99 protein-coding genes, 8 tRNA genes, 1 other RNA gene, 3 pseudogenes and 1 riboswitch (1 of these 112 cut by a window edge) are annotated in these 115,343 nt (G+C 42.2%); of the genes and pseudogenes, 59 read left to right on the forward strand and 52 right to left on the reverse strand.

Going from position 1 to position 115,343, the window contains the following annotated elements; all coding sequences use genetic code 11:
• Positions 1–980, reverse strand: partial view of a Na+/H+ antiporter NhaC family protein gene (locus tag OCU56_RS03845; RefSeq protein ID WP_261874233.1) — the 5' portion only. Its footprint begins 496 nt before the window's first position; the window shows 980 of its 1,476 coding nt (coding positions 1–980); it begins with the start codon at positions 978–980; the stop codon falls past the left edge of the window.
• A gap of 16 nt (positions 981–996) precedes the next feature.
• On the reverse strand, positions 997–2,340 hold the full coding sequence (locus OCU56_RS03850; protein WP_261874234.1) for a glutamine synthetase family protein: 1,344 nt from the start codon (positions 2,338–2,340) through the stop codon (positions 997–999).
• A 327-nt stretch (positions 2,341–2,667) separates the two neighbouring features.
• Here OCU56_RS03850 and OCU56_RS03855 point away from each other — a divergent pair, with 327 nt between their 5' ends.
• The 12 genes from OCU56_RS03855 (at position 2,668) to OCU56_RS03910 (ending at position 15,384) form a co-directional block, all read left to right on the forward strand.
• Positions 2,668–3,414 carry a gamma-glutamyl-gamma-aminobutyrate hydrolase family protein gene (locus OCU56_RS03855; RefSeq protein WP_261874235.1) on the forward strand — a complete coding sequence of 249 codons (747 nt, stop codon included), beginning with the start codon at positions 2,668–2,670 and terminating at the stop codon, positions 3,412–3,414.
• A 16-nt stretch (positions 3,415–3,430) separates the two neighbouring features.
• Positions 3,431–3,988: an HTH-type transcriptional regulator PuuR gene (gene puuR, locus OCU56_RS03860; protein ID WP_261874236.1), complete on the forward strand. Its 558-nt coding sequence runs from the start codon at positions 3,431–3,433 to the stop codon at positions 3,986–3,988.
• A gap of 35 nt (positions 3,989–4,023) precedes the next feature.
• A complete protein-coding gene (locus tag OCU56_RS03865; protein WP_261874237.1) occupies positions 4,024–5,508 on the forward strand; it encodes an aldehyde dehydrogenase in 1,485 nt (494 codons plus the stop codon).
• Positions 5,509–5,535: 27 nt separating this feature from the next.
• Positions 5,536–6,813, forward strand: coding sequence for an NAD(P)/FAD-dependent oxidoreductase (locus OCU56_RS03870; RefSeq protein WP_261874238.1), 1,278 nt, complete (start codon positions 5,536–5,538; stop codon positions 6,811–6,813).
• A 21-nt stretch (positions 6,814–6,834) separates the two neighbouring features.
• Positions 6,835–7,701 (forward strand): N-carbamoylputrescine amidase, encoded by an 867-nt coding sequence (aguB, locus tag OCU56_RS03875; RefSeq protein WP_261874239.1) that lies wholly within the window; start codon positions 6,835–6,837, stop codon positions 7,699–7,701.
• Positions 7,702–7,711: 10 nt separating this feature from the next.
• Positions 7,712–8,794 carry an agmatine deiminase gene (gene aguA / locus OCU56_RS03880; RefSeq protein ID WP_261874240.1) on the forward strand — a complete coding sequence of 361 codons (1,083 nt, stop codon included), beginning with the start codon at positions 7,712–7,714 and terminating at the stop codon, positions 8,792–8,794.
• Positions 8,795–8,901: 107 nt separating this feature from the next.
• Complete coding sequence (locus OCU56_RS03885) at positions 8,902–10,329, forward strand: NAD-dependent succinate-semialdehyde dehydrogenase (RefSeq protein ID WP_261874241.1); 1,428 nt, start codon at positions 8,902–8,904, stop codon at positions 10,327–10,329.
• Positions 10,330–10,344: 15 nt separating this feature from the next.
• Positions 10,345–11,616: a 4-aminobutyrate--2-oxoglutarate transaminase gene (gabT, locus tag OCU56_RS03890; RefSeq protein ID WP_261874242.1), complete on the forward strand. Its 1,272-nt coding sequence runs from the start codon at positions 10,345–10,347 to the stop codon at positions 11,614–11,616.
• Between the two features lie 442 nt (positions 11,617–12,058).
• The gene (locus tag OCU56_RS03895) at positions 12,059–13,195 is read left to right on the forward strand and encodes a hypothetical protein (RefSeq protein ID WP_261874243.1); all 1,137 of its coding nucleotides are present in this window, start codon (positions 12,059–12,061) and stop codon (positions 13,193–13,195) included.
• Complete coding sequence (locus OCU56_RS03900; protein ID WP_261874769.1) at positions 13,185–14,099, forward strand: metal ABC transporter solute-binding protein, Zn/Mn family; 915 nt, start codon at positions 13,185–13,187, stop codon at positions 14,097–14,099. The genes OCU56_RS03895 and OCU56_RS03900 overlap by 11 nt, the downstream gene beginning before the upstream one ends.
• Positions 14,100–14,102: 3 nt before the next feature.
• Positions 14,103–14,888 (forward strand): metal ABC transporter permease, encoded by a 786-nt coding sequence (locus OCU56_RS03905; RefSeq protein WP_261874244.1) that lies wholly within the window; start codon positions 14,103–14,105, stop codon positions 14,886–14,888.
• A gap of 217 nt (positions 14,889–15,105) precedes the next feature.
• A complete protein-coding gene (locus OCU56_RS03910; RefSeq protein WP_261874245.1) occupies positions 15,106–15,384 on the forward strand; it encodes a hypothetical protein in 279 nt (92 codons plus the stop codon).
• A gap of 219 nt (positions 15,385–15,603) precedes the next feature.
• Here OCU56_RS03910 and OCU56_RS03915 read toward each other — a convergent pair whose 3' ends face one another.
• Complete coding sequence (locus tag OCU56_RS03915) at positions 15,604–17,799, reverse strand: amidase family protein (protein ID WP_261874246.1); 2,196 nt, start codon at positions 17,797–17,799, stop codon at positions 15,604–15,606.
• 862 nt (positions 17,800–18,661) lie between these two features.
• Between OCU56_RS03915 and OCU56_RS03920 the strand changes: the two genes are divergently transcribed.
• The 4 genes from OCU56_RS03920 to OCU56_RS03935 all read left to right on the forward strand — a co-directional run bounded on the left by OCU56_RS03920 (position 18,662) and on the right by OCU56_RS03935 (position 25,294).
• The gene (locus OCU56_RS03920; protein WP_261874247.1) at positions 18,662–20,101 is read left to right on the forward strand and encodes a hypothetical protein; all 1,440 of its coding nucleotides are present in this window, start codon (positions 18,662–18,664) and stop codon (positions 20,099–20,101) included.
• A gap of 65 nt (positions 20,102–20,166) precedes the next feature.
• The gene (locus OCU56_RS03925; RefSeq protein ID WP_261874248.1) at positions 20,167–21,270 is read left to right on the forward strand and encodes a hypothetical protein; all 1,104 of its coding nucleotides are present in this window, start codon (positions 20,167–20,169) and stop codon (positions 21,268–21,270) included.
• A gap of 17 nt (positions 21,271–21,287) precedes the next feature.
• Positions 21,288–23,798 carry an Hsp70 family protein gene (locus OCU56_RS03930; protein ID WP_261874249.1) on the forward strand — a complete coding sequence of 837 codons (2,511 nt, stop codon included), beginning with the start codon at positions 21,288–21,290 and terminating at the stop codon, positions 23,796–23,798.
• Positions 23,798–25,294, forward strand: a complete 1,497-nt coding sequence (locus OCU56_RS03935) for an ATP-binding protein (RefSeq protein WP_261874250.1) — start codon at positions 23,798–23,800, stop codon at positions 25,292–25,294. Before OCU56_RS03930 ends, OCU56_RS03935 begins: the two co-directional genes overlap by 1 nt.
• Positions 25,295–25,487: 193 nt before the next feature.
• Here OCU56_RS03935 and OCU56_RS03940 read toward each other — a convergent pair whose 3' ends face one another.
• Positions 25,488–25,640 carry a hypothetical protein gene (locus OCU56_RS03940; protein ID WP_261874251.1) on the reverse strand — a complete coding sequence of 51 codons (153 nt, stop codon included), beginning with the start codon at positions 25,638–25,640 and terminating at the stop codon, positions 25,488–25,490.
• Between the two features lie 252 nt (positions 25,641–25,892).
• Positions 25,893–26,977 (reverse strand): IS3 family transposase gene (locus OCU56_RS03945; protein ID WP_261872484.1). Its coding sequence is split into 2 segments (ribosomal slippage): positions 25,893–26,725 and positions 26,725–26,977, totalling 1,086 coding nucleotides; the frame shifts between segments, so codons are not numbered across the junction.
• Positions 26,978–27,286: 309 nt separating this feature from the next.
• On the opposite strand from OCU56_RS03945, the gene istA reads away from it, so the two are divergent.
• A complete protein-coding gene (istA, locus tag OCU56_RS03950) occupies positions 27,287–28,819 on the forward strand; it encodes an IS21 family transposase (protein WP_261874252.1) in 1,533 nt (510 codons plus the stop codon).
• A 10-nt stretch (positions 28,820–28,829) separates the two neighbouring features.
• Positions 28,830–29,570 (forward strand): IS21-like element ISVch3 family helper ATPase IstB, encoded by a 741-nt coding sequence (gene istB / locus OCU56_RS03955; protein ID WP_068699098.1) that lies wholly within the window; start codon positions 28,830–28,832, stop codon positions 29,568–29,570.
• A gap of 271 nt (positions 29,571–29,841) precedes the next feature.
• Here the strand turns inward: istB and OCU56_RS03960 are convergent, their stop codons facing one another.
• Positions 29,842–31,749: a nuclease-related domain-containing DEAD/DEAH box helicase gene (locus tag OCU56_RS03960; RefSeq protein ID WP_261874253.1), complete on the reverse strand. Its 1,908-nt coding sequence runs from the start codon at positions 31,747–31,749 to the stop codon at positions 29,842–29,844.
• A gap of 551 nt (positions 31,750–32,300) precedes the next feature.
• On the opposite strand from OCU56_RS03960, the pseudogene OCU56_RS03965 reads away from it, so the two are divergent.
• Positions 32,301–32,696: pseudogene (locus OCU56_RS03965) on the forward strand (group II intron maturase-specific domain-containing protein); the annotation flags it as partial.
• Positions 32,697–34,402: 1,706 nt separating this feature from the next.
• Here OCU56_RS03965 and OCU56_RS03970 read toward each other — a convergent pair.
• Together OCU56_RS03970 and OCU56_RS03975 are read right to left on the reverse strand one after the other, a co-directional pair.
• The gene (locus OCU56_RS03970; RefSeq protein ID WP_261874254.1) at positions 34,403–35,644 is read right to left on the reverse strand and encodes a type II toxin-antitoxin system HipA family toxin; all 1,242 of its coding nucleotides are present in this window, start codon (positions 35,642–35,644) and stop codon (positions 34,403–34,405) included.
• A 13-nt stretch (positions 35,645–35,657) separates the two neighbouring features.
• Positions 35,658–35,975 carry a helix-turn-helix domain-containing protein gene (locus tag OCU56_RS03975; protein WP_261874255.1) on the reverse strand — a complete coding sequence of 106 codons (318 nt, stop codon included), beginning with the start codon at positions 35,973–35,975 and terminating at the stop codon, positions 35,658–35,660.
• A 310-nt stretch (positions 35,976–36,285) separates the two neighbouring features.
• Between OCU56_RS03975 and OCU56_RS03980 the strand changes: the two genes are divergently transcribed.
• A complete protein-coding gene (locus OCU56_RS03980; RefSeq protein WP_068696674.1) occupies positions 36,286–36,561 on the forward strand; it encodes a putative quinol monooxygenase in 276 nt (91 codons plus the stop codon).
• Positions 36,562–36,568: 7 nt separating this feature from the next.
• On the opposite strand, the gene OCU56_RS03985 is transcribed toward OCU56_RS03980, so the two are convergent.
• The 6 genes from OCU56_RS03985 to OCU56_RS04010 all read right to left on the reverse strand — a co-directional run bounded on the left by OCU56_RS03985 (position 36,569) and on the right by OCU56_RS04010 (position 40,263).
• Positions 36,569–37,249, reverse strand: a complete 681-nt coding sequence (locus OCU56_RS03985; protein ID WP_261874256.1) for an IS1/IS1595 family N-terminal zinc-binding domain-containing protein — start codon at positions 37,247–37,249, stop codon at positions 36,569–36,571.
• A 63-nt stretch (positions 37,250–37,312) separates the two neighbouring features.
• Positions 37,313–37,699 (reverse strand): hypothetical protein, encoded by a 387-nt coding sequence (locus OCU56_RS03990; RefSeq protein ID WP_261874257.1) that lies wholly within the window; start codon positions 37,697–37,699, stop codon positions 37,313–37,315.
• A 79-nt stretch (positions 37,700–37,778) separates the two neighbouring features.
• A tRNA-Ser gene (locus OCU56_RS03995) sits at positions 37,779–37,869 on the reverse strand.
• A gap of 276 nt (positions 37,870–38,145) precedes the next feature.
• Positions 38,146–38,222: transfer RNA gene (locus OCU56_RS04000), tRNA-Pro, on the reverse strand.
• Positions 38,223–40,022 (reverse strand): DUF3413 domain-containing protein, encoded by a 1,800-nt coding sequence (locus OCU56_RS04005; RefSeq protein ID WP_261874258.1) that lies wholly within the window; start codon positions 40,020–40,022, stop codon positions 38,223–38,225.
• A 25-nt stretch (positions 40,023–40,047) separates the two neighbouring features.
• A complete protein-coding gene (locus tag OCU56_RS04010; protein ID WP_261874259.1) occupies positions 40,048–40,263 on the reverse strand; it encodes a YejL family protein in 216 nt (71 codons plus the stop codon).
• Positions 40,264–40,347: 84 nt separating this feature from the next.
• Here OCU56_RS04010 and yejK point away from each other — a divergent pair, with 84 nt between their 5' ends.
• The gene (gene yejK / locus OCU56_RS04015; RefSeq protein WP_261874260.1) at positions 40,348–41,349 is read left to right on the forward strand and encodes a nucleoid-associated protein YejK; all 1,002 of its coding nucleotides are present in this window, start codon (positions 40,348–40,350) and stop codon (positions 41,347–41,349) included.
• Between the two features lie 184 nt (positions 41,350–41,533).
• Positions 41,534–42,652 carry an aspartate-semialdehyde dehydrogenase gene (gene asd / locus OCU56_RS04020; RefSeq protein WP_261874770.1) on the forward strand — a complete coding sequence of 373 codons (1,119 nt, stop codon included), beginning with the start codon at positions 41,534–41,536 and terminating at the stop codon, positions 42,650–42,652.
• A 206-nt stretch (positions 42,653–42,858) separates the two neighbouring features.
• Here the strand turns inward: asd and OCU56_RS04025 are convergent, their stop codons facing one another.
• Together OCU56_RS04025 and OCU56_RS04030 are read right to left on the reverse strand one after the other, a co-directional pair.
• The gene (locus OCU56_RS04025; protein ID WP_261874261.1) at positions 42,859–43,746 is read right to left on the reverse strand and encodes an ion transporter; all 888 of its coding nucleotides are present in this window, start codon (positions 43,744–43,746) and stop codon (positions 42,859–42,861) included.
• Positions 43,747–43,855: 109 nt separating this feature from the next.
• A complete protein-coding gene (locus tag OCU56_RS04030) occupies positions 43,856–44,497 on the reverse strand; it encodes a YchE family NAAT transporter (protein ID WP_261874262.1) in 642 nt (213 codons plus the stop codon).
• A 599-nt stretch (positions 44,498–45,096) separates the two neighbouring features.
• Here OCU56_RS04030 and adhE point away from each other — a divergent pair.
• Positions 45,097–47,769, forward strand: a complete 2,673-nt coding sequence (gene adhE / locus OCU56_RS04035) for a bifunctional acetaldehyde-CoA/alcohol dehydrogenase (protein WP_261874263.1) — start codon at positions 45,097–45,099, stop codon at positions 47,767–47,769.
• 135 nt (positions 47,770–47,904) lie between these two features.
• Here the strand turns inward: adhE and OCU56_RS04040 are convergent, their stop codons facing one another.
• Complete coding sequence (locus OCU56_RS04040; protein WP_261874264.1) at positions 47,905–48,582, reverse strand: SDR family oxidoreductase; 678 nt, start codon at positions 48,580–48,582, stop codon at positions 47,905–47,907.
• 308 nt (positions 48,583–48,890) lie between these two features.
• On the opposite strand from OCU56_RS04040, the gene OCU56_RS04045 reads away from it, so the two are divergent.
• On the forward strand, positions 48,891–49,910 hold the full coding sequence (locus OCU56_RS04045; RefSeq protein ID WP_261874265.1) for an IS110 family RNA-guided transposase: 1,020 nt from the start codon (positions 48,891–48,893) through the stop codon (positions 49,908–49,910).
• A gap of 580 nt (positions 49,911–50,490) precedes the next feature.
• Here the strand turns inward: OCU56_RS04045 and sodB are convergent.
• Positions 50,491–51,075 carry a superoxide dismutase [Fe] gene (gene sodB, locus OCU56_RS04050; RefSeq protein WP_261874266.1) on the reverse strand — a complete coding sequence of 195 codons (585 nt, stop codon included), beginning with the start codon at positions 51,073–51,075 and terminating at the stop codon, positions 50,491–50,493.
• A 343-nt stretch (positions 51,076–51,418) separates the two neighbouring features.
• Here sodB and OCU56_RS04055 point away from each other — a divergent pair, with 343 nt between their 5' ends.
• Positions 51,419–51,751 carry a Grx4 family monothiol glutaredoxin gene (locus OCU56_RS04055; protein ID WP_261874267.1) on the forward strand — a complete coding sequence of 111 codons (333 nt, stop codon included), beginning with the start codon at positions 51,419–51,421 and terminating at the stop codon, positions 51,749–51,751.
• A 78-nt stretch (positions 51,752–51,829) separates the two neighbouring features.
• On the opposite strand, the gene OCU56_RS04060 is transcribed toward OCU56_RS04055, so the two are convergent.
• The 11 genes from OCU56_RS04060 to OCU56_RS04110 form a co-directional block, all read right to left on the reverse strand.
• On the reverse strand, positions 51,830–53,155 hold the full coding sequence (locus OCU56_RS04060) for a Na+/H+ antiporter family protein (RefSeq protein WP_261874268.1): 1,326 nt from the start codon (positions 53,153–53,155) through the stop codon (positions 51,830–51,832).
• 27 nt (positions 53,156–53,182) lie between these two features.
• The gene (gene rnt / locus OCU56_RS04065; RefSeq protein WP_261874269.1) at positions 53,183–53,827 is read right to left on the reverse strand and encodes a ribonuclease T; all 645 of its coding nucleotides are present in this window, start codon (positions 53,825–53,827) and stop codon (positions 53,183–53,185) included.
• 201 nt (positions 53,828–54,028) lie between these two features.
• Positions 54,029–54,445: a lactoylglutathione lyase gene (gene gloA / locus OCU56_RS04070; protein ID WP_261874270.1), complete on the reverse strand. Its 417-nt coding sequence runs from the start codon at positions 54,443–54,445 to the stop codon at positions 54,029–54,031.
• Between the two features lie 38 nt (positions 54,446–54,483).
• The gene (nth, locus tag OCU56_RS04075; protein ID WP_261874271.1) at positions 54,484–55,119 is read right to left on the reverse strand and encodes an endonuclease III; all 636 of its coding nucleotides are present in this window, start codon (positions 55,117–55,119) and stop codon (positions 54,484–54,486) included.
• Between the two features lie 23 nt (positions 55,120–55,142).
• On the reverse strand, positions 55,143–55,835 hold the full coding sequence (locus OCU56_RS04080) for an electron transport complex subunit E (protein WP_261874272.1): 693 nt from the start codon (positions 55,833–55,835) through the stop codon (positions 55,143–55,145).
• On the reverse strand, positions 55,835–56,464 hold the full coding sequence (gene rsxG, locus OCU56_RS04085) for an electron transport complex subunit RsxG (protein WP_261874273.1): 630 nt from the start codon (positions 56,462–56,464) through the stop codon (positions 55,835–55,837). The genes OCU56_RS04080 and rsxG overlap by 1 nt, the downstream gene beginning before the upstream one ends.
• A gap of 4 nt (positions 56,465–56,468) precedes the next feature.
• The gene (rsxD, locus tag OCU56_RS04090) at positions 56,469–57,518 is read right to left on the reverse strand and encodes an electron transport complex subunit RsxD (protein ID WP_261874274.1); all 1,050 of its coding nucleotides are present in this window, start codon (positions 57,516–57,518) and stop codon (positions 56,469–56,471) included.
• Entirely contained in the window at positions 57,518–60,301 is a 2,784-nt protein-coding gene (gene rsxC / locus OCU56_RS04095; protein ID WP_261874275.1) for an electron transport complex subunit RsxC, read from the reverse strand. The genes rsxD and rsxC overlap by 1 nt, the downstream gene beginning before the upstream one ends.
• 5 nt (positions 60,302–60,306) lie before the next feature.
• Positions 60,307–60,888, reverse strand: coding sequence for an electron transport complex subunit RsxB (gene rsxB / locus OCU56_RS04100; RefSeq protein ID WP_261874276.1), 582 nt, complete (start codon positions 60,886–60,888; stop codon positions 60,307–60,309).
• Positions 60,888–61,469, reverse strand: a complete 582-nt coding sequence (gene rsxA, locus OCU56_RS04105; RefSeq protein ID WP_261874277.1) for an electron transport complex subunit RsxA — start codon at positions 61,467–61,469, stop codon at positions 60,888–60,890. Before rsxA ends, rsxB begins: the two co-directional genes overlap by 1 nt.
• Positions 61,470–61,805: 336 nt before the next feature.
• Positions 61,806–61,881: transfer RNA gene (locus OCU56_RS04110), tRNA-Asn, on the reverse strand.
• 500 nt (positions 61,882–62,381) lie between these two features.
• On the opposite strand from OCU56_RS04110, the gene uvrB reads away from it, so the two are divergent.
• From uvrB to OCU56_RS04125, 3 genes are read left to right on the forward strand one after another with little or no spacing between them, the layout of a single operon-like run.
• Complete coding sequence (uvrB, locus tag OCU56_RS04115) at positions 62,382–64,427, forward strand: excinuclease ABC subunit UvrB (RefSeq protein ID WP_261874278.1); 2,046 nt, start codon at positions 62,382–62,384, stop codon at positions 64,425–64,427.
• 40 nt (positions 64,428–64,467) lie between these two features.
• Positions 64,468–65,871, forward strand: coding sequence for a quorum-sensing sigma-54 dependent transcriptional regulator LuxO (gene luxO / locus OCU56_RS04120; RefSeq protein ID WP_261874279.1), 1,404 nt, complete (start codon positions 64,468–64,470; stop codon positions 65,869–65,871).
• Positions 65,864–66,214: an Hpt domain-containing protein gene (locus OCU56_RS04125; protein WP_261874280.1), complete on the forward strand. Its 351-nt coding sequence runs from the start codon at positions 65,864–65,866 to the stop codon at positions 66,212–66,214. Before luxO ends, OCU56_RS04125 begins: the two co-directional genes overlap by 8 nt.
• Here the strand turns inward: OCU56_RS04125 and yvcK are convergent.
• Positions 66,211–67,107, reverse strand: coding sequence for a uridine diphosphate-N-acetylglucosamine-binding protein YvcK (gene yvcK / locus OCU56_RS04130; protein ID WP_261874281.1), 897 nt, complete (start codon positions 67,105–67,107; stop codon positions 66,211–66,213). The genes OCU56_RS04125 and yvcK overlap by 4 nt on opposite strands.
• A 173-nt stretch (positions 67,108–67,280) precedes the next feature.
• A riboswitch (molybdenum cofactor riboswitch) is annotated at positions 67,281–67,450 on the forward strand.
• Here yvcK and moaA point away from each other — a divergent pair.
• From moaA to oppF, 10 genes are all read left to right on the forward strand, one after another.
• The gene (gene moaA / locus OCU56_RS04135; protein ID WP_261874282.1) at positions 67,439–68,428 is read left to right on the forward strand and encodes a GTP 3',8-cyclase MoaA; all 990 of its coding nucleotides are present in this window, start codon (positions 67,439–67,441) and stop codon (positions 68,426–68,428) included. Its footprint overlaps the riboswitch before it by 12 nt.
• A 54-nt stretch (positions 68,429–68,482) precedes the next feature.
• Positions 68,483–68,995, forward strand: a complete 513-nt coding sequence (gene moaB / locus OCU56_RS04140) for a molybdenum cofactor biosynthesis protein B (protein ID WP_261874283.1) — start codon at positions 68,483–68,485, stop codon at positions 68,993–68,995.
• A gap of 6 nt (positions 68,996–69,001) precedes the next feature.
• A complete protein-coding gene (gene moaC / locus OCU56_RS04145) occupies positions 69,002–69,481 on the forward strand; it encodes a cyclic pyranopterin monophosphate synthase MoaC (protein WP_261874284.1) in 480 nt (159 codons plus the stop codon).
• On the forward strand, positions 69,478–69,723 hold the full coding sequence (gene moaD, locus OCU56_RS04150; RefSeq protein ID WP_261874285.1) for a molybdopterin synthase sulfur carrier subunit: 246 nt from the start codon (positions 69,478–69,480) through the stop codon (positions 69,721–69,723). The genes moaC and moaD overlap by 4 nt, the downstream gene beginning before the upstream one ends.
• A gap of 1 nt (position 69,724) precedes the next feature.
• Positions 69,725–70,174 carry a molybdopterin synthase catalytic subunit MoaE gene (gene moaE / locus OCU56_RS04155; RefSeq protein WP_261874286.1) on the forward strand — a complete coding sequence of 150 codons (450 nt, stop codon included), beginning with the start codon at positions 69,725–69,727 and terminating at the stop codon, positions 70,172–70,174.
• Positions 70,175–70,705: 531 nt separating this feature from the next.
• The gene (locus OCU56_RS04160; protein WP_261874287.1) at positions 70,706–72,334 is read left to right on the forward strand and encodes an ABC transporter substrate-binding protein; all 1,629 of its coding nucleotides are present in this window, start codon (positions 70,706–70,708) and stop codon (positions 72,332–72,334) included.
• Positions 72,335–72,427: 93 nt separating this feature from the next.
• Positions 72,428–73,348 carry an oligopeptide ABC transporter permease OppB gene (gene oppB, locus OCU56_RS04165; protein WP_261874288.1) on the forward strand — a complete coding sequence of 307 codons (921 nt, stop codon included), beginning with the start codon at positions 72,428–72,430 and terminating at the stop codon, positions 73,346–73,348.
• Between the two features lie 14 nt (positions 73,349–73,362).
• Positions 73,363–74,265 (forward strand): oligopeptide ABC transporter permease OppC, encoded by a 903-nt coding sequence (gene oppC, locus OCU56_RS04170; RefSeq protein WP_261874289.1) that lies wholly within the window; start codon positions 73,363–73,365, stop codon positions 74,263–74,265.
• Positions 74,266–74,285: 20 nt separating this feature from the next.
• Positions 74,286–75,263 (forward strand): ABC transporter ATP-binding protein, encoded by a 978-nt coding sequence (oppD, locus tag OCU56_RS04175; RefSeq protein ID WP_261874290.1) that lies wholly within the window; start codon positions 74,286–74,288, stop codon positions 75,261–75,263.
• The gene (gene oppF, locus OCU56_RS04180; RefSeq protein ID WP_261874291.1) at positions 75,260–76,261 is read left to right on the forward strand and encodes a murein tripeptide/oligopeptide ABC transporter ATP binding protein OppF; all 1,002 of its coding nucleotides are present in this window, start codon (positions 75,260–75,262) and stop codon (positions 76,259–76,261) included. Before oppD ends, oppF begins: the two co-directional genes overlap by 4 nt.
• 65 nt (positions 76,262–76,326) lie before the next feature.
• Here the strand turns inward: oppF and OCU56_RS04185 are convergent, their stop codons facing one another.
• Both OCU56_RS04185 and OCU56_RS04190 read right to left on the reverse strand, forming a co-directional pair.
• Positions 76,327–77,004, reverse strand: coding sequence for a hypothetical protein (locus OCU56_RS04185; RefSeq protein WP_261874292.1), 678 nt, complete (start codon positions 77,002–77,004; stop codon positions 76,327–76,329).
• Positions 77,005–77,429: 425 nt separating this feature from the next.
• Positions 77,430–78,272 (reverse strand): hypothetical protein, encoded by an 843-nt coding sequence (locus OCU56_RS04190; RefSeq protein ID WP_261874293.1) that lies wholly within the window; start codon positions 78,270–78,272, stop codon positions 77,430–77,432.
• Between the two features lie 296 nt (positions 78,273–78,568).
• Between OCU56_RS04190 and OCU56_RS04195 the strand changes: the two are divergent.
• From OCU56_RS04195 to OCU56_RS04220, 6 genes and pseudogenes are all read left to right on the forward strand, one after another.
• Positions 78,569–79,009: pseudogene (locus tag OCU56_RS04195) on the forward strand (LysR family transcriptional regulator); the annotation flags it as partial.
• A gap of 307 nt (positions 79,010–79,316) precedes the next feature.
• Positions 79,317–79,589, forward strand: coding sequence for a hypothetical protein (locus OCU56_RS04200; RefSeq protein WP_261874294.1), 273 nt, complete (start codon positions 79,317–79,319; stop codon positions 79,587–79,589).
• A gap of 298 nt (positions 79,590–79,887) precedes the next feature.
• Complete coding sequence (locus OCU56_RS04205; protein WP_261874771.1) at positions 79,888–80,031, forward strand: helix-turn-helix domain-containing protein; 144 nt, start codon at positions 79,888–79,890, stop codon at positions 80,029–80,031.
• Positions 80,032–80,205: 174 nt separating this feature from the next.
• Positions 80,206–81,462: a carbohydrate porin gene (locus OCU56_RS04210; RefSeq protein ID WP_261874295.1), complete on the forward strand. Its 1,257-nt coding sequence runs from the start codon at positions 80,206–80,208 to the stop codon at positions 81,460–81,462.
• Between the two features lie 69 nt (positions 81,463–81,531).
• Positions 81,532–82,911, forward strand: a complete 1,380-nt coding sequence (locus OCU56_RS04215) for a metal-dependent hydrolase family protein (RefSeq protein WP_261874296.1) — start codon at positions 81,532–81,534, stop codon at positions 82,909–82,911.
• 77 nt (positions 82,912–82,988) lie between these two features.
• Positions 82,989–83,621 carry a DUF3299 domain-containing protein gene (locus tag OCU56_RS04220; RefSeq protein WP_261874297.1) on the forward strand — a complete coding sequence of 211 codons (633 nt, stop codon included), beginning with the start codon at positions 82,989–82,991 and terminating at the stop codon, positions 83,619–83,621.
• Positions 83,622–83,827: 206 nt separating this feature from the next.
• Here OCU56_RS04220 and OCU56_RS04225 read toward each other — a convergent pair whose 3' ends face one another.
• Positions 83,828–84,007 carry a hypothetical protein gene (locus tag OCU56_RS04225; protein WP_261874298.1) on the reverse strand — a complete coding sequence of 60 codons (180 nt, stop codon included), beginning with the start codon at positions 84,005–84,007 and terminating at the stop codon, positions 83,828–83,830.
• Positions 84,008–84,311: 304 nt separating this feature from the next.
• Between OCU56_RS04225 and OCU56_RS04230 the strand changes: the two genes are divergently transcribed.
• The 3 genes from OCU56_RS04230 (at position 84,312) to OCU56_RS04240 (ending at position 85,331) form a co-directional block, all read left to right on the forward strand.
• Complete coding sequence (locus OCU56_RS04230) at positions 84,312–84,566, forward strand: type II toxin-antitoxin system Phd/YefM family antitoxin (protein ID WP_005526636.1); 255 nt, start codon at positions 84,312–84,314, stop codon at positions 84,564–84,566.
• On the forward strand, positions 84,559–84,828 hold the full coding sequence (locus OCU56_RS04235; protein WP_261874299.1) for a Txe/YoeB family addiction module toxin: 270 nt from the start codon (positions 84,559–84,561) through the stop codon (positions 84,826–84,828). Before OCU56_RS04230 ends, OCU56_RS04235 begins: the two co-directional genes overlap by 8 nt.
• Positions 84,829–84,917: 89 nt before the next feature.
• On the forward strand, positions 84,918–85,331 hold the full coding sequence (locus OCU56_RS04240; protein WP_261874300.1) for a VOC family protein: 414 nt from the start codon (positions 84,918–84,920) through the stop codon (positions 85,329–85,331).
• Positions 85,332–85,702: 371 nt separating this feature from the next.
• Here OCU56_RS04240 and OCU56_RS04245 read toward each other — a convergent pair whose 3' ends face one another.
• Entirely contained in the window at positions 85,703–86,827 is a 1,125-nt protein-coding gene (locus tag OCU56_RS04245) for an acyl-CoA desaturase (protein ID WP_261874301.1), read from the reverse strand.
• 280 nt (positions 86,828–87,107) lie between these two features.
• Here OCU56_RS04245 and OCU56_RS04250 point away from each other — a divergent pair, with 280 nt between their 5' ends.
• Positions 87,108–87,482: an MmcQ/YjbR family DNA-binding protein gene (locus OCU56_RS04250; protein ID WP_261874302.1), complete on the forward strand. Its 375-nt coding sequence runs from the start codon at positions 87,108–87,110 to the stop codon at positions 87,480–87,482.
• A 56-nt stretch (positions 87,483–87,538) separates the two neighbouring features.
• Here the strand turns inward: OCU56_RS04250 and OCU56_RS04255 are convergent.
• The 5 genes from OCU56_RS04255 to OCU56_RS04275 all read right to left on the reverse strand — a co-directional run bounded on the left by OCU56_RS04255 (position 87,539) and on the right by OCU56_RS04275 (position 88,283).
• Positions 87,539–87,623: transfer RNA gene (locus tag OCU56_RS04255), tRNA-Tyr, on the reverse strand.
• 80 nt (positions 87,624–87,703) lie between these two features.
• A tRNA-Tyr gene (locus tag OCU56_RS04260) sits at positions 87,704–87,788 on the reverse strand.
• Positions 87,789–87,868: 80 nt separating this feature from the next.
• Positions 87,869–87,953 (reverse strand) — tRNA-Tyr (locus tag OCU56_RS04265).
• An 80-nt stretch (positions 87,954–88,033) separates the two neighbouring features.
• A tRNA-Tyr gene (locus tag OCU56_RS04270) sits at positions 88,034–88,118 on the reverse strand.
• 80 nt (positions 88,119–88,198) lie between these two features.
• Positions 88,199–88,283: transfer RNA gene (locus tag OCU56_RS04275), tRNA-Tyr, on the reverse strand.
• Positions 88,284–88,595: 312 nt separating this feature from the next.
• Between OCU56_RS04275 and OCU56_RS04280 the strand changes: the two genes are divergently transcribed.
• Both OCU56_RS04280 and OCU56_RS04285 read left to right on the forward strand, forming a co-directional pair.
• Positions 88,596–89,681, forward strand: a complete 1,086-nt coding sequence (locus OCU56_RS04280; protein ID WP_261874303.1) for an efflux RND transporter periplasmic adaptor subunit — start codon at positions 88,596–88,598, stop codon at positions 89,679–89,681.
• Positions 89,681–92,791: a multidrug efflux RND transporter permease subunit gene (locus OCU56_RS04285; RefSeq protein WP_261874304.1), complete on the forward strand. Its 3,111-nt coding sequence runs from the start codon at positions 89,681–89,683 to the stop codon at positions 92,789–92,791. The genes OCU56_RS04280 and OCU56_RS04285 overlap by 1 nt, the downstream gene beginning before the upstream one ends.
• 122 nt (positions 92,792–92,913) lie before the next feature.
• Here the strand turns inward: OCU56_RS04285 and OCU56_RS04290 are convergent, their stop codons facing one another.
• Complete coding sequence (locus OCU56_RS04290) at positions 92,914–93,393, reverse strand: outer membrane beta-barrel protein (protein ID WP_315973180.1); 480 nt, start codon at positions 93,391–93,393, stop codon at positions 92,914–92,916.
• Between the two features lie 240 nt (positions 93,394–93,633).
• On the opposite strand from OCU56_RS04290, the gene OCU56_RS04295 reads away from it, so the two are divergent.
• A complete protein-coding gene (locus OCU56_RS04295) occupies positions 93,634–93,951 on the forward strand; it encodes a DUF1244 domain-containing protein (protein ID WP_261874305.1) in 318 nt (105 codons plus the stop codon).
• A 248-nt stretch (positions 93,952–94,199) separates the two neighbouring features.
• Here the strand turns inward: OCU56_RS04295 and OCU56_RS04300 are convergent, their stop codons facing one another.
• Positions 94,200–95,264 carry a PLP-dependent cysteine synthase family protein gene (locus OCU56_RS04300; protein ID WP_261874306.1) on the reverse strand — a complete coding sequence of 355 codons (1,065 nt, stop codon included), beginning with the start codon at positions 95,262–95,264 and terminating at the stop codon, positions 94,200–94,202.
• Between the two features lie 129 nt (positions 95,265–95,393).
• Here OCU56_RS04300 and OCU56_RS04305 point away from each other — a divergent pair, with 129 nt between their 5' ends.
• Positions 95,394–95,861, forward strand: a complete 468-nt coding sequence (locus OCU56_RS04305; protein WP_261874307.1) for an Lrp/AsnC family transcriptional regulator — start codon at positions 95,394–95,396, stop codon at positions 95,859–95,861.
• A gap of 65 nt (positions 95,862–95,926) precedes the next feature.
• On the opposite strand, the gene putP is transcribed toward OCU56_RS04305, so the two are convergent.
• A complete protein-coding gene (putP, locus tag OCU56_RS04310) occupies positions 95,927–97,360 on the reverse strand; it encodes a sodium/proline symporter PutP (protein WP_261874308.1) in 1,434 nt (477 codons plus the stop codon).
• Between the two features lie 206 nt (positions 97,361–97,566).
• Complete coding sequence (gene tesB, locus OCU56_RS04315) at positions 97,567–98,424, reverse strand: acyl-CoA thioesterase II (protein WP_261874309.1); 858 nt, start codon at positions 98,422–98,424, stop codon at positions 97,567–97,569.
• 157 nt (positions 98,425–98,581) lie between these two features.
• Here tesB and OCU56_RS04320 point away from each other — a divergent pair, with 157 nt between their 5' ends.
• On the forward strand, positions 98,582–99,019 hold the full coding sequence (locus OCU56_RS04320; RefSeq protein ID WP_261874310.1) for a YbaY family lipoprotein: 438 nt from the start codon (positions 98,582–98,584) through the stop codon (positions 99,017–99,019).
• Between the two features lie 35 nt (positions 99,020–99,054).
• On the opposite strand, the gene OCU56_RS04325 is transcribed toward OCU56_RS04320, so the two are convergent.
• A complete protein-coding gene (locus OCU56_RS04325; protein WP_261874311.1) occupies positions 99,055–99,357 on the reverse strand; it encodes an MGMT family protein in 303 nt (100 codons plus the stop codon).
• Positions 99,358–99,416: 59 nt separating this feature from the next.
• Between OCU56_RS04325 and OCU56_RS04330 the strand changes: the two genes are divergently transcribed.
• The 5 genes from OCU56_RS04330 (at position 99,417) to gmtX (ending at position 105,219) form a co-directional block, all read left to right on the forward strand.
• Positions 99,417–100,151 carry a VP0952 family biofilm-associated protein gene (locus tag OCU56_RS04330; RefSeq protein ID WP_261874312.1) on the forward strand — a complete coding sequence of 245 codons (735 nt, stop codon included), beginning with the start codon at positions 99,417–99,419 and terminating at the stop codon, positions 100,149–100,151.
• Between the two features lie 110 nt (positions 100,152–100,261).
• Positions 100,262–100,358, forward strand: an RNA gene (ffs, locus tag OCU56_RS04335) — signal recognition particle sRNA small type.
• A 169-nt stretch (positions 100,359–100,527) separates the two neighbouring features.
• Entirely contained in the window at positions 100,528–102,003 is a 1,476-nt protein-coding gene (gmtY, locus tag OCU56_RS04340; protein ID WP_261874313.1) for a gamma-mobile-trio recombinase GmtY, read from the forward strand.
• Positions 102,000–104,588, forward strand: coding sequence for a gamma-mobile-trio integrase GmtZ (gene gmtZ / locus OCU56_RS04345; protein WP_261874314.1), 2,589 nt, complete (start codon positions 102,000–102,002; stop codon positions 104,586–104,588). Before gmtY ends, gmtZ begins: the two co-directional genes overlap by 4 nt.
• A complete protein-coding gene (gmtX, locus tag OCU56_RS04350; RefSeq protein ID WP_261874315.1) occupies positions 104,581–105,219 on the forward strand; it encodes a gamma-mobile-trio protein GmtX in 639 nt (212 codons plus the stop codon). The genes gmtZ and gmtX overlap by 8 nt, the downstream gene beginning before the upstream one ends.
• A 156-nt stretch (positions 105,220–105,375) precedes the next feature.
• Here gmtX and OCU56_RS04355 read toward each other — a convergent pair.
• The 7 genes and pseudogenes from OCU56_RS04355 to OCU56_RS04385 form a co-directional block, all read right to left on the reverse strand.
• A pseudogene (locus tag OCU56_RS04355) lies at positions 105,376–105,567 on the reverse strand (integrase); the annotation flags it as partial.
• A gap of 437 nt (positions 105,568–106,004) precedes the next feature.
• On the reverse strand, positions 106,005–109,151 hold the full coding sequence (locus tag OCU56_RS04360) for an AAA family ATPase (RefSeq protein WP_261874316.1): 3,147 nt from the start codon (positions 109,149–109,151) through the stop codon (positions 106,005–106,007).
• Complete coding sequence (locus OCU56_RS04365) at positions 109,141–109,683, reverse strand: ABC-three component system middle component 1 (protein ID WP_261874317.1); 543 nt, start codon at positions 109,681–109,683, stop codon at positions 109,141–109,143. Before OCU56_RS04365 ends, OCU56_RS04360 begins: the two co-directional genes overlap by 11 nt.
• Positions 109,670–110,905 carry an ABC-three component system protein gene (locus OCU56_RS04370; RefSeq protein WP_261874318.1) on the reverse strand — a complete coding sequence of 412 codons (1,236 nt, stop codon included), beginning with the start codon at positions 110,903–110,905 and terminating at the stop codon, positions 109,670–109,672. The genes OCU56_RS04365 and OCU56_RS04370 overlap by 14 nt, the downstream gene beginning before the upstream one ends.
• On the reverse strand, positions 110,902–111,960 hold the full coding sequence (locus OCU56_RS04375; RefSeq protein ID WP_261874319.1) for a ComEC/Rec2 family competence protein: 1,059 nt from the start codon (positions 111,958–111,960) through the stop codon (positions 110,902–110,904). Before OCU56_RS04375 ends, OCU56_RS04370 begins: the two co-directional genes overlap by 4 nt.
• A 374-nt stretch (positions 111,961–112,334) precedes the next feature.
• The gene (locus OCU56_RS04380; RefSeq protein ID WP_261874320.1) at positions 112,335–113,750 is read right to left on the reverse strand and encodes a DEAD/DEAH box helicase; all 1,416 of its coding nucleotides are present in this window, start codon (positions 113,748–113,750) and stop codon (positions 112,335–112,337) included.
• Positions 113,747–114,289 carry a hypothetical protein gene (locus OCU56_RS04385; RefSeq protein ID WP_261874321.1) on the reverse strand — a complete coding sequence of 181 codons (543 nt, stop codon included), beginning with the start codon at positions 114,287–114,289 and terminating at the stop codon, positions 113,747–113,749. Before OCU56_RS04385 ends, OCU56_RS04380 begins: the two co-directional genes overlap by 4 nt.
• 101 nt (positions 114,290–114,390) lie before the next feature.
• Here OCU56_RS04385 and OCU56_RS04390 point away from each other — a divergent pair, with 101 nt between their 5' ends.
• Entirely contained in the window at positions 114,391–114,603 is a 213-nt protein-coding gene (locus tag OCU56_RS04390) for a helix-turn-helix domain-containing protein (RefSeq protein ID WP_261874322.1), read from the forward strand.
• Positions 114,604–114,625: 22 nt separating this feature from the next.
• On the opposite strand, the gene OCU56_RS04395 is transcribed toward OCU56_RS04390, so the two are convergent.
• Positions 114,626–115,186, reverse strand: coding sequence for a recombinase family protein (locus OCU56_RS04395; RefSeq protein WP_261874323.1), 561 nt, complete (start codon positions 115,184–115,186; stop codon positions 114,626–114,628).
• Positions 115,187–115,343: the final 157 nt, after the last annotated feature.

Consider the following 115,343-nt stretch of genomic DNA (forward strand, 5'->3'; position numbering starts at 1 on the left):
CATATAGTAAACATGATCGCGACAAACACACCGGCTAATAGATCAATACCGAAATACCAACTCGCTGCAACTAACACAACCATAGGTAATAAGAAGTTGACTAATCCCATTGTTGGGCTGGTATGTGCGGTAATATTTTCACCGAAGTCAACGTCGGTTGCACCATCTGGGATCACTTGTCCTTGCTTGGCTCGCTCTTCGGCTTGCTTCATTTTACCTAAATCTGGTAATTTTTCTAAAGCGACGAGTAGAACGATGAGCAGAGTTACCCAGCCATAAGCCATGTATGGAATGGCCTCAATGTAGGCTTTGATACCTCCACCAGACTCGACGGCTCCATTCGCTTCAAGTAACGAACTAAAGAAAATAGCCCATGTTGAAATAGGGACCAAAATACATATTGGTGCGGCGGTGGAATCGACTAGGTAAGAGAGTTTTTCTCGGGAAACATTATATCCATCAGTGATCTTTTTCATGGATGAAGAAATCGCGATGGCATTAAGGTAGTCATCAATAAAAATCATGATCCCTAGTACAAAGGTCATCAACATAGATTGTTTTCGGCTTTTTACTTTAGAAACCAACATATTCGAAAAACTTAAGATACTACCGCCCTTTTCGAGAATCGCAATTAGCCCTCCCATTAGGCCGCAAACTAGAATGATCCATGCAATGGTTTCGTTCATCATTACATCCATAGATATCCCAACAATTTGCTCTACAGCTTGAGCAGGATTGAGTAATAACACCCCTGCAATGGTGCCACAAAATAGCGCTTCTACGGTGCGATGGGTGGTTAAAGCAAAAATGAGAACCAGTGCTGTAGGAAGAAGGCTCATCCATCCATAGGAATCACCTTCTGTATGGTTTAAGCCAATTGATGTAAAGAAAATGAAAATTGCGACCACCAATAACGATATTATGATGTGTTGCAGGTTGTTCTGTAGTGGCGCATCCAGCGCCTTAGTTTGCGTAGTCATATGCATAGATCCTTTTTTATGCTGAGTGCAACATCCAGTCAATTTCTAATGGGGTGATAGCGCGTTCAAATTCAGCCAGTTCACTTCGTTTGCAAGCTAAATAGAGATGAATAAACTCCTTGCTGATGTACGGGGTTAGCTCCGCTCGCTCTAGCTTATCAAGGGCTTCACACATTCGAAGTGGGAGGTCTACGGCATCTGTACTAATGGCCGTGGGGCATTGCGCTTTGCAATAGTTATCACTGTCTAATACGGCAGACAGTACTACAGCTGCAAGAATGTAGGGGTTAACGTCAGCCCCAGCAATACGATGTTCAATGCGGCGGTTATTACTGTCGCTGAGGGGAACGCGCAGTGCGACACCACGATGATTTTCGCCCCAGTTCGCCTTAGTGGGTGCATACGCACCAGCAACAAATCGGCGGTAAGAGTTTACATTAGGGCAAATCAAGGCCATGACATGGGGTGTTTGGGCGAGCATGGAGGCCATGGTTTGATAAAAAATATCGCTGGCTTGGCCATCGGCTTGACTAAAGTGATTATGATCGGCGTGGTCTAGCAAGCTCAAGTGAATGTGCATGCCGTTCCCCGCTTGTTCGGCAAATGGTTTCGCCATAAAAGTGGCATCAAAGCCATGCTGGTGGGCTACTTGGCGAATGAGGCGCTTGGCAATAATGATTTCATCGCATACACGCAGGACGTCTTTGCTGTGGTTGAAGTTAATTTCGAACTGACCCGGTGCTGATTCAGACAGTGCGCCAGCGGTGTTTAATCCCTGTTGCTGCGCCACTGTATTGAGATCGGCCAAGAAATCTGCGTAATCATCCAACCCATCTAAGTCGTACACTTGCGTATTTTTCTCACGGGATTTTTTTATTGGATTAAAAGCGGTTTGTAACTCCCCTAACTCCCCCCTGGTTTTGTCTATCAAATAAAACTCTAACTCTAAAGCAACGCACGGAAATTGGTCTTTAGCATGCAGTTGCTGTTGCAGATTGGCTAGCAAATTACGAATAAAGAGAGGGCTAGGTATTACGGCCGATTCATCCATCATATTTAATAATACTTGCCCTACAGATTCGTTAGCTGTGGGCATTAAGGTATTAGCTATTGGGAAGCACATGTTGTCTGGTTCCCCTAATTCCTCCCCCAGTCCCGCCGTTTCCACCACATTGCCTTTACTATCTAAGGTGATGGTAGACAGTGGCAGGGCAATGCCTTTATGCAGTTTTTCTAGGGCACTCACTGGAATACGTTTGCCTCTGGGAGTGGCATTAATGTCAGTGAAAATCAGGTCAACAAACTCTATGTTAGGCCACTTTTGTCGAAAATTTTTAACTTCCTGTAAATACGATTCCATGGTGTTCTCCAACAACCCGTTAAAGTGCAGTTCAAATCAGCAAAATAATCATAAAAATAGAGTGGAAATGAGTGATGAGATGCAATCTCTTATAATTCATATGCTTAGATATAAAATATCCATTTTTATTCATATGGTGATGATTTTCTGTTAACTATTTTGTAACAGTTGCGGGTATTTTGCTCAATATAATGACCATAATCAGCGGATTTTTTGTGCAGAAAGTGGATTTAGATCACGCTTTGGTCATAATATCGAGCGTGTTTGTTGATAATATTGCACATGATTTGTAATGTTATTGTTAAATAAATCGAACGCGAAAGTGATATGCCGAGAACAAGCAAACCTATTATTGGAATTGTTAGCTGTGCTAAAGAGTTGCGAGGCTATCAAATACAAGCTGTGAATAGCTTTTATCTAACGGCGGTAAAAGATTTTGGTGGTTTACCGATTATGTTAGCCCCAGATATGACCAAGGAAGACAGTGAGCATCTTGTAGGTCTGTGTGATGGCTTTTTATTTCCAGGCAGTCATTCAAATGTCGCGCCTCATCGTTATTTCGCGTCGCATGCAGAGCCACATAAAGATGAGGCGCGAGATGAGCTTGCATTTACCTTAATTCGTCAAGGGATAGATAAAGGCATTCCGTGTTTAGGTATTTGCCGTGGTTTTCAAGAAATGAATGTCGCGTTAGGGGGATCACTTAACCCTGCGGTTCATGATTCAGGCTTTAATGATCATCGAGAGAGCAAGGTGGAAGACTTTGCGCAAAAGTACGCACCATCACATGCGGTATTGGTTGAAAAACAGGGTTTGTTTGAGCGGTGGTTAGTTGAGAACCACTGGCAAACGACCACGGAATTTGTGGTGAATACTCTTCATAACCAAGGGGTTGAAAAACTTGCACCTCAGTTAAACGTCGAAGCTATCGCTGCTGATGGTTTAGTCGAAGCCTTTAGTCTGTCTGGGCATAAATTCTTTGTTGGCGTGCAGTGGCACCCAGAATGGGAAGCAAAAACCAATCCGTTCTCTCAAATTTTGTTTAAAGAATTTATCATGGCGGCCTCTGTATAAGTTAGGAGTCACCTACATGGACAACCAAGAGATTGGTAAAAATATAGTTCAATTAAGAAAAGAACATGGCTGGTCACAGCGAGAGTTAGCTGAAAGGGCGGGCATTACACATAGCGCTATCTCTTCAATTGAGAACGCAAAAGTAAGCCCTTCGGTGAGTTCGTTGCAAAAAATAGTAAATGTTTTTTCATTGTCACTTTCGGAATTCTTCACCCTTGAACAGCCAAAAACGGATGAAGTTAAGGTGGTTGTTTCCCCTAAAGATCTCGTGGAAATGGGCAATGAATCCGTTTCGATGAAATTGGTGACTAACGGCAGCAAAGAGCAAGTTATTGGATTTTTAATCGAAGAGTATGCCCCATATAGCACCACAGGTGTGGCAGAAATTAAACACGAAGGTGAAGAGATAGGCACGATTTTACAGGGCGAAATTACTCTGGAATATAAAGAGCAGTCTTTCACTCTTAAACAAGGTGAATCGTACATTATAGATACGACTCAACCGCATAAGTTTACCAATCACACAGACAAGGCTTGTCGAATGATAAGCGCGCATACGCCAACCACATTCTAGTGGGCCTTGCCTTGTTGTGATAACAAGGAGAGCGAATGAAAACCCAAGCACAATGGATTGAACTTAAAAACAGTCTAACTATCGAAAATCGTGCCTTTATTAATGGTGAATATACTGCCGCTATTAGTGGCAAAACATTAGAGGTTGTTAACCCTGCCACTGATGAAGTACTCACTCAAATAGCTCGTTGCCAAGAGGAAGACGTTGATTTGGCGGTAACATGTGCTCGTCACGCTTTTCAAAGGGGAGAGTGGAGTAACAGCGCTCCATCACATCGTAAAAAAGTGCTTAACCAATTTGCCGCACTGATCGACCAACATCGTGAACCATTGGCTTTGCTAGAAACACTGGATACAGGAAAGCCCATCACACATAGCGTCTCAACGGATATTCCAGGCGCGGCCAGTGCCTTGCGTTGGTATGCAGAAGCCATTGATAAGGTGTATGGCGAAGTGGCTCCAACAGAAAAAGAGGTGCACGCCTTTGTTTCTCATCAAGCTATTGGAGTGGTGGCTGCGGTTGTGCCATGGAACTTCCCGTTATGGCTAGCTTGCTGGAAGCTCGGCCCTGCGTTAGCTGCGGGTAACAGCGTTATTCTTAAACCTTCTGAAAAATCCTCGCTTACTGCTATTTATATTGGGCAACTGGCCCGTCAAGCAGGCTTACCTTGTGGTGTCTTACAGGTAGTTACCGGCTTTGGTCATGAAGCGGGTGATGCGTTGGCCAAACACCAAGATGTTGACTGTATCGCGTTTACTGGCTCGACGCGTATAGCAGGTCAACTGATGGTGCGTTCTGGTGAAAGTAACCTCAAGCGTGTGTTTGCTGAAGCCGGTGGCAAAAACGCCAACATTATTTTTGAAGATTGTGGCTATCTCGACCGTGCTGCAGCTGAAACCGCAGCGGGTTGCTTTTACAACCAAGGTGAAGTGTGTGTCGCCGCCACTCGTCTATTGGTTCACGAAAGCATTAAAGACCGTTTTGTGGATAAGGTGATTTCAGCGGCGCAATCTTTCATGCCTAAAGATCCCATGGACACGTCTTCTGCTATGGGGGCACTCATCGATCAACAGCACAAAGAAAAAGTACTGGAATACATAAAACTTGGCCAAGATGAAGGGGCTGTACTGCGTTGCGGTGGTGATGTTGAGGGGCGAGGAGCCTTTGTACTACCGACCATTCTTGACAACGTAAATAACAAAATGCGTATCGCTCAAGAAGAGATTTTTGGCCCCGTGTTATGTGTGATTGCATTTAAAGATGAAGCCGAAGCAGTGGCTATCGCCAATGACTCTAAATATGGGTTAGGTGCGGGGTTGTGGAGTGACAATATTCATCGAGTTCACCGCGTAGCTAAACAACTGCAAGCGGGATCGGTTTGGGTCAACAACTACAACGAGGGTGACATGACCGTACCATTTGGTGGATTTAAAATGAGTGGCAATGGTCGAGATAAATCATTGCATGCCATAGAAAAGTTCACGGAAACCAAGACAACATGGATTCGTTTACACCCATAAGTCTGCAGATCATAAAGGAATATATCGATGAATAAGCATACGGATTCGTTTTACGCACACTCCATTCCCGACATGCCAGAGTTTGCGCAATTGCAAGATAATATCGAGTGTGATGTGTGCGTTGTAGGGGCCGGGTTTTCCGGTTTATCTTCTGCTCTGCACCTTGCTGAAAAGGGTTTCAAAGTCGTGGTGCTGGAAAGTGCCAAGGTCGGTTTTGGAGCCACGGGTCGCAATGGTGGTCAAATAGTGAATAGCTACAGCCGAGATGTGGATGTCATCGAAAGTCGCTACGATAAATCCCAAGCGCAGGCCTTGTGCAATATGATTTTCGAAGGTGGTGATGTGATTCGTGGTCTTATTGATAAGTACGATATCCAGTGTGACCATAAAAAAGGGGGGTTATTTACCGCGCTTAATAAAAAGCAATTGCAGGGCCTAGAGGAACATAAGAAAAATTGGCAACGTTATGGTAACGATCAATTGACCATGCTAGATGCTGAGCAAGTGCAAGCGGCGGTAGGCACTCAAGTTTATAGCGGTGGTTTGCTGGACATGCGTGGCGGTCATATTCACCCATTGAAATTAGCTTTGGGGGAGGCGGCTGCATTGGTTTCTCTTGGCGGTCAAATCTTCGAGCAATCAGCGGTCACCGCTATTGAAAAGGGGACGAACCCGGTCGCAAGAACGGCCAGAGGTAGCGTAAAAAGCAAATATTTAGTGTTAGCAGGTAATGCTTATTTAGGGGGGCTTGCGCCTAATATCAGTAACAAAGCGATCCCGTGCGGCACGCAAGTGGTGGCAACTGCGCCATTGAGTGATGAGCAGCTACAGCAGGTACTCCCCAGCGACTACTGTGTTGAAGATTGTAATTATTTATTAGATTACTTCCGTTTAAGCGCAGATAAACGTTTGTTGTTCGGCGGTGGCGTTGTGTATGGGGGACGGGATCCAAAAGATGTACAAAACTTGATCAGACCGAAACTAGAAGGGGTATTCCCGCAGCTTAAAGGCATCAAAATCGATTATAGCTGGACAGGTAATTTCTTACTGACTTATTCACGTATGCCTCAGTTCGGCTCTTTTGACGACAATATTTATTATTTACAGGGCTACAGTGGTCATGGGGTTACCTGTACTCACTTAGCCGGCAAACTTTTGGCTGAAGCCTTAACCGGTCACGCCGAGCGTTTTGATGCGTTTGCTCAACTTAAGCATTACGCCTTTCCTGGTGGGCGCCACTTTCAAATCCCATTTACGGCAGTTGGCGCGGCTTATTATAACCTAAGAGACAAATTGGCTATCTAAGCAATAGATAAGGAGCGTCTAATGAGTAGAGTCGTAAAATTTGCAGCCTTACAGCTAACAAAAAGCTGGGATCTGCAAGATAACTTAAATAAAGCTAAGCAAGCCATTGGTGAGGCGGCTAGTAATGGAGCCAATGTGATTCTTCCACAAGAATTGTTTGCGGCCCCTTATTTTTGTAAGAAGCAGCAAGCTAAGTATTTTTCCTTGGCGCAGCAAACAGACCATTGCGTCTTGATCAAGGAAATGAGCGCCCTAGCAAAAGAGTTAGGTGTCGTTATTCCGGTCAGTTATTTTGAAAAAGCAGGCAACACTTTTTTTAACTCATTAGTGATGATCGATGCGGATGGCTCTGTGTTAGATAACTATCGAAAGTCACATATTCCAGATGGGCCTGGCTACAACGAGAAGTATTATTTCAGCCCAGGGGACACCGGTTTTAAAGTGTGGGACACCAAGTTTGGTAAGTTTGGTGCGGGCATCTGTTGGGATCAATGGTTTCCTGAGCTCGCTCGTAGCTTAGTGCTACAAGGAGCCGAAGCGATTTTCTATCCAACGGCCATTGGCAGCGAGCCACACGATCCGACGCTTGATTCTCGTGATCATTGGCAACGTACAATGCAAGGACACTCCGCAGCAAACTTGGTCCCTGTGATTGCCGCAAACCGTGTTGGCACTGAGTGCGATGATGGCATCGAAATGACCTTCTATGGTTCTTCGTTCATTACCGATCATACTGGAGGCAAGTTGGCAGAAGCGCCCCGCGAAGGGGAAGCCATTATCTATGCAGAAGTCGATCTAAGCAAAACCGCACAAGCGCGTCACGCATGGGGGCTATTTCGCGACCGTCGTCCCGAACTGTATAGCCATGTTGGCAAATTAGCCGTTTAAAGGAAAGACGATGCTGTTATCCACAACCCCCTTGCAAGATGGCTTCTATTTTCCAGCGGAGTTTCAGCCAGTGGCCGAAGTGTGGCTGGCTTGGCCAGAAAGACAAGATAATTGGCGTGACAATGCACTGCCAGCTCAGCAAACGTTCGCTCACGTTGCCAATGCAATTTGCAAAGTGACTAAGGTGTGTGTCGCGGTGAGTGCCAAGCAGCGCGATCATGCGCGGCGATTGCTTCAACCGCAAATACATTTAGTTGATATCCCATATAACGACGCGTGGATGCGAGATATTGGCCCTACCGTCTTAGTCAATGAAGCGGGTGAGCGTCGTGGTATCAATTGGCAGTTTAATGCGTGGGGCGGTGAATATAATGGCCTCTATGATAATTGGCAGCAGGATGATTTAGTTGCAAAGTCAGTGTGTGATGTTGTGGGTATTGATCACTATAACGCGCCGTTGGTTTTAGAAGGGGGATCGATTCATACCGATGGTGAAGGCACTCTCTATACAACAAAAGAGTGCTTGCTAAGTCCTGGACGAAACCCTCAGCTAAATCAACAGCAGATAGAAGCAACCCTTAAACACTATTTAAATATCGAAAAAATTATTTGGCTTCCTAAAGGCTTATTTGCTGATGAAACGGATGGGCACGTGGATAACTTAATGCATGTGATTGCGCCTGCAAAGGTGGTGTTGAGCTGGACTGATGATAGAGATGATCCTCAGTACGCGCTTTCTCGACAGGCGGAAAAGGTGCTCTCCACACAAGTGGATGCACAGGGGCGAGAGATTAAAGTTATCCGTCTGCCGTTGCCGGGCCCTTTATATTACAGCGAGTCCGAAGCAAACGGTATTGAACAAAGTGTGGCAATGACTCGTGAAGCGGGAGCAAGGCTGAGTGCTTCCTATGCCAATTTTCTTATGGTCAATAATCATCTATTTTTGCCATTGCTTGATGAGGCAACGGATGCTCAGGCAATAAAGGTATTGCAGCAAGCATTGCCAGATTATCAAGTGGTAGGAATAGCAACACGAGAGGTGTTACTCGGTGGGGGGAATATCCATTGTATTACTCAGCAAATCCCAGCGTAATTAACTCATTTCTATATTTAAGACAATGAGTTATTGGTTTTTAATTGCCTGTTAACTATGCCGTTAGAGAGCAAGGCAATATTATAAAGTGGCTAAAAGGAATCACCATGCAACATATTACAAATCAATCATTGCTGTCGTTTATGGTGCCAAATGAACAGCAAGGCATTGCGGTCAATAACCCCGCAACGGGTGACGTATTGGGTTTTGCACCCGTTTCGGTTGAGCAGGATATTCTAGGCAGTATTGAGCGTGCCAGCGTCGCACAAAAAGAGTGGGCGGCATTGCCGAGCAAAAGTCGCTCGGCAGTGCTTCTTAGCTGGTACCAATTGATATTGGATAATAAAGAAGATCTTGGGCGATTGATGACCTTAGAGCAAGGTAAGCCTTTGGCCGAAGCTCAAGGTGAAGTGCTTTATGGCGCAAGTTTTATCCAATGGTTTGCGGAGGAGGCGAAGCGCACTTATGGAGAAACGATTCCCACCCCCAGTGGTGATAAACGCCTGCTCACCATAAAACAACCTGTAGGCGTTGCCTGCGCTATCACCCCTTGGAACTTCCCGATAGCCATGATCACGCGTAAAGCGGGGCCAGCCTTAGCAGCAGGATGTAGCTTTATAGTGAAACCATCAGAATCAACCCCTTTATCGGCTTTTGCCGTCGCGGAGCTGGCTTATCAAGCGGGCATTCCACGGGATGTATTACAAGTGGTGTTAGGTAGTGATGCGCGGCAAGTTGGCCGTATCTTCACCTCTCACCCATTGATTCGAAAACTCTCTTTTACCGGCTCAACGCAAGTTGGACGAGTCCTCATGCAGCAAAGTGCCAACGACATTAAGCGCACTTCTATGGAGCTCGGCGGTAATGCTCCGTTTATCGTCTTTGATGATGCTGATATCGATGCTGCAGTCGTAGGGGCGATGGCTTCTAAATTCCGTAATGCGGGGCAAACTTGTGTGTGTGCAAATCGCTTTTATGTGCACAGCAAAGTATATGACGAATTTGTCAGCAAATTTTCCGCCGCCGTACAGCAACTAAAAGTGGGCAATGGTCTGGATGAAGGAGTCAGTATTGGCCCTGTTATTAGCGCAGCGGCAAAGCAGAACATTCAGTCACTCATTGATGGCGCGATTGCACAAGGGGCACAGCCTATGTCTGAGCTTCGTACTCTCGATGGCTTATTTATGCAGCCAGTGGTGCTGAAAAATGTTACGCACGATATGGATATTATTGCTAACGAGATATTTGGCCCAGTTGCCCCAGTCATCAAATTTTCTGATGACCAACAACTGATTGAAATGGCCAACGACACCATTTATGGCTTGGCGTCTTACTTCTACAGCCAGAATATTCACCGCGTGTGGAAGATTGCCGAAGCGCTTGAATATGGCATGGTCGGCATTAACGAAGGCATGATCTCCAATGAAGTGGCTCCGTTTGGGGGCGTTAAACAATCGGGCATCGGACGCGAAGGGGCAAAGCAGGGTATCGATGAATACATGAACATTAAATACCTCTGCTTTGGCGGCAATTAATCAAAGGACATGATAATGACAAACCAACAACTACACCAAAGACGAAGCCAAGTTATCGCACAAGGTATGGGCGCCTTGTATCCACTGTATGTAGAAAAAGCAGATAACGCCCATATATGGGATGTGGAAGGTAACCAATATATTGACTTTGCTGCGGGTATCGCGGTGACCAATACCGGGCACTCTAATAAACGCATCAGTGCCGCGGTAAAATCGCAGATTGATCATTTTTCCCATACCTGCGCCATGATCACCCCTTACGCCTCTTTTGTTGAGTTGGCCGAAAAGCTGACCGAGTTTGCTCCAGGTGACAGTGATAAAAAAGCCATATTTCTCACAACAGGTGCAGAGGCGGTAGAAAATGCAGTAAAAGTTGCCCGAGCTCATACTGGCCGTAGCGGTGTTATTGCCTTTAAAGGGGGCTTTCATGGGCGTACTAATATGACCATGGGGTTAACGGGTAAAATTGCGCCATATAAAGTAGGTTTTGGCCCATTTCCCAATGACATTTTTCACGCGCCTTACCCAAACCCTTTTCATGGGGTAAGCACAGCACAAAGCCTGCAAGCCCTAGAAGATTTGTTTATTTGTGATATTGAACCTTCACGAGTGGCGGCGATTATTTTTGAACCGGTGCAGGGGGAGGGCGGTTTTTACCAAGCTCCAGCCGATTTTGCACAAGGGCTACGAGATCTGTGCGACAAGCACGGTATTATGCTCATCGCCGATGAAATTCAAACAGGCTTTGCGCGTACCGGTAAAATGTTTGCAACGGAATATCTAGGTATAGAACCTGACATGATGACCATGGCAAAAGGGATTGCTGGTGGCTTCCCTATCTCTGCCGTGGTTGGGAAATCTGAGGTTATGGATTCGGCGTTACCCGGTGGTTTAGGGGGCACGTATGCCGGATCTCCCCTTGGTTGTGTCGCAGGACTTGAAGTGCTGAAAATCATCGAAGAAGAACAATTATGCGACAAAGCCATAGGGATTGGTGAGCTGGTTAATACTCGCCTAAGCAAGCTTCAAGCTCTGGTCCCTGCAATGGGTGAAGTACGCATTATTGGCGCAATGATGGCCATTGAGTTTACCGATCCAAACACGGGCGAACCGTTACAAGATCTCACCAAAGCCATCATATCAAAGGCGCAACACAATGGTTTGATTTTGCTTTCGTGTGGCGTAAAGGCCAATGTCATCCGCTTATTACCGCCATTAACCATAGAGTATGAAGTGCTAAACGAAGGTTTAGATAAGCTAGAGCAGATCATTCATGATCTTGTTTAGATGTCGTGCTTATATCACTCATTGATATCTAAACCTAGATAAGGGCATATTCCTATAGCAATGAGAAGACGGTTTTTCATTGCTACAAAAGGAAGCGCTATATAAGCAAGTGGCGTAAACGCCCACAAAGGCAGGCAGTACATGCCTGTTTTCGCCTCCTATCCCCGACCTTTTACCATTGTACTCGCTATGCCTGCCATGCAGCTTAATGCTTTAACTCATTTTGTAAAACACTTCTAAGCGCATCATAAACGACAGTTAAATGTATTCGTGATCCTCAATTGTAATCCTTGTTAAGGGGTTCAAGTATGAAGTTTTTATGATTAAATTTGACAAGAAAAATATAAAGCAAAATGCATATAAATTATCTTCCAATATGAAATGTTATGATATAACATCTCGCTCGTTTTGCAGTCACAACATAAATAATAAGGAAGAATTAGTGTTTTTAAATAAGAAGTTACTGTCATTAGCGGTAAGCAGCGCCTTTATTTTCCCAGTTTCTGCTGATGTACTTTCAAACCCTCAAATTGGGGTAGTACTAGACGGTTACTATCAAGATGGACAACGCCATAACTCAGAGCGTGAAGAGGGTTTTGGCCTTGGTCATACCGAGCTGAACATCTCTTCTAACATAGATGATAAGTTTCACGGCTCTTTGACCGCCGTCCTTGAAAGTCATGGTGAAGAAACTGAGCTAATGCTAGAGGAAGCGTTTGTAGAAACCTTAGCATTGCCTTACGGCTTGAACATACGTGCTGGTCGATTCTTGTCTGATTTTGGTTACCTAAACAACCAACATATGCACACCGATAGTTTTGTAGAAAGACCTATTGCGTATCGCACTTTCCTTGGCTCACATTATTACGATGATGGTGTGCGTGCCAATCTTGTTTTACCAACGGATCTTTACGTGAACCTAGGTGTTGAAGCTTTAAGTGGCAGCTCGATGTCAGCGGTGGATGATGGTACAGAAGTGGGTGTTTACACCGCCACCTTAAAAATGGGTCATGACTTTTCTGAATCTTCGAGCTGGCAGTTTGGTCTAAGTTACTTACGCAACGAAAATGGCAAAGTGAACGATTTTGGTGAGCACGACCATGATCACGACCATGAGCATAGCCATGCCGCTACGGTAACGGGTGCAAATTTATACGGTGCTGACTTTGTATGGAAGTGGGCTCCAAATGGCAATTACAAATACAGCAATTTAACGCTGTCGGCAGAGTACATGTTGTTAGATGGTGCTGTGGATAGCAAATACAAAGATGATGCAGAGTCTCCTGATACGTTAAGTGCTTATTATGTATCTGGTGTTTATCGTTGGACACCAAGTTGGTCTGCGGGTCTGCGTTACGGTGAAGCCGAAAGTTATGATGGTCATGCACACGGTGATCACATGCACTTTACTGCGTTAAATGATAAAGAACTCGATGCAATGATAGCGTGGGACTCTTCTCATTTTGGTACGGTTCGAGCTCAATACACTCGCATAGATAACCAAGATAGCGAAACAGACAATGTGTTCACTTTACAATATGTGATGACATTTGGAGCACACGGTGCTCATGCATTCTAAGGTGACTTTGACAAAGTGGATGGTAGCGGTGGGAGCCGTTGCCATCTCTCCTTCGGTTATGGCTTTAGATATTTTTGTTTGCGAGCCGGAGTGGAAGGCCTTTTTGAGTGCGCATGCGCCTGATGCCTCGATCTATTCCGCAACGACAGCCAAACAAGACCCACATTATGTGCAGGCTCGTCCTTCTTTGATTGCCAAGATGCGCCAGGCAGATATAGCAATGTGTTCAGGAGCCGATTTGGAGATAGGCTGGCTCCCTATGTTACAAGCTCGAAGCAGCAATGCCGCCATACAAAATGGTGCTCTGAGTATGATTTATGCCTCTGATTATGTGCGTATGTTAGACACCCATGATCATGTTGACCGTAGCCATGGTGATATCCACGAGCATGGCAACCCTCATGTTCAATTTGCCGCTAATGATATGATCCCCCTTTCGTTTGTGGTCAGTAAACGCTTACAAATGCTAGACCCAAGTAATGGGCAAACTTATCAATTGCACGGCATGAAGTTTCGAGCACATTGGCGTAATAAACTCAATGAATGGCAAGAAAAAGCAGCACCATTAAAAGGGACGCAAGTGGTGGGGTATCACGCAACATACCGCTACCTGTATGAGTGGTTAGGGATGGAGCAAGTTGCTGATTTAGAACCTAAACCGGGTATATCACCCACAACGTCACACCTGCAATCGTTGAGCAAACTGGATGAGGATGCATTTGATGTTATTGTCTATTCGTCTCACCAAGATCGACGTCCCGCAAACTGGTTACAGCAACGTACTGGCAAACATGTCGTTGAATTACCATTGACAGTGAGCGATGGTGAAGGGCTTGATCAATTGTACGATAAAGTGATTGATGACTTACTCAGCACGTTAATCTCGTCTGCGGAGAAAGACTAGCTTATGGCCGATTATGCGTGGTTATTACCGGCAATAGCGTGTGGTTTAATAGCGCTTGTTGGCAATATTGTACTAGGGCAACAAGTGCTAAAGCGTAACATAATTTTTATTGATTTAGCGGTGGCACAAGTTGCGGCATTGGGCGCGGTGTTAAGTCACTATTGGCTGAATCAATATCCATTATTTTCGGGTTCTTTTTGGGGAGAAATGTTGGGGCCATGGGCATTATCATTACTTCTATGCGCTTTGATTGCTTTGATGGAAAAGCGCTATCAGCAACACTTAGAACCCATGATCGGTAGTCTGTTTGTGGTTTCCGCTTCCCTCGCGATAATACTGGTGAGCAAAGACCCTCATGGTGCAGATTTTATTCAGGCGATTCTCAATGGCCAGTTGCTCTGGTCTACATGGAATGACGTATGGCCCTTAGCCTTTATTACGGCCGCCATGCTATTGCTGGTTTGGGCTCGACCGACATTTATGCAGGGGAGTGGCTTTTATCTTATTTTTGCGATTTTAATGCCAATAACGCTGAAGTTAACCGGGGTTTACCTAGAGTTTGCCTTGTTAGTTATCCCTGCGCTGTGTGCGGCAAAGTTGCAAGGATCTCGATTCTTCATCGCCAGTATTAGCATTGGCATTGTTGGTATATTATCAGGGCTTGTTGCATCGGCTCACTACGATTTACCCAGTGGTGCGAGTATTGTGATCGGACTATTTATCAATGGTGTCCTGTTTAGTGTGCTGTTTGTGCCTTTATTGAACAAGCTTTGGCCAACGTTAGATTAGCGAATGCAAGACCTCACATTCATCATTACTTCCCGTATTTATTTACTGTTAAAACACTGTTTAGCATTAGTAGAAGTGGTAACATTATCAATGCTTGTTGCTGAAAACGTATAACTTGAAATGGCAGATAGCCCGTACGGCTTCTGTGAGTTTTTATTATGCGCTTTAAGCGAAATAATTAAATGTGCAGTAATGGATAATAAAAATAGGTAGAAATATGAACGATAAAGTTTTTCAAGTTTGGCAAAAAAAACGCGAACAAGGTTTCTTTCCTTGGCTTTATAAGAGTACTTTAGCAGCGGTTATATTTTATGTAGTCTTTAACATTGCTTTCCAGTATTCCGCTTTTAGTCAGATGGGCGCGCTTCCATTTTTTAAGAGTCAACTTGAAAACTATGGATTATTTGCCGTTATGATGCTCATTGCCAATGGTGCGCTATGGCTTTATCGTGAATCTAGCTATAAGAAAGAAGTCAGTCGTAGAAATATCGGTTAATAAATATATATCTGGTTTTTTAGGTTTAATATGACCAGTTCAATCTCAGTCTTGTGACCTAGTCATTAATACATAAGTTTGACCAAGAGTGTATAAAAATAGCAGTAAGAGAGATCGTAACATAAGCAAGCAAATTTGCTTCAAACGCTTAATGGTACTCATCACTCTTAACTGCAATTGATGCCTATGACTTCAAATAGAAGTGCCACACCTCATTTATTAATTATTTGCGATATAGGTTGAAGATGCTGCGCGCTGTGATTTATGAACAGCAAATATCCCCGCATCTTGATTCATTTTTATGGTTGCTTCTAAGTCTGGTTTTTTATGCTGGCGCCTCGCAATAGACTCGCGGCCCGTTTCAATAGCCTGAGCGATGGCCAACACGTTACCGTCATCAAAACGACGTCCCATCACATGAGTGGATACAGGAGTACCTGGTACGCTCTGTTTATAAAAATGCCACATGCTCATGATTGAACCATCTTTAGTTTCATAACCAAAAGGAACTGAAGCGGAAGGCGCCCCCGCTAATGCATACACGTTTGCCAAACTCTGTTGAGAGACCAATACCTGAAAATCATGATGGCTAAAGTAACTATCTACCGTTTGTTCCCACCCTTTACGCTTAGATTCAGCATCGCCTAAACAATGAGTACGTGATTGGGTTGAATGAGCTGAATTAACAATATCCGTTTGACCCCATACCGCTCTTCTTTGTGGATACTTGTTATTAAACGCCATCAATTCCGCAACAGATTTGACGGGCATATTTTCTGCCTTCGCCATATCTGCAAACTCGAAATTAAACTCACATTCTAAATTAAGCTTTGGTGCATTTGTATTATTTGGGGCTGCATACACTACTTCATAGCTGACGCCTGCATTATCTAAGGTTGCTCTTATATCCGTAAGCCATGCTGCCGATGACTTCCCTTTAGCGAACAGACCTACTTTAATACCCTGATAAACAGATGGTTTTAAGTACTCTACATAATTTACAGGAGTCTTATCTTTCACCTCGGAATAGAGTGGATCGTCTGAATCGGGGTCGGCCAGTACATTAAGCTCTACAGCGGCATCTTCAACGGTTCTAGCCATTGGGCCAGCACTATCTTGCGAAGCGGCTAAAGGGATGATGTGCGAGCGTGATACAAGACCAATACTAGGTTTAAACCCAACAATTGAGCCCATTTCAGACGGTGCATTAATGGAGCCTTGAGTTTCAGTACCAACGGTCACTGTCGCAAACTCAGCCGCTGAGGCAGCACCAGAGCCAGAACTTGATCCCAGCACACTGTAAAATCCATAGGGGTTGCGTGTTTGGCCACCCACATTACTAAATCCGTTTGGATCTAGCTCAGTAAAGTAATTGGCATTTTCAGATAAGTTGGTTTTACCTAAAATGACGGCACCGGCATCCCGTAGGCGTTTAACGATATGCGCATCGTGGGCAGGGTTCCAATCCAGTAATGCGGACATTCCGCCAGTGGTATGCATTTTATCGTTTGTTTCGATATTATCTTTAATAAGAACAGGGATCCCCAACATATCCGAAGACGCCTTGCCATCTGCGCGAACTTGATCAGCGTAGCGAGCCAAAGTTAAGGCATCGGGGTTAAGCTCTAGCACAGAGTTCAATTTGTTGATGTCATACTTACCAATGCGTACCAAATAAAACTTGGTAAGATCAACGGAAGTAAGTTGACCCTCTTGCATCGCCTGTTGTAATTCTTTGATAGAGCGCCCTAAAATCAAAGGTGCAAAGGCATCATAATCAAATCCTGCTAACGCTTGATCAAATTGCTTAAAATTACGAAATACCTTCCCATAATAATCAGCAGGCTCTGAAGTCGCCTCAAACCCATCTTTTTTATGCTGATCTGGAGTGGCTTTATCGGCCTTGATACCAGTCCAACCTTCTACATCTGAAATAAATTGATATGGATTAGGCTGTTGAGAGGCTGGATAAGAAGGTTGATGCGGAATTGTTGCGGTAGATGAAGCAATCGCATCAGGCGCTTTTTTAGCGGGTATAGAATCCGTGGTGCTAGGCGTATTGTTTGCTGGATTAGCATCGGTTGTGCTAGGAGCATTGTTTGCTGAACTAGAATCGGTGGTGCTAGGGGTATTGTTTGCTGAACTAGAATCGGTGGTGCTAGGAGTATTTTTTGCTGGACCAGAATCGGTGGTGCTAGAGGTATTTTTTACTGGACCAGAATTCGTTGTATCAGGAGCATTTATTGCGGGCAAAGAGTCTGTTGTATTAGGAGCGGTTTTTGCTAGTCCTGAATCCGTTGCTACAGTAGAAGACTTATCGGGTAATGGAGTGGTTGAGGTATTATTATCACCACCACCACAACCAGGTAATACCACGCTAATAGCTATAGCGAGGAGAGACAGATTAAACTTCATGCAAATTCCTTGTGGATAAATTCAATAACATACTTGCAGGTAGCGTATCATGTATTGTTTTTTTAAAAACATGACAGCAACGCCATTTTAAATAGTAATTCAATTAAAAAAAATGCTTCAATATGATATGTATTGCATTGAATTACTGGTTTTAAAACTTATTTGTTAATATTTACCGTTTATTCTTAAATAACCTAGGAACTCAAGGTGAACTATTAACGTGGTTTTAATCGTTACGATAGTAAATTTAAATGACGACTATGGTGGATGCATAAAGGCATTCATTTTGTAGACTTGAGTTTAATAGTGTTGCGATATGTTTCATATTAATCCAAGCGTTATAGATCTGGTTTTGATAAGGGATTAGTTTCTTATTGTCCGATATATGTATGCATCATGCATAAATACAAGATTAACGAATGCTTTCTGTACCAGATAATTTCCCAACGATTAACACCTGATAGCTTCTAGGTACACTGTTGTATCCTGTTATTTATAATGGGCGGATATGCATTTCTGGTCATATTCATAAGAGACTAGTTGATTACCTTAACACAAATTCAAGTTTTTCTGCCATTAGTTGAATTGACGAAACAATGATCTTTGTTTATCTTGAAGTGAAACTGACCGACTCATTTACTATACGTGAACACTAGTATTAATAGTCAAGGTAGCCAAAAAGGTAGAATACTAGGGGTAGTTCCCATGCTAGTGATGTGAGGTCAAGAGATCCATTGTGTATCCTAAGTAATAATTGAACGACATGAGTCGTACTCATGTCATTTATAAAATAATTAACAATAGCTAGGTTTTAATTAAGAGATTTAATTAAAATCAGTTATGGATAAAAGTGTTTTAATAGATGAAAAGAATATTAAATAATCCATTTCGTATTTTAGGTGGGCTTGCAAACTATTCTGAAAGAGAATTAATTTCAAGTGCGCGTAAGGCATCAAGGTTTTTAAGTATAGGGAAAGAGTTTAACTTTGAGTATGATTTTTCTTTCTTACCAAAGTTAAATCGTCAAGCAAGTGATCTTGATGATGCACAAAGAGCGCTTGAAAGACGCGAAGACCGTTTTTTGTTCGGACTATTCTGGTTCGTAAACTCAAACAGTTTTGATGAAATGGCCCTTCAATCCATGAAAGAAGGCGATATAAATACAGCCCTTCAAGTTCTTAGCAAGGTAACAAAAGATCGTTCAATTAGTGCTAAGAATATATCATCCCTTAACAATGTCTCTACACTTCAATTGCTCTCCGATGATGTGAGAGAAGTAAAATTAGGTATCGCTAATAAATTTAAAGTTATCAGATCTGCCTATGTTAATGAATTTGTTAAGAGTATCGTTGATGACGAATTTGTTATTTCAATAGAAGCAGTGGAAGGAGCGTTTATCGATAGCTTTGCAGAGCGTGCAGATATCCATGACCTTTTTGAGTTAGCGCCCGAAGATATTAAAACACAATTAGCATCAGCTGCAACAGATACTGACTTTTTTAAAATTGAAAGAGAGTTAGAAGAGCTAAAAAATAATGAACTGGATTATTCTATTGATAGTGAAATTGATAGCTTTATTTCAAAAATTACGGGGCATTATGATAAAATAGTCACATTGCTTGGCTCTCAAGATATGAAAGTAAAAAGTATCTCAACCCAGATTGCAGAGGTAATCTTATCAAAACACATATCTTACTTTAACAGCCATTTAAATAGTTCAGGTATAAAAAAAGCTATTTTAGGGGCTAAGAGCATTTTGTTATCAGGCCAAGTTTACGCACTTTCAGATTCGATGCGTAAGAAATATATTGAAAATATAAAAGAACTTGATGAAATGTTAGAGGTGGAGAAATATGAGGCTCATATAAGACTTTTTAATAGTAAAATTGATGATGCTCTTAGAAATAATAGTCTTTCCCAAATGGTGGTTGAGGCTCGTAAGGCACTCGATACTCTAGAAGACAAAATATCTCAAAGTCATGACGCATTTCAAATTGCTTCAAATAACGCGGTTGTTGCTATAATGAATAAGTGTATTGATAAAGGTAACGCTGTCCAGAGGGGTTCATACTCAATTAATGATGTATCTAAAACAATGGGGCAGTGTATCTCTGCTATGAACGCCTTAACTCAAATAAGTATGACGGCAAGCAATCGTCGGCATTATAATAGTAACTTACAAGTAATGAAAGATGTGAAGTTTAGAGCGGATCAAGTAATTTCTAAACGTACGCAAGATAAATTCTGGCAGGTTGTTGTTTGGATAGCTTTTATTGCAATAATCATTATTTTTGCTAACTAAATTATCATTTTCAATTATGCTAACTAGGTTGGCGCATCATTTTTCTTTTAACTAATTAACTTACTATGAATAAAAAAATCATAAAATTATGCGTTGCTTCTGTACTTTCTGTTGTAACTTTTAGCGCACTTGCTACAGGCCCTACAATTGTTCCTGCCTCAAATACAGAGGTGTTATCTAAACAAAATACTAAAGCTATCACAGCTCTTCAACAATCAGATAAAAGTCATGTAACCAAAGTTAAGGCACTATCATCAGAGATTAGTCAGATACGAAGTGACCTCAATACAATGAAACCCCGAGTTAACGAAAACTATCGCTACGTGACAAATATCTGGCGAGCACTTGGCGGTGAATATAATAAATCTACAGTTGAGCAAGACATCAAAAGCGTTAATGAACTTGCTCAAAAACTAAGTATACAAGCCACTGAGTTAGATATAGCGTTAAAACGTATTGCTGATAAATCAGTTGAGCTTGATAAAAAGTCAAAACTGTTGGATGAATTAATCAAATCAGTAGATGCAAAATCTATGTCTGGCTTGAGTAATTTGCACAAGGTTACTGAGGTTCAAAGCACTCAAGCACAAAAAGATAAAAAGGTGTTTTATTATCTTTTGATTGCCTTATCTTTGTTTGTCACGTTGTTAATCGGTTTTGTTGCTGGTCGCACACGTAAGCGTTCAACCACTCTTGCAGAGCAGTTAAGCGAAACCAAAAATGCACAAATGAAACTTGAAGAGGCATCGGTTGAGTTAGATGTTAAGTTAGCGAATTACTTAAATAACCAAATGCATTTCGAGCAAGCAAAAGTTGTAAATACACAAGAGACGGAAGTTGATCATACCTTTATGCTAAACGTGGCTGATGAAGTGACGCGTATGCAAAAAAATATTCATCGCCTAACAGAAAAGAAAGTGAAGGGCACCAAACCGTTGCTTAAAGGTATTGAACGAATGAAGGCTTCACTAGAAGAGTCTGGTTATGAAATGGTGGAACTTCTTGGCCAGTCTTACGATGAACGTAAAAATATGGAAGTAGTTAATATACACGATGATGATAGCTTAGAAAATGGGCAGAAACTTATTACAAAAGTAATGAGACCACAAGTTAACTACAACGGTAAATTAATCCAGCGTGCTCAAGTAGATATTTCAGTAAATTTATAGTGAAAAGAATGAAAATAATGAAAAGAACAATGATAGATTACGGTATCGATTTAGGTACTACAAACTCAGCTATTAGCCGAGCTGAAAGCGGTGATTATAAAATCATTAAATCACTTGATAGTCAAAAAGATATCACGCCATCTAGTGTTGCTTTTAACCGTAAAGGTGCAATATTTATCGGTGAATCGGCTTACAACATATTCCGCCTAGAATCTATAAAAGCGATGAAAAAGCCCAATGCGAAATTTAACTCATTTATCGAGTACAAACGCACTATGGGAACAGATGCAACCTATACTTCCTCTTTTAAAGGACAAGACTTTCATTCTGAAGACTTATCTGCTGAAGTGCTCAAGCACTTAAAGGGCTATGTGCAAGATGAAATTGTAAACTCTGCTGTTATTACGATTCCTGCTGGTTATACAGCTAACCAAATTGACGCAGTAAAGCGTGCGGGTAAGCTTGCAGGTTTTTCATATGTAGAAACTCTTCAAGAACCAGTAGCAGCGGCGATGGCCTATGGCATAGATAATACTAAAGATGGTTATTGGTTAGTATTTGATTTTGGTGGAGGGACGTATGACTCAGCACTAATCAAGGTAGATGAAGGTATTGTAAAGGTAATCGATACTGAGGGTGACAATTATCTGGGAGGTAAAGACCTAGACTTTGCAATTGTTGATAAAGTCATTATTCCTCATATTCAAGACGAATTTGAACTCGATGACTTGCTTTCTGATTCAGAGCAAAGAGCCGCTTTTCGTAATGCGTTTAAATTTTATGCAGAAGATATAAAAAACAACTTATCCTTTAAAGACTCCTATCAATTGTATGTAGACCCTGGTGACTGTGGTGAGGATGATGATGGAGAAGAGATTGAAATAGATTTAGTTATCTCACAGTCTGACTTAGAAAATGTATTTGCACCGGTTTTACAGCGGGCTATTGATTTGTCGAACGACCTTCTTTCACGTAATAATCTTACAGGCGATTCACTTGACTCTTTAATATTAGTTGGTGGTCCAACACTATCTCCAATCTTACGTGAAATGGTTGCAGAGCAAATCTGTAAGCCAGATACCAGCGTTGACCCTATGACGGTTGTCTCTCGTGGGGCTGCGATATACGCTTCAACCCGCTCTTTACCAGAAAATGTGCTAAATGAATCTCGTGACTCTGAACTAGTACAACTATCTATAGATTTTGAATCATCAAGTGTTGAGTTAGAAGAGTTTGTTAGCATCAAGCTCGCGACCGATAAAATGAACTCAGATCCAGGTGTAATTACTGTTCAGTTAAGACGGAATGATGGCGCATGGATGAGTGAGAAAATTGAGATATCTGAGCGTGGTGAAATCTTTGATGTTGAACTGGTAAAGGGCAAGACAAACAGTTTTGATATAGTGGTTTTTGATAGTCGTGGTAGTACAGTTGAGGTGCAGCCTAGCTCATTTAATATCATCCAAGGCTCAGTGTTGGGCAGCATGACACTGCCACATAACTTTGGTATTGAAGTGTTTGATACTAAAACTGAAAAAGCCGTGTTTGCTCCAATTCAGGGGCTTGAGAAAAACAAGTCACTGCCTGCAACAGGTGTTTATACGAATTTGAAAACACAGCAAGATATTCGCCCAGGCAATGCTTCAGATAATATCAAAATTCCACTTTATCAAGGTGGAAGTGACGCAAAAGGTTCTCGAGCGATTTATAATGAGCATGTGTATAACGCTATTATTACGGGTGCAGATATTCCATCTATGCTACCAGCCGGCTCCATTATAAACCTACTCGTACGTGTAGATGAAAGCCAAACCGTTTCTTTTGAAGCTGAAATTCCAAGTCTTGATTTCACTTTTGAAGTGACGGTTCCGTCTGATAAGGTTCAATCAGTAGATACAAACTGGTTAAGTGAGCAGATAAACAAAGCACGTAATGATTTATACGAGCAAGATGATTATGACTCAGAGCTTCATGAAGAGCTTAATCGTGCAGAAGAAGCATTAGAGTCAAATGCTAATGATGTTGATACTCAAATGCAAACGCGTAATAAACTCCGTGAAGTGATGAAACAAGTTGATAAGAATCACTCTGACGGTGAATGGGGTTATGTTGATGGCAAGATCCGTTCAGCACTTGAGCGCTGTCACAAAGCAAACAATGACATTGGTACAGCACAAACAACCAGTGAACTGTCAGAGCTAGAGTCGGCTTACCGACAAATCAAAGCGTCAGAAGATGTGAAATCTGGTCGTCATTTGGTTAAGCAATTAAATGACCTGCACTTTACAATTACAAGGTTTTACCAGTTGATTGACTTTATTCAGGGGGTGAATCAAGAGTTTAACTCAATTAATTGGAAAGACAGATTTGCGGCACGAAACGCAATTGATGAGGGTTTAAATGCTATCAACACTGCCCGAACAGCGGATGATTTACAACATTATGTAGGTCAGATTTTTCAATACATGCCCGACCAGGTAAAAGGTGGTAGTGGCACGCAGTACGACAACAGCCTGCTTATCGGATAATGAAAGGCGTACGCTTTAGTAAAGGGCAACTGGTGGGTGAGTATACTATCCAGTTCCCATTAACCAAAGACACCTTTAGAGTGGTAAACTCTAAAGGTGCTTTGTTTTACTTAAAATCCCTATCTCACCCGATAAACGATTTCCCAAATGTTGCATCAAACTATCTGTCTAATTTTTCTATAGAGACGATTGATGGTTGCCCAATATTGATTGAAAATTACATTCAGGGCCTTAGCCTTGATAAATATTTAAATCATCACGGATCAACAGTACAACTAATAAAAACGTTATTAAAAGAGCTATTTTTACTACTAAAAGATATAGGTAGTGAAATGGATATTGGTTTTTTAACAGAAGTGACCCAAAAAGATATCATTGTTGATTTTTCAGATGATGCTAATACATCATTTAAAGTGATTAACCTTGATAGGTTGCTTGAGAATAATGCATCAATAAATGAGTCACAAGTGATTCATCACTTTGCGAAGTTGTCCTATGAAATCCTTTTTAATCGTTCATTTGACCTATCAACGGTGAATGATTTTTGGATTGATGACTCTGAACTTGGCTCTACTCTAAGTAAGCTTTTGAAGGTGTGTTTAGTTACGCCTTCGCATATAAGCACAGCAAAAACAGCACTTGAAACTTTAGCCGGCAAGATCGAACTACCAACGCAGACGCTTCCAAGTGGTACTAAGGTTCAATCTCAAGTGGAATCAGGTAAAGGATTTTCTGCAATTGCAGGTATGGAGGGGCTTAAAGAGACTCTACGTGTCGATGTTATAGAAGCACTCCAAAACAAAGAACTTTATAAAAGCTATGGATTGTCCATTCCAAATGGCATCTTGTTTTATGGGCCACCTGGTTGCGGTAAAACGTTTTTTGCTCAGAAGCTATCAGAGGAAATAGGCATTAGCTTTTATACTATTGCACCAAGTGATATTCATAGTAAGTGGGTAAATGAAAGCCAGGAAAAAGTAAAAGTTCTTTTTAACAAGGCAGAAGTCAACGCGCCAGCAATCATTTTTATTGATGAAATAGATGCTATAGCTCCTGCGCGTGGCGGTGGTGGAGTCAGTCATATGAACTTAGCTACAGTAAATGAGCTATTAACGCAGATAAATAACTGTGGAGACAGAGGTATTTTTGTTATTGGCGCTACCAACTTACCATCTTCGGTGGATAGTGCGTTATTACGTACTGGGCGATTTGATAAAAAAGTTCTGATTCCTGCCCCTGATAAACAGGCAAGAAAAAGTTTATTCAAAACGATTTTATCGGAAAGACCGCTTGAAGATAAAATTTCATACACTCGGTTATCACGTTTGACGGAAAACTATGTCGCTAGTGATATCTATTACATTTGCAATGAATCCTCTCGAAAGGCTCTTGTAGGAAGAGTTAAAATCACTCAAGAAATGATTGAGAGCGTCATTATGAAATCAAAACCTTCAATCACACTAGAACAAATAGAAGAATTTTCAAAAGAATTATAAGGATATAAAATCCCTCTGGCTGGAGTATTTAGTAAGTAGAGTTGTATTCATGATGGCCTTATTATTATTTTTATTGGGTCTCACTTTTTGATTACGGAGGATTTTTGAAAATCTTTCGCATTAATTTCCAACTCTGCATAGAAATGTTACTGGCTTCACAAAAATGAAAAGCCCCTTAAAGGGGCTTTGAGCATTAAAGAGGGAGGATGATAAGTCCTTTCATCTGCCGATCTTCAGCGTTTTGAATGGTAAGTTGATAGCTCACCCCACTTTTTCGTACGCTCAAACATGCCTGATGGCTATCGATACCTTCAATTATGTATCCATGCTCTGCTAAAGCTTTCATCGCGTACCCCATTGCTTTCTTTGAAAGCTTTTTCTCCGTTTTAGGCTCTGCAATTTCAAGTACATCTCTTGAATTGATGGCGTTAATCTTATCGATTTGTTACGGTAGGAATCTCAATTAAACACCTGATTAAAAGTATTTGTAAAGGCGTATCAACATGAAGAAATGGTTGTATGAGAAGTGTTCAGTGATTTTCGGGTTAACTTTTGTCACGGTAATCCTCCCATTAATAATTGCATTCAATCGTAGAATCTATGCTGCAACTTGTAGTGGTGGGTACCCTCCATTAGCTAAATGTGGACGCTGGTGATTGTAGAACCATAGCCACTGAGTTGCTTGATCTTGAACCTCTTCTAAGCTGTCGAACAGGTACTTACTCACCAAGCTGAACCTTACGGTTCGATTAAATCTTTCGATATACGCATTTTGTTGTGGGTTCCCTGGCTGAATATAGTCTATTCGGATGCCATGCTTGTCTGCCCACTTTGTAAATAAGTGGCTAATAAATTCGGGACCATTATCACAACGTATCGCTATCGGTTTCTGACGTTGTTCAATTAGGTTATCTAAGATCCTTGTGACGCGCTCTGCTGGCATCGAAAAATCAGGCTCTGCGGCTAAACCCTCACGTTTGTAGTCATCTATCACATTGAATAAGCGATATTTCCGCCCATCCGATAGTTGGTCATGCATAAAATCGACCGACCACACTTGGTTCGCTTTGATGGGTTCCTTGAGTGGCTCAGGTGCATGACGATTTAGGCGACGCTTAGGCTTGATACGTAAATTCAATGACAACTCACAGTAGATCCGATAAACCCGCTTGTGGTTCCATTTATACCCTTCCAAATGGCGAAGATGATGGAAGCACATGCCAAATCCCCAGTCGGATCTTTCCTCGCTGTTGCACAGCTCTAGGAGCAAGTTAGCAATGTGCTCATTCTCTGATTGCAACTTAGGCTCATAGCGATAGCACGTCTCACTAATTTTAAACCAGCGACAGGCATTTCTAATACTGACATGTTGATTCGCCACTGAATTCTGAGCCATCAAACGACGCTCACAGGGCTTCACCACTTTTTTGCCATAGCTTCTGAGATAACTTCAGCTTTGAGGCGTTCCTCTGCATACATTTTCTTGAGCCGTCGATTCTCTTCTTCAAGCTCTTTCATTCGAGTCATAAGAGATGCATCCATACCACCGTATTTAGATCGCCACTTGTAGAATGTGGCGGTGCTCATGCCATGTTCTCGACAAAGCTCTTGAATAGGGGCTCCAGCCTCTGCTTGCTTTAAGATCGCTAAGATCTGACTGTCCGTGTAACGTGATTTTTTCATAGTGAATCTCCTGTATAAATCATACGAGAAAATTCTACTTTTTCATGCTGTTATTTTTCGGGGGGATTACCTCACCTATTGCATATTTCGGAGCATTCCGATCAGTCATTTCGGGATTATCCGATCACCTATTTCGGTTTAAACCGATCGCTGATTCCGCGATTATCCGATCACTTTTAGCCTAACTCCGAAATCGATGATCGGAATAGCGAAAACTGCGATCGGAATGCCCGAAATCCTTACTTTTTCTCTTTTAAATCAATAGCTCGCTATTCTTTACTTCTTAAACAAGCAAGTAAGGAAGCGACAATGGCCAAAAAGAGAACTCCAATGAACAAAATTAAAGAGGTATTACGCCTTAAGTACGACTGCGGTCTCTCAAATCGTGGTATCGCTTCTTGCCTTAAACTCGGCCCGTCCACCATATCGGAACTCCTTACTCGCTTTAAACAAAGCCAACTTGGTTGGCCTTTACCCGACAGTTGTAGCGATGCAGATCTCACTCAGGTGCTGTATCACGGTAAGAAACCCTGTCGAGATAAAGTCATGCCAGACTTCACTCAGTACGCAGTCGAACTCAGACGTAAAGGCATGACAAAGATGCTGCTCTGGCAGGAGTATCATGAGCAACATCAAGAACAAGCTTACGCTTACACTCAGTTCTGCGAGCACTTCACTCGTTGGTTCAAAACCCAAAAACGCAGCATGCGCCAACTTCATGTTGCAGGTGATAAACTGTTTATCGATTACTGTGGACCTCGGCTTCAGGTGGTCAACCCTGACACTGGCGAAGTGCGCGAAGCGGAGGTGTTTGTCGCGACTTTAGGCGCGTCCAATTACACTTATGTTGAAGCCTTCCCTAGTCAAGGGAAGCCCTACTGGTTAGAAGCACACGCGAATGCGTTCGAACACTTCGATGGTGTACCACAACTCTTAGTTCCCGATAACCTACGCAGTGCGGTCACTAAAGCCAATCGTTATGAGCCGAGGCTGAACGACAGCTATCAAAAACTGGCGAATCACTATCAAACTGCTGTGATGCCAGCTCGCCCCTACAAACCGAAAGACAAAGCCAAAGCAGAGAATGCAGTGCTCCTAGTAGAGCGCTGGATCATGATGCGGCTACGACACCAAACCTTCCATACCTTCAAAGAGTTGAATCTCGCCATCCGTGAACTCATGAATGAGTTAAATCAGCGTCAGATGAAACAGTATGGCGCTAGCCGCCAAGCGTTGTTCGAAAGACTCGACAAACCTGCATTAAGACCACTGCCTAAACAGCGTTACCTGTACACCGAAACTAAGCGAGCCAAAGTTGGCCCTGACTATCACATCGAATATCGCCGTCATTACTACTCAGTTCCTCATCAACTTGTTGGTCACCACGTTGAGTTGGAAGCCTCTAATCGCTTGGTACAGATCTACCATCAAGGTAACTTGGTGGCCCAGCATCCACGTAGCCAAAGAGAGCGAGGAAACAGCACCCAACCAGAGCACATGCCAAGCAACCATCAACATCAAAAGTGGTCGCCAGGGCGCTTGCTTAGCTGGGGATCCACTATCGGCCCAGCCACACGAGAAATCGTCAATAAGATGCTGAACTCCAAGCCTCATCCAGAGCAGTCTTATCGTTCCTGTCTTGGCTTGCTCAGCCTCAGTAAAACCTATGGTGAGTCGCGCCTAGAGCAAGCCTGTAAAGATGCGCTAATGCTGACAAAATCCAATTACACCTTCATCAGCAATTTGCTGAAAAACAATCGTGAAGGACAGCTGAGCAAAGACAGCACAAACACGCCAAACCTTGTTCATAGCAATGTTCGTGGCCCGAACAGTTATCATTAGGAGAAAGGATATGAATGCACTGAACGACCAACTTAAAACCCTACGCTTGAGCCATGCAGCGAAAGCATTAGAGCAGCAGCAAGAGCAACTGACCACCTACGCAGAGCTGGACTTCGAGGAACGGCTAAGCCTGCTTCTGGACAGTGAAATCCTGAATCGTAACCAGACCAAAATCCAACGCTTAAAACGACAAGCCAAGCTGAGAGTGGATGCGCAGCCGAGCCAACTCATCTACAAGGAGGGACGAAACCTCAATCGTAAACAGATGAGCGAACTTCTGACGGGCAGTTATCTATACAAGCACCAGAACATATTGGTTACAGGCCCAACAGGCGCAGGAAAAACGTATCTTGCCTGCGCACTGGCAACCAGCGCCTGTGACCAACAACAAACGGTTAGGTACTACCGATTAACACGCTTGCTTGACGACCTGACCGCGGGTCGTATGGATGGTAGCTATCAAAAGCAACTGCAATCGCTAGCTAAGAAAGCGTTACTGATCCTCGACGACTGGGGAATGGAAAAGCTCACTCAAGAGCATGCGGGTCACTTACTAGAAGTGCTTGAAGATCGTTATCAAAACAGCAGCACAATCGTCATCAGCCAATTACCCGTAAAGGAGTGGTACAACATGATAGGTAACGCTACCGTTGCAGACGCGTTAATGGATCGGCTCGTACACAATAGTCATCGAATAGAACTGGGAGGTGAATCAATGAGAAAACTGGCGCAATCCGATCACTTAGAGTAAAAATAAGAAGAGAGAAAAACGGCAGGATCTGGTGATCGGAATAAACCGAAACAGCTGATCGCAATCACCGAAATACGCAACCTATGCTTTAACACTATATTTTGCAAGTTACGTTGGAGTTTACTTAACTTATGTTGCTGTTCCAACAATCGTTATTACTGGTTTCATAGCTTACTTAACAAGACCAAAGGAAGAGTAAAATAACAAGTGATCTAAAGTCGAAAAGTCAAGATCTTTAGATACAGCGCGCAGCGAACGTTAAGCTCTGAGATTATTTAATATTCTGACGAAAAAACGAATCATATTTACTATCGTTGCAATTAAATATGATTAAATTGGATTTTGCTCGAGTAATTCCAGTATAGATCATCTCTTCATGGTCATTTTTTAGTAAAATGCAAAAGACCGTATCAGATTCTAGACCTTTGTAGCTGTGTATTGTGGATAGTTTGATAACACCTGAGTTTTGCATAAAGAAGCATTTTTTACGGCGACGTATTTGTTCAATTTTCTTACGCCGTTCTGCACCAATTAAATTCTGTATTTGGTTTAAATCTTCTTGGTCTTCGAACATTATTTTGGTTTTTTCTTCTTTTCTGATTAATGCTTCAAGCTCGATAAGAGGCTCTACTTTTGAGCAGATGATAGTCAAATCATTGGGGTTGATTTGATTCTCTTTTATATGGGTTTTAATGTCACGCCATAGCGATGAGGCGTTAACTTCGGAACCATACTGGTTGTACTTAAGTAGGTCGAACTGTATACTTCCTTGAACATAAGTTGATTCAAACACCTCGCTGTCAGAATACTTATTGACTAAGAACGATTCTTGGAAATTTTTGAATAACTGTACTAACGGTGTATCTCGACTAGATCGATACGACTTTGTTAACTTATTCCATTTACCAAAACCTTGAACTATAGCCGACTCACGTTTTTTATCATCACGTTCATAAATATTTTGCGATTGATCGCCAAATAGAACCATTTCACCTTTTTCTACAAGGAAGTTATCTCGGATATTTTTTATCCAGTCAGGTTCATAATCCTGAATCTCATCTATAAAAATAGTGTGGTACTTTTCATCAATGGACACAGTTTCAAAGATCTCTCTATCACTGTAAAGTTTTTCTAACTTTTCATCTTCATTACCTCGATATTTTTTTAATAACTCTCCAATATCTAATCCATATTCGTTAAGCTTGTTGTTGATGAAACCATGGTAGTGCATAATTTCAAAGTGGCTTCCTGCCCCCTTATTTTGTATTTGAGATATTTTGTCTTTAATGTAATGACGCAGTGTAATATTAAACGTAAGTATTAACACTGGAGCATTATGGCGCTTATGGGCATTAATAGCTCGTTGGGCCATTATTGTAGTTTTACCACAACCAGCGACACCTTTTATTTTTTTCTTTTCTGGCTTACTTTCGGTTAGCTTCTTTTGTTTGGCATCAAATTTAATTGCTATGCCTTGCTCTAAAGTGTGAACAGGAGGAGAGAGCCTGCGGATAAAGTCTTGATATATGTCATCGGTAAATAAATTATGTTTTTTGATTTTTTCTACGTTTTTAATTAACTTATCTATAGAGTATTTAGTAAATGACATACGATAGTCACGACTTAGTTGCGCTTTTTTGTTTGAAAGATAGACTCTTTGCTTCTCATAACTCTCATGCTTAATTTGATTTTTTTTTCGTGACTCGTTGAGAGAAGTTATTGTAACTTGTAGATCTTCGGTTGGACTAGCATATAGTTTTTGGATCTCGGCATCAGTAGTACAATGAAAATAAACATAATTTTCAATAACGTTGAAGAAGTGTCTATTTTTCAGTTCTTTTAGTCCTAAAACCGGTAAGTGTAGATTAAACATATTCTGCTTGTAACGAAACACTTGTGCTTGAGGTGACCGTTTTGCAGCACCTTCAATAATCCATTTGTTTTCTTTTGTCACGCTGTAGTGCTTTAAGTTCCAATCTTTCACTTCAATTATGATGGAGCCGTAACCTCTCTTTAAGATCACAATGTCTGGGCGATCTCCATCAAGGTATGCGTTAAAGAATATTTCATATGAGTTATCAAGAGCATCATCGAGCTGCTTTAAAAGGAATAGTTCACCTTCTGTCGGTTCAACGGTAAATCTTGAGATGTTATTCCAGTCGGGTTTCATTTTTGCCATTATAACTTTTTACTCCATAACTATTTGCGTCTTATTATAAGGTTATACGTAGCTGAGATAAGTAGATTTAAATATTTTAGGCTTAGTTTAAAATACACTCGATATTACTAATGTGATCTGCATCGATAAGACCGGTGCTAGGTTGCGTTACCATACTTGTAGTTATTTATGGATTGCTTAATTAGTAAGTGAGGGTAGCCTTACTAAACTTTTAGTGATTTTTTTTGCACAATTCCAAGGCTTTATTATAAGTTGCGGTATAGCCTGTAGTGGCATAGTGAATTTGGCCACTACAACTCGCATCCTTGCACATATAAAAATCATGAACATAATATATCTAAGCTAGTTACATTCGAACTACATGTAGTGAAATACTCAAAGGTTGTCACACATAATTTTCTTGTGTATTAGTTATGTGCATCTAGAGCTTACTGGTATAAATAGATAGAACATATTACATTCAATTATATCTTGAAATTACCTTCATCAAGTCTATAGTTTGGTTTAGTTTCCTATATCTTCGCTATTCTCTAATTTATAAATATTACACCCTTATCAAGTTGATAAATCCTAAACTCAGAGGATGGGCGAATTACTATCGCCATTGTGTTGCTAAACAAGTATTCGGGTATGTCGGCCACAAACTATTCCAAGCGCTATGGCACTGGGCAGTTAGGCGTCATCCAACCAAGTCCAAAGACTGGGTTGTTCATAAGTATTTTCTTAATCGTAAAGGCCAGTGGCAATTTCACGGTTGGCAGAAAATTATGAACATGGACTGTCACTTAAATTTGTTCCAAATAGCTAAAGTGCCTATAGAGCGATAAGTGAAAATCAGGAGTGCGTCGACCCCTTTTGACCCTCAGTACCAAGAATACTTGGCGAAGAGAAAACTCAAAAGGCTAGCTCGTAACTCTTGGAAAGAGCCTGTCCCGACTGCGTTATAAGTTGCTGGGTATCAATGATGCCTTAGTGGAGGCTTGAGCCGTATGCAGTGAAAGTTGCACGTACGGTTCTTAGGGAGACGGCACTTGGTAACAAGTGTCGTCCACCCGATAGAGACGTGTTAACTTAACTTCGTAATCACAAAATTTTTAGGCTATTTTGTCTAACGTTTTTAGATAAAATTTACACTTGATGATAAGCATGATTCTGACAAAGAACGTTTTAAACCCTCTAGTTAGAAATGATCCAGCAAAAGAACTCAACAGTAAAATTTAATCCTCATGTTTGTATTACTCCCACTGAATACAAAAGAGGGGCGAGTGACTCGTGCGTTTTTAACGTTTTCCTTCTTGTATTCGGTTTTAGCCAGAAAAAACCTGAAAAGCCATAACTCACCGAGTTGTGGCTTTTTTCTTGGGCGCAGTCTTAACAATGTAAAAACCTGACTCGATGGTGTTTCACCTCAACATTCCCTACCTAATAGCATGACGCCGAGGCGTTTTTATAATGGTCTAGTGATAGAGATAAGAAGAAGCTCATGAAAAAAATGAACAGCTAAAACCAACCAATGCATGGGCTAAGAGCGATACATCAGCATTGGTAAAGTAAGGCGAATAAGTTTTGTTTGATGAAACAGCCTTCTGACTAGAAATAGCAAATAAGAAGAGTTCGATTTTCGCGATAAATATGGAAAGGCTAAAACCGACCAGTGCGGGAGCGCGTAAGCGCGAGCAATCAGCACTGGTAAAGGTGGAATGTGATGACAGTATGAGGCTTCGTCTAATTGTCGAAAGAAATTAGACGAAGCCCTACAAGATGCACAACCCCTTATAGAATCAGGCTCCGATGGGACTGACTCGTAAAGTTTTCGGAAGTTACGGAATGGAAAAGAGACTTGGCGCGACAATAAGCAGCATGTGCTAGGCGTTATTGTTGTAATGCACACAAGAGAGTTCCAATGACTTCAAAATAGATATAGCACGCAAATAGAGGATGCAATAAGCCGCACGCTGATGCCAACAGCGCTATTTGTTCGACCGAGGCTGCAACACTGCCCATGACCTTAAAGTAGAAGGGAACGGTCACCCCCCTGATGTGAGGATGCAATAAGTCCACCGTTTCCTAGTGGAGAAGCACATTAGTTTAAAAAGGCGTATTCATTTATCGATACAGGAGTGAGAGTCTCCTGCGCATGACTTGCTATGTCAAACCCGCTTAACCGAAAAAGCATTGCTCAAACTGGCTGATAGGAAACCCCGAAAAGGGTGTTTATGTGATGTCGATTATGGCACCGCCATGTTTAAATAAAAGTAAACACTGACGGATTATTTGATGGGCCGTGATTGATCTACCTATGGAAAATTTAACAACAAGAGTAGGTGGGTAGTATGGTAGTATGAATCAAGGCACAACGCGCCAAGTAAAGGCATTAATGAGCCACGCTTTATAAAGCCAGGCACTCCTTATCGTAAGAAGCGACTTGACCGTCTTTTGCTTATGTTTGATGACATATTCGAGCATGAATCACAAACTGTGCGTAAAGAAAAATGCCGAGTGTTACTTTCTTTTGTTGAGTACGCGAATTTGAATATCCGAGCGCGTTTTTTGTATTTTTGATGAGATCCAAATTAAAACCTGATTACGCATCACGTAGGAAAGTTGGGTCTACTTATGATGCAATGAACTCTGTAACTGGTTTAAACAAGGTCTATGGCACTTGAAAGCAATCCCTGAGTAAATCACGTTCCCCTTTTCTTATTCCTGCTTTTTTTGCCAGTTCTTCCCATCGTGAAATGGCAGTGGCTACTTTTTGGTAAATATCCTCAGCTTTTTTAGCATCTAACTGAAAATAACCTGCGACCTCATAGGCTAGTTCAACCTCAAGAGCATTGCTCACATCATCGATGTTTAGGTGCAAGCCTGTAGCATTCGGGGTAGGGTTAATGTCATATGCTGGCGATAATCGCCAACCTGTCGTATCAAAAATGAAACCGTGGTTACGTAGATGGTCGTCGCTATTGGAAACCATAATATTGAATAACATACGCGCCCAAAGTTGCTCTAAGTCTTCTTGTGTGTTTGAGCCGTTCTGGATTAGGAATTCAGCTAGTTCTAGATAGCTTGCACCGTCATCATTACCGTCAAAATACGCCAACTGCGTCATAGCTGAAGTGAAATGAAGCCTTTTACCATCACCTTCACGGTCGAACCGCTTGGTGAGAAATATATGGTGATGCGAACCAATGGCTTGTACCTTTGATTCTGCCATATTAATACCAGCCTCGAGAGCCATTTGGTAGACAATAAATTCCCATAGCCCGATGTCATAATCATCATAACGACTTGGGAATTTGGCCAACCAGAGAGTGTTATCAACATCTCTCACGGATGCTTTCGGGCGAGCGCCACCCAGTGATGAACCCGGAGAGATAAGCATATTCAGCCATTTGAGATAATCTGGGTTATCAAAATCTGGTTTATCCTCTACACCATTTGCTGCTTGCTGTAGTTCTGGCAGTGATGTCATCGCTGGCGCGGCTAAATCTTCATTGTCATCAAGGAATGGACCATCTTGTGAGGTACAAAAGCGTAGAGCGCCCATACGAAACGAGTCATGTACTCCCAATAGATAGCCTGTTTCAAACAGTTTGTTTGCTCTACGTTTTTCGTTACGAGCTATCACCGCTTCTCTGCGCTGCATCAGTAATCGGCCCCAGCGATCAGGGCATGAATCCAGAAAAACTTTGAAATTTCTGTCATCTTCTGCGTGCTGATCCCCCACGTACAATTGAAGCGCAGGATCGATTTGGTGGACGTACTTGGAAGCCAACCACTGCTCGTCGTAATTAAAGCTAAAATGCTCCTTACCGCGAATCACAGAGGACCGCAACATACCTACAATCATAGGTTCCCCTGTATCAATCCAATCAGCGTAGACGTAGATTTCCATTCGTTAGCCGCCCTTATCGTTTTCTTTTTAATAACTCTATATCTTGAAGCTTCCTACCAAGCTCATCATCAAGTGCTATTTTGTCTAGATCCGCTAATAGGCCAAGTACAGCAAGCACATTCACATAGTGGCCAATAGATACTGACGGCTCACCTTTAGCTATTTTGCGCAGTGTCGGCTTGGAAATACCTGTTCTCTTGTGCATCATGTCTTGGCTTATTCCTCGGCGTTTCATTGCCAATGTTATGTTCTCGCCCAAGTCTTGTAGGATTTTTAGATTCTTCGGGAACACTACTGCCCCGCGCTTAGCTTGAGTATTTTTAATTACCATGATGAAACTATGCTTTCACTTAATGCTAGAAAGTGAAAGTATAGTTTCATGGTTGTGGTTGGGTCAATGGTGTTTTCGATAAATTGAGAGTAGTAAACAGGATAGCCAACAATATTGAAATGAGAAACTGCACTTTCATCTAGCTGTGTTTTGTGAAAGCGCGGTTTCTCTTTTGATTTTTACTGACAAAGTAAAAAGCGAGGAGCCCCGCAAGCTATTACGCTTTTGTGTTGATGAATTTAGGGGATGGTAAAACATCCCCTTTTTATTTATGCTCACACTAACTGAATCGCCATTGCAAGGAGTGCAAATGTCCAAAATCATACTTAAGGGCTTCATCGTAGTATCGAGTGATGATTTACAAACAGTTGAGCAAGAACTGCCAACACACACCAAGCTTACACTTGAAGAAGACGGCTGTTTGGTATTTGAAGTCACCAAAAACAAGGGTAATCCAAACAGATTTGACGTTTATGAAGAGTTCACCGATAGGGAAGCCTTCGATAAACATCAGATTAGAGTAAAGAAATCATACTGGGGGCAAGTTACAGCCAATGTTGAGCGACACTACGAGATTTTTGATTAACTGAACTCTAGGTGTAGAGGATCTTTCTAATTTCAACAGCACCTCGTGCCAACCCCAGCCTTTGAGCCGCAGTTTTTTTGTCTCGCTTACTGATGTAACAGCGTTCATAAAACATATCGATCTTGCGGTATATCGTAGGAGCACTGAGTTCTGTAATTTCCATCATTCGGTTAATACTCATGTCATTGACTATTAACCGAAATAAAGTGGTGTTTAGGTGAGATTTGCTATCTGGATGTGATCTTCTCTTTTCAGAGTCGGAAGTAAACGTTGTTCTACATTCACGACATCGATATCTTTGATGACCTTTTGAGGTCTTCCCAAATCGTTGATATTGATCGGGGAAAGTTGAGACCTTTTTGTCGAAGTTTGGAAAAGAAAGGCTATGGCAAGCAGCCCCATCCTGCCTAATGACTTGCGCTCTTTCAGTTAGGTATCTGGCTCGCTCTACTTCCTCATAGATAGCTTGGTTACTTTTAATCGTCATGTAGCTATTACATTTCTTGCAAAGCAGAGAAGAACCGTTGCGCTTAGTTCCACTGATTCGGTAGTTCGGGTCAGAACGTATGTTGCTGGCAGGTATGTTGAAGTTTTGGCAGGTAGTGTTACTACATGAGTTCACATTGATACCGTGCGACTCACGGGGAACTCTTGGTTGAGATTTGCTCTGGACAGATTTTTGTCTCATGAAAGCCTCCAATACACTGCGTATACATCCAGTATATTGGAGGCTTTGATCATTTCTGGCTAGCTATTGATCAACACGAAAGCGTAATAGCTTGGGAGCCCCGTTGCTTTTTTCTTTTGGGGTCATGGTTGCCTTGCGTGCTGTATTAGCTAGTGAGCTTGAGTTGAAATCAAGGTGGTTAGAGAGTGATGACCATGATTCTTCAATGTGCTTTTTAAGCTCAGATTTGAATTGACCAAGATACTCACTACTGAACTCCCTATCTAATGGCATTTTATCTAAGGATTGAACCACAATTGGTGCAGTAGCCAGGTTTCGTCTCAGTGCTGTAGGACGAGATTTAGTACGAAGACTTATCTTAAAGTCGAATGGGAAGCCCAGTTTTGCTAGCTTCTTAGGGGTGCAGATTCGGGTGTAATAGACCGAATTGGGATGTTTATAAAGATACAATTGACTCACCTCATTGGATTTGAAGTGACTCCCTAGTTCCTAAACGTAAAAAGCCCCTGATAAATCAGGGGCTTAGATATGGCGGAGAGATAGGGATTTGAACCCTAGAACCGCTATTAACGGTTGCCGGTTTTCAAGACCAGTGCTTTCGACCACTCAGCCATCTCTCCATGGGCGCTATATTATAAAGCTTGAGAAAGCTTGTAAAGACCTAAACGGTTTGTTTGATTGGTTTTTAGGCAAAATGGCGTATTTAGTTTGTGTTCAGTATTGCCTAGGGCTGTTTTGTCTCAATTAATGGGTGAGTTATTGGTGAATGAGGTCTATTTTCTGTTGGTTTTCATGGTTATAAAGTTAGTTTTATCGCCCACCTTGTTTGTGATGTCTGTTATTTACGTAGGGTGGGGCAAAATAAAAAAGAGAGCCGAAGCTCTCTTTTTAGATATTGGTCGGACTGACAGGATTTGAACCTGCGACCCTTCGCCCCCCAGGCGAATGCGCTACCAAGCTGCGCTACAGTCCGTTAATTTTGTTCATAGAAACGTTTGGTTTCTGATAACCCCTGCATAATAACGGATAGTTTCGGTTTTACATCCCGTTGTCTGTGATAATTGTGATCATACACTTTATAGTTGCCATAGCGGTCGAGTACGGTGATTTCGTTGCTGGAGATGAGTGCAAATTCTCGGGCATCACCGGCCATTGTCCAACGGCGTTTTTTGCTATCAAATAAGTTTTTACCACTACTAAAATCAACGGGGTTGGAGGTAATGCCCAGTAGATCTTGCATTAAGGTTACGGATAAATCTAAGTGACTGGTGGTGTGGTTATACTCATGGGCCTCTTTATTTGGCCAGTGTATTACCATCGGTACGTGCAATTGGTATTTACTGTAGTTGCTGTTGGCACCCCAAGTGTTGCTATTGGTTTCGTTAAATTCCCAGCCATGGTCGGAGGTAATGACGACTACGGTATTTTCCAACAACTGTTGCTGCTGCAAGGTATCGATAATTTGTGCAATAGAGCGATCCACTTTACTGCTAGTGGTGTTGTAGGCTTTACGCAATACTGCTTTAGCGTCTTTTCCTGAAATGTCATCCACATGCTCCTCAAATTGTTGCATTTGAGTAAGGTGTACAACGCTAAACCAATTTTTATTGGTTTCGTCAGTTAGCCATTTTTGCCAATTATTGATGGCGTTTTGGTCTGATGAGGTGTGCACTTCGGTTAGGTCATCGCGATGGCCGTGGAAGATCACATCATCGTACACATTAGATGAGAAATCATCGCCGCTAAATAATCCTAAATCATAATTTCGATAGAGCAGTTGTTGGATAAACAAGGGCTCGGTTTCAAAATGACGAATACTGGCGGAATAGGTAGCAGGAATACCATAAAACAAGCCAAAGGTGGCTGAGTCATCATTTCCTGAGCTAAGGTGCTGGCTAAAGTTTTGATTGTCTAATGCAAATTGCTTCAGCGTCGGCATGGCTTGCTCATTCACGCTGTCGGCGCGAAGGTCCTCTACCATCACTAACAATAAATTGTAGTTGTGGCTTTTATCGTTATTTATTTTTAACGTTTCTAAAGGGTAGGCAAGTACTTCGCTACTGGCATCGCCACGCTCAATGCGTTGTTGGTACTCTTGCTTATCAAACCAACCTTGGCGCTCCAAGAAGGTTTTTGCCGTCATAGGATAAGAAAGCGGAAAGTTGGCTCGTTGATTAGTGATCGGATTGTAGAAAGTAGCATCAGCCCAAATATAAATTAAATGGCTAAAAATGAATCCGACAAAAAAGACCACGGCAATAGGGCGACCAATGCGCTTGTGAGAGAGCTTTCTTTGTTTACGCCATACCCACTCTGCAAGCGCCAGCTGTACAAAAAAGATAATAGGGACAAGAACAAATAAAGTTTGCCATTTGGCATTGATGGCATTTTTGTCATCACTTAACAGCAACTCCCAAACAATGGGGTTAAGGTGTAAGTTGAGTTCTTGATACGCTTGAGTATCCAGTAACAGTACTGTTAAACCTATAGTACTTGCCAGCACACCTAAAATCCGGAACAGCTTAAAGTTCGGGACGATGAAGGTGAGAGGGAACAGACAGAGTACGTATAAACCGAATACTAAAAAGCCAAAGTGGCCAACCCAAGATGAGGTTAGGTATAATTGGCCTAAAAAAGTTTCAGGCCAAGGAGATTCGGCGATATAACGCGTACCAACAAGCATAGCGATGATGACATTGAAAAAACTAAACCAATGTCCCCAACTAACCAGCCTTGATACTCGTTCTGCGTAAGAGTTGCCGCTATTTACCATGAATAATCGTTCTTGTTATTTATTATTAGTCGTCAACAGAGGCAATTAATGCATCTGAAAAAGTTTTCGCTATGGCTTTTCTTTGTCCCTTGGCCACGTTTTGATTTAGAACATTTGTTGCGATATTACCAACCAACATCAAGCTCAGTTCAGGAGTGGACTTGTGCTTCTCTAGAACGGTAGCAATTTCAGCTAACATGGTTTCAATTTTTTCGTCACTGTATTTGGATGTAATAGGCATAGTTACTCTGCTAATGATAGTGTAAACGGCTTATGATAACCTACTATGAATCACAACTGAAATCACAAGAGATAGAAATCTCCTATGAGTTTACAATTATCCAATGTTATTTTGCATCAATTAGTTAAAGATTCCGATCAACAGCTAGTTGTTAACTATCGAGAAACCGCGTTAGCGAATGATGCCGCCACTGAAAGTTTGGTTGCCGAGCTGCATCGTGTGTTCAATGCTAAAGCAGGTAAAGGCTTTGGTACCTTCTCTGATGAGAGTGAGTTTAAGCTATGGCTAGACAGCGCGCTTGCTGAAGAACAAGACTTTTACACTTTCTCACAAAATAGTGCCAAGAGGCTGGTGGCAGAAATCAGCAAATACTCATTTGCTGAAGAAGGCTTTTTAGTTTTGGCCCGATATCAGTCCCTTGCCACAGACTGTTTGTTTATTGCGCTACTGCCATCTAATGAAAGTTTAAAGATTACGGAAGGGCTGGAAATTAGTGCTACCGATTATCTCGATATCTCAAAAATGGATATTGCGGCGCGTATCGACTTATCCACTTATCAAACAGACAGCGACTCAAATCGTTATCTTACGTTCATTAAGGGACGAGTAGGGCGTAAAGTGTCGGATTTCTTTTTGGACTTTTTGCAAGCAGAAACTGGTTTAGATACGAAACAACAAAATTTAGTTTTGATGCAAGCGGTGGATGATTTTGTCGCGGATGCCAAACTGGAGAAAGACGACGCTAATTCCTATCGCAAACAAGTGGCCGATTACTGTTCTGAGCAAATAAAAAGTGGCGATGAAGTTGAAGTGCGCGAACTGTCTCAAGAGCTGCCAAAAAGTGAAGATGGCACCAGCTTTGTCGAGTTTACTCAAGAGCAAGGCTATGACCTTGAAGAGAGCTTTCCGGGAGATCGAGCTGCAGTACGCAAGTTAACTAAATTTGTTGGCGCTGGTGGTGGTCTTAATGTGAGTTTTGATGCCATGTTGCTAGGGGAACGTATTTTTTATGATCCTGAAACCGATACATTAACCATTAAAGGCACGCCACCGAACCTGAGAGATCAGTTAACCCGCAAAGGTTAAGGCTAAAAACAGGACTTTATGAGAGCGCAATCTTGATGATTGCGTTTTTTTTTGGCTGAACGCATGAAAATTCTTGTCATTCGCTTCAACTTTTTTAACTATGAAAGGTATCAAAGATATTTGATGAATCACTGATGCCCTTTTTTCAGTGATAATCCCCTAAAATTACATGGAGTAAGAGATGATGCGAGTAGGTTTAGTCGGCTGGCGTGGTATGGTTGGCTCAGTTTTAATGCAACGAATGGTCGAAGAAGGTGATTTTGATTTAATCGAGCCGGTCTTTTTCAGCACTTCTCAAGTGGGTATCCCTGCACCAGTTTATGCTGGTAAAGACGCGGGTATGTTGCAAGATGCTTTTGACATTGAAAGCCTAAAACAGCTTGATGCTATTGTGACTTGTCAAGGTGGCAGCTATACCGAAAAAGTGTATCCAGCATTAAAACAAGCGGGTTGGAAAGGTTACTGGATTGACGCCGCTTCTACGTTACGCATGGACAAAAACGCTATCATCACTCTGGATCCGGTAAACTTAGCGCAAATCCAACAAGGTATTCACTCTGGCACATCTACCTTTGTGGGTGGTAACTGTACAGTGAGCTTGATGCTTATGGCTTTAGGTGGGCTTTATGAGAAAGGCCTTGTTGAATGGATGAGTGCCATGACCTATCAAGCCGCATCGGGTGCAGGTGCGAAGAATATGCGTGAACTTATCTCACAAATGGGTGTGGTACAACAGTCGGTGGCGACTGAGCTTGCCGATCCTGCGTCCTCTATCCTAGATATTGATCGTAAAGTAGCAGAAACCATTCGTTCGGATGCCTTCCCAACTCAACAGTTTGGTGCGCCATTGGCGGGCTCATTGATCCCTTGGATTGATGTGAAGCGTGATAATGGACAAAGTAAAGAAGAATGGAAAGCCGGCGTTGAAGCGAACAAGATTTTAGGGCTAGATGGTAACCCTATTGCTATTGATGGCACTTGCGTTCGTATCGGTGCAATGCGTTGTCACGCACAAGCGCTAACCATTAAACTGAAGCAAAACGTACCTATGGACGAGATTGAAGAGATCATCGCCACCCATAACGATTGGGTTAAAGTGATTCCAAATGAGCGTGATATTAGCGCTCAAGAGCTGACACCGGCTAAAGTAACTGGAACCATGTCTGTTCCTGTGGGTCGCTTGCGTAAAATGGCTATGGGGGATGACTTCCTAAATGCCTTTACGGTTGGGGATCAGTTGTTGTGGGGGGCGGCAGAGCCACTTCGCCGTACGTTGCGTATTATCCTGCAAGAAAAACAATAAACACCCAGCATGTTGTTAAAAAGCGCCTTAGGGCGCTTTTTTGTTATTAGGGGTAAATCCCCAGCTGTGCTAGGTCATACCAAGCTATTTTTGAACACTTACTTAGTGTGATTAATGGAATGGCCCCTCTCTACCTAATCGGCTTCAAATGATCCATATTTATTGATGATAAAACAATAACAGTAAGAGAGGAGCCATATATGGTATCAGTCATAATCTGAATGATGGTCAGTAATCTTTACCACACGCTGCTCATGGTCGGGGAGTTCGCTACCGCAATGCTTGCAATGAAAAGCGTCGGGTTCATGGCCATTTTTCATGCAGTTAGGGCACATCACCAAATTGCGATGTTCATAATAGGTTCTCTTCTGCTGCTTTACTTCTTGGCTCATTTCGGCGGTGATAATGCCAGTGGGCACTGCCAATATAGAATAACCCAATAGCATGGTTAATGATGCGATGGCGCGCCCTAGCGTGGTGACGGGGGATATATCACCATAGCCAACGGTGGTGATGGTGACAATGGCCCAATAAATGCTTGTAGGGATGCTGGTAAAGCCGTTTTCAGGACCTTCTATAACATACAGCAGTGAGCCGAAAATCGTCACTAAGATAGCGACCATACTGAAGAAAACAAAAATCTTACGTCGAGAGTTCCATAAAGAACGCATAATGACATTTGAATCTTGAATGTATTGCACCAATTTTAGGATTCGAAAAATGCGCATCACCCGCAATAGTCGCACTACTCCTAGAAAATGAGCGTTAGGCACTAATAGAGCGATATAGAAGGGCAGGATAGCCATTAAATCAACAAAGCCATAAAAGCTTTTAGCGTACGCCCAAGGTTTCGGTGAGCAATACAGACGCAGGAGGTATTCAATGGTAAATAAGAGGGTGAACAGCAACTCAAGATAGGCGAGTTGGCTAAACCATCGCTCATTGACCGATTCCACAGAGCCTAAAATTAACACCAGTAACGAGGCAAGAATAGACACAATGAGACAGATATCGAACCAACGTCCAAGTGCGGTGTCGGTTCGAAAGATGATCACATACAGTTTGTGGCGTAGGCTGTGTTCGAGGTGTGACATATTCATTCTACTTAAATCAGCAATAACAATAGGATAGCACGTAGCTAAAACTTGTATTGAAAAAGCAGAGTTGCGCCTTATTGGCGCGATAAAAGCGCTAAAAAGCCTGCTACTGCATTAAACCTGGGAATAGGGCGCCAATACCACCGGCAATAAACTCAATTCCTAGAGAGCCAAGTATCAAACCCATAATACGAGTAATGACGTTAATCCCTGTTTGGCCTAAAAAACGTACGATGAGAGGCGCAGAGCGAAACAGTCCCCAACAACAAAACGAGAACACGACAACGGTAATCGTCACCGCAAAATAATCTACTGGGCCACTGTGGTTTGAGCCAAATACTATGGTTGAACTTATCGCCCCAGGTCCTGCCATCAATGGCATGGCAAGAGGCACCACGCCCACTTGCTCTTTACTGATGCTTTCTGCTTTTTCTTGCTTGTTTTGTTTTTGTTCACCGAGTTGTCCGTTCATCATTGAAAAAGCAATGCTGACTAACAACAGTCCCCCCGCGATTCGAAACGAATCAAGAGAAATACTGAACATATCCAACAACATTTGCCCAGCAAATAAAGACACAATCAAAATAACGGCGACGGCGATGTTGGCTGTCGATGCGGTTTTGATGCGTTCTTCCGGTGTGAGATGGCTCGTCAACGAGACAAAAATCGGCATGATGCCTACTGGGTTGACGATGGCAAATAAGCCAACAAAAAACTGTAAATATACAGCGATTTCGATACCTTGCATTAACAAACCTTAAATAAAAAACAGGGTGTGAGTGGCGTGTCGCGCTACTTTAATAAAGGAAGCGATTTTACGCTAGTGAAAGTTGCTGTTATTGACCTGAGATTTTTTAAGGCAATGTTTTTCGCATTAGAATTTCTAATGCAAAATTGTAAGGATGGATTGCGGTAGGTATAGGGTTATTATGGTTATGACACTCCCATGATAAGTTGTGTCAATAATGTGCTATTTGTGCTGAAAATTTAGCTTGTTGTGCATTATACAGTGTCTATACTAGGTTCTGGCACGCAATGTGTGGTGAACAGAAGGGCAGGGTGAACCATCAGCATTGCCATTATTAGTGAGCAAATACGGTTATTTATTCGCAACTCAGACAGTGAATAAAGGTTTATTTGTAATACAATATGCTTTTTAGGCTTAGCTAATCTAATACATTTTTCGTGGTATTTCTTTTTCGCTAAGTGATCTGAGTCAATTTTTTTCGCGCAGTGAAATAATATACTCGATTGTGAAAGCTATTTACTAAGATGCGTTTTTACGTAACAAATCACGTAACAAACCTTATTAAAAAGTTTTTAATTTTAAATATCTGGGAGACAACTATGCCTGTAACTAATATGGCGGAACTAGACGCTCTGGTAGCACGAGTTAAAGCAGCTCAAGAAGAATTTGCTACGTTTTCACAACAGCAAGTGGACGCAATTTTTCGTGCAGCTTCTTTAGCCGCTAACCAAGCACGTATTCCTCTGGCTCAGCAAGCTGTGGCAGAATCTGGAATGGGGATTGTCGAAGACAAAGTTATCAAAAACCACTTTGCATCTGAGTTTATCTACAACAAATATAAAGATGAAAAGACCTGTGGCATCTTAGATGAAGATGACAACCTAGGCACTATGACCATCGCAGAACCCGTAGGTATTATTTGTGGTATCGTTCCAACGACCAACCCAACCTCTACCGCTATTTTCAAATCTCTAATCTCACTTAAAACCCGTAACGGCATTATATTTTCGCCACACCCACGTGCGAAAAACTCAACGAATGACGCCGCTAAACTTGTTCTTGATGCTGCAGTAGCAGCCGGTGCTCCAAAAGACATCATTGGTTGGATTGACCAACCGTCGGTTGAGCTTTCTAACGGCCTTATGAAGCACGACGGCATTGCACTTATCCTTGCAACTGGTGGTCCAGGCATGGTTAAAGCCGCGTACTCTTCAGGTAAACCTGCAATCGGTGTTGGCGCGGGTAACGTGCCGGTTGTTATTGATGAAACCGCCGACATTAAACGTGCAGTGGCTTCTATTCTTATGTCAAAAACATTCGATAACGGTGTGGTATGTGCTTCCGAGCAGGCTGCTATCGTAGTAAGCGAAGTATATGACGAAGTTAAAGAGCGTTTTGCGTCGCACAAAGCACACGTATTAAGCAAAGCGGACGCCAACAAAGTGCGTAAAGTGCTACTTATCGACGGTAACTTGAACGCTAAGATCGTAGGTCAGCCTGCGCCAGCTATCGCTGAGATGGCGGGGGTTAAAGTCCCAGCGGATACTAAAGTTCTGGTGGGTGAAGGTCTTGGTAAAGTCTCTTATGACGATGAGTTCGCACATGAGAAACTCTCTCCAACTCTTGGTTTATTCCGCGCAGATAACTTTGAAGATGCGGTAGAACAAGCGGAAACTATGGTAGAAATTGGCGGTATCGGTCACACATCTGGCCTTTACACTGACCAAGACACAAACGCCGACCGTATTCGTTACTTTGGCAATAAACTAAAAACAGCACGTATTTTGATCAATATCCCATCAACACACGGTGGTATTGGCGATCTTTACAACTTCAACGTTGCCCCTTCGCTCACTCTAGGTTGCGGTTCTTGGGGGGGGAACTCTATTTCTGAGAACGTAGGTCCTAAACACCTTATCAATAAGAAAACTGTAGCGAAGCGAGCTGAAAATATGTTGTGGCACAAATTACCTAAGTCTATTTACTTCCGTCGTGGTAGCTTGCCCATTGCATTAGGTGATTTAGAAGGTAAAAAACGTGCATTCTTAGTAACGGACCGCTTCCTATTTAACAACGGTTATGCCGATAACATAGTACAAATTCTTAAGTCTCAAGGCATTGAAGTGCAAACCTTCTTCGACGTAGAAGCGGATCCAACGCTATCGGTGGTTGAAAAAGGCGCGGCAGCAATGCAAAGCTTCCAACCGGATGTGATTCTTGCCCTTGGTGGTGGTTCACCGATGGATGCTGCGAAAATTATGTGGGTTATGTACGAGCACCCAGAAACTCACTTTGAAGAACTGGCGATGCGCTTTATGGATATCCGTAAACGTATTTACAAGTTCCCTAAAATGGGTGAAAAAGCGGATCTTGTGTGTATTACTACCACCTCAGGTACCGGTTCTGAAGTGACGCCATTTGCGGTGGTCACTGATGACAAAACAGGGGCTAAATACCCATTAGCGGATTACGAACTAACACCTAATATGGCTATCGTTGATGCGAACTTAGTGATGAACATGCCTAAGTCTCTGACTGCATTTGGTGGTTACGATGCAGTGACTCATGCTCTAGAAGCTTATGTTTCTGTTCTTGCTAATGAGTATTCAGATGGTCAAGCTCTGCAAGCACTTAAGATGCTTAAAGAATACTTACCATCGAGCTACAAAAATGGCGCAGCAGACCCCATCGCTCGTGAGAAAGTACATAACGCTGCGACTATCGCTGGTATCGCGTTTGCGCAGTCTTTCCTTGGTGTGTGTCACTCAATTGCTCACAAAATCGGTGCTGAGTTCCACTTGCCACACGGTCTTGCGAACGCATTGATGATTTCGAACGTGGTTCGTTACAACGCCAACGACAACCCAACTAAGCAAACCGCCTTCTCTCAATACGACCGTCCACAAGCACGTCGTCGTTACGCAGAAGTGGCGGATCACCTTGGTCTAAGCCAAGCGGGTGACCGTACAGCGCAGAAGATTGAACGTCTACTAACTTGGCTGGAAGAGTTGAAGAAAGAGCTAGATATTCCACTATCTATCCAAGAAGCGGGTGTTAACGAAGCGGATTTCATTGCAAAATTAGATGAGCTTTCAGTAGAAGCGTTTGATGACCAATGTACAGGTGCAAACCCTCGCTACCCTCTTATCACAGAGCTTAAAGAAGTGCTGACTACCTCTTACTATGGCAAGCCATACGTTGAAGGTGAAACGTTTGAAGGCACGACAGTGATCAAGAAAAAAGCAGACCAAAAGACGGCGAAAGCAAAGTAATTCGTTGACCGATTAGGTGGGTGCGAATGCACTCACTTAAATCAAGCAACAGTAAAAATCCCACAGTGAAATCGCTGTGGGATTTTTTATTCAGTCTCATCTACTCGCTTAAACGACAGGCTTTTTCATTAGTGTTTAGCAACACATGACGCGTCCATTAAAGGAATCGTTAGCCACAATGTACTCAGTGTTACGGATCAACTCTTCTCTTATAGAGGCAAAGTTTGTTAAGTCATCATCAAAGGGGCAGTGATGTACACTAGGCAATATCCCTCCTACGCGAATATCAAATGGGTTTAACTCTTTTGCCCAACTTTTAGTTAAACCGCTGACCATAGAACTGGTACTCTCAGTGCCTAAAAGTGTATCAAGCCCTTCATTGGTAAGAATGTTGACGATGACACCTTGGGTGTGGTGTTTACGCATTTGTTCAGCGCAGGCATGCCCACAGCTGAAAAGTGATTGAACAATAATAGAGAATTTTGCGCTGAACTCTTCGGCAGAAGATGGGCTAATGAGTGTGGGGAGAGGGCGGTTTTCCCAATGATTAATTAAAATATCGACCCCTTGATTATAAAACTGTTCAATATAATGAAACATATCGTCGACACGGTGTTGGCTATCACTGGTGAGGGTGTAAGTGCAAACTGAGTAACCCGATTGTAAGCACTCTCTATACGTTTGCTTGAGTAATGATGAACTTTTATCGGTAATAACGACTTTTGCGCCAAGCGAAGCAAAGTGCAAAGCAAGTGTTTTGCCTAATACCGTTCCAGCCGAGGTAATCACCACCACGGAATTATTAATTTTCATTGTACACCACCCAAATTGTCATAGAGCTTTGTCGTATATTGACAGAAATAATCAGTAACTAGCCCTTATACCAATCGTACTAAATAACTGATCATTCTAGCTTGTTAAAATACTCGATAACTGCGTTAGAATTTTTGATTGTAGAATAACGACTTATCGAAAAATTCTGCCTTGTTTTTGAGCATTTTTCCTGCGCTATTTCTGCTCACTTACTTAGTGTGATTAATGGAATGGACCCTCTCTACCTAATCGGCTTCAAATGAGCCATATTTATTGATGATAAAACAATAACAGTAAGAGAGGATCCTATGACAAGCGTAACAGTCGGTTTAGATACAGCCAAATCTATTTTTCATGCTGTAGAGAAAAATTCATCTGGTCGAATACTGAAAAAAGCCAAACTGCCTCGAAATAAATTAGTCAGTTACTTCGCCAATAAAGAGGCTTGTACCATTGCCATCGAAGCGTGTGGAGCGTGCCACTATTGGAGTCGAGCTTTTAGTCAACTAGGACATACTGTCATCATCATTGCACCGCAATATGTTGCTCAGCATCGTATTGGCAACAAAAATGATTTCAATGATGCAGAAGCGCTTGCTGATGTTGCACAACGCGAAGATGTGAGAACGGTTCCGCCGAAAAGTATTGAGCAGCAAGATGCACAACTGCTACATCGAGTGAGGGAGCGATATGTGAAGCAAAGAACCGCGTTAGGCAATCAGATTCGAGGTCTCTTAGCTGAGTATGGAGTCGTCATCCCCAGAGGCATCTCTTCTCTAAGAAAAGCCTTGCCTTTTGTTTTAGAAGATTCAGAGAATGAGCTGAGCACTCTTGTTCGAATCATGCTCGATGAGCTTAATAATGAACTCATTACTTGGAGCGACAAAATAAAAAACATCGATAAGCTTTTTGTTCAGCAGGCTCGAGAGAACCAACAGTGTCAAAAGCTTCAAACTATGACAGGAGTTGGGCCATTAATTTCGAGCATTCTCTGGGTGGCTCTTGGTGACGGTAAGAATTTCAAAAATGGTCGCCATTTTTCTGCCTGGTGTGGTCTGGTGCCAAAACAGCACTCTACAGGTGATAAAGCTCGCTTATTAGGAATAAGTAAGCGAGGAAATACCTACTTACGAACTCAACTTATCAATGGAGCGAGAAGCGCTTTGAAGCATGCCAAAAATAAAGATGACAAACTCAGTGTTTGGGCGGTGAATTTAGAATCTCGAGCCGGATTCAATAAAGCTTGTGTGGCGCTCGCGAATAAGATGGCCAGAATGGCTTGGGCAATGATCGTAAAACAAGAAGACTACAAAATTCAAGCAGCCTAGCTATAGTAGCGTAGTAACAAAAACTAGAAGAACCTTTTCAACAAATTGCTAAAGAAACAATATGATGATTGAAGGCTCATAACCACCTAGTTCAAATCAGTTAATACCAAAGGCTCTTTGAAGCCGTGCCGATTGATATGATAACTAGGTTCGGATATCCATCATGGCGGGTGAACCTGATACCCAAAGCCGAATATATGGGAGCAATTGAGTATCAGAAATTATCATAGTTGTCTCTTGCAATAAGAGAGGGTCCATATATGGTATTACCTTGGCACTACAAATGCCTTTTTAATGACGCTTTGCCTGTGTGATGCCTAGTCTGTTTAGGTTTCAATTACTAATTAAGATTGCGAGTCCTATCAATAGCAAAGGACTGATATAAATATAGTGAATAAGAGGTGAGTTATAGGGTGGTTTGTTGTGGTTACTTTGTGTGCATTACTAAATTAAGGGGTAGCTCACAGTTTATTGTTAGCTAGGACACAAAAAGGAAGGACTTTTGTAAAGGGGATCATAGTGAACGAAAAGAGGGCAGCCAGTAGTGGCTACCCTCATTATTCAATAAACTATGAACGTATTATTTAGCTAGATTCTCTGCAACGAATTCCCAGTTAACAAGAGCCCAGAAACCATTCATGTATTCTGGACGAACGTTACGGTAATCAATGTAGTAAGCGTGTTCCCATAGGTCGACAGTAAGAAGTGGTGTAACGCCTTCTTCTGTTAGAGGAGTTGCTGCATTTGAAGTGTTAACGATGTCTAGTGAACCGTCAGCCTTTTTAACAAGCCAAGTCCAAGAAGAGCCAAAGTTGTTAATCGCAGAGTCAGTGAATTTTGCTTTAAATTCTTCAAAAGAACCAAACGCTGTGTTGATAGCATCGGCTACCGCGCCTGTTGGTTCACCACCTGCTTTTGGCGCTAGACAGTGCCAGTAGAAAGTGTGGTTCCAAATTTGTGCTGCGTTGTTAAATACACCACCAGTAGAGGTTTTAACGATCTCTTCTAATGTTTTACCTTCAAACTCAGTACCAGGGATAAGACCGTTTAGCTTAACAACGTAAGTGTTATGGTGCTTGCCGTGGTGAAATTCTAGAGTCTCAGCAGAGATGTGTGGTAGTAGTGCGTCTTTTGCGTAAGGAAGAGCTGGTAATTCAAATGCCATTTGCTCGGTTCTCCATTTATGGGGGCTAAGCCCTAAGCTTCCAGTGTGAAAATAATTTGCCTTTGCTAAGGCGACAATCCTAACAAAGATAGGTGACAACGGTGTCGTTAGAACGACGTGTAGTGCAAATTAGTTATTTGATTTCGAATGCATTCTATCAATTTTTGCCATTAATAAAAGGTTAGGCAACAAATTTATAATATTTGATAACCTATTGCATGTGTTTATGCCAACAATTGTGTAAATCTGCAACAATAACCTTAATTATATTATGGTTTTTATTCTAAACTAGTCAGGTAAAATGGCACGATATTATAAAGAGTACAAGGATCCGAGGACCGATATGGAAACCCTAGATAAAATTAAACAGCAGATCGAACAAAACACCATTCTTCTATATATGAAAGGCTCACCTAAGCTTCCTAGCTGTGGATTTTCATCTCAAGCATCTCAAGCGCTAATGGCTTGTGGTGAGAAGTTTGCCTATGTGGATATTCTGCAAAATCCAGACATCCGTGCCGAGCTCCCAGCTTATGCTCAATGGCCAACATTCCCTCAATTGTGGATAGAAGGCGAGCTGATTGGTGGTTGTGACATTATCATCGAAATGTTCCAGAAAGGTGAACTGCAACCCCTTATTAAAGAAGCGGCTGCGCGTTCAGCAAGCGAAGAGTAAGCGGGTGCACTAGGCTCTAAGAGCTTGGCAGTAAACGAAAAAAGGCTTCCCTAGGGAAGCCTTTTTAATGAATGACGTTTACAGAGTCATTGCTGCAATCCATCCAAAAATAATTAATGGGATATTGTAATGGATAAACGTAGGAACCACGGTTTGCCAGATGTGTTCATGTTGTCCATCCATATTGAGGCCTGATGTTGGGCCAAGAGTGGAGTCAGAAGCCGGTGAACCGGCATCACCAAGGGCTGCGGCTGTCCCCACTAGTGCAACGATGGCCATTGGCGAAAATCCAAAGGCTGTGGCGAGTGGTACATAAATAGTTGCGATAATAGGGATAGTCGAAAAAGAAGAGCCAATACCCATAGTCACCAATAAACCTACAATGAGCATTAATAACGCTGCCAGTGGTTTGTTGTCACCAATAGAGGTCGACAATGCTTGAACTAAGGTTTCAACACCCCCCGTGGCTTTCATGACAGCAGCAAAACCTGCTGCGGCAATCATAATAAAGCCAATCATTGCCATCATGTGTACACCGCGAGTAAACACATCGTGTGTTTCTTTCCACGCGATTACGCCACCAAAGGTAAAGACCATAAATCCAGCAAGTGCGCCGATAATCATTGAACCTGTATATAACTGCACAGAAAGAGCAGCAATAATACCTAATACAGCCACTAGTACATGCTTTTTATTGATGTGGCTTGGCTCCGCATCAATTTGCATCATTTCCGTTTCTTGGTAAGTACGAGGTTTACGGTAGCTAACAAAAATAGCAAACAGCAGTCCAGAAATCATACCCAGTGCAGGGAGTAGCATTGCCATTGGCACATCGGATGCGGTGATATTTTGCAGGCCGTTATCATGCAGGTTTTTTAACAAAATATTGTTAAGGAAAATGCCACCAAAACCAATAGGTAAGATCATATATGGTGTGACTAAACCAAAGGTGAGTACACAGGCAATCATACGGCGATCAAGGTTCAATTTAGCAAACACAGCAAGAAGAGGTGGAATAAGAATAGGGATAAATGCTATGTGAACAGGGATAACGTTTTGCGATGACATAGTGATTAGCACAAGAATAATAAGCACACCGTACTTGAGACCAGTGGAGGCTGAATCACTCTTTTGTCCATTAATGCGTTTGATAACACTTTGTGCTAGCAGATCAGTAATGCCTGATTTAGAAATGGCGACAGCAAAGGTACCAAGCATTGCGTAACTTAGCGCTATGGTAGCACCGCCACCTAAGCCACCTTCAAATGCTGAGATGGTATCGGTGATATTCATGCCAGCGGTAAGCCCACCAACAATGGCACTGAAGGTTAACGCAACGACAACGTTAACACGCATCAATGCCAATAAAAGCATGATGCAAACGGATATAACAACAGGGTTCATTTTCTTTCTCTGGTTGTGAGTTTGTGTTTATTCTTCTCCGATCAACGGCCAGCCACCAAGTGCTTTCCACTGATTGACAATTTGACAAAATAATTCTGCGGTTTTCTGAGTATCGTAAAGTGCTGAGTGCGCTTCTTTACTATCAAATTCAATTTTAGCAGCTCGACATGCTTTGGCTAAAACGGTTTGCCCAAAAGCTAATCCACTTAATGTGGCCGTGTCGAATGTGGCAAAAGGGTGAAATGGCACACGCTTTAATTTACTGCGTTCACTGGCTTTAGACACAAAACCATGATCAAAAGCGGCATTGTGCGCCACAATAATCGCGCGGCTACAGCCCGCTTGTTTTTGCTCTTTGCGAACCAGTTTATAAATTTCTTTTAAAGCTTCTGACTCAGGAATAGCGCCACGCAGTGGACTATAAGGGTCACGAATACCAATAAAATCCAGAGCTTCCTGTTCTAGATTAGCGCCTTCGAAAGGTTCGACTTGGAAACTCAGAGTGCTTGCTGGGTGCAAGTCGCCATTTTCATCCATGGCCAGTGTGACTGCGCAAATTTCAAGCAATGCATCAGTTGAGGCGTTAAAACCGGCGGTTTCCACATCAATAACTACAGGGAAATACCCTCTAAATCGTTTTTTCAGGGTCAAAGCTTCATTTTCTACAGACATAACAGGTAATGCATATGGGGAATGGGGGGCATTATTACAGATCCATGAAATTTTCTAAACCTAAACATTAATTTAACTTGGTCAAAAAACGAAAAGAGCGAAGATTATTCATGGATAATCTTCGCTCTTAAATGAACATTATATATACACCTATCTCTGTAACAAAACTCGTTACGCATGGTGTTTGTAGAAGAGGAGAGCCTAGCCGTTTAAACCTGCAGCAGCACTTTCATTTTGGATAAGTTCGATTTTGTAGCCATCAGGATCGGTAACAAAAGCAATATGTGTTGACCCCCCTTTTACCGGACCCGGCTCGCGAGTCACATTACCGCCGGCGGCTTTAATGGCATCGCAAGTGGTGTAGATGTCTTGATAGCCAATGGCAACATGACCAAAAGCGTCACCAAGATCGTACTCAGTGGTTCCCCAATTGTAGGTCAACTCAATCACAGCTCCTTGGGATTCATCGCCAAAACCGACAAAAGCGAGGGTGTATTTGTATTCTTTATTTTCGTTCTTACGTAGCAGTTTCATACCCATAACTTTGGTATAAAACTCAATAGATTTATCTAAATCACCCACGCGAAACATGGTGTGTAATACGCGACCTTGAGACATGTTCTTTCCTTAGTAATATTGGTTAATGGGTTATCGGTCTAGTCGATAGCCTTATCTTTAAACTCACATAAATCTTCAATTAAACAACTGCCACAGCGCGGTTTACGCGCAATGCAGGTATAGCGACCGTGCAGTATCAGCCAATGGTGTACATCTAATTTAAATTCTTTAGGCACTACTTTGAGTAGTTTTTGCTCAACGTCGTCAACGGTTTTACCCATCGCAAATTTTGTGCGATTAGAAACACGATAAATATGAGTGTCTACCGCAATAGTAGGCCAACCAAAGGCGGTATTGAGCACCACATTGGCTGTTTTTCTGCCTACGCCGGGTAACGCCTCTAAAGCCTCGCGATTCTCTGGTACTTCACCATTGTGTTTCTCTAGCAATATTTTGCAGGTTTTAATGGTGTTTTCTGCTTTAGAATTAAATAAGCCTATGGTTTTAATATACTGTTTCAGCCCATCGACACCCAACTCCAGCAGTGCTTGTGGTGTATTAGCAACGGGATACAGTTTATTTGTGGCCTTATTAACACTGACATCGGTGGCTTGCGCAGAAAGCAAGACCGCGATGAGCAATTCAAAAGGAGAGTTCCAGTTAAGCTCTGTTTCTGGGTGAGGGTTTTCATCACGCAGTTTTTCCAGTATGAGTCGACGCTTCTCTTTATTCATTGAATCCGTTATAAAATATAAGATTAGTTATTGGTGACGCGCACACGTTCAATTTTCTGTTTTTCTTGTTTAGGTGATTGTTTTTCTTGGTAATTATCAAACCAGTTTTTAGCTGCAATTAAAAATCCTACGCCGATAAAAGCCCCAGGAGGGAGCATGGCTAATAGGAAATTGCTATCGGCATGATATATCTGAATGCGTAATACGCTGGCCCAATCACCAAGCAGTAAATCAGCACCGTCAAATAAGGTACCGTTACCCAGCACTTCGCGCAAGGCACCTAAAGTCACTAATACCGATGTCATGCCTAGCCCCATCCAAAAGCCATCCAATACGGCAAGCAGCGGCGGATTTTTCGAGGCATAGGCTTCGGCTCTACCTATGATGATGCAGTTGGTCACAATCAATGGAATGAATATGCCAAGAGAGAGGTACAAACCGTGAGCGTAAGCATTGATAAGCATTTGGACACAAGTTACCAAAGCGGCAATGATCATAACAAATATAGGTAAGCGGATCTCTTTAGGTACATGGTGACGAATTAACGATACGGTTAGGTTGGACAGCACTAACACCACTAAAGTTGCAATACCTAGCCCAAGGGCGTTAGTGACGGTAGCCGAAACCGCTAACAGAGGGCAAAGGCCCAACAGTTGCACTAGAGCAGGGTTGTTATTCCATAAGCCATTTTTTAGTAGCAGTTTTTTTTCTGACATTATTTCACCTCACAAAGTGGTGAGTGATTTAAAATTTGTTGTTGGTGTTGTGAAAAGTATAGACCGGTATTGTAGACCGCTTTCACTACAGCGCGTGGGGTAATGGTTGCACCGGTAAACTGGTCAAATTGCCCACCATCTTTGCGCACATGCCAACTGTCATGATTATCCGCACTAATAATCTTATTAGTGAAGGATAATATCCAATCAGAAACCCGCAAATCAATTCTATCTCCCAGCCCTGGTGTTTCGTGTTGTTCTAGCACTCGTGCTCCTAGGACTTTTCCTTGAAGATCGACCCCAACAAGTAAACGGATATTGCCGTTATAACCATCAGGGGCAATGGCTTCAATGGCCACAGCTGTAGGCTGACCATTAATAGTAGCGATATATGCGGGCATGTAATCTTTCGTACCTAACGCGTCATCTTGCAGGTTAACACATTGTGCGTATAACTCATTGTCGTGCAATTGAGTCGGAATAACTTGATTAAGTTGCCCTTGTAATTGACGGATCTGCTGAGCTTTGATCGTATCTGCCGTCAAAATGTGTGTAATGGCAACAACACCGGTTGTAATGCAAGCGAATATGGCGAGTACTAAACCGTTTTTTTGTATGGTTTTTAACATGATATTACTTGTGACCGTAAGTTCTTGGTTGTGTGTAGTAGTCAATTAACGGTACACACATATTGGCAATAATAACTGCAAAAGCAACCCCGTCAGGGAAGCCACCAAAGGTGCGAATAATCACAATAAGTGCGCCAATTAAAGCGCCAAAAATGACGCGACCTTTGATGGTTGTTGCTGCGGATACTGGGTCGGTGGCAATAAAAAATGCCCCCAGCATAGTTGCACCAGAAAAGAGCTGAAATAATGGAGTGCCTAGAGAGCCTGGGTCGATAGCAAACAGCAACAAACTGGTGAGTAGCACACCACCCAGCACGCCAACGGGGATATACCATTGAATGACTTTAAGTTTAAGCATGATCACCCCACCAATAAGGAACATGATGTTGACCCATTCCCAACCTAAACCTGCTATGGCAGAAAAGAGTGAGCTGTGGGTGATTTCAGACAAGGTTTGACCATTGCCAAGTCCCGTTTTTATGGTATCCAGTGGGGTTGCCATAGTGATGCCATCGACACCGGTTCGGATCTGTTGTAACGACATGCCATCTAGGTTGAAACCACTAAATATCAAGGATAACGCATCCGTTGCCCCCACAGGTGAAGCTGATATTTGTGCAGGGGTTAGCCAACTGGTCATTTGTACTGGAAAAGAGATCAGTAGCACCACATAGGCAACCATGGCCGGATTAAATAAATTCTGACCTATGCCACCATAAAGGTGTTTGGCAATCACGATAGCAAAAAAGAGACCGATTACCGTAATCCACCACGGGGAAAGAGGGGGAATGGCGATAGCAAATAACAAGGCTGTAACTAAAGCACTGTTATCCCGTAGCGCAAGTAAAGGGGAGCGGCCTCGAAGTAACATGACGAGTGATTCAAATGTCCATGCCACCAAAATAGCGAATGCTATTTGAAATAAGGTACCAAAGCCGAAAAAGTAGGTTTGTGCCAAAATTCCAGGTATAGCGCACACGGCCACTAGCATCATCATGTTAGAGAGTGAGCGTCGCTTTTGTGTGTGGGGTGAGCTGGCGATAAAAAAGGCCACTAGTTGTTCTCCTTAGAGTCACGGCTTTTAGCTTGTTGAGCCATTTTCTTAGCTTTAGCACGAGCTACTGCTGCCGCAATAGCCGCTTTTTTGGGATCGGCACTTGCCGTCTGGTTACTATCAGGGGTATTGGATGGCGCGTCAGTGGTGCGTTGTTGCTCTTGCTGCTGTTTACGCGCTTTGGCACGGGCAACGGCGGCTGCGACCGCGGCTTTTTTCGGGTCATCGTTTTGTGCTTGGTTACTATCAGGCGTATTGGATGGCGCGTCAGCGGTGTGGTGTTGCTCTTGCTGCTGTTTACGCGCTTTGGCACGGGCAACGGCTGCTGCGACAGCGGCCTTTTTCGGGTCATCGTTTTGCGTTTGGTTACTATCAGGCGTACTGGATGGCGCGTCAGCGGTGCGTTGTTGCTCTTGCTGCTGTTTGCGCGCTTTGGCACGGGCAACGGCGGCTGAGACAGCGGCCTTTTTCGGGTCATCGTTTTGCGCTTGATTACTGTCAGGCGTACTGGATGGCGCGTCAGCGGTGCGTTGTTGCTCTTGCTGCTGTTTGCGCGCTTTGGCACGGGCAACGGCTGCTGCGACAGCGGCCTTTTTCGGGTCATCGTTTTGCGCTTGGTTACTATCAGGCGTACTGGATGGCGCGTCAGCGGTGTGGTGTTGCTCTTGCTGCTGTTTACGCGCTTTGGCACGGGCAACGGCGGCAGCGACAGCGGCCTTTTTCGGGTCATCGTTTTGCGCTTGGTTACTATCAGGCGTAATGGATGGTGCGTCAGTGGTGCCTTGTTGCTCTTGCTGTTGTTTGCGCGCTTTGGCACGGGCAACGGCCGCAGCGACAGCAGCTTTTTTCGGATCAGCACTTTCTGTCTGGTTACTGTCTGGCGTATTAAGTGGTGTATCAGCAGTTTGCGCCGCTTTTTTTGCCTTAGCTCGTTCTATAGCCGCTTTTACAGCGTCTTGTTTTGAACTGTTGCTATTTGGTGAGGTTGCACTGGCTGAGGCTTGTTGTTCTTTCTTGGCTTTCGCTCGAGCAATAGCGGCCGCAACAGCGTCACTTTTTGTTGATGCTGCTGTGGTGAGCGGGGCTTGCTGTTCATTGTGTAAAGCTTTTTTCTGGCGAGCCTCTTGTTTACGCTGTTCGCGTAATTGGCGCATTTCTGAGTTATCAGGTTCAGCGGCACTGTCACCTTGCGCTAAGGCTTGTTTAGCTTTAGCGCGAGCAATGGCGGCGGCAACCGCAGGTTTAGGCCCTGCGGACTGTTTTTGCTTAACACGCTCTATGGCGGCGGCAATAGCGTCATCGCCATCAGCCGTTTTCATTTGACTGCGACGTTTATCTGCCGCTTGTTTATATTTTTGTTCACGCTCAAGTTTGTCGCGTTCTAAACGTTGCTTGCGCTGTTCAAAACGCACTTTTGCGCGTTCGGCGGCATCTTGCTCGGCGTTGCGTGCTTTAATTTCCGCCTTTGACTGTCGATAGTACTGCACCAGTGGAATATTACTTGGGCACACATAGGCGCAAGCGCCACATTCGATGCAGTCTTTTAAATTGTATTCTTCACATTTGTCTAGATCATGATCTTTTGAATACCAAAGCATTTGCTGAGGCAACAAAGAAGCAGGGCACACTTCGGCACATTGACCACAACGAATACAAGCCATTTCATGTTCATCAAAGGCGATCTCACGTTTACCCGGAGCTAATACGCAATTGCAGATCTTGGTAATAGGCGCTTGAATTTGCGGTAAGGCAAACCCCATCATTGGACCGCCGATTATGATGGTTTGTTTTTTAGTTGGCTTAAAATGGCCTTGCTCAAGCAAGTGTGAAACAGGAGTACCAATAGGCACCCAGAAATTCTTGGCCGCTTGAATGCTGTTACCCGTTAAGGTGACGACGCGCTCGATGAGTGGTTCACCATCAATAACCGCGCGTTTAACCGCAAATGCAGACCCGACATTTAACATGGTCATGCCAATATCTGCAGAGTAACCATTGCTCGGTATTTCTTTATTAGTCAGGATTTTAATCAACTGCTTAGAAGCACCTGATGGGTATTTAGTGGGTACCGCTCGAATAATCACATCGCGGTCTGCTCCCGCTTCATTTAATGCGGCTATGGCCTGTGGTTTGTTGTCTTCAACACCAATGATGATCAGCTTAGGCTTGAGAATATGCTTTAGAATATCAATGCCTTGCATGATTTCATCTGCGTACTCGCGCATCAGCATATCATCGGCGGTAATATAAGGTTCACACTCAGCGCCATTGATAATAAGAATATCCACACGGCCTAACCCAGACTGCAATTTACGCGCAGTAGGGAAGCCGGCACCGCCCATACCTGAGATACCCGCTTGACGAATAATATCGAGTAATTGCTCTGGATTACACTGAGTATAATCAGGAGTCCCTTGATGTGGCATCCAGGTATCTTGGTGATCAGGCTTGAGTATGATGGACATCTCAGGCAGTGCCGAAGGATGACAACTCGGGCGAGGCTCAATAGCAATAATTTCACCTGAGGTAGAGGCATGCACAGGGAGACTAAAACTCGAATGATATTGAGTTAATGGCTGTCCTTTTAGCACGCGGTCACCCACGTGAACTATGATGTCGCCATTTTTACCTATATGTTGCTTAATGGGTATGATTAACTCATCGGCAATACTCGAGCGCTCAATCTTAGAAGATAGAGATTGAGATTTGTTCTCTGGTGGATGAACACCTCCGGGGAATTCCCACAGGTGACCAGAACGAATTTTTTCAATTAAAGAGAGCATGTTCGCTACGAGTTTCCGTTAGTGCTAGATGAGGTGTCAAGGTTAACGACAGGGATAGAGTTAAGCTGCCACTGCCAAGTATCTGTCGTGGTTTTAACTGGGACCATTTCAATGCAGTCGGTAGGGCAAGGTGAAACGCAGAGATCACAGCCAGTGCATTGCTCTGAGATAACCGTGTGTAATGCTTTGGTGCCACCGACAATGGCATCAACCGGGCAAGCTTGAATACATTTAGTACAACCTATGCACATATCTTCGTGAATGAAGGCCACTTTTTTAACATTATCAGATAGGTCATGAGCGGACTCTGGGGCATCGACACCCATAAGGTCGGCCAATTTTTTGATGGTCGCTTCACCACCGGGTGTGCACTTGTTGATGTCATCACCATTGGCGATGGCTTCTGCATAAGGCTTACAACCAGGGTAACCACATTGCCCACATTGACTTTGTGGCAAAATAGCATCTATTTGTTCAACAATAGGGTCGGCGTCCACTTTAAAGCGAATAGAGGCAAAGCCCAATAACCCACCAAAAAAAGCTGCCAAAATAACTAAGGCAATAACCGCAATGAAGATCGCTTCCATTATATTTTCACCAAACCTGTAAAGCCCATAAAGGCCAGAGCCATTAAGCCCGCAGTGATCATAGCAATAGAAGCGCCTTTAAATGGCAGTGGTACGTCAGAGGCTGCGATGCGCTCACGCATTGAGGCAAACAAAATCAGTACCATGGAGAAACCTACTGCGGCGCCAAACCCATAAATGATGGATTCAATAAAGCTATGGTTTTCGTTTACGTTAAGTAAAGCCACACCCAATACAGCACAGTTTGTGGTAATCAAGGGGATAAAAATGCCCAGTAAGCGGTAAAGGGTTGGGCTGGTTTTATGCACCACCATTTCGGTAAATTGCACAACCACCGCGATGACCAAAATAAAACTCATTGTTCTTAGGTATTCAATACCGAGAGGCTCCAATAAGTACGCCTCAACAAGGTAGGCACACACAGAGGCCAAGGTTAAAACAAACGTAGTGGCCAGTCCCATACCGATAGCCGCCTCTAGTTTTTTAGAGACGCCCATAAAGGGGCACAAGCCCAAGAACTTAACTAGCACAAAGTTGTTCACCAGTACGGTACCAATCAACAACAAAATATATTCGGTCATACCAATTTTTACTCACCCAAATCCAGTGGCACATTATCCTAATTTGTGAGGTATATAACAACACACTATCTATAGGGATTTAGGACATTTATAAAAATATAGTCTTTTAGCGGCCGTTATTTTGCATTGCAGTGCATAAAATTGGCTTGAAAAGGCGCTTATGAAAGTAAATTAAGCCCATATTTTTAATTATGGCACATTAAGGTTGCATATTTAGATAGAGAAAAAAGCACGCTGTAAACTATGTTGCTCACAGTTACAGAAAAGAGTGGGGTTAAATTGTGCCGATCACAGAAATGAAAAAAGCCGCACCAGATGGCGCGGCTTTTAAAAATTTGGCTCCCCTTGCAAGACTTGAACTTGCGACATACGGATTAACAGTCCGCCGTTCTACCAACTGAACTAAAGGGGAATTGCTGTAAAGCGAAGCGAATATTACTGATATGAACGGTCACTGTCAACAGTAAATAAACACAATTGTTTGAAAAAATGATTGGCGGTAATTGTGGATAACGTTGAGGTCAATAGGAATAAGGTTTGCGATTACTTATCCACTGATTTTGTGGATAAGTGTGTTGATGAAGTAGGGGCAACTTTTTTCGATTAACAATTCATTTACTTGTTGATGATGGTGCTGTCATTATTTTAGTCTAGTGAATACAAGGTGTTGTACAAGATTTACGTGCTATAAAAGAGTAAAAATTACCCAAGGAAAATATTGGTGATATTTAAACAAATTGGTTACTTATGACTAAAATTGGGGAAAAGCTGTGAGTTAAATTAACAATAAAAAGAGGGGGGAATTTCTGTAGGGAAAATAATATAGCAAAAGTTAAAATCGAGCGCTAGCACTATTGGTGGTAAAATTGATATAAATAGGGTTATAAATAATTCAGGTGAAGGTAACTCATTGTGGATGAAGAAAAAAGCACAAAAAAGTTTGATTTAGTATCGAGTTATTCCCCTGCGGGAGATCAGCCTTCGGCAATAAAGCAACTGTTAGAAGGGTTAGACAGTGGCTTAGCTCATCAAACCTTATTAGGGGTAACGGGCTCAGGAAAGACCTTTTCTTTGGCGAACGTTATCGCCCAAGCGCAGCGACCTGCGATTATTTTAGCGCCAAATAAAACATTGGCGGCTCAGTTATATGGTGAGATGAAGTCGTTTTTCCCTAATAATGCGGTGGAGTACTTTGTCTCTTACTATGACTATTATCAACCTGAAGCCTATGTGCCGACCACCGATACGTTTATCGAAAAAGACTCCTCCGTTAACGCGCACATAGAGCAGATGAGATTATCTGCGACTAAGGCGTTACTGGAACGTAAAGATGCCATCATTGTCGCCTCTGTTTCTGCCATCTATGGGTTGGGTGATCCTACCTCCTATTTAAAAATGATGTTGCATATAAGGCGCGGGGATGTGCTGGATCAGCGTGACATTTTGCGCCGTTTGGCCGAGTTGCAATACTCAAGAAACGATGTGGCTTTTGAGCGCGGTCAGTTTCGTGTGCGTGGGGAAGTGATTGATGTGTATCCCGCTGAATCTGAACATGATGCGGTACGCATTGAAATGTTTGATGATGAAATCGACTGCATCAGTATTTTTGATCCCCTAACCGGTTCGGTGACGCAACGGGATTTACCGCGTTTTACTATCTATCCTAAAACGCACTATGTCACTCCTCGTGAGCGGATGCTAGAAGCCATTGAAAAAATTAAAATCGAGTTAGTTGAGCGTAAGCAGTATCTCTTAGACAACAACAAACTTCTCGAAGAACAGCGTATTAGCCAACGTACCCAATTTGACATCGAAATGATGAACGAACTTGGATTTTGTTCTGGGGTAGAAAACTACTCCAGACACTTGAGTGGTCGCGATGAGGGTGAGCCGCCTCCAACGTTATTTGATTACCTTCCCCAAGATGGTTTGTTAGTGATTGATGAGTCACACGTGACTGTGCCACAAATTGGCGCTATGTATAAAGGGGACCGATCTCGTAAAGAAACCTTAGTGGAATTTGGTTTCCGTTTACCATCGGCGTTAGACAATAGACCTCTTAAATTTGATGAATTTGAAGCGTTAGCCCCACAGACGATTTTTGTGTCTGCCACCCCTGGCAATTACGAAAAAGAGACGTCAGGCAATGACATTGCAGAGCAAGTGGTGCGTCCTACCGGTTTGCTTGATCCTGAGTTAGAAGTGAGACCCGTCAGCACACAAGTGGATGATTTATTATCGGAAATTCGTTTGCGAAGTGCTAAAAATGAACGTGTATTAGTCACGACATTAACCAAGCGCATGGCAGAAGATCTCACGGAATATCTAAGTGAGCATGACGTAAAAGTGCGTTATTTACACTCAGATATCGACACGGTAGAGCGTGTTGAGATTATTCGTGATTTACGCTTAGGGGAATTTGACGTGTTAGTGGGCATTAACTTGTTGCGCGAAGGGTTAGACATGCCAGAAGTGTCGCTGGTGGCCATTTTGGATGCAGATAAAGAAGGTTTCTTGCGATCAGAGCGCTCTCTTATTCAGACCATTGGCCGTGCAGCGCGTCATTTAGAGGGTAAGGCCATTTTGTACGCTGATCGCATTACTAACTCCATGGCCAAAGCGATGGGTGAAACAGAGCGTCGCCGTGAAAAACAACAGCAATATAACGAACAACATGGCATCACACCGCAAGCGTTACAGAAAAGCGTTAAAGATATTATGGAGTTAGGCAGTGTCACTCAAGGGGGAGGCAAGAAGAAGTCAAAAGCTGTGCCTTTGTCTAAAGTGGCTGAAAATGATGAGCAGTATAAGACTTTATCACCGCAAGACCTTGAAAAACTTATACTTAGGTTAGAGAATGAAATGTATCAACATGCTCAAAACTTGGAATTTGAAGACGCTGCTGCCAAACGGGATCAGATAGAAGAATACCGCCGACAGTTCATTGCCAATAGCTAGAATATGTTATGTCGCCTTATAAAATTAGGTTCTGCAATTAATGTCGAATAATAAAATAGAAAACACTCAGTTAACCTTACTGATGGTAGAAGATACCTTGTCAGTGGCTACCTTGTACAAAACGTATCTCGCGACACTGAATTTGGACATCCACATTGTCTCAAGTGGTGAGGCGGCGTTAAAACATCTAGAGCAGAATACCATTGATCTAATGTTGCTGGATTTGCGCCTGCCGGATATGACGGGCATGGATGTATTGAACAAAGTGAGTATTCAAGCCCCCAAAGTTCCGGTTATTTTTATGACCGCGCACGGCTCTATAGAAGTGGCCGTTGCAGCAATGCGAGCAGGGGCACATGACTTTCTCATTAAACCTTGTGAGGCGGATCAACTGCGCATCACAGTGTCAAAAGCCATCCACCAAACACAAAATATTAAGCACGATATTCTTGGCGAAGTGAATCAATATCAAGGATTTATTGGTTCCAGCCCCAGCATGCAGAAAGTGTATAAAACCATAGATTCTGCAGCATCCAGTAAGGCAAGTATTTTTATTACAGGAGAAAGTGGTACAGGTAAAGAAGTGTGTGCAGAGGCGATTCATTCGGTGAGTAATCGCAGCACAGGGCCTTGTATTGCTCTTAACTGTGCAGCCATCCCTAAAGACTTGATTGAAAGTGAACTGTTTGGGCATGTAAAAGGCGCGTTTACTGGTGCGGCTATCGATCGCAAAGGCGCAGCTGAATTAGCTGATGGTGGTACCTTATTTTTAGATGAATTGTGTGAAATGGATTTAGATTTGCAAACTAAACTGTTGCGCTTTATCCAAACGGGTACCTATCAAAAAGTAGGTTCCTCAAAATTAAGTCGGGTGGATGTACGCTTTGTGTGTGCCACCAATAAAGATCCATGGCAAGAGGTACGTAAAGGCCGTTTCCGTGAAGATCTGTACTATCGTCTATACGTGATCCCTCTGCATTTGCCACCGCTAAGAGAGAGAGGGGATGATATTATTGAAATTGCCCACTCTTTATTAGGCTTTACTTCATTGGAAGAAAATAAGCATTTTGGTAAGTTTCAGGAACAAGTGCTGCGCCATTTTGTGCATTATCCTTGGCCTGGTAACGTGCGTCAGCTACAAAATGTGATTCGTAATATTGTGGTATTAAACGAAGGGGAAGAAGTCACCCTAGATATGTTACCTGCGCCTTTAGACTGCTTTCGAGTAGATTCTTATTCTGAAGACGCCATTGACACTTTTCTCGACCCCGAGAAAAGTGAAGATACCAATAAAATTGTTCCGTTAGCACAAGTGGAACGTCGAGCAATTGAAAGAGCGATAGAGTTATGCGGTGGTAGTATTCCCGCCGCAGCCTCAGAATTGGACGTCAGTGCATCCACACTCTATCGAAAACTGGAAAAATGGGAGAAAGGACGTGGATGAAATAACATTATTGCACAAGGATAAAATAGCCAGTTTAGGGGCTCAAGTGGGGCAAGAGGTGCTGCCGACGTTATTGGAGATTTTTACCCAAGAGTTACAACAGTATATCGGTCAAATTCAACAACTCACCTTTGATGAGCAGACGCGCGAAACATTAGCGCGCATTTGTCATGCCATTAAAGGCAGTGCCCCCAGTTTTGGTGCCAATGTATTGGCGCAAAAGGCCAGCAACATGGACGCACAGTATAAGAAACAATCTTGGGAAGAATTTGACCAAGGTGCAGATGAGCTTATTTCGATTCTTAGACGAACCGTATATGAATTAGAGCAACTGGATCTTTAATGCGGTGAGTTTAATTGCTCTAGTATTGCCTTATGTAACTTATCTCGATCGTGACGCCAGCCTCTATTCATAGAGGCTAAGTCACGAGTGACTATATTCCACTGCTCTTCTAATTCAGGAAGCGGACTGCCACTTAACACGGTATCTATTTTTCGCCCTTGGCAGGCCCGTTCAATCCAAGTGAGTTTTTGTTGCCGTTCCATGCGTCCAGCAGGGCCAGATTCAGGGCTTAAATTTAGCACTAAAATGAGTTTGGCATTTTTGTTGTTATTGATAGCTTTACCAATTTCAGGCAATAGTAGCGGGGGCATAATACTTGTTAAAAAGCTGCCAGGGCCTAATACGATGGCATTGGCTTGTTGGATGGCGATAATAGCTTCACTAATTGCTGGTACCTCAGGGTCGAGATCCAAACGGAGTAAATCTTCGCTCATTTCATCCACGCTGGTTTCCCCTTTGACCCAGCCACCATTGGTTGATAGTGCCCGTAAATCGGAAGGGTGTTCCGTCATAGGTAAAATATTGACGTCCACTTTCAGCATTTCTCTAACGAGGTTAATGGCCTGTAGCGGACGAATGGAGAGGTTATCCATCGCGGTTAAAATTAGATTCCCAAGGTTGTGGCCATCCAATTCACCAAGGCCACGAAAGCGATACTCAAAGATCATTGAGCTAATGGAGGGCTCGGTAATTAGCTGATTGATACAGTTACGGGTATCCCCCCAAGCGATGCCTCCCTGACAATGACGAATACGCCCTGTAGACCCCCCATTGTCCGTGGTGGTGACAATACCAGTCGCATTGCTCCCAAAGTCCTTCAAAGCCGCCAACATACGACCAAGACCGTGACCGCCACCAATGGCGACAACTTTATGTGATGAGTAAATATCCAAGCTAATTCATTCTTATTTATAGAAATACGTGGCAAATGTACCTGAAATTTTATATTAGACTAAATTTACTGCAACTGATGTTGATTGAGCGCGCTTTTTACAACATTCACCTTGGTAAAAAATAGTGCTTTCATTTAGGCTTTAGCATTGACCTGCAAAATTTGGTTTATACTGTAGGTGTAAAACTCCGAGTCTTCTTCACTAAGTTTAACGTTTTACTCGCTTTTTTCATATTAATAAGCGAGACAATATGTGAATTAGGCCGTGGCATTTCGCCACCAGGGTGACCATTAGAAATGGGGTTGCCTCCCGTATTTAGGAAAGGTGTTTTGTGACGCAACAATTTGAAGATAGTTTTCACCGTAAGTTTTATTACTTGCGACTTTCTGTTACTGACGTTTGTAACTTTAAGTGTAATTACTGTTTGCCAGATGGGTATCACCCAGAAGCGAGCAAACGCCCTCCTTTTATCACTCTTCCTGAAATTCAGCGTGTGGTAAGGGCTTTTGCGCATTGTGGCACCACCAAGGTTCGTATTACCGGTGGAGAGCCAACCCTGCGTAGAGACTTTACTGACATCGTACAGAGTGTGGCCAATACGCCTGGTATCGACAAAATTGCTACCACCACTAATGGCTATCGTATGGCAAAGCAAGTCTCTGATTGGAAAGAGGCAGGTTTAACTCATATCAATGTCAGTTTAGATAGCTTAGATCCAAAGCAGTTTCACCAAATCACTGGGCAAAACCGCTTTCACGATGTTATGGCAGGAATAGACCGAGCTTTTGAGGTCGGTTTTAAGCAAGTGAAAGTGAATGTGGTGCTACTTAAAGATTTAAATAGCCAGCAACTGCCACAGTTTCTGCATTGGATAAAAGACAAACCCATTCAACTGCGATTTATTGAATTGATGAAGACCGGTGAAATGGATGATCTGTTTGAACAGCGCCACGTATCTGGGGTGTCGATTCGCAATCATTTGATCGCGAATGGTTGGTTATTAAAACCGCGTGAAGTCAATGATGGTCCAGCTCAAGTATTTTTCCATCCCCAGTATCAAGGTGAAATTGGTCTCATCATGCCTTATGAAAAGGGGTTCTGCTCAACATGCAACCGCTTACGCGTCTCGGCTATGGGTAAGCTACACCTTTGTTTATTTGGTGAGCAGGGGCTGGAATTGCGGGATTTGATGCAAGAAGACCATCAAGAAGAGGCGCTCATTGAGCGTATTTCACAAGGTTTAAAAACCAAAGATGTCAGCCATCACCTTGACCAAAATAACCCGGGAGCTACCCCTCATCTGGCTTCCATTGGTGGCTAATTTTAGCCACTACATTTTATTTAAAACACAGACAGTACATAGGAATTGAGACTCATGGGACACGCTCATAACGATTTTACACCGGCCAACATCGCCGTATTGACCGTATCAGATACTCGTACAGAAGAAACGGATACCAGCGGTGGTTATTTAGCTGAACAAATTATACAAACCGGACACAATTTAGCGGATAAACAAATTGTTATTGATGATGTTTACAAAATCCGCGCCATTGTTTCAAAGTGGATAGCCGATGAAAATATAGAGGCTATTTTACTGACGGGTGGCACAGGTTTCACCGCTCGTGATTTTACCCCAGAAGCGTTATCCCCTTTATTTGATAAAGAGGTGGAAGGCTTTGGTGAGTTATTCCGTGCCGTGTCCTATGAAGAAATTGGTACCTCTACCATTCAATCTCGTGCTTTAGGTGGTTTTGCTAACCGTACTGTTATCTTGGCCATGCCAGGTTCAACAGGGGCGTGTCGCACCGCATGGACGCGTATTATCAAAGATCAATTAGATTCTCGTCATAAGCCATGTAATTTCATGCCGCATATTGGGATGTAAGTATTGATGAGTGAATTAACCCATATTAATCAAAATGGTGAAGCCAACATGGTCGATGTATCCGCGAAGGCGGATACGGTTCGTGAAGCAAGAGCTGAGGCCATAGTGACGATGTCTGAGCAGACGCTGGCGCTGATCTTAAGTGGTGAACATCATAAAGGTGATGTGTTTGCCACGGCGCGTATTGCTGGAATTCAAGCAGCGAAAAAAACCTGGGATTTGATCCCTCTGTGCCACCCACTGTTATTGTCTAAAGTTGAAGTTCAACTAACGCCATTACTAGAGAGCAATCAAGTGCGCATTGAGTCTGTGTGTAAATTAGCCGGCAAAACGGGAGTAGAAATGGAAGCACTGACCGCCGCTTCTGTGGCAGCGCTGACCATTTATGACATGTGTAAGGCTGTGCAAAAGGACATCGTTATCTCACAAGTAAGGCTACTAGAGAAAATGGGTGGTAAATCTGGACACTTTGAGGCCCGCGTATGATAAAAGTCGTTTTCTTTGCTCAAGTTCGTGAGTTAGTCGGTGTTGATGAAGTGACGATAGAGGCCGCAGAGAGCTCGGTTGATAGCATTAGGCAGCAGTTAATTGAACGCGGTGATAAATGGGCGCTAGCCTTAGAGTCGGGTAAATTACTTGCAGCGGTAAATCACACTATGTGCTCCCTTGATACTTCAGTGAAAGCAGGAGATGAAGTTGCTTTCTTTCCTCCCGTTACTGGAGGGTGATATGAATAGGGTGTTGGTTCAAGAGCAGGACTTTAATCTTGCACATGAGTATGAACTATTAGCTGAATCACCGTCTATTGGCGCGGTGGTGACATTTGTGGGCAAAGTACGAGATTGTAACTTAGGTGACAATGTTATCGGTTTAAATCTACAACACTACCCAATAATGACAGAAAAAGCGCTACAGCAAATTTGCGACGAGGCACGTGCTCGTTGGCCTTTGGATAAAGTGACTGTGATACATAGGGTGGGCGATCTCGATATTACAGATCAAATCGTTTTGGTGGGCGTCTCTAGTGCTCACAGAGATGCGGCCTTTGCCAGTTGTGATTTTATTATGGATTACTTGAAAACCAAGGCACCGTTTTGGAAGAAAGAGCGTTTAAATGACGGCGAGCGTTGGCTCGATGCTCGTCAGTCAGACCAAAATGCATTGCAGCGCTGGCAGTAAGCGAAGTCAAAAGTATTTGTAGTGATCTAGTTCACAAAATTTCTTGAAACCTAAAGCCTCATATTTCATGAGGCTTTTTTTGATCCCAATCATAATTTTTTATATTCCTTTGCATGGAAGTTCGCGGTTAATTTCGCCATTGTGTGTGTATTTCTTTTTGAATTTGTAGCTATTTATTTATTTTATGTTTGTTAATGGTTAACGGAGAGGTGACTGGTTGTGATGGTGTTCACTTTTCTATGCTTTATTTTGTTGTGAGCAAATGTCCAGTGTAATTTTGCAGGTTAGATCACTGAATAAATTAATAATAACCAAATTAAGTTCTGGAATATTGACCCAGGCTGAAATTTAGATAATGCATGATGACATTTATATGGCAAAAACAGTCAATGATTGGTAACTTTGTTTGCAATCTTTATGGCCTTTAATTAATTTAGCCTATTTTATGGACACAAAGTAGCCTAAAAACAACAAGTTAAAGTCAGAATAAAGAGTTCATGGATGCAACAATAAAAAACTGGAGTTTATTGCATGTATAAAAATAAGATCACCCAAGCTCTTATCCTTGGAGCGAGCCTAGCTGCAGCGACCACTTCTTTCACCACTTTTGCTGCGCATGTACCAGCAGGCACAGAGCTTGCACCTGTACAGGAATTGGTTCGTGGTAATGGTACTGAGGTTGCTTCGATCGACCCACATAAAACGGAAGGTGTTCCTGAGTCTCACGTAATTCGTGACCTACTTGAAGGCCTAGTAAACCAAGACGCTGATGGCAACACGATTCCTGGTGTCGCTGAATCTTGGGAAACCACAGACAACAAAACATTTATCTTTCACCTACGTAAAGAAGCCAAGTGGTCTAATGGCGATCCGGTAACGGCAGATGATTTTGTATATAGCTTTAAGCGTGCCGTTGATCCAAACACAGCATCTCCGTACTCTTGGTACTTAGAGATGACCACAATGGTTAACGCAGCTGACATTATTGCTGGTAAGAAAGACAAAGACACTTTAGGTGTTAAAGCCATTGATGACCACACTCTGGAAATCCAACTAGAGCAAGCGGTGCCATACTTTGTGAAGATGATGGGCCACACAACAGTGAAGCCTGTACATCGTGCAACCATTGAAAAATGGGGCGACCAGTGGACTAAGCCTGAACACTTTGTTGGTAACGGCGCATTTGTATTAGACAAGTGGGTAGTGAACGAACGTATCGAGCTAGTACGCAATACCAAATACTGGGATAACGAGCATACGGTATTGAACAAGGTGACTTTCCTTCCTGTGGAAAATCAGGTTTCTGAAATGAACCGCTTCTTGTCTGGTGAAATCCAAATCACCCAAGATTTACCTATTGAGCACTTTAAGCGTCTTAAGAAAGAGCACCCTGAATCTGTATCAGTAAAAGGCAACTTATGTTCTTACTACTACGGCTTTAATAATGCTAAAGCGCCATTTAATGATGTGCGTGTGCGTGAAGCGCTGTCTTACACCATTGACCGTGATGTCATCGCTAACTTGATTCTTGGTCAAGGCCAAAAACCGGCTTACTTCTTGACTCCTGAGATCACAGCGGGCTTCCACCCAAATCTTCCTGCATACGGCAAAATGACGCAGAAAGAGCGTGTGGCTAAAGCACAGCAACTGCTTGCTGAAGCAGGCTTTGATAAGAGCAACCCTCTGTCATTCACACTGCTTTACAACACGTCTGAGAACCACAAGAAAATTGCAACTGCCATTCAATCTATGTGGGCTCGTGGCCTAGGCGTTAAAGTGACGCTTGAAAACCAAGAGTGGAAAACCTATCTAGACACTCGTCGTCAAGGTAACTTTGATGTGACTCGTGCGGGTTGGTGTGGTGACTACAATGAAGCATCTAGCTTCTTGTCACTAATGCAATCAAATAATAGCTCTAATGATCCTAAGTATCATAGCGAAACTTATGATGCGATCATGGCGCAAGCAATGGCTGCAACAAACGATGCTGAACGTGAAGACTTGTACTCAAAAGCTGAGCAACAGCTTGCTAAAGATATGCCAATCGCGCCTATCTATCAGTATGTTACTTCTCGCCTAGTGTCCGAAAAAGTGGGTGGCTACCCAAGCAACAACGCGGAAGACAAGCTTTACTCTAAAGATATGTACATCGTTAAGTAACCTCTGCTTAAAACAATAATAACTATGAAAGACACTGCATGTGGCAACACATGCAGCGTCTAATTTTTTGTCACAGACTGGATGGATGAGCTGATGCTTAAATTCATTATGAAACGGATATTTGAAGCAATCCCAACGTTGTTGGTATTGATCACCGTATCATTTTTTCTTATGCGCTTTGCGCCAGGTAACCCTTTTTCTAGTGAGCGCCCACTTCCACCGGAAGTAATGGCGAACATTAATGCTAAATATGGCTTAGATAAACCTGTACTGCAGCAGTACACCACGTATTTAACCAACATCTTGCAAGGTGATTTTGGTCCTTCATTTAAATACAAAGATTTTACCGTAAATGAGCTGGTATCTAATGCGCTACCGGTATCGGCAAAAGTCGGTTTTCTCGCCTTTATTTTCACCGTTATTATGGGAGTCACCGTCGGCACCATTGCCGCGCTACGGCAAAATAGCGGACTCGACTATGGAATAATGGCCACCGCCATGCTCGGGGTGGTGATGCCATCCTTCGTGTTGGCACCCGTACTGATTTACTTGTTCTCGATTAATTTAGGTTGGTTGCCTGCGGGCGGCTGGAATGACGGTTCATTCAAATATATGGCCCTACCTATCATTGGTATGTCTTTACTGTACGTTGCAACATTTGCCCGTATTACGCGTGGTTCAATGATTGAAACCTTGAACAGTAACTTTATTCGCACCGCACGCGCTAAAGGTTTGAGCTACCGCTATATCATCTTAAAACATGCACTTAAGCCTGCATTGTTACCGGTTGTTTCTTATATGGGCCCTGCGTTTGTTGGCATCATTACCGGTTCGGTTGTTATTGAAACTATCTTTGGTCTTCCGGGCATAGGTAAGCTTTTCGTCAATGCTGCGTTTAACCGTGATTACTCTTTGGTTATGGGTATCACCATCTTGATTGGATTTTTGTTCATTCTGTTTAACGCTGTGGTGGATATTTTACTTGCAGTTATCGATCCTAAGATCCGCTATTAACAAGGAATAATAAGATGTTGATTAAAAAAGAAAGCCTTGAAGCGATCGAAAAGATGTCAGAGAACCTTGAAATCGAAGGTCGCTCTTTATGGCAAGATGCTCGTGTGCGTTTTATGCGAAATAAAGCCGCCATGGTGAGCTTATGTATTTTGGTTTTGATTACCCTAGCGGTTATCTTTTTGCCCATGGTAGCGCAATATACTTACGACGAAACGGATTGGTATGCCATGCATGCTGCGCCTTCTATGGAGCACTTCTTTGGCACAGACAGCCTAGGTCGTGATTTATATGTACGTACTTTAGTCGGCGGGCGCATCTCACTGATGGTAGGTGTACTTGGCGCTTTGGTAGCGGTACTGATAGGCACCTTATATGGCGCAGCCTCAGGCTTTATCGGTGGTCGTACAGACCGCGTTATGATGCGTATTTTGGAAATCTTATACGCGGTACCATTCATGTTCCTAGTGATTGTACTCGTGACCTTTTTTGGCCGTAATATCGTGCTTATCTTTGTGGCCATCGGTGCCATCGCATGGCTAGATATGGCGCGTATTGTGCGTGGTCAAACATTGAGTTTGCGCAGTAAAGAATTTATTGAAGCGGCTCATGTTTGTGGTGTAAGTAAATGGAAAATCATTACTCGTCATATCGTACCTAATGTTCTAGGTATTGTAGCGGTTTACTCAACACTATTAGTGCCAAGTATGATTTTGACGGAATCTTTCTTATCTTTCCTTGGCTTAGGTGTTCAAGAGCCAATGACCAGTTGGGGGGCATTGTTACAAGAAGGTGCCAACACAATGGAAGTCGCCATTTGGCAATTGCTGTTCCCAGCCGCATTCATGGTAGTTACTCTGTTCTGTTTTAACTACGTTGGCGATGGTCTTCGTGACGCGCTTGATCCTAAAGACAGATAAGAATAATAAGGAATAGGGTAATGACGAATAAATTATTAGACGTAAAAGATCTGAGAGTAGAATTTACTACTCAAGACGGCATCGTAACTGCGGTAAATGATCTTAACTTTTCATTAGAGCCAGGGGAAACGTTGGGTATTGTTGGCGAATCCGGCTCGGGTAAGTCACAAACCGTATTTGCCATCATGGGTCTATTGGCGAAAAACGGCATTATTTCAGGCAGTGCTAAGTTTGAAGGTCGTGAGATTTTAAACTTGTCTGAAAAAGAGCTGAACAAGGTTCGCGCAGAACAAATTGCCATGATCTTCCAAGACCCAATGACCTCACTGAATCCTTATATGAAGGTGAGTGAACAGTTGATGGAAGTGCTTATGCTGCATAAAGGCATGGGCCGTAAACAAGCCTTCGAAGAATCAGTACGCATGCTTGAAGCGGTGAAAATCCCAGAAGCTCGTAAGCGTATTACCATGTATCCGCATGAGTTCTCAGGGGGGATGCGCCAGCGTGTGATGATTGCTATGGCGTTGCTATGTCGTCCTAAGTTGTTGATTGCCGATGAACCGACGACGGCGTTGGATGTGACCGTTCAAGCGCAGATTATGGATCTTCTGAACGAGCTAAAATCGGAATTTGATACTTCAATCATCATGATCACCCATGATCTGGGTGTCGTGGCAGGATCCTGTGACAAAGTGCTGGTGATGTACGCAGGTCGCACCATGGAATATGGCACTGTGGATGAGATTTTCTATGAGCCAAGCCACCCATATGCAGAAGGATTGTTAAAAGCGATTCCTCGTTTGGATACTGAAGGAGAAGTACTACCGACGATTCCGGGTAATCCACCTAACTTGTTAAGACTGCCTCCAGGCTGCCCTTATCAAGAGCGTTGTCATCGTGTGACAGAACGTTGCATGAGTGAAACTCCGATTTTGACGCCATTTGGTACTAATCGCCAACGCGCATGTTTTTCTGACCACGAGGCTTGGACACGATGAATGCACCACTAATTAATGATAAAAACCTAATGTTGGATGTGAAATCGTTAAAGGTTCACTTCCAAATTGCTTCGAAGTCGGCGTGGCCTTGGAGCAAACCAACACCTTTGAAGGCAGTAGACGGTGTTAATGTTCGCTTATTCGAAGGGGAAACTTTGGGCGTTGTAGGTGAGTCTGGTTGTGGTAAATCAACCTTTGCCCGCGCGATTGTTGGTCTTGTTGAAGCAACCGAAGGTGAAGTGGTTTGGCTAGGTCAAGACCTCACCAAAATGCGAGATGTACAGCGCCGTGAAACGCGTAAAGACATCCAAATGATCTTTCAAGACCCTTTGGCTTCCCTTAACCCGCGCATGACGGTGGGTGATATTATTGCGGAACCTCTTCAGACGTTTTATCCAAAACTGAGTAAAGAAGAAGTAAGACAAGAAGTTAAAAAGATGATGGATAAGGTAGGCTTGCTACCTAACGTGATCAACCGTTACCCACATGAGTTCTCTGGTGGTCAATGTCAGCGTATCGGTATTGCGCGCGCTCTGATTTTAAAACCTAAGATGATCATCTGTGATGAGCCAGTATCCGCTCTTGATGTATCGATTCAAGCTCAGGTAGTTAACCTTTTAAAAGAGCTGCAAAAAGAATTTGGTCTGAGCCTAGTATTTATTGCCCATGACCTTTCTGTGGTTAAGCACATCTCTGATCGCGTATTGGTGATGTACTTAGGTAATGCGGTTGAGCTGGGTGAATCCAAAGTGTTATTTGCCCAACCTAAGCATCCTTACACACGCGCGTTGATGTCTGCGGTACCTATCCCAGATCCTAAGCTGGAAAGAGCCAAGAAAATTGAGATGCTTGAAGGGGACTTACCTTCGCCAATGAATCCACCTTCTGGTTGTGTATTTAGAACACGTTGCCCTGTTGCCACAGAGCAATGTGCTAAAAATAAACCCGTCCTAGAAGGGGATGATACGCACGCGGTATCTTGTTTTCATTCTTACTAATTAAGTTTTAGCCTGTGACAGGCTCGGGCGTGTTGTGCAAACAACACGCCCTTTTTTTGTATAGTTTAAAAATCGAAAGATAAACCAATTTCGGTCTTCACTGATTCCCCATCTAGTGTCAACGTAAATGAGGGTTTCCAACCTTTGATATTCAGTGTGACAACTAATTCGTGATAGGTGTAATGACCAGTTGATGTTTTTGTATTCATAAAATGGCTTTTGATTTTTGAGCTGTCATGATTAAACATATAACTCAAGCCTAACCACTCGGTCGTATCATGGTGTATGCCAACCATCTTATCGACAGTATATTTTTCAAGATCCATTTCGATAGGTAAATTTTCATCTTGGCGGTTTGCTTTAGCATAGCCAATGTCGAAGTTTGTCATCCATATTAGCTCATTGGTTATGAAACCTGCGGAGAATAGCCCTATGCTAGGGTTAATGGTATCTGATAGGTAATTATTGCCTCCCAGACCTTTAATACTGATTTCATTATAAACCTCTCCAAGTATGAAGTTATAACCTACGCCAGTTTCCCAATAGCCTAATGTATCCATCTCACCAAATATTCGCCATGAGTCAGTAAGATCATAGGATGCATCAAGTGTCGTGTATGACTCACCATTATCATAAGAAAAGGATAGAGAAAGGGTATCATTGATAGTATCTAAGATACTGTCTGTTGCATGTGCAGGAGCTAAATTCACAACGATTATCAGTAAAGAAAGTAGCCAATACATTAGCGTCATCTTTATACTTAAAAGTAATGGTAACAACGGCTTGTAATAGTTAATGGAAATTGAAGTGAGTATCACTATAAGGTATTTATTGTTCATCAGTGATCATACCAAGTTAATTTGCAATGGTTTAACTTGGAGGGAATTTAACCTTGAGTATTTCATGTCTTCTCTTTATGCCTCTGAAAATAACAGTAGCCACAAGCTGACATCCATTTTCATTTTTAGGCTTTGGGAGGAAGTACTCAATAAGAGTGTTATCCCTATTTAAATTTTCGAAAGAAGCTTTATTGGACTTAGTAGTAAGTAATTGTTGGTGTTTTGTAGTGGCGTTAATATTTAAAGAATATCTCGTAGCACTAATGTAATTTGTGCTACGAGATATCAGTTGTACAGTGCAAATTTATTGCGCTCTTATTACTAAGTGATTAGTTTCGCGATTGTAGTTTGGATCTGACGGACTTAGCTTTAGTTTTTAGCTGAGATTTAGTCATCGTTTTTAGTGAAGCTTTTTTTATCGCTGCTTCTTTTCGTACAATGGTTTTATCGAAACGCTCACCGTCCATCTTTTGGCCTTTAATATGAATAGTTCCATCTGTGACAGTGACATCGGCAACACCACCATATTCATTACGTAGAGTTGCAGTACCTTCCCCTGTTTTTTGTACCTGCCAACCTTTTACATTCTCAGGCATCTTAATACCAGGATTCAAATCAGAGTCGTCAATATTTCCTTGGTCGTTACCTGGATTTTGGTCTTCTCCAGAATCAAAGCCGGGATTTGATGGTTCAATAGGGAGCTCTTTTCGTACGATGGTTTTATCGAAACGCTCACCGTCCATCTTTTGGCCTTTAATATGAATAGTTCCATCTGTGACAGTGACATCGGCAACACCACCATATTCATTACGTAGAGTTGCAGTACCTTCCCCTGTTTTTTGTACCTGCCAACCTTTTACATTCTCAGGCATCTCAATACCAGGATTCAAATCAGAGTCGTCTATGTTTCCTTGGTCGTTACCTGAATCTTGGTCGTCTCCAGGAAGAGTATCTTCAGGATCAAGCTGAGGGGGATTCTCACTTGAGCTTGAATCTGAAGAGCTAGCAACAAGTGCGACAGCTGCTGCAACAACACCAGCCCAAGCACCTGCTGCATAATAGTTAATTTCATCGTCATTGGTTTCTGATGCAAAATCGTCATTGGTCTCTGATGCAAAAGAGGGTGCAGATAGTGATATTGCGACAAACGAGGCGATAATCGTTTTTTTCATTGTATAGTGTCCACAGTATTAGATATAAAAATTTAAAGTGCACCCAATCCTTGATACATAGCACTTGGTTACTTGCTGAGTAGGCTTCTCAAGTGGAGTAATCATAATTTTTAAACGATTTACAGGCTAGGAAACTCAAGATTTACCGATTGGAAAGGGCTAAATCTCAACCATCTTATGAGGTGGATTTGTTTACTTTTAAAGAAAATAACAACAATATCTAATTGAATTATTAGTGTTTTTATAATGTATGAATCGTTCTACACTGTAAGTAGTTTTATGGCGTGGGGCAGGTAATGAATCGAAATTTGGATATTCACAATATCTTAGTATTAAAAAAAATGTATGAGCTGAGAAATGTAAAACTGGTGGCTGAATCTCTGGGGAAAACATCGGGTGCGATCAGCAAAAATTTAAGTAAGTTAAAGATACAGCTGGATGATCCATTGTTTGTTCAAACTAGAGTTGGGTTTGAGCCGACAGCATTTGTAGAAGCTAATATGGATAATTTCGAGAAAATTCTGACTTATACAGAGGCTATCAAACATCAAGATTTCTCGCCTGTTAATTTAACTAGCACCATTACCCTATATGCCAACACTTTATTTTGGCATCGTTATGGTAACGATCTTTATCTCGCTTTAATAAAAGATGCGCCGAATGCTAAATTTTCGTTTCGTCAGTGGGGAATTGATTCAAGAGAACGTATGGTGGGAGGTGAAAAATTAATTGCGATTACTATAATATGTATTTAGGTTTACAAGCGAGGAAACCTAAGATTTCCATTAAGGAAACTAGTACAGATGATTTTATATAACAATAACTCATTTAAAAGATCATTGTTGTTATAGCACTTCACATGTGTCGTTTGTGACTTGGATAATAATTTATTAATTTAATACGTAATATCGCTTATTCCATAAAAGCTAACCTCTTAATGTAATCTAAATACATACCTAGTAAGCATCTACAAAATAAAATATTAAAAATGAAATGTAGATAGTTTTGAATACGGTTTCTATTAGTTGAAATCCAAGAGGTGTTATGATGAAAAATATTATTTTGTTATCTTTATCCACTGTACTGTTTGGATGTGCTATGAACTCGCCAAGCTCTATTGAAGAAGAGAAAACGGTTCGTTTGTGTCAGCAATTTCATCAACAACTAGGGGCACACTCACAGCATGAGTTGTCAATGGAATTGACGAATCGAGGTGTTAACCCTGACGGCCTAGCTTGTGTTGATGCGGCTAATAAAGCGTTAAAATATGATGAAAGGCATGATGACACTTTGTTAGTATGGTCTGAGAGTGATTAATAGGGTCAATATTAGATCCTAGCTAAGCTTGATAAAATACTTGCTGACGGTAATTTGAAGCGGCTAGCTTGATGAGTCGCTTTTAGTCGTGTCCATCATCAAATATCTAATATTTTGGCGATAATATTAGATATTAATACTCACAACGCAGACAGAAGCTCCCGTGTTTACTTAATTTTCAATTATTAATGGGAGGATTACCAGTCAACCATACCTGAGATGATTCATATTATTACTAATCTAGCAAAACCTGTAGCTCATGTATGTCCAGAAGTGAGTTAATGACCACTTTGAAAAAATAGCTTATCACTTACACTCTAGTGACGAGTCTATCACCCAGATTGCAAATCGTTTTGGTTACTCTGACTCGGCGCACTTTTCACGTTCATTCAAACGTATCTTCAATCAATCACCTTCGACTTATCGTAAACAATCTAGATAATAGAGTTTCTACTCAAAAGGCTAATCTTGCAGTCATTAAGTAGCGGTTGAATGTATTTTTTAATCTGCTAACATCATAAGGTGTCATGTTTATTAATAACTTAATTACAAGAATATCAGTTAATTAACATTTTCTTGTTCGAAAAACTCTCTTGTCGAAAAGGAAATCGATTGAATGAGAACTTTTCTTAAGCACAAAAAGATACTCCCTTTGTGTTCCATCATTGTTAGCGTGTTTCACGTTGTTCCCGCACTATCTGCAAATTTTGAAAGCCCAGATTCTGTCGAAAACACTATAGCTCAGCAAAAGCAGCAACAGCTCGATTGGCGAGAAAAATTAGCAGCTGACGGTTTTAGCTTTGGTGCAGACTACTTTTCACTTGGTATAACCTCAAATAATGGGGCGAATGGGGATTCTATTAATGCAGCGTCTGGTGTCGCGAGACTTTATGGCTCATGGAGCCTATTCAATCAAGGGACGAGCAACAGTGGTAGCTTGGTCTGGAAGATAGAGCATCGCCACGCTTATGGAGATAGCTCGCCAAAGAATTTTGGGTTTATCGATAAGGATAATATCGGCTATGTAGGTCTAATTGCCCCAGCATTCAGCGATCAAGGCTTTCGTGTTACTGACTTGAATTGGAAACAGAAAATCAACGACGGCAAAGGCACTATCATCATTGGCTGGCAAGACGTGACCAACTATGTTGACGTCTATGCACTCGCAAGTCCGTGGTCCGGCTTTACTAATCTCGCTTTCTCAACAGGCTCTGGAGTCATGGGTCTTCCAGACGACGGTGTACTTGCTCTATCGGCAGGCCACATGATTAATGACAACTTTTACCTTGTCGCAGGTGTCGCTGATGCAAATGGTGAATCCGATGATATCTTCGAAGGATTCCATACCGCATTTGGCAGTGACGCCTCGTATTTCTCTACCTTGGAACTAGGCTGGACCGCATCACACGATCAGATTTATACCGACAACGTCCATATTACCTTGTGGCATTTTGGCGACAATACTCGACATAATTTAGGTTATCCAGGGCCTGGCTATACCGATGGTGGAAAAGGCATTAACTTTTCTTGGAGTCAGTTCCTATCACCTCAATTAATGCCTTTTGTGCGGGGCGGTATCTCTGAAGGACAAGTCTCGCTGTACGATAAATCTCTGAGTGTTGGGTTAGGCTACTTTGGCCTTGGCTCACCTAAGAACAACCTAGGATTTGCCATCAATTGGTCAGAGATTAACGAAGAAGTATTACAACCAAATGCGAACTCGGACCAACAGTGGGCCTCTGAACTGTATTACAACATGCAATTTGGTGAACATTTACATGTAACGCCGGATATCCAATACATCAAAGATCCTGCGTTCTCTGGTGAAAGCAGCACTTGGGTATTTGGTGTAAGAGCAAGAATATTTATTTAGTGCCCGTAAATTTCTGAGGTCGTATTTTTGTAAATGCATTAGAGACACATAAACGATAAGGACATGATTATGAAGAAAACTCTACTTGCTTCCTCGTTAGCATTGGTTGCCACATTGGCCTTTGCTGAAGAAGAGGCTCAACTCCCACAAACGTTGTTTCAAAACGTTGACATTTTTAATGGTACTGAAAACAAGTTATATGAAGATCATTTTGTCTTGGTTGAGGGGAATATCATTACCTCTATCTCGCAAAAAGATATTGATGTGCGTGATGATGCCGTTGTCATTGATGGTACAGGTAAAACCTTAACTCCTGGCTTTATTGAAAACCACGCCCACTTGATGCTTATGGGGCCGACGTTGCCAGCGATGGAATCCAACACTACATGGGAAGATTTCGCCATCCACGGTACACGTATGGCGGAAATGTACCTGATGCAAGGCTTTACCACCGTACGTGATGCTGGTGGTGCTAATGGTGGCCTGCGTAGAGCTATCGATGCTGGTGAAATTGTTGGTCCTCGTTACTACCCATCAGGTGCATTTTTGAGCTCGCGTGGTGGTCATGCCGATTTTGCTAACTATACAGCGCCTGTCGGTGAAGACACCAACTTTGGCCGCTTAAACATGGCGCAAGAAGTAGATAGCGTAGCGGAAGTTAAAAAGTACGCTCGTAACAACTTCCGTATGGGTGCTACACAGCTTAAATACATGCAGTCTGGTGGTGTAGTTTCAGCCTTTGACCCATGGCAATTACTCGCAGGCTCCCCTGAAGAAGTAGGTGCAGCTGTTGAGGTAGCCGACACATACGGCAGTTATGTTATGGCGCACTCATACCGAAAAGAAGCGATCATTGGTGCACTAAACGCAGGCGTTAGGTCCATTGAGCATGGCTTCATGTTCGACTGTGAAATTTCAGATCTCATGGAAGAAAAAGGGGCGTACATTACCACTAACTTAACCGCCTTTGATCCCAATCTTCTTGAAATTCCAGCCGTGAAAAATGTGCCATCAAGCTTAGCGAAAGCAAAATCGGCTTCAGCTGCATTTAAAGATTACATCCCGAACATGAAAAAGTGTCCGGCTCCACGTGGCTTCCAGACTGACTGTGTTGGTTCGGTTGATGCCTGTAACATTCAAGTAGCATACGAGAAGAAACTCAATAACGACTTCTTCGGTCCATTTGAGTCACTAAAAACACTCACTTCAGTCGGTGGAGAAATAGCCACGTTATCGGGTGAGTTCATGAATCCATACCCAGACGCTAAATTAGGGGTTATCGAGAAAGGTGCCTATGCAGATATCCTACTTCTTGATGGCAACCCTTTTGAAGACTTTTCTGTGGTCGGTACGGGAGATAAATGGTTTGGTGCTGAGAAACGTCCTGAGTCTCCAGAGACTATCCAGCTTATTATGAAAGATGGCGTTATCTATAAAAACACGCTTTAACTAGCTTCAGTTACTCACCAGCTTGTTATCGAGCTGATGAGTAACTATTTCTCGCCAACTTATAGTGAATCTCAGCCTTGAATAGATTAATTATCCTCATTGTGTCTGTCGTTTCATTTTCTGGTTTCTCTAGTGAATTGATTCAACTAGAGTGGAAAGACTTGAAGCCAACGCAGACACAAAATCAAATCGTGTTACCTGAGTTAAGTTACCAACAGCGCCAAGCATTGCAGGACGTTTTTACTCTATCGCAGTACAATGATCCAGAATCGGTCTCTGAGTTGGCCGCATTAAAAGAGAGGTTAAAAGCAGATGGACTTGATACTGATGCTCTTTTAAAACTGCGCGCCGAATACATTGAAACCCAACAACGGATGGCAGAAACCGTCACCACTGAATTTAATGGTAAAAAAGTGCGTATTCCCGGCTTTCTTGTTCCTGTTGAATTTTCAGCACCTTTAGTAGCCACTGAATTTTTGCTCGTTCCTGTGGCAGGTGCCTGTATACATATGCCTCCTCCTCCAGCAAATCAAATTGTGCGGATCTCTTATCCTAAGGGATATAAAGTAGAGACAGTGCAATATCCTGTTTGGGTTGAAGGTGTCATGTCATCGAAATTGGAAACCGACAATCTCTACCTTGTTGATGGCAATACAGATGTGACGATGGGTTACACTATGAATGCTTCTTTAGTGAAGAATTATCACTAACTTATAAAGTCGCGAGTGGGTTGAGATGCATACAGAAGGCAAGACAACTGGATTTGTTAGAAAGTGAGATACGAACTCACGCGCATCATCTATGCGGATAAGCTTATTTATCCAATCCTAGCCAATGATATGGCGATATTATCCCATGGAACGTTGAAATTTGTGAAGCCGAGTCGGCTTCACAAATTTATTGAGCGTTTAGCTTATTAATCTAATTCGCAGTAAGTTTGAATTGTCTCTATTTCTTTATTTTGAATTTGAGAGGCCAACGTGGCCCCTGCAGTCTCACATTGTTCCATCGTTGTGAATTGTTTATTTACATCAATTTCCGCTGTTGTTTGAGCGCCGCCTACCATCAAGCTTAGAATTAGTGTTAGTTCATACATTTCTTATTAGTCCCATTGTGTTGTTAAGCAATGCTTCCATGTACGATTAAGTGAGCTTCATTGCAGGGCATTTGCTTTTGAAATAGAAGTATAATGAATGAAGATCTATCGCACTTACCATTTGGTGCCATTTGATGTCATTAGATGGTGAGCAGTGGAAAATAAGATAGTTCGTTTTCTTTATCTATAGCAAGGTATATTAATAATGTCTAGTTGCCTTACCCATATTACATGTTCAATTTACTGTACAAGTATGTAAGTGAAGACTATACTTGTACCATTAAGTGTACATGTGAGGGTTTTTATGAGAATTGTATCTTTTACTGAGGCTAGAAATGGTCTTAAAGCTGTTTTAGATGGTGTAGTTAATGACGCAGACACAACAGTCATTACACGTCGTGACTCTGAAGATGCTGTGGTTATGTCTTTAGACTACTACAACAGTCTTATGGAGACAGTGCACTTACTACGCTCTCCTCAAAATGCTGAACACCTAAACCGATCAATAGCACAGTACCGTGCTGGTAAAACAACCGCACGAGAGTTGATTGATGAGTAGTAGTCAACGTTTACTATCGTGGACTGATGAGGCTTGGGGGGACTATCTGTATTGGCAAAGCCAAGATAAGAAAACACTCAAGCGTATCAACAAACTCATTAATGATGTTAAGCGTTCTTCTTTTGAGGGGATTGGTAAACCAGAGTCGTTGAAAGAGAATTTATCTGGCTTTTGGTCTCGCCGCATTGACGACACAAATAGACTTGTTTACGCGATCGATGATCAAGCAATCACAATAATATCATGCCGCTACCACTACTAAATTAAGTTCAGTGTTTACGGCGGTCAAATTGAGTGTCGAGGTTGCGTGCTTCACACCTTAATTGAGCGTTAGACGCTCAGAGAATTTGAATGAGAAAATTGTCAGTTTTGACATTAGGTGTGGTAAGTCTTGAACGCTCGGCGAAGTTTTACGAGTCGGTACTTGAGCTTGAACGAACTGACTACGAATCTAGTGAAATTATTTTTTATCACTTGGATGGTGCAGAGTTAGCTTTGTTTCCAAGAGATGAATTGGCCAAGGATATTGGCATCTCTCAACAAATTAGCGGGTTTTCGGGTATTACTCTCGCTCACAACGTGAGTTCTTCAAAAGACGTTTTATCTCTACTACAAAAAGCCAAGCTTCACGGTGGCAATATTGTCAAAGATGGACAGCCAGTGTTTTGGGGTGGTTTCTCGGGTTACTTCTCTGACCCAGATGGCCATCTATGGGAAGTAGCTTGTGGTTCAAAAGAATACGCACTAGAAAAAGAACGCGCCTAACGAATAAGGATAAGTGTCGCCTAGCCAATACTTTATCGGGATGTTGAACAAGCCCAATTGTGTCGTTGTCTTCTATTAGTAAATGGCTCTTTGGTGAGTCGCTTGAAATAAACCTCATCGACTTGTAGTGGTTCATATTTAAAACCCCCACAACGGCAACGTCGTCCAGCTCTACTTACTCATGTACATGCTCTAGCCCACACAGCAATAAATCAGTGGCCTGCACACCCAATAATTTGTGCCGAAGGGTGACTCCAAAAACGCCTTAATGAGTCTGGAACGACTGTGCATTAAGGCGTTTAAGTGCATGTGTTAGGTTAAATCAGCAGGAAAAGGCAATAGTTTGCCATGCGATTTTGTTTTTATACCTATTAGGCAAAGCGTTTGATCTGGCTGAGCCAAATTTGTTGTTGGTTGTGAAACTGGTGTTTGAGTTGCTGGTGGTGAATCATCAACACTTCCAGTTCATGACTCTTTAATACTTGCTGTTTTTTACTTTGTAATAGGCGCATTTTACTGTTGTAGTAATCTTGCATGCTTTCCATCAGAGAGTCGAAGTCTTGTTCAAGCTTGCGAGCTAAGGCAGGGGCCGCATTGATAGCATTCAGTTGGTCATGGGCCTTTTTTAGCATCATAGTGGCGCGGGCCTTTTCAATTTTTAACGGGGGAGTCACTCGCAGTTTTTCAGTTAATCCAACCCAAGAGCAAGCTTTGATAAGCCACTTTGTGGGATCGTATTGCCACCAATAAATGCCGTTGCGGTAGTCATTTTCAAAAAGATGATGAAAGTTATGATAACCCTCGCCAAAGGTAAGAAATGCCAATATGCCGTTGTCTCTTGCCGAGTTTTTATCGGTGAAGGTTTGCTTGCCCCAAATGTGCGCCAAAGAATTGATAAAAAAGGTGGTATGGTGGCTTAAAAACAGTCTTACAGCACCGACAACTAAAAACATGCCAACGATGTCGTCATAGATTATGCCCAGTAAAATAGGGAAGCCAAAATTACACAGTAGCGCAAGGACAGCATAATATTTATGTTGCCACTGAACCACTTTATCTTTTTTTAAATCGCGACAGTTTTGGTAATCCGAATAGGTTTGCTGATTGTAATTGCGCAGCATCCAACCCATATGAGAATACCAAAAGCCTCGGGAGGCGGAGTAGGGGTCTTTGTTATCATGGTCAACATGCTTATGGTGTTCACGGTGATCAGAAGACCAATGCAGAGCACTATTTTGCAGTGAAAATGCCCCGCCAATGGCAAAAATGCCCTTTAGCACAGCATGTGCTTGATAGGTTTTATGACTCCACAAGCGGTGGTATCCCGCTGTGATAGATAGGTTAGTAAAACTAAATGCAACCACAAACCATATTAAGTGTGCCCAACCCATGCCATAGTTAAAGGCATACCAAGGGGTAATGACAACGGCTAATAACAAGCTCGAGGCAAATATAAAAATGTTAAACCATAGTAGTGGTGGACGTTTACTGCTCACGGTGACTCCATTCTTTGTTCTGTTTCAGCTTACAACTGTTCGCTAGAATATCAGCAAATGAAGGCAAATTAATTAGCCCTGTCACATTAAGATACAATTTCTATTCATTGTTTATACCCTTATAGTGAGTAAATGCTCACCAGTCGCGCAGGAAAACGCTTAAGAATAAGTCAGTATTATTGGTAACTGTTTGTTCTACAATCAAAAATTCCAACACGATTACAATTGCTTTAACAAGCTAGACTGACCTTATTTGTGCGTCTATATATAGGAGCAGAGCATGAACCATAATACGTTCAACCAATTTTGTGATTCTTTCAAAGCATCAACCTATGTGGTGCAGTGGGGCGGATCTCATGTTTGGAAGGTGGCCGGAAAAGTGTTTGCTATTGGTTTTACACTAAAAGATGGGCAAGAGGCTTATACCTTTAAAACATCACCACGCAATTATCACTTTTTGCAACAAAGTGAAGGGTATCGGCCCGCCCCTTATTTTGCCAACCGTGGAATGAAGTGGATTCAGCAAATCCAAACCAGTGGCAGCTTAGATGAAGAGTTACAGTATTATCTATCGGAGTCGTATGGATTGGTGTTATCTGGTGTGAGTAAGCGCAAGCGAATGGAACTGGGTTTAATGGATGAATCACTTAAATAGAATGTATAAGCGACCAATAAAAAAGACCCGCTCAATGAGCGGGTCTTTTTTAAAAGTGGTGGTGGGAGATGGATTCGAACCATCGAAGGCAGTGCCGTCAGATTTACAGTCTGATCCCTTTGGCCGCTCGGGAACCCCACCGGGGTATTTTTATACTTAATTAATGGTTTCCCAACCCGCTTAATCAAGTTTTCTTAACTGACGAATCAGTTAAAAGAATGTGGTGGTGGGAGATGGATTCGAACCATCGAAGGCAGTGCCGTCAGATTTACAGTCTGATCCCTTTGGCCGCTCGGGAACCCCACCAGGGTATTTTTATACTTAATTAATGGTTTCCCAACCCGTTTAATCAAGTTTTTTTAACTGACGAATCAATTAAAAGAATGTGGTGGTGGGAGATGGATTCGAACCATCGAAGGCAGTGCCGTCAGATTTACAGTCTGATCCCTTTGGCCGCTCGGGAACCCCACCAGGGTATTTTTATACTTAATTAATGGTTTCCCAACCCGTTTAATCAAGTTTTTTTAACTGATAAATCAATTAAAAGAATGTGGTGGTGGGAGATGGATTCGAACCATCGAAGGCAGTGCCGTCAGATTTACAGTCTGATCCCTTTGGCCGCTCGGGAACCCCACCAGGGTATTTTTATACTTAATTAATGGTTTCCCAACCCGCTTAATCAAGTGTTTTTAACTGACGAATCAATTAAAAGAATGTGGTGGTGGGAGATGGATTCGAACCATCGAAGGCAGTGCCGTCAGATTTACAGTCTGATCCCTTTGGCCGCTCGGGAACCCCACCAGGGTATTTTTATACTTAAGAATAGTTTTCCCAGTCCTCTCCTCAAGTTCGGAGCGAATAATATCCAGACGAGGTTTTTCTGTAAAGGACTTTCTTTAAAAATCAGTTCATATGGCCGAATTTTGCTCGGAATGGCTAAAAAGCGTCACTTTCTTCATGGTATCATGCAATTTTATACGATTAGTTGTGTATTCAAAGATCATAGTAAAGTGATTTCAGTTACCTTGATGCGTTATTACTTTACATTGATTGACATAAATAGCGTTATTTACTGGTAAAATACCCCCAATCTTACGAAATTATATAACTATAATGACCAACAGAAATAAATCACACTCATCTATATTCGCTGTTGCTACAGCATTTCTATTGAGCGCAACTCTGTGCTCACCTGCTTTTGCAAAAGGTCCCGGAGGCCCTCGCGGCGAGCCATCTACTATTGCAGTGACCACGCAAGACGTTGGAATTCACAAAGTGTCACAAACACTGGCCTTAGTGGGCAAACTAAAAGCGTCTCAATCTGTCATTATCTCTCCAGAAGTGAGCGGTGTTGTTCAGCGCATTAGAGTGCAGACTAATCAGCATGTAAAAACTGGACAGATTTTAGTGCAGTTAAGCAACGATAAAGTCAAAGCATCGGTAGCGGAAGCTCAAGCCTACCTTAATGACGAACAACGTAAATTAAGTGAGTTTGAACGATTAAGAAAAAGCGCGGCTATAACATTAACCGAGATCGAAGGTCAGCGAGCCAGTGTTGATATTGCGAAGGCAAGGTTAAGTGCTGCGAAAGCAGAATTAAATGAACGAACTATAAAAGCGCCATTTTCTGGACAAATTGGTTTTGTCGATTTTAGCTTAGGTAAAATGGTCAGTGCCGGAACGGAGCTACTCACCTTAGATAATCTATCCCTTATGGAATTGGACTTACAAATTCCTGAGCGTTATTTGCCGTTATTGAAAACGGGTATGAAGGTGACTGCAGTTTCCAGTGCGTGGGGGGATCAACCCTTTAAAGGAACGCTCACCGGAATCGATTCACGAGTGAATTCCGATACTTTGAATTTGCGTGTCCGTATTAATATTGATAACAAGTCAGAAAAATTGAAACCGGGCATGTTAGTAAAAGCTACCATGGAGTTCCCTGCCATTGAGGCCGCAATTATTCCAGTGCAAGCTCTACAATACCTAGGTACTAAACGTTTTGTTTATGTAGTAGATAAAGACAATCTCGCCCAGCGCCGTGAAGTATTTTTAGGCACTCGTGTGGGTAACGAAGTGGTTATCGATAAAGGTCTCGAAGTAGGCGAAACCATTGTGGTACAAGGTATCGTTAATATGCGAGACGGCGCAAAAGTTAAAGTCGTACAGAAAGAAAAGGGCAGCGAGGTTAGTTTGTAATGCTGTTATCTGATGTTTCTGTTAAACGTCCCGTTGCCGCTATTGTATTAAGTTTACTGCTGTGTGTTTTCGGGATAGTGTCCTTTTCTAAGTTATCGGTGCGTGAAATGCCCGATATTGATAGCTCTGTGGTATCTATTAGAACCACCTATGATGGGGCTTCGGCCACGATTATTGAGAATCAAATTACCTCAGTTATTGAGGATCAATTGTCGGGGATCAGTGGGGTCGATGAAATCACGTCCACTACCCGTAATGGTATGTCACGCATTTCGGTGACATTTGATCTGGGTTACGATCTCAATACAGGGGTTAGTGATGTTCGTGACGCTGTTGCGCGGGCGCAAAGTCGCCTTCCTGATGAGGCCGATACTCCTACCGTGGTTAAGAATAACGGCAGTGGTGAAGCATCGCTTCATATCAACCTTAGCTCCGACTACCTTGATCGCACCGAGTTAACCGATTATGTGGATCGTGTTCTTTTAGACCGGTTCAGCTTGGTTTCTGGGGTGAGCTCAGTGGAAGTGTCAGGTGGCCTATACAAGGTCATGTACGTTAAGTTAAAGCCTACGCTCATGGCGGGTAGAGCCGTAACAACATCGGATATTACCGCAGCACTGCGCACCGAAAACATTGAAAGCCCCGGTGGGGAAGTTCGTAATGACTCCATTGTTATGTCAGTGCGTACCGACCGTATTTATAATTCAGCAGAAGATTTTGATTATTTAGTGGTGCGCCGAGCTGCCGACGGCACACCTATTTACCTCAAAGATGTGGCTGATGTCTATTTAGGTGCAAAAAACGAGGACTCCACCTTCAGAAGTGATGGGGTGGTGAATGTGAGTTTAGGTATTGTCCCGCAATCGGACGCTAACCCGCTCGATGTCGCCACCGCGATTCATCAGCAAGTGGATAATATTCAAAAATTCTTGCCTAAAGGCACCCGTCTGGCGGTAGATTATGACTCGACCGTTTTCATCGACCGATCTATTTCTGAAGTGTATAACACGTTATTTATGACTGGCGGATTGGTTATTTTGGTGCTGTATATCTTTATAGGGCAAGCCAGAGCAACCATTATTCCGGCCGTCACCGTACCTGTATCGCTGATTTCTTCATTTATCGCCGCCTATTATTTGGGCTTTAGTATTAACCTTATCACCTTAATGGCGTTAATTTTGTCCATAGGTTTGGTGGTGGATGATGCCATAGTGGTGGTGGAAAATATTTTCCACCATATAGAGCGAGGAGAACCTCCGTTGCTGGCCGCCTATAAAGGGACCCGAGAGGTAGGCTTTGCAGTTATAGCCACAACGCTAGTATTGGTAATGGTATTTTTGCCTATCTCCTTTATGGACGGCATGGTAGGGCTGTTATTTACAGAATTCTCAGTACTGTTGGCCATGTCAGTGCTGTTTTCATCCTTGATCGCGTTAACCTTAACACCGGTGTTAGGCAGTAAAATCCTATCGGCCAATGTTAAGCCTAATCGTTTTAACAAAGGTGTTGAGTTTCTCTTTGCTAAGCTAGAGCGAGGCTATCGCCGCGCCATTGGTGTCGCTCTGAAACTTAAATGGCTCGCCCCTATCATCATTTTGGCGTGTATGGGTGGCACCTACTTTTTAATGAAGTCAGTTCCTGCTCAGTTAACACCGCAGGAAGATCGTGGGGTTATTTTTGCCTTTGCTCGAGGAGCGGATGCCACCAGTTATAACCGTATGGCGTTAAATATGGATGTCATTGAATCACGCTTAAAACCGCTGCTAGGAAAAGGGTTATTAAAATCGTTTTCTATCCAGGCGCCAGCGTTTAATGGTAACGCTGGGGATCAAACTGGCTTTGTGATTATGATTTTAGAAGATTGGTCGGTGCGTGATATATCAGCCAGTGAAGCACTCGGTGTTATTCGAAAGACACTGGCCGATATTCCCGATGTACGAGTTTCTCCAATGCTACCTGGTTTTAGAGGCCGCTCCAGTGAGCCGGTACAATTTGTGTTGGGTGGCTCCGATTATAAAGAGCTCGAAAAGTGGGCAGATATTCTGAAAAATGAAGCGGATGCCAGTCCATTTATGGATGGTGCCAGCACCGATTACTCAGAAAAGACCCCTGAACTGGTGATCTCTATTGATAAAGAGCGCGCCGCAGAACTGGGTATTAAACAAAGTGATATATCCGATACTCTAGAGGTGATGCTAGGAGGTAAATCTGAGACCACTTATGTAGAGCGCGGTGAAGAGTATGACGTCTATTTACGTGGTGATGAAAACAGCTTTAATAATATTACCGATCTCAGCCAGGTGTACATGCGTACCGCCAAGGGGGATCTGGTGACGTTAGACTCTGTGACTAAGGTGAACGAAGTGGCTTCGGCAATTCGCTTATCTCACTACAATAAGCAAAAGTCGATTACCGTTAAAGCCAACCTAAAAGAGGGGGCAACACTTGGTGATGCACTCGATTATTTAGATCAAAAAGCCATTGAGATCTTACCTAATGATATTTCGATTCACTATTCTGGGGAGTCGAAAGACTTTAAAGAAAACCAATCGTCTATCTTAGTGGTCTTTGCTCTCGCCTTATTAGTCGCCTATTTGGTATTAGCTGCGCAATTTGAGAGTTTTATTAACCCGTTAGTGGTGATGTTTACCGTTCCTATGGGGGTCTTTGGTGGCTTCTTAGGCTTGGTTATGATGTCGCAAGGCTTGAACGTGTATAGCCAGATAGGGATGATCATGCTGATAGGCATGGTAACCAAAAATGGTATTTTGATTGTTGAGTTCACCAACCAATTACGTGATAAAGGCATAGCATTTGAGCAAGCGATCATTGATGCTTCAGCGCGTCGTTTAAGACCGATATTAATGACCGCCTTTACCACTCTTGCAGGTTCTATCCCATTGATTTTCTCAACAGGTGCCGGTTATGAAAGCCGAGTGGCCGTTGGTACAGTCATCTTCTTTGGTATGTCGTTTGCCACTTTGGTTACCTTGTTTGTCATCCCTGCAATGTACCGTTTGCTATCGGTAAACACTCGCTCACCAGGCCATGTGGAAGGGTTGCTTAATCAAGAGATTGAATTGGACATTAAGGGACGCAGTAGCCATTAATATCAAGGGCAGTGAATTATCGCCCCATCCTAATGATTAACTGGGATGGGCGTTATTGAGTAAAAACCAAAAAGCCAGATCATATGATCTGGCTTTTTTAGTTCGATTGGTATCACCGCTAATTAAAAATCAAGACCTATGCTAACTTGCAACCCATCATAATCGGGGGTGTCGTCGCCAAGATCTGCGGTAGCGAAGCCGTACAGATATTCTGCTCGTAGCCAATAGTCTGCATTCATATTCCATTGCAGGCCGGCACCCACAGTAAATATCGCTCCTGAGGTATCGCCTATATCTTCACGTCCACCATTGCTAGTGTCGTGGTCTTTTATATAGGTGGCTATGGCGCTACTGCGTGTAAATAACTCTAATGGTGTATTGCCTAATTCTCCCGATGAGAGCACAAAAGATAAACCTAACTCGTAGTAGTTTGTTTCAAAAGTTTTGGTTTTATCTGATGCTTCGGAATAGCGGAAAAAGCCTTCCATATTGAAGTGGTCATTAAACGATTGGCCACCACCGATAATCAAACTAGGGCTTGAAAAAATATTGGTTGAATCGCCATCAGGAGAGAAACCGACGTCGCCGCCACCTAAATAAATGAATGGTTACCTGCGGCCAAAGTAGAAAAGGAAAGTAGAGTTAATGGCAGTAAGCTAAAAAGGCGGAGCTTATTCATAGTCATCCTTGATTGGGTGTGAGTCTTAACATTATAAATGTTAAGTTTAAATAAAACAGAAACTATCTTAAAATGTATTCACATCATAAACTTAACAGTTGTCACATTTACGGTTTTTGTCGTAAAACACCTATTATAATGCCATATAAAAAGGAGATTAACATTGACTCAAGCAAAGCACTCACAATTATCGCAACAAGAGCAAGATAAGTTAGATGCAGCCGTATTTCGTCGTTTACTGGCTCATTTAGATAGCAATAAAGATGTGCAAAATATTGATTTAATGATTTTAGCGGGCTTTTGTCGTAACTGCTTTAGTAAGTGGTATACAGCAGAAGCGAAACAAAATGGGTTGGACATAGATATTGATGACGCTCGTCAGCGCGTGTATGGAATGACGTATGACGAGTGGAAGAGCAAGCATCAATTGCCAGCCACTCCCGAGCAATTAGCGGCTTTTGAGGCAAAGAACAAAAAATAACAGCATGCGCCTTACTGGAAACAAAGAGAGGCGCATGATTTTTATACCAATTACAGTAATTAAGTGGTCAGAAATAGCGCAGGAAAAACACTTGAGAACAAGGCGCTATTTTTGATAAGTAGTTGTTCTACATTCAAAAATTGCAACGCCGTTATCATGTGTTTTAACAAGCTAGAATGATCAGTTAATTATTACGATGGTATTATGCCTTCGCAATCGGTAATAGCTCCTATAGATGGGGCTGTTATTTAACTGAGAAGTTGTTTTAGGTGATCACGACTGATACTGATATCACCTATGGTTTGTTCAATCCATTGTGGGTTGTAGTAAGTGTCGAGATAGCGTTCGCCACTGTCACACAACAAGGTGACAATAGAGCCAGACTCTCCATTTTGTTGCATTTTTTTCGCCAGTTGCAAAACCCCATATAAATTAGTGCCTGTAGATGGCCCCACTTTGCGCCCTAAGTGTTCATGAAGCCATTGCATGGTAACTATGCTATGTGAGTCAGGGACTTTGATCATTTCGTCTACCACACCGGCAATAAAGCTCGGCTCTACTCGTGGTCGCCCTATGCCTTCGATATTACTGCCACGATCTAAAGTGGTGGTGCTATTTCCTGTTTGGAAATAATCATAAAATACTGAATGTTCAGGGTCCACAACACACAACTTGCTGTCGCACTGTTGGTAACGAATAAATCGGCCAATGGTGGCGGAAGTGCCACCCGTACCTGGGCTCATAACGATCCATTTTGGAATAGGGTGCTGCTCTAGTTTCATTTGGCTGAATATAGAGTTCGCAATGTTGTTGTTGCCTCGCCAGTCTGTAGCACGCTCAGCGTAAGTAAATTGATCCATATAGTGACCGTCTAGCTCTTTGGCTAAGCGGTGAGATTCTGCATAGATTTCATCGGAGCGATCCACTAGATGGGCGCGACCACCATAAAACTCAATTTGTTCAATTTTCTTCTTAGCCGTGCCTTTTGGCATTACAGCAATAAAAGGCAGGCCTAACATGCGGGCAAAGTACGCTTCTGAGACTGCGGTACTTCCCGAAGAGGATTCAATAATGGGGGTGTTAGGGCCTATCCAACCATTACACAATGCATACAAAAATAGTGAGCGAGCGAGACGGTGCTTCAGTGAACCTGTAGGGTGCGTGCTTTCATCTTTAAGGTAAATATCTACCGCAGGAAATGCCGCAACATTCAATTTGATCAGGTGGGTGTCAGCGGATCGTTGATAGTCCGATTCAATAAGCTGAATGGCGCGCTTGACCCAGTTGTGCGAGTGATTGACTGCAGTGTGCATGGTTACCTTCCTGATCTCTTGTTTGTATGAAGAATAATTTACCTGTAAATTGCGAGAAAAACTTCCCCATTAACGCTGTTAATTGGCTACTATATAGAAAAATTTTCTACAAAAATAAGTGTTAGTGAAATGAGTATAGATAAAATAGACAAAAAGTTGCTATCACTGCTACAAAGCAACGCCACTTTATCCCTTAACGAGTTAGCCGAAGCGGTGAATCTCACCACAACACCCTGCTGGAAGCGGTTAAAGCGTCTTGAAGAAGAAGGGGTCATTCAAAAACGTGTTGCCTTGCTTGAGCCAGAGAAATTGGGGTTAGCGTTTACCGCATTTGTATTTATCAAAACCTGTGATCACTCCCATGAGTGGTATCAACACTTTGCCGAGACAGTGTCAGAATTTGAGCAGGTGATGGAGTTTTATAGAATGGCTGGAGATTATGATTACATGTTAAAAGTGCTAGTGAAGGATATGCCAAGTTTTGATGCTTTTTACAAAATGTTGGTCAATTCGGTATCGGGTATCTCAAATGTAACGTCTACCTTTGCCATGGAGTCCATCAAATACACCACAGAATTGCCATTGGCTAATCTGTAGGGTATTTAACTGTAGAGGAAATGGTGAGGCCATGACGCCCCACCATAGGTTTTTATAGAGGATAATTAGATATCTAATTTTTTTAGCGTCTCAGGTGAAGGGGTTTTGGTAAATAAACTCACCACAACAATTGAGGTTAAAGAAAGGAAGAATGCAGGCAGTAACTCATAAAAGTAAACGCCGTCAATGGAGACATAGTTTTTCACTACAAAAATACTCACAGCCCCCACAATCATACCCGTCAGCGCCCCAGCCTTAGTGGTGCCTTTCCAGCAGAGTGCTAGAATAACCAGTGGACCAAATGCCGCGCCAAATCCACCCCATGCATAGCCAACCATAGCTAAAATAGAGCCATCATCATTAGCCGCAATCACTAAGGCTAATGCGGCAAATCCGATCACACCCATACGGCTTATCCACGCTTTTTTCTGCTCATCAAGTTTGCTGATAAAGCCAATATCTTCTGTCAGTGATGAGGTGAGAACCAACAGTTGTGAGTCCGCTGTTGACATTACCGCCGCTAATACTGCCGCCAAAATAAAGCCAGCAAACACTGGGTTAAACAAGGCATCGGTTAATGCTAAGAAAATACGCTCTTTATTGCCATCAGGCCCAGAAACGGCCGATAGTGGGTGTATGGCATCATAACCAATACCAATGAGTGCAATTGAGATGGATAAAACTAAGGTAATCACCATCCATGAGATGCCAATGCGACGAGCTTTAGCAATGTTTTCCACTTTATCAATACCAATAAAGCGCGCCAAAATATGTGGCTGACCAAAGTAACCTAAGCCCCAAGCAAGTAATGAAGCGGCGGTAATAAAGTTGGTGGAAAATTTAAACGCTTCGGGTTTGACTTCGCTGATGTTAACTGGAGATCCAGAAATGGCCATATAACCCAATAACATACAAAAGAACAAAGCCGCTAGCATTAAAATGCCTTGAATAAGGTCGGTCCAACATACCGCCATATACCCACCTAAGAAGGTATAAGAGATGACAACAAATGCGGTGACATACAGCGCCACTTCTTCTGTAGTGCCAAAACTGTGTGCAAAAAGTAATGTTCCGCCTTTTAGACCAGAAGCCACATATAAGGTGAAGAAAAAGAGAATCACTAGAGTGGAAACGGTTTTAATTAAGCCAGAGTTATCTTCAAATCGTGATGATAAGAAGCTTGGCAAGGTGACGGTGCTGGTGGCTTCTGTTGCAACACGAAGGCGAGGGGCAACAATTAGCCAGTTTAGGTAGGCCCCTAAGGTTAAGCCAACACCAATCCACACCCCTTCAACTAACCCACTGGCAAATACTGCACCAGGTAAGCCTAGTAATAACCAGCCACTCATATCAGAGGCACCCGCACTGACGGCAGAGGTGACAGGGCCTAGAGTGCGTCCACCTATAATAAAGTCTTGGTTATCGTGTGTTTTTTTCATGGAGTAATAGCCGATACCAAGCATAACTGCCAGATAAAGACCAAATTGTAAATAAATCATGTACTACCTTTACGTCCGTGGTTTGAATACGATGTTAATTGTATAGATAATGTTATCTTATAGGTGAAAATTGTTAATTGCATTATGTAATTAAATGACAGTTCATCACAGAAATAACGGCCAGCTGTGATGTTCTGCCTCTTTCTACAGTTAATGAACACTACGGTAAATGAATGAAAGGGGGAACGTTTACCTGTAGTCGCACTTTAGCTTTTACGCATAACACCCTCTTGAACGGCGCTCGCCACAAGGTGCCCTGAACGGTTATACAACTCACCACGCACTAAGCCACGAGAGTTACTTGCTGTAGGGCTATCAATGACATACAGCAACCAGTCATCCATTTTAAATGGTCTATGGAACCACATAGAGTGATCAATGGTAGCCACTTGGAACTTAGGTGTGAGTAGGCTGACTTTATGGGGATGTAAAGCGGTCACTAAAAAGCCCCAATCAGACGCGTAAGCTAACAGGTACTGATGAATCAGTTGATCATCGGGTAACTGCCCGTTGGCACGTATCCATAGGTATTGCTTTGGCTCTTCTTGGTGTGGTTTTAGGGGGTTAACCACTTTTACCGGTCTCACTTCAATGGGTTTTTCACCACAGAATATTTTTTGTACGGTTTCAGGTAAAAACTGCGCAATTTGCTCTGCTAATTCAGACTCTGATGCAAAGTTTTCCGGCCCTGGAATATCAGGCATCGTATTTTGATGCTCAAACCCTGGTTGCTCACCATGATAGGAAGCGGTGAGGTAGAAAATAGGACGTCCATTTTGAATCGCTTTTACTCGGCGGGTGCTAAAGGTGCGTCCATCACGTAAATGCTCAACATCATAGATGATGGCTTTTTCAGGATCTCCCGGGCGCAGAAAGTAGCTATGAAATGAATGAACGCTGCGATCCTTAGGAACGGTATAACGAGAGGCAGAGAGCGCCTGTCCTAACACTTGGCCACCATAAACCTGCGGTAGGCCGAGGTGCTCACTTTCACCGCGAAATAACCCTAATTCGAGTTGTTCTAGCTGTAATAAGGTTAATAGTTTATTCAGTGGTTTACTCATCCGACCTCCAAGTTAGTTTCTATTTGAAAATACCTGTTAACCTGTTAATAGACAAGTGCTAATTGTGAGCTAACTCTAAGTATCTTCGACTTCTCTATGGTAGTGGGTATTTATTGCGGTTTAGATATGAGCATTATGACGATAGAAGGGGAATAAGATGAAGGGAAAAACCACGCTGATTATTTGTGGATTAGGTGTGCTGTTAATGGGCTGCGTCCCCGAAACGCATGAAGTTAGGGGACAAGGGGTGCCACAGGTCACTATGGTTGAAGTGACAGGGACGCTGACCTATAGGGAGAAAATCGCCTTGCCAGACAATGCACAAATTACGGTGACATTAGAAGATACATCGTTAGCCGATGCCAAAGGGGTGCTAATAGATAGACAAACCTTTACTACAGAAGGTAAACAAGTTCCGGTTAATTTTAAGCTTCAATACAACAGCACCCACATGGATCCGCGTCATCGCTATACCGTTCGAGCACAAATACGCGTAAAAGACACATTAAGGTTTACGACAGATACGTCTGTGGCGGTGATCACAGATAAGGCGCAGACACATCACGTGCAATTACAGTTGAAGCGTGTTGATTAATGTAGAAGGGAAAAGGGTGATCTTGAGCCTTTGACTTAAGGTTGCCAGCGAAACGTCTTTAATTTCACTTTTCCTGCTTCAGTAAAGACAATACCTTCGCTCACTAGGCGTTGCTTCTGGCGTTGTAAGTGTTCACCACTGAGTGAAATTTCACCTTTAGCATTGATTACTCTATGCCAAGGAAGGGTAGTATCCTTAGGTAAGTTACTTAAAACAACGCCTACCTGCCTTGCATAGCCCGGATAGCCCGAAAATTTAGCAATATCGCCATAGGTGCTGACCATGCCTAGGGGGATTTGGTGAACTAAAGCAAAGACTTTATGTTTAAAATGATGCATAATTGTGTTGACTGTTAAATAAATTGAGGAATAAAAACAGTAATCGCAAGGAGGCGAATATGATGTTTTCTATAGTTCAGTTCTTTATTACCACATTATTGGCCATTATATGTGCTCAATCAATTGATGTGAGTCAGGGCAATGTGCCTGTTTTAGCGTTGGCAATCCCAGCCCTTTGGATCATATCACGCTCTCGAGCTTCGGGTATTTTTCTTCTCGTAGGGCTATGTCTGTATGGTTTTACGCTCTCTTATCAACCGACAGCACTGTCAGTATCAATGTGGATCCTATTCCCGCTATTAATGGTCGCCTTCTCTAAACGTAGTAATAACAGTGCACGCTGGTATGTATTTGGCTTCTTTGTCTTTATGCAATCGGGCATTATCTACTCGCAAAACATCGGTATATTAAATGGCGAAGCTATCTTTACCTTACTGCAAATAGTGAGCATAGCCATGATTTGGCTAGCCGCAGTATCTTGGAAGATATCCTCAAAGCATGGCTGGTGGGCTCTGCTATTAGTAGCGCCTTTGATGATAGCCGGAATGGCTCATGCAGCACTGATCTCATTAACTATAGTCGGCATTATGGTCTCAATGGAGAGCATGGTAAAAAGCCAATCTAAACTATTAAAGCTGCAATGTTGGACGCTACCTACAGCCGCTTTTGCCTCTTTAGTTGCCATGCCAAGCGGCAATGTTCAAGGGATTGTTCTGTTAGTTTGGCTACTCATCTTAGCGGCAATTTGGATGACAGATTACATCTTGCGCGTAAATGAAGAGATAGGCGATTAAACTTTCAACGCTTAGCACTAAAGCGATAAAAAGGGCTTGTATAAAAGCAAAGGATGATGAATAATCCAATCACTTCTTTAGCAAAGCATTTGTTAAAGTCGCTCTATGGGGGTTGGTCCTCTCGCAACAATAGTTCGTGAACTCGGTCAGATCCGGAAGGAAGCAGCCGCAGCGAATGACTTGTGTGCCGGGATGTGGCTGGCCCCCACCCAATTCTGATGTTTGCAAGATAAGTCATATCTATAGCACTCCTTTCTATACTAAATCCCCTTAAAGTACTTAGTTTCACCCTCTACCTTTACTTTTTATTCCATTAGATCAATAGCAATTTCTCTACTATACCTACTAATACCAGTTTCGTTTGATGTGGTGTTGGATGTCTGCGATCGTTAAAGTTCAAGCTCAGGTCAAAATTGACCACTCAGGTTTAATGCTCGACATCCCTGTATTAATGACAGATCAGGGCGTGTTCGATCCCCTGCTTGAGTACATCATTAGCCAGTCTCACATCAAAAGTCTCCCTTGGATGAACCGAGTTGTATTTGCATGCCAGTTATTACTGGAATACATGGAAGCCAATCGGGGACTATTCTCAGAACCAAGCTTTCTATTTCAATCTTTTGTCCAGCGACTTTCATCAGGCACTATCGACAAAGAAGGGTTTGATTCCTCTGGTTTGTTTTGGTTGCCGAGGTCAGTTTCCAACGTCAACCAGCTGCTGTCGGCATTGAATGGATTAACGGATTGGCTCTCTATCCATAAAAATACAAGCAGTCTTAACGATTTTGAAGAAGCTACCTCTCACCAAGAACGACTCAATTACGCTGCGTGGCATAAGAGAAATCAACATGATTTTCTTGGTCATATCAAAAAAAATGCGCCTACAGAGCTACTGAAAAGAGTGAGGAAAGTTCGCGGAAAAAAAGATGTGATTAAAGTGGATGGCGATGCGATTTCGTTTCCCGAACAGCTATTTAAAGCATTTTTTATCGACGGTGTCGGTAGTGCGAGAGATTCAAGAGTGGCTATTCGTGATCAATTGATTTTACTGTTGATGCACGGGGCTGGGGTTAGAGAAAGTGATGCCCTGCACTTGTGGGTTGATGATGTGTTTCTTGATCCAATGAACTCTGACAGTGTGACCGTTCGTTTATACCATCCTGAAGATGGCAAAGCTCCCAACCATTGGGTCGGCAGAAAACGGCAAAGTACCCGCTCGGCCTACCTTGCCGAAAAGTACCACCTAACACCACGCAATAAACTTACGGGCACCGCCAGAGTTGGTTGGAAAACCAAGGTGGTCGATCATGATGATAACTACATTCAACTTCATTGGTTTCCTTCCTATTACGGGGAAGTGTTTGCTTATTTATGGCAGCAATACTTAATGGCCTTGCTTCCTATTCAGCGAAATCACCCTTACGCCTTTGTTTCCTTTGCTAGAAAGCAACTGGGTAACGCATTAACGCTAAATGCATTCAATCAAAGCTATGCGGCGGGTATGGGCAGAATTGGTCAAATCACATCAAAGCCCGAAGGTCGCTCGCCTCATGGTCATCGTCATGCCTATGGAAGACGGATGTCGAATGCCGGGGTAGATGTGCGATTCATCAAGAAAGCACTGCATCATTCTTCTCTTTTATCTCAGTCGATTTACACGCAACCAGGCGTTCGTGATGTAACACTTGCTTGCGAGCGTGCCACGCAGAAACTCGATGGTCAGCAGTATGCGAACTTTAAGCAAGATGTGGAGTTGAGCTGGGAAACCATTATGGAATCTGGGTTTGAAGATATTGACCCCGATGGTTTATTTTCAGGTAGAGCACCTAAGTTTGGGAAGCGAGCCTCATGAAATCAACAGACTATGAATTTAATTGGTTCACCGAAAAGAATGGTACGGGTTGGGATACGTGGCGAGAAGTTGCGGCGACGTGGTTGCACCAAAACAAATATGGCATTGATCATAAGAAGAATGCGTTGGATCGGTTTTTGGATGAATACTTAGTTCCGAAGTTCATTGTTGATCCCGTCGAGTTTTTCGAAATGGGTCCGCAAGATTATGTTCAGTTTCTCAGTCAATTCGAATTGTCGGAAGGCTACAGGGTTCGACAAAACAATGAGGTGTGCTCGTTTATCGATTGGGTGATAACCACCTATTATTCTCAACCGGATGATGACGGTGAGTTGGTTGCCATGTTTAAGAACCCTTTTCAAAAAGGGTCTAATCCAGTTAAAAATCAAGAAACCGTCTACAACGCTTTACCTTATACCTACATTAAACGGTTGCGAAAAATTCTTTGCCCGATTGAAAGGGGCAATTTTTCAGACTGGGACTGGGCGGTTGAGCAAAGTGACGCATTTATCTCGAATAGCCGGCATCAAAGAGACTGGTTTGTGGTTGACGGCTCTGCCATTGATAAAAATGACCCTGATTGTGTATGGCGGAAAATCAAAGTAGATAAACCTCGCAGTATTAGAATTGATGGAGTGCTAACGCCGTTTAAGGAAGGTGATCACCTTTATGTTATTTGGTCACCCGTTCGTGCAATGGCGCTGTACCTAAAATTACAGCTTCCATTACGTACTTTTCAGGTTCGCATGCTTGATTCTGGTGAAGCCGATACGTGGCGCTACGAGAGTGGAAGTTGGGTTGCCAATGAAATGAATGATTTTTCTGAAGGCAGTGAAAAGCGCCCTTGGCAAAAAGGTATTTTTCACCGAATCATCACACCTGATATTGGTGATGTGATGACTGGTCTCTATATAAACACGAATAAGACCGCCGATAAAAATAAGGATGAAATCACGAGAGGCTATGTGATCCCTTGGCAACATGAAGAAGTCTTATATTGGTTAGAGAAGCTGCGAAACTGGCAGCAGAAATACAACCCCATTACTAAACCGACTTCTATCCATAAGCTTGATTATAAGCACTTTGGAAGTACCAAAACGGATATTCAACGAAATGAGATCGGTGATATTTGTTTTTTGTTTCGTAATGCCGCCGCCGCTCTGCACAGTGAAAAGGAAATGCCGATCACTCAAGGGTATTTGAACACACTTTGGGTAAGCTTGATGGCGGAGCTTGAAACTAACATTCAAAAAGATGATCACAAACTCATGGATGGCAGCAAAGTTCACTTCATTGACCCAGCCAATCATCGTAAGACACTATTTCCGTTACATTCGTTACGCGTTTCTCTGATCACTTGCTACACCATTGAAGGTGAAATCCCCGCACCGGTGTTATCTAAGTTATTGGTCGGTCACAGTCGACTCATCATGACCATGCATTACACAAAAGTATCCCCAGTGATGATGGCAAAAAAGATGAAGGCAGCGGAAAACAAGATTGAAGAACAAAACGATGCGACGTTGCATTCATTCTTGGTCAATAAATCGATAGAAGAGATTGGCTTACAATCCGCTTATACCGATATAGAGTCCCTTCGAACAGTATTAAGGGTTCGAAACCCCGCAGGGTGGCAAGAAAAAGCGATAGGTATTTGTTTAGCGGGTGGGAACACAACGCCATTAGTAGAAAGTACCTCCACAGCAGGGTGTTGGAACGGAGGGGAAAAACTAAAGAAAGCGAATCGTAACCAAGCGGATTTGTATGGCCCCGTTCCTCATGGTATTGAAAACTGCGTCCGCTGCCGTTGGTTTATTACCGACGTTAAATACCTCCATTCATTAACCGCCCATTTCAATAATCTTAGCTATCACGCGTCAGAATCAGCCAAAATCGCTGCAGAGTTAGAAGCCGAGCAAGCGGTGTTATTAGATGAAGAATACTTCTGTGAAGTGAACAGGGAGCCGTTCCAGAAGTATGAATACTTACATCAAATAGACCGCAGAATTGAAAAGCAAAAAATTGATGCGGATGAATACTGTAAAGATTTGGTCGCCTGTTTTCAGATAATTCGTAAGCTTATTCGCATCGAAGAGCAGCGGCTCCCCGAAGACACCGTCGATAAAGTCATCGCAATAGGATCACATACGGAGATCTCTCCGTTCTTTAGCTTTGTTGACACAGAGTCGGAGTTTCGACAATTGATACAGCTATGCGATGACGCAGAAATTTACGCGGATCTGCGAGATGATTTAAGAAAAACGCCAGCGATTGGTCATCGATCAAACAAGTTAAATTCAATGCTCATGCAGTCGGGTTACATGCCATTTTTGATGCAGCTTGATGATGAAACTCAGCTCTTAGCGGGTAATGCAATGATTAATGCCATGCTCAAAGCGACAGGAGAGCTTGATAAAACCAAGGCGATGGGCCTCATCGCATCGTATCTTGATACGGAAGCGTATTTACAAGACGCGGGTTTATTAGAGGTAGGCGTAAAGGCTATTGAGGCGCAAACGGGAATCAATATGTTACGCCTTGCTGACTTGTCGAAAAATAAAATGGGAGTAATTAAAAATGGCTAACCCAGTGGACCCGCACATTATTCTGGAAGAACTGTGCTCCAGCGCGACAGCCCGCACAACGACGGCGCTAAGAACCTTGCACAACATTCTAGAGCAGCAAAGCCAGACCAAGTCATTGGACTTCTCTATCGTGACGATTGGAAAGTTATCTCAAGAACAAGGCGGACCTTCAACACAAACCATTCGTAATCGAACAGGAAAGCATTTTCAGCAATTGATTGATGCGTGGGCAGCCTATTCAGGAACGACTCGTAAGAAGCCACTCTCGGTGCGTCAGAAGCAGCTTCTCAACAATAATGACCAACACATACTGGAGTCTATCGATGATCCAGTCATTCGAGCGGTTGTTGGTTCGTTAATTGCGGAGAGAAACAAATACAGAGACCAGCTTAACGTATTAAAAGCGAATGCGGATATTGTTATTGACCGGACTACTCAATCTCAGCCTCAGGTGGCGGCTACTTCAAATCAGCTGACGCCAATAGAAGTGGAGGCTTTGAGGGCTGCTGTTGCTGATGAATTTATGGATGAGCAACGATGGGTTGTGATGCCGACGGGGCAAGTTAAAGATGAAAATGGGATAGAGGTTTACCGGCGTGGTTATGTGAATGGGGTGCTTAAGTTAATTTGAGAGTGAAAAAGTAGGATTGTTGATGCGAAACAAGTTGTTTTGTAAATAATCTTTGCCCATTCCTTGCCAGCAGCGCTCTACCTCACAAATCATAGTGAGGTCATTTGACCTACTTTTTATTATCTGTGTAATGTCTACTGCATTGGGGTCGTACCAGCTCTCAGAAATCCTTAGTGCATCTTCAATCTCGACGCTAAGGTATTCGATCGTGCTTTCGAGCTTAGCATGACCGAGAAGTAACTGGATAGCACGTAAGTTCTTGGTTTTGGAGTAGATCAAAGAAGCTTTGGTTCGTCGTAGTGAGTACGTCCTATACTGGGTCTTGTCTAAGCCGATATCAGTCTCCCATCATGTGTAATGGGCTGACCTTCTCGAAGAGCACCTCTTGATGGTTTTTCTGTTGTTTGACGATGGTACGGGACAAAAGCGCGTTAGTGCTGCTACTCTAAAACGTCTCTGCCCAAAAAATCACTTAGAGCTAATACTCATATATTTTTGAGGCGTGCATTTCCCTATCAAATCTAATCCGATGAAAGAGGGCAAGACCATACTCACTTTGGGCGTGTGTAGGTTGAAAAACGTATTGCTCAGCATCCGCCGGATGGAATCAGGCTTTAAGGCTATTGTGAGTTTTGTGTGACTATATTGAATTGAAAACCCTCCCTAAAAGGGTAGAAAAGTATTATTCGACATGAAAGCGGCAGTTGTGTGTGTATTTTTCTGGAAACTAAAACATACTACCACTGCCGTTTTTTATCGTCTCACGCTAATCCGCGATGAACCGTTTATGAAGCTAGTTGTGCAACCTTACCATGTGACTCAAGACTAAAGAACTTAGAACCAAATACGCTTTGAGGAACTTTCTTTTTCAATAAGTTGAAGAGGCTTTCATCATGAGTGGAAAGAATAACTTGCTTGTTATGTGACAAAGAAATACCACGAAGTAGGTCTATTGTAGAAAGTATGTTTAACCCATCCATAGCTTGGACAGGATCATCAATTAAAATAAAATCAACATTTTCACCTTCGCCATCAGCTACATTTAGTGCTTTGGCTAGAAAAATACAGAGACTTAAAGCATTGAGTTGCCCTGAACTAAAGTATAGTGATGGAACTATAACACTCTCTTCATTTTCCTTAGTACATACTAAGTGTAGCTCAGGTTTCTCTCTTGGGCTGAAATTACAAACGAACCTTATTTTTACATACTCAGGATGTGGATCGACCCTACGATAAAGCTCGTTGATTAAGTCCTCATAGAAGAAAGAGCCGATAGACTTATCTATGTAACTCGAAACGGCGTTTATCTCTTTCTCAATGTTTGCCTGAATGACCGTCGTAACGAAATATAATCTTACTTTGAGGGAATCAATGTCTTTGTTAACCTGAACTAGTTCTAGATATTGTTGAGCATTTTTCAGATAGTGTCTTACTGTAGAGAACTCATGCTTTGTTTGCGTCAATCGGGATATTTGATGTTTTCTATCTTGCAGGGCTTTTGATAACAAAGACTCGATTAGATTTTGTGTGCCGGGTAGGACTTCAATTCCTAGCTCGCTAGAGATGACGCTTTCAATGTGATAGTTGATAGAAGTCAACTTAGTAACCTTGGAAGTGTATAATTGCATCTTCTTTATTAGTGATTCTAATTTCTCTTGACTGCCTTCTACATCTAAAACACTGATTTCTTGATTATATGAATAAACGTCATCATTGGAGCAGTGTATACTTTCATTTGAAACTCTTATCAATCTGTTGAGCTCGTTCTTTCTAATACTATGATTTAGGGAAAGCTTGTTATAATCACTCTCCTGAACTGAAACGATATCGCTACGTGATAACGATTCCAACTCATAGGCTATTTTACCCAAAGCAACTTCAGCCTGTGTGATTTCTTCTTCATAAGACTCAATTTTAATCCTAGCATTATCATCAGACCTACGTAACTGATTGAGCTCGTCACTAAGATTATCGAGGCGAGCGTTTAACTTCCGCTCATAATCATCACGACTAAGTTGACCATTACATTCACGTATTTTTTCGATTTCAGCGTTAATTTCATTGATTCTACTTGTTTCTTGGTCTACATCGAAAGAGAGCTTTATATTTGACTGATGAATTTCAAATATATTCTCTTCCAACTTAATAAGCTCTTTATTAATCGATTGCTTTAATGTTTTTATTTGGTCTTGCAACTGATTTTTGAGCTCAGCTTGGTCACTACTGAGTATACTAAGTTTCTTGCTCAACTCATAGTTTCGAACGTTTGAGTCTTTAATACTAATTATAGAGTCTATAATAGAATCTGGGGAATCAAAGTTTGTGGAGCAAACAGGACAGCTACAGCTATTAGACTCCTTCAGTATTTTTATCGCTTCAGTTTTTACTTCCTGTACTCTTTCCTCTAGTCTAGTGTCAAATACTAACTTTTCTTGGAAGTTGTCAATGCTTTGACCAATTTTCGTGATCTTTTTTGAAAGAGAGAGGACTGTTTCAAGAATTTTCGATTGTTCCTCAGTTAAAATGAAACTTTGAATTTGTTCGTAATATTCGCTATCTAAGAAGTATAAAGAGCTTGTTAATGAGTTCTTTTTTTTAAGTAAGCTCTGTTCTTTTGGTATATTATCTTTGGCAGAAGAATTGAGAGCTCTCAAGTTGGACTTATGGTATTTCAACTCCTTATTAAATTCAGAGAGCTGAGCATACATATGTTGAGATTCTTCCAGTGCTCTGCTAGATGTGTCTAAGTCTTTAAAGATTTCTTTGATTCTCTTATCAAATTGGATTACATTTGACTTTTGAGAATTGAGACTTATTTTAATTCTTTCCTTTTTTGATTGAATACTATTTTTCTTATCATCTAATATAGAAATTCTTTCCTTGCTGCCAATGTAGTCATCATACCTTGATAGTATGCTATTCAAGATAGAAAGTTTGTGTTTGTCTTGTGCAAGATGTTTATGAACTATATCCCTTGATTCTTCAAGGGTGATTAGTTTGTTCATTGTACTAATTTCAGACTCAATATTCTTGATTGACAGATGCTGTCTAGCTATTTCGTTCTTATTGCTGATGTACTCTGAGACAGTGAAGTGATTGTCTTCAGAAAACATTGACTCAAGATTAGATACAATGTTGTTCAAAGCTGTTATATCTGAATCTATTTTACCTTCGCCATTCAAAAGCGAACTATCATAGTTGAATAAATCCTCCTCAGTATACGTATAAGGTATTGCATCTAAGGAGTTGTATTCTTTATCAAGTGTTCCTAATTGCTCATTGATCTTGTCAATAAAGTTTAAGTCAATATTTTTGTCAACCTTTGACTCTAGGTTTTTTATGTTATTGCAAAGGTCTTTTTCTTCGTTTTTGCTTATTTCAAATAGCTTTTGTAAGTTTTTATATTGTTCACTAAGCTCAATGTCACCAAATTTTTTGATGAATTTTTCGTATCTAATCTTTGCATCATCTTCTCTCAAAAATGAATTTATTCCGTCTTGAGATAGTATTACATCTGTTATAAACTCTTGGTTGTCTCTTACTTCGCTGTCTGCAAACTTAGTGTCTTTTTGACCTTTCCTTATTTTATTATGGTCTAATGTGTTTGAAATGGGTGGCACTTGTCCTTCAAGATATATATCAACCTTGCTGTATACATTTTCGTTAGCATGCTTGTTACGGATAATGAACTTGTCATCCTCGATTGATTTTGCAAACGGTAATAGTTTCTTACCATCTTTTTTTAACCTAGAAACACTATTCGTAAAGCCCCACTCAATAGCGTCGTAGAATGATGTTTTACCGAACCCGTTAGGAGCATATAATGCTATAAAGTTAGATGTACTATCATCCTCGTTTGTAAAGTCAAAAAGGCCATCTCCTGGGCAACAGTAAGCTCTAAATGCCTGAATATCAATCTTCCTAAGCTTCATTTGACTTCTCCATTTTACTACCAATAGCTTCGTATAAGTCCATTAACCCATCTTTACTCAAGCTTGTTTGTGGAACCATATCTAGTAAATCACTATTGTATTTGGCTGTATGTTTCATACTTTTATTTATTGAACCAACTTTTAAACCAATATCAGTAAAAATGACATCCTCACTAAATATCTCACTAATTGTTCTTGAACCGATTTGTTTTTTCGACAGTGTAATTTTTCTACTATAGAATTTGTTGTTTTCTATTTGATACTTTACTTTCTTTGGTATATCAAAATTACACAAATAGATAATGTAAAAATTCCACTTTTGGAAGTCATTCTCAAAATTATCACTTATAGAAATAGATAAAGAAGTATTAACCTTCTCCCACAATTTACCTAGTTTATCTGGGTCATTAAATTTCACTACGCCACAATAAATAGAATGAGGAAATGGGATGTCGTAAATTTCACATTCAATACCATAACTTTCTGATATTTCTTGTGCAATATCAGCAAATTTTGCCTTAAATGAAGTCATTGGCTATTTCCTTGATTTTATGTACAACAGTTCCAGCGCTACAGTTCATTAGAATGTCCTCTTTGTAAATCATGACTTCTTGAACACTGTATATATGCTTAATTTTTATTTCGCTGAACGGATCTGTAATACTCGCGTTATCAATTTGCATTTCGTCGGGCATTGGTACTTTATCTATTTCCATGAGCACATTAGGTGGATATTCTGTTCTTGTCGGCTTTCTGTTTTTATTTGTAACAATAAATACCGTAGAATCTTTCTTTAGATCTTTTAAATCTGTATTGTATAGAACAGGGATAGATTCTAGCCAAAGTCCATCGACTTCACAATATACAACCCTCAGAGTCTCTTTTAATTGCTCAAGTTTAGAAGAGTCAATGTTGCCATCATTTTTAAAAGAAACTACCGATAATACTTCAAGAAAACCTATCCAATAATCTTTATCAAAAATATTATTGCTATTTACCGATAAACAGTTTCCGTATACATTGATAATATCTTCGATGCTCAATGTATCAGCAACAATTTCCGCCTTACGTTTCAAGCAGCGACTGACAAGCTCTTTGTTCAATGTCATGTCTTTCAACTTGAAAGTATGATCAGTTAACAGCTCTAATGTAACTGTAGTCAGGCTTTCTAAATTACTGTCATTATTGTTTGCGTTTGTAATTATTTCTTCAAAAAACTTAGTTGGTACTGCCGACGTACGACCTAGATTTTCTTTATCATCTCTGTTTGTCATTTCGCATTGTATAGCGATTAACTCATTGCTAGAGTCTCTTTTTGTAACGGGACCGCCCGACATACCATCGATTTCATCAAACTCAGGTATACCGGCAATCTCCAACTCCAAAACCCCATCATCATTGGTTTCATGAGTGACACCATAATCAAATCTAAACTTATTAGGTGCGGTCCTGCATTTTGGAAAGCCTGCTAAAACAATGCGTTGTTCATTACATTCAGAAGTTGTAATGATGTAATCTTGAAGGTCAGTTACTTTTTGCACTTGGAGTATTGCCGCATCTACTCCTTCGTGAACTAAAGGTTTACCTATGACTTCGATCGTTTCATTTGTATTTGAGACTGGGTTTTTCCATTCGATATTGTTGCAGTCGTTCAAGAGGTGCTTTGCAGTCAATACATAGTCATATGTACTATTATACAGTTTAAACAAGCATCCAGAACCTTCATTTACTTGAACGCAACCTTTTCTCCTCATAGTTCTATTTCCGTTGTTGGGTGGGTAGAAAACTGAGGATAACCAACACAATCGACCTCACTAAAAATTGTGTTAACAAATTCCGGATAATTAAAATAGATCTGAGCCGCATTATTACAATCAATTATACGAGCTAAACACGTCTTATCAGGGTGGCCGTGGTACTTACCATTAGTACTTATGATATATTTAGACGTTTCTACTGATTCTAGTAGGGTTCTAGATGTACTTTTCTTACTCCCATGGTGTGATATTTTAATGAATTCGACATTGATTTTATTATCTTTATCGTAACCAAGTAAGCTTAGCGCCTTGGTTACATCTGTAGGGCCTGCGTCAGCCAGAAACAGGAATTTTCTATCTTCAAAAGTAACAACAAAAGAAATCGAACTAAGGTTCTGAACTTTCTTATCTTCCACAAAATGATCTTTATTCAAGAGTTGCTTGATGGATGATTTGTGATCTATGTTCGTCGCGGTACATAGGTCTGGTTGTTCTGTAACCCACAGATCAAGGAGGGCACTTAGAGTGTTGGAGAATGGAGTGAGAACATGAATCTCTAAGCCATGAAAATCCTCTTTATAACCATTTGTAACATAACCATTGTGGGTTATGTCTAAATCAGACAGTAACTCCTCAAGAGTTTTGCCTTGCCCGCTACTGGTTTTAGTTCCTTCGGATTGACAAACGAACGTATCGTCATTAACTACAGTGTTGTTTTCTACATGTTTTATTATCTGCTTTGGTGAGTTAAACCAAACTTTCTTAACTTTACTAGCAACCTGTTGGTCCTTCGAAAACCACTTGAGAATTCCACCTATGTGATCATCGTCTATGTGGGTTACAACCAACAAGTCAATCTGATCTACTGCGTCAGTGAGAACTTTAAGTGGACCATCTTCTGTCTTTTTCTTCTTTTTTTTGTCAGATCGTTGCAAGTAAGTCGAACTGGGACCACCGTCTATCAGTATGTTTCTATGGACACCAGCTTCGTCCCAAAAGGAGATATGTATACAATCGCCATGTTCAGCTTTCAAAAAATCAACATTAAGCATCTACGAACTCCGAAATACAAACCACTTAAAGTACAATGCGTTACATTATGTGATATCTACTTGTAGTTCTCAAACACTTATAGTCTATTAGTGTCTTATTAGCTCGCTTTCATCGAACCTGAGAGTGGGCTTTTTTCTCTTTTAAATACCTTTGATTCAGACACAAGAACCGCCCCAAGTCGTTTCTTACCACAAAGAGCGAAGGGAATTTTTGTGGATGGTTACACAACGGCATTTAATCAGCACCTAACCTAATCTTATAGCTAGCTTTGTCATCTATAGTTATTCATATTTTACTAATTTAGCAAAGGTACTGAGAAATAATTGTCCAAAAATGAGTTGAAGGGTCTGCGCAATTTCTATGAATTTTCGATTCATGGATTTTGAAAGCGGAACACATCAACAATTTGCTGTCTAAAATCACCCACTACGTCGAAGTAGTGGCAATGTTCTTCAAAGCTGTGCTTAGACAAGGTCTCTACTTTTCGTTCAGATTTAGTTGATTGTGTTTGGCCCCATGAAATCTGAGTGCTTGAACCTTTTATGCTTGAGTAGTTTGGTGTCCGCGTGTTGTGAGTTTCTGGAAATTCAGGGCTGTTATTAGGCATGAGCTCTCGAAAGACGACATCGTTCAAAGGGATCTCCTCTGCGACTCGGCTTGCATAAGTCACTAAACTGGGCTCGGCAAAAGTATATAACCACGCTTCTTGGTTTATCCCTTTGTTCATCCTTAGAATACGCCCTAAGACTTGCCTGAAGTATAGCTCAGTCTTAACTTTACTAAGGTGGCAACACACTTGAAGCCTAGGGATATCTGTTCCTTCGCTAATCATTCCAACACTCACTACCCAATCGGAATCGCTGCTTCTGAAATCATCGATGATCCCTGACGGGTCGTCATGCTTGTAAGTGACAAGAACCGCCTTTTTATTAAACTCTTCGGAAAGCATAGTATGTATTCTTATCGCGTGTTCAACGGATGCCGCCACAACTAATCCTGCGGCGTTTGGTTTCTTTTCCTGAATAGCATCTAGCTTTTTTAAACCTAATTTTATCAGGTATCTTATGCAGGTATCGTCGGTAATGATGCTTTGATAATAGCCAAAAGGTTCATCCAGATATTCACGTATGGATGAGAAGTGGCGAGTTTCTGAGTCGTTAGATTTTGCAGTGATCATTTCGTTGTCGACTAAGACAATACTGGGTAAGCGACATACTTTATCTTTAACCGCTTGGCTTAACCCATAAACGTAGTTGCATTCGATTTCAGTTGTATCGATGTTGTAGCTTGATAGGCTTACCGGTGCTTTATCAGAACGCCATGGTGTGCCGGTTAATGAAAGCGTGTATCGAGCATGGGATTGTATGTGTTGAATGATTTTCTCACCCCATGCGTTCGCTTCTGTCATGTTGAGCCCCGCGCAATGATGAATTTCATCAACGACAACCAGGACTCGGTGAGTTTGTAGCAAAGACCAAAAGTAGTCATCAAAGTACTGCAAACCTTGATAGGTATACGAGGCACCTAACGCTCCAATCGCGCCATCAAAACGGCAGTTTAGGTGATTCTTAAAGGTGTAAGCTAACCCCAGCGATATGGCGGTTGATGGTGAAAAGCAAAGGACAAAGTCGATAGCTTTTTGTTTAAATAGCTGAGAGGCAACCTCTGCTGCCATGACAGACTTTCCAGCCCCAGGCGTTGCAAGGCAGAGGAAGTGAGATTGACCTTGCTGGTAGTGATGTAGGGCTAATTCAACGCATTCTGCTTGCCATTGGCGCAAAGCTATCATGATAGTGCTAATGCCATTTTAATGGCTCTTATCTGACCAACCAATTTCGAGCTTTGAATTTTGGTTTTGCTCCTTACATCATGCAAACCTTCTTTTAAATGAGGGAATTCAGAGCTAAGGCCTTGATACGTTTGAAACTCTTGTAAGCAGGCTAAAAAGTCACTTTCACATTGTTCTAGTCTTTCTTGAAGTACCGTTTTGGCCGAATTTGATTTGCATCCATGAGATCTACCATGGTTTTCGCTGACTTTGGTAGTGCTGTTGTGTTTCGTTAGTTCCCAGGTTGCTTTTGAAAACAGCTCAGTCTTTTGATACGTCGCTTTTTTGGTGCCTTTAACGCTTACTTTGCACAGTAGCTGTTTATTTACTAGGCGTAGGATATGTCGGTATACCAATCGTCTCGCTGCTGCTTTATCTAACGTGGAACCATCGAGAGCCAGGTACCGATCCCTAAGTTCTAATACAGAAAAATCATCAAGTTGATCCTCAATGAGAATTTGATGGAGAAACGGAATTAGATGAATTGGCTTACTGGACATTTTGTTTACCGAAATTTCGAGTGGGATTTTAAATGCGGATTATAGTCCGTGGCTTTATATGCCGCAAGTAAGGATAGTTTTCATTTTAACTTGGATTAAAAATGAAAGACTTAGCGGTTAAATTTGGCTCGAAATTACGTGAGGTACGCAAAGAAAAAGGCATATCTCAAGATAAACTCGCGTTGATTGCTGACATAGACAGAAGTTACGTTGGCCGCATTGAACGTGGTGAAGTGAATATTACGCTCGAAAAAGTGTATGGTTTGGCACAAGCCTTAGAATGCAATGTTGTTGATTTGCTGCCAGCGCCTTAGAGTAAAAGTGTATTCATACTATTCAAGAACCATTGCGGTTGTCGTTAAGTATCTTGTATACGCTGTTTCTTGAAATGCCTAGCACACTAGAGATCTGTGTAATTTTTTGATGCTCAGAATGCATACTGATGACTTGTTGCTTTATTGCGTTCGAGAGCGGTTTCCTACCTTTGTATTTTCCTGCGGCTTTTGCTGCCGCGATCCCTTCAAGTTGACGTTCTCTGCGAATGTTTAATTCAAACTCGGCAAAGACGGCCAACATATCGAGAAATGCTTTTCCAGATGCTGAATCTGTTGAGATAGGTTGTTCTAGAGCGCTCAGTAGAATTTGCTGCTCGTTAAAGGTTTTGACCATCTGTTGCAAATCTAGCACAGACCTAGCGATACGGTCGATTCGTGTAATAACGAGGGTGTCACCGGCCCTTAGGTATCCCATTAGGTCTACCAAACCTTGACGTTTGATGTCTGACCCTGTGGAAGTATCAGAGAAGATTTTTATACAACCTGCTTCCGTGAGTTTCTGAATCTGAAGATCTAATGATTGCTCTGTAGTGGAAACTCGTGCGTAGCCGACCTTGCTCATTGAATTTGCTCATTTAGCATCTAGACTTATTGAACATAGTGTCATTTAAAGTGTTTATCCACTCTAAATGAACATTATTGAGCTGCGATGAGTTTGTTGAATTAGGGTATACCTTAAATGAAAGCTCATAGCAGTATGTTGGAGGAGCCGTTCGTTT

The organism is Vibrio rarus, assembly GCF_024347075.1.
Lineage (GTDB): Bacteria > Pseudomonadota > Gammaproteobacteria > Enterobacterales > Vibrionaceae > Vibrio > Vibrio rarus.

Coding starts and splice junctions, on each gene's coding strand:
- OCU56_RS03850 (WP_261874234.1), bottom strand. CDS start 2,340: ATGGAATCGTATTTACAGGAAGTTAAAAATTTTCGACAAAAGTGGCCT.
- OCU56_RS03855 (WP_261874235.1), top strand. CDS start 2,668: ATGCCGAGAACAAGCAAACCTATTATTGGAATTGTTAGCTGTGCTAAA.
- puuR (WP_261874236.1), top strand. CDS start 3,431: ATGGACAACCAAGAGATTGGTAAAAATATAGTTCAATTAAGAAAAGAA.
- OCU56_RS03865 (WP_261874237.1), top strand. CDS start 4,024: ATGAAAACCCAAGCACAATGGATTGAACTTAAAAACAGTCTAACTATC.
- OCU56_RS03870 (WP_261874238.1), top strand. CDS start 5,536: ATGAATAAGCATACGGATTCGTTTTACGCACACTCCATTCCCGACATG.
- aguB (WP_261874239.1), top strand. CDS start 6,835: ATGAGTAGAGTCGTAAAATTTGCAGCCTTACAGCTAACAAAAAGCTGG.
- aguA (WP_261874240.1), top strand. CDS start 7,712: ATGCTGTTATCCACAACCCCCTTGCAAGATGGCTTCTATTTTCCAGCG.
- OCU56_RS03885 (WP_261874241.1), top strand. CDS start 8,902: ATGCAACATATTACAAATCAATCATTGCTGTCGTTTATGGTGCCAAAT.
- gabT (WP_261874242.1), top strand. CDS start 10,345: ATGACAAACCAACAACTACACCAAAGACGAAGCCAAGTTATCGCACAA.
- OCU56_RS03900 (WP_261874769.1), top strand. CDS start 13,185: ATGCATTCTAAGGTGACTTTGACAAAGTGGATGGTAGCGGTGGGAGCC.
- OCU56_RS03905 (WP_261874244.1), top strand. CDS start 14,103: ATGGCCGATTATGCGTGGTTATTACCGGCAATAGCGTGTGGTTTAATA.
- OCU56_RS03910 (WP_261874245.1), top strand. CDS start 15,106: ATGAACGATAAAGTTTTTCAAGTTTGGCAAAAAAAACGCGAACAAGGT.
- OCU56_RS03915 (WP_261874246.1), bottom strand. CDS start 17,799: ATGAAGTTTAATCTGTCTCTCCTCGCTATAGCTATTAGCGTGGTATTA.
- OCU56_RS03920 (WP_261874247.1), top strand. CDS start 18,662: ATGAAAAGAATATTAAATAATCCATTTCGTATTTTAGGTGGGCTTGCA.
- OCU56_RS03925 (WP_261874248.1), top strand. CDS start 20,167: ATGAATAAAAAAATCATAAAATTATGCGTTGCTTCTGTACTTTCTGTT.
- OCU56_RS03930 (WP_261874249.1), top strand. CDS start 21,288: ATGAAAAGAACAATGATAGATTACGGTATCGATTTAGGTACTACAAAC.
- OCU56_RS03935 (WP_261874250.1), top strand. CDS start 23,798: ATGAAAGGCGTACGCTTTAGTAAAGGGCAACTGGTGGGTGAGTATACT.
- OCU56_RS03940 (WP_261874251.1), bottom strand. CDS start 25,640: ATGAAAGCTTTAGCAGAGCATGGATACATAATTGAAGGTATCGATAGC.
- istA (WP_261874252.1), top strand. CDS start 27,287: ATGGCCAAAAAGAGAACTCCAATGAACAAAATTAAAGAGGTATTACGC.
- istB (WP_068699098.1), top strand. CDS start 28,830: ATGAATGCACTGAACGACCAACTTAAAACCCTACGCTTGAGCCATGCA.
- OCU56_RS03960 (WP_261874253.1), bottom strand. CDS start 31,749: ATGGCAAAAATGAAACCCGACTGGAATAACATCTCAAGATTTACCGTT.
- OCU56_RS03970 (WP_261874254.1), bottom strand. CDS start 35,644: ATGGAAATCTACGTCTACGCTGATTGGATTGATACAGGGGAACCTATG.
- OCU56_RS03975 (WP_261874255.1), bottom strand. CDS start 35,975: ATGGTAATTAAAAATACTCAAGCTAAGCGCGGGGCAGTAGTGTTCCCG.
- OCU56_RS03980 (WP_068696674.1), top strand. CDS start 36,286: ATGTCCAAAATCATACTTAAGGGCTTCATCGTAGTATCGAGTGATGAT.
- OCU56_RS03985 (WP_261874256.1), bottom strand. CDS start 37,249: ATGAGACAAAAATCTGTCCAGAGCAAATCTCAACCAAGAGTTCCCCGT.
- OCU56_RS04005 (WP_261874258.1), bottom strand. CDS start 40,022: ATGGTAAATAGCGGCAACTCTTACGCAGAACGAGTATCAAGGCTGGTT.
- OCU56_RS04010 (WP_261874259.1), bottom strand. CDS start 40,263: ATGCCTATTACATCCAAATACAGTGACGAAAAAATTGAAACCATGTTA.
- yejK (WP_261874260.1), top strand. CDS start 40,348: ATGAGTTTACAATTATCCAATGTTATTTTGCATCAATTAGTTAAAGAT.
- asd (WP_261874770.1), top strand. CDS start 41,534: ATGCGAGTAGGTTTAGTCGGCTGGCGTGGTATGGTTGGCTCAGTTTTA.
- OCU56_RS04025 (WP_261874261.1), bottom strand. CDS start 43,746: ATGTCACACCTCGAACACAGCCTACGCCACAAACTGTATGTGATCATC.
- OCU56_RS04030 (WP_261874262.1), bottom strand. CDS start 44,497: ATGCAAGGTATCGAAATCGCTGTATATTTACAGTTTTTTGTTGGCTTA.
- adhE (WP_261874263.1), top strand. CDS start 45,097: ATGCCTGTAACTAATATGGCGGAACTAGACGCTCTGGTAGCACGAGTT.
- OCU56_RS04040 (WP_261874264.1), bottom strand. CDS start 48,582: ATGAAAATTAATAATTCCGTGGTGGTGATTACCTCGGCTGGAACGGTA.
- OCU56_RS04045 (WP_261874265.1), top strand. CDS start 48,891: ATGACAAGCGTAACAGTCGGTTTAGATACAGCCAAATCTATTTTTCAT.
- sodB (WP_261874266.1), bottom strand. CDS start 51,075: ATGGCATTTGAATTACCAGCTCTTCCTTACGCAAAAGACGCACTACTA.
- OCU56_RS04055 (WP_261874267.1), top strand. CDS start 51,419: ATGGAAACCCTAGATAAAATTAAACAGCAGATCGAACAAAACACCATT.
- OCU56_RS04060 (WP_261874268.1), bottom strand. CDS start 53,155: ATGAACCCTGTTGTTATATCCGTTTGCATCATGCTTTTATTGGCATTG.
- rnt (WP_261874269.1), bottom strand. CDS start 53,827: ATGTCTGTAGAAAATGAAGCTTTGACCCTGAAAAAACGATTTAGAGGG.
- gloA (WP_261874270.1), bottom strand. CDS start 54,445: ATGTCTCAAGGTCGCGTATTACACACCATGTTTCGCGTGGGTGATTTA.
- nth (WP_261874271.1), bottom strand. CDS start 55,119: ATGAATAAAGAGAAGCGTCGACTCATACTGGAAAAACTGCGTGATGAA.
- OCU56_RS04080 (WP_261874272.1), bottom strand. CDS start 55,835: ATGTCAGAAAAAAAACTGCTACTAAAAAATGGCTTATGGAATAACAAC.
- rsxG (WP_261874273.1), bottom strand. CDS start 56,464: ATGTTAAAAACCATACAAAAAAACGGTTTAGTACTCGCCATATTCGCT.
- rsxC (WP_261874275.1), bottom strand. CDS start 60,301: ATGCTCTCTTTAATTGAAAAAATTCGTTCTGGTCACCTGTGGGAATTC.
- rsxB (WP_261874276.1), bottom strand. CDS start 60,888: ATGGAAGCGATCTTCATTGCGGTTATTGCCTTAGTTATTTTGGCAGCT.
- rsxA (WP_261874277.1), bottom strand. CDS start 61,469: ATGACCGAATATATTTTGTTGTTGATTGGTACCGTACTGGTGAACAAC.
- luxO (WP_261874279.1), top strand. CDS start 64,468: ATGTCGAATAATAAAATAGAAAACACTCAGTTAACCTTACTGATGGTA.
- moaB (WP_261874283.1), top strand. CDS start 68,483: ATGGGACACGCTCATAACGATTTTACACCGGCCAACATCGCCGTATTG.
- moaC (WP_261874284.1), top strand. CDS start 69,002: ATGAGTGAATTAACCCATATTAATCAAAATGGTGAAGCCAACATGGTC.
- moaD (WP_261874285.1), top strand. CDS start 69,478: ATGATAAAAGTCGTTTTCTTTGCTCAAGTTCGTGAGTTAGTCGGTGTT.
- moaE (WP_261874286.1), top strand. CDS start 69,725: ATGAATAGGGTGTTGGTTCAAGAGCAGGACTTTAATCTTGCACATGAG.
- OCU56_RS04160 (WP_261874287.1), top strand. CDS start 70,706: ATGTATAAAAATAAGATCACCCAAGCTCTTATCCTTGGAGCGAGCCTA.
- oppB (WP_261874288.1), top strand. CDS start 72,428: ATGCTTAAATTCATTATGAAACGGATATTTGAAGCAATCCCAACGTTG.
- oppC (WP_261874289.1), top strand. CDS start 73,363: ATGTTGATTAAAAAAGAAAGCCTTGAAGCGATCGAAAAGATGTCAGAG.
- oppD (WP_261874290.1), top strand. CDS start 74,286: ATGACGAATAAATTATTAGACGTAAAAGATCTGAGAGTAGAATTTACT.
- oppF (WP_261874291.1), top strand. CDS start 75,260: ATGAATGCACCACTAATTAATGATAAAAACCTAATGTTGGATGTGAAA.
- OCU56_RS04185 (WP_261874292.1), bottom strand. CDS start 77,004: ATGTATTGGCTACTTTCTTTACTGATAATCGTTGTGAATTTAGCTCCT.
- OCU56_RS04190 (WP_261874293.1), bottom strand. CDS start 78,272: ATGAAAAAAACGATTATCGCCTCGTTTGTCGCAATATCACTATCTGCA.
- OCU56_RS04200 (WP_261874294.1), top strand. CDS start 79,317: ATGATGAAAAATATTATTTTGTTATCTTTATCCACTGTACTGTTTGGA.
- OCU56_RS04210 (WP_261874295.1), top strand. CDS start 80,206: ATGAGAACTTTTCTTAAGCACAAAAAGATACTCCCTTTGTGTTCCATC.
- OCU56_RS04215 (WP_261874296.1), top strand. CDS start 81,532: ATGAAGAAAACTCTACTTGCTTCCTCGTTAGCATTGGTTGCCACATTG.
- OCU56_RS04225 (WP_261874298.1), bottom strand. CDS start 84,007: ATGTATGAACTAACACTAATTCTAAGCTTGATGGTAGGCGGCGCTCAA.
- OCU56_RS04230 (WP_005526636.1), top strand. CDS start 84,312: ATGAGAATTGTATCTTTTACTGAGGCTAGAAATGGTCTTAAAGCTGTT.
- OCU56_RS04235 (WP_261874299.1), top strand. CDS start 84,559: ATGAGTAGTAGTCAACGTTTACTATCGTGGACTGATGAGGCTTGGGGG.
- OCU56_RS04240 (WP_261874300.1), top strand. CDS start 84,918: ATGAGAAAATTGTCAGTTTTGACATTAGGTGTGGTAAGTCTTGAACGC.
- OCU56_RS04250 (WP_261874302.1), top strand. CDS start 87,108: ATGAACCATAATACGTTCAACCAATTTTGTGATTCTTTCAAAGCATCA.
- OCU56_RS04280 (WP_261874303.1), top strand. CDS start 88,596: ATGACCAACAGAAATAAATCACACTCATCTATATTCGCTGTTGCTACA.
- OCU56_RS04285 (WP_261874304.1), top strand. CDS start 89,681: ATGCTGTTATCTGATGTTTCTGTTAAACGTCCCGTTGCCGCTATTGTA.
- OCU56_RS04300 (WP_261874306.1), bottom strand. CDS start 95,264: ATGCACACTGCAGTCAATCACTCGCACAACTGGGTCAAGCGCGCCATT.
- OCU56_RS04305 (WP_261874307.1), top strand. CDS start 95,394: ATGAGTATAGATAAAATAGACAAAAAGTTGCTATCACTGCTACAAAGC.
- putP (WP_261874308.1), bottom strand. CDS start 97,360: ATGATTTATTTACAATTTGGTCTTTATCTGGCAGTTATGCTTGGTATC.
- tesB (WP_261874309.1), bottom strand. CDS start 98,424: ATGAGTAAACCACTGAATAAACTATTAACCTTATTACAGCTAGAACAA.
- OCU56_RS04320 (WP_261874310.1), top strand. CDS start 98,582: ATGAAGGGAAAAACCACGCTGATTATTTGTGGATTAGGTGTGCTGTTA.
- OCU56_RS04325 (WP_261874311.1), bottom strand. CDS start 99,357: ATGCATCATTTTAAACATAAAGTCTTTGCTTTAGTTCACCAAATCCCC.
- OCU56_RS04330 (WP_261874312.1), top strand. CDS start 99,417: ATGATGTTTTCTATAGTTCAGTTCTTTATTACCACATTATTGGCCATT.
- gmtY (WP_261874313.1), top strand. CDS start 100,528: ATGTCTGCGATCGTTAAAGTTCAAGCTCAGGTCAAAATTGACCACTCA.
- gmtZ (WP_261874314.1), top strand. CDS start 102,000: ATGAAATCAACAGACTATGAATTTAATTGGTTCACCGAAAAGAATGGT.
- gmtX (WP_261874315.1), top strand. CDS start 104,581: ATGGCTAACCCAGTGGACCCGCACATTATTCTGGAAGAACTGTGCTCC.
- OCU56_RS04360 (WP_261874316.1), bottom strand. CDS start 109,151: ATGAAGCTTAGGAAGATTGATATTCAGGCATTTAGAGCTTACTGTTGC.
- OCU56_RS04365 (WP_261874317.1), bottom strand. CDS start 109,683: ATGACTTCATTTAAGGCAAAATTTGCTGATATTGCACAAGAAATATCA.
- OCU56_RS04370 (WP_261874318.1), bottom strand. CDS start 110,905: ATGAGGAGAAAAGGTTGCGTTCAAGTAAATGAAGGTTCTGGATGCTTG.
- OCU56_RS04375 (WP_261874319.1), bottom strand. CDS start 111,960: ATGCTTAATGTTGATTTTTTGAAAGCTGAACATGGCGATTGTATACAT.
- OCU56_RS04380 (WP_261874320.1), bottom strand. CDS start 113,750: ATGATAGCTTTGCGCCAATGGCAAGCAGAATGCGTTGAATTAGCCCTA.
- OCU56_RS04385 (WP_261874321.1), bottom strand. CDS start 114,289: ATGTCCAGTAAGCCAATTCATCTAATTCCGTTTCTCCATCAAATTCTC.
- OCU56_RS04390 (WP_261874322.1), top strand. CDS start 114,391: ATGAAAGACTTAGCGGTTAAATTTGGCTCGAAATTACGTGAGGTACGC.
- OCU56_RS04395 (WP_261874323.1), bottom strand. CDS start 115,186: ATGAGCAAGGTCGGCTACGCACGAGTTTCCACTACAGAGCAATCATTA.